Source organism: Xenorhabdus kozodoii (assembly GCF_002632875.1).
GTDB classification, from domain to species: domain Bacteria; phylum Pseudomonadota; class Gammaproteobacteria; order Enterobacterales; family Enterobacteriaceae; genus Xenorhabdus; species Xenorhabdus kozodoii.
The window spans coordinates 33,851-126,064 of the sequence record NZ_NJCX01000013.1 but is presented as its reverse complement, the minus strand read 5'-3'; the positions used below and the strand labels follow the sequence as shown (position 1 = coordinate 126,064).

General features: G+C 42.5%; 81 protein-coding genes, 4 pseudogenes and 1 other annotated feature (1 of these 86 running past the window's edge). Of the genes and pseudogenes, 43 read left to right on the top strand and 42 right to left on the bottom strand.

Annotated elements, in window-relative coordinates; all coding sequences use genetic code 11:
* Positions 1-85: 85 nt before the first annotated feature.
* Positions 86-437: pseudogene (locus Xkoz_RS10705) on the top strand (IS1 family transposase); the annotation flags it as partial.
* 317 nt (positions 438-754) lie between these two features.
* Here the strand turns inward: Xkoz_RS10705 and galU are convergent.
* Positions 755-1,669 carry a UTP--glucose-1-phosphate uridylyltransferase GalU gene (gene galU / locus Xkoz_RS10695; protein ID WP_099142148.1) on the bottom strand — a complete coding sequence of 305 codons (915 nt, stop codon included), beginning with the start codon at positions 1,667-1,669 and terminating at the stop codon, positions 755-757.
* 800 nt (positions 1,670-2,469) lie between these two features.
* Here galU and Xkoz_RS10685 point away from each other — a divergent pair.
* The 8 genes and pseudogenes from Xkoz_RS10685 to Xkoz_RS10650 all read left to right on the top strand — a co-directional run bounded on the left by Xkoz_RS10685 (position 2,470) and on the right by Xkoz_RS10650 (position 10,353).
* Positions 2,470-2,766, top strand: coding sequence for a putative quinol monooxygenase (locus Xkoz_RS10685; RefSeq protein ID WP_099142146.1), 297 nt, complete (start codon positions 2,470-2,472; stop codon positions 2,764-2,766).
* A gap of 172 nt (positions 2,767-2,938) precedes the next feature.
* Positions 2,939-4,150 (top strand): non-hydrolyzing UDP-N-acetylglucosamine 2-epimerase, encoded by a 1,212-nt coding sequence (gene wecB, locus Xkoz_RS10680; protein WP_099142145.1) that lies wholly within the window; start codon positions 2,939-2,941, stop codon positions 4,148-4,150.
* 5 nt (positions 4,151-4,155) lie between these two features.
* Positions 4,156-4,887, top strand: coding sequence for a hypothetical protein (locus Xkoz_RS10675; RefSeq protein WP_099142144.1), 732 nt, complete (start codon positions 4,156-4,158; stop codon positions 4,885-4,887).
* A gap of 57 nt (positions 4,888-4,944) precedes the next feature.
* Positions 4,945-5,589, top strand: a complete 645-nt coding sequence (locus Xkoz_RS10670) for a glutathione S-transferase N-terminal domain-containing protein (RefSeq protein WP_099142143.1) — start codon at positions 4,945-4,947, stop codon at positions 5,587-5,589.
* Positions 5,590-5,615: 26 nt separating this feature from the next.
* Entirely contained in the window at positions 5,616-6,932 is a 1,317-nt protein-coding gene (locus Xkoz_RS10665) for a hypothetical protein (RefSeq protein WP_099142142.1), read from the top strand.
* On the top strand, positions 6,929-7,711 hold the full coding sequence (locus Xkoz_RS10660) for an SDR family NAD(P)-dependent oxidoreductase (RefSeq protein WP_099142141.1): 783 nt from the start codon (positions 6,929-6,931) through the stop codon (positions 7,709-7,711). The genes Xkoz_RS10665 and Xkoz_RS10660 overlap by 4 nt, the downstream gene beginning before the upstream one ends.
* 722 nt (positions 7,712-8,433) lie before the next feature.
* Positions 8,434-9,530 (top strand): annotated as a pseudogene (locus Xkoz_RS25920) (IS701 family transposase); the annotation flags it as partial.
* 166 nt (positions 9,531-9,696) lie between these two features.
* On the top strand, positions 9,697-10,353 hold the full coding sequence (locus Xkoz_RS10650) for an IS1595 family transposase (RefSeq protein ID WP_099142140.1): 657 nt from the start codon (positions 9,697-9,699) through the stop codon (positions 10,351-10,353).
* A 123-nt stretch (positions 10,354-10,476) separates the two neighbouring features.
* Here the strand turns inward: Xkoz_RS10650 and Xkoz_RS10645 are convergent, their stop codons facing one another.
* The 12 genes from Xkoz_RS10645 to Xkoz_RS10590 form a co-directional block, all read right to left on the bottom strand.
* Positions 10,477-11,685: an SGNH/GDSL hydrolase family protein gene (locus Xkoz_RS10645; protein ID WP_099142139.1), complete on the bottom strand. Its 1,209-nt coding sequence runs from the start codon at positions 11,683-11,685 to the stop codon at positions 10,477-10,479.
* On the bottom strand, positions 11,672-12,796 hold the full coding sequence (locus Xkoz_RS10640; RefSeq protein ID WP_099142138.1) for an SGNH/GDSL hydrolase family protein: 1,125 nt from the start codon (positions 12,794-12,796) through the stop codon (positions 11,672-11,674). The genes Xkoz_RS10645 and Xkoz_RS10640 overlap by 14 nt, the downstream gene beginning before the upstream one ends.
* Positions 12,783-14,204: an MBOAT family O-acyltransferase gene (locus tag Xkoz_RS10635; RefSeq protein WP_099142137.1), complete on the bottom strand. Its 1,422-nt coding sequence runs from the start codon at positions 14,202-14,204 to the stop codon at positions 12,783-12,785. Before Xkoz_RS10635 ends, Xkoz_RS10640 begins: the two co-directional genes overlap by 14 nt.
* 160 nt (positions 14,205-14,364) lie before the next feature.
* Positions 14,365-15,138, bottom strand: a complete 774-nt coding sequence (locus Xkoz_RS10630) for a protein bax (RefSeq protein WP_099142136.1) — start codon at positions 15,136-15,138, stop codon at positions 14,365-14,367.
* Between the two features lie 702 nt (positions 15,139-15,840).
* Positions 15,841-16,638 carry a hypothetical protein gene (locus Xkoz_RS10625; RefSeq protein WP_099142135.1) on the bottom strand — a complete coding sequence of 266 codons (798 nt, stop codon included), beginning with the start codon at positions 16,636-16,638 and terminating at the stop codon, positions 15,841-15,843.
* 193 nt (positions 16,639-16,831) lie between these two features.
* Complete coding sequence (locus tag Xkoz_RS10620) at positions 16,832-17,167, bottom strand: DUF3761 domain-containing protein (RefSeq protein ID WP_244183445.1); 336 nt, start codon at positions 17,165-17,167, stop codon at positions 16,832-16,834.
* 473 nt (positions 17,168-17,640) lie between these two features.
* Positions 17,641-17,991: a SymE family type I addiction module toxin gene (locus Xkoz_RS10615; protein ID WP_099142133.1), complete on the bottom strand. Its 351-nt coding sequence runs from the start codon at positions 17,989-17,991 to the stop codon at positions 17,641-17,643.
* 648 nt (positions 17,992-18,639) lie between these two features.
* Entirely contained in the window at positions 18,640-19,218 is a 579-nt protein-coding gene (locus Xkoz_RS10610) for a TerD family protein (protein ID WP_099142132.1), read from the bottom strand.
* A gap of 56 nt (positions 19,219-19,274) precedes the next feature.
* Positions 19,275-20,303: a TerC/Alx family metal homeostasis membrane protein gene (locus tag Xkoz_RS10605; protein WP_099142131.1), complete on the bottom strand. Its 1,029-nt coding sequence runs from the start codon at positions 20,301-20,303 to the stop codon at positions 19,275-19,277.
* A 27-nt stretch (positions 20,304-20,330) separates the two neighbouring features.
* Positions 20,331-20,786: a tellurite resistance TerB family protein gene (locus tag Xkoz_RS10600; RefSeq protein ID WP_099142130.1), complete on the bottom strand. Its 456-nt coding sequence runs from the start codon at positions 20,784-20,786 to the stop codon at positions 20,331-20,333.
* A 57-nt stretch (positions 20,787-20,843) separates the two neighbouring features.
* Positions 20,844-22,004, bottom strand: coding sequence for a TerD family protein (locus Xkoz_RS10595; protein ID WP_099142129.1), 1,161 nt, complete (start codon positions 22,002-22,004; stop codon positions 20,844-20,846).
* Positions 22,004-22,591: a TerD family protein gene (locus Xkoz_RS10590; RefSeq protein WP_099142128.1), complete on the bottom strand. Its 588-nt coding sequence runs from the start codon at positions 22,589-22,591 to the stop codon at positions 22,004-22,006. The genes Xkoz_RS10595 and Xkoz_RS10590 overlap by 1 nt, the downstream gene beginning before the upstream one ends.
* 423 nt (positions 22,592-23,014) lie before the next feature.
* On the opposite strand from Xkoz_RS10590, the gene Xkoz_RS10585 reads away from it, so the two are divergent.
* The 5 genes from Xkoz_RS10585 to Xkoz_RS10565 all read left to right on the top strand — a co-directional run bounded on the left by Xkoz_RS10585 (position 23,015) and on the right by Xkoz_RS10565 (position 27,602).
* Positions 23,015-24,199: a phosphoribosyltransferase domain-containing protein gene (locus tag Xkoz_RS10585; RefSeq protein ID WP_099142127.1), complete on the top strand. Its 1,185-nt coding sequence runs from the start codon at positions 23,015-23,017 to the stop codon at positions 24,197-24,199.
* On the top strand, positions 24,192-24,977 hold the full coding sequence (locus tag Xkoz_RS10580; protein WP_099142126.1) for a hypothetical protein: 786 nt from the start codon (positions 24,192-24,194) through the stop codon (positions 24,975-24,977). Before Xkoz_RS10585 ends, Xkoz_RS10580 begins: the two co-directional genes overlap by 8 nt.
* Complete coding sequence (locus Xkoz_RS10575) at positions 24,970-26,049, top strand: cysteine protease StiP family protein (protein ID WP_099142125.1); 1,080 nt, start codon at positions 24,970-24,972, stop codon at positions 26,047-26,049. The genes Xkoz_RS10580 and Xkoz_RS10575 overlap by 8 nt, the downstream gene beginning before the upstream one ends.
* Positions 26,049-26,972, top strand: coding sequence for an HpcH/HpaI aldolase/citrate lyase family protein (locus Xkoz_RS10570; RefSeq protein ID WP_099142124.1), 924 nt, complete (start codon positions 26,049-26,051; stop codon positions 26,970-26,972). The genes Xkoz_RS10575 and Xkoz_RS10570 overlap by 1 nt, the downstream gene beginning before the upstream one ends.
* Positions 26,973-27,116: 144 nt before the next feature.
* On the top strand, positions 27,117-27,602 hold the full coding sequence (locus tag Xkoz_RS10565; protein ID WP_099142123.1) for a tellurium resistance protein TerW: 486 nt from the start codon (positions 27,117-27,119) through the stop codon (positions 27,600-27,602).
* A gap of 74 nt (positions 27,603-27,676) precedes the next feature.
* On the opposite strand, the gene Xkoz_RS10560 is transcribed toward Xkoz_RS10565, so the two are convergent.
* Positions 27,677-28,171: a TIGR00645 family protein gene (locus tag Xkoz_RS10560; protein ID WP_099142122.1), complete on the bottom strand. Its 495-nt coding sequence runs from the start codon at positions 28,169-28,171 to the stop codon at positions 27,677-27,679.
* Between the two features lie 528 nt (positions 28,172-28,699).
* On the opposite strand from Xkoz_RS10560, the gene Xkoz_RS10555 reads away from it, so the two are divergent.
* A complete protein-coding gene (locus tag Xkoz_RS10555) occupies positions 28,700-30,013 on the top strand; it encodes a sodium-dependent transporter (protein WP_099142121.1) in 1,314 nt (437 codons plus the stop codon).
* Between the two features lie 325 nt (positions 30,014-30,338).
* On the top strand, positions 30,339-30,722 hold the full coding sequence (locus Xkoz_RS10550; protein WP_422646051.1) for an alpha/beta hydrolase-fold protein: 384 nt from the start codon (positions 30,339-30,341) through the stop codon (positions 30,720-30,722).
* A 331-nt stretch (positions 30,723-31,053) separates the two neighbouring features.
* Here Xkoz_RS10550 and Xkoz_RS10545 read toward each other — a convergent pair whose 3' ends face one another.
* Complete coding sequence (locus tag Xkoz_RS10545; protein WP_099142153.1) at positions 31,054-31,614, bottom strand: Ail/Lom family outer membrane beta-barrel protein; 561 nt, start codon at positions 31,612-31,614, stop codon at positions 31,054-31,056.
* Positions 31,615-32,441: 827 nt separating this feature from the next.
* Here Xkoz_RS10545 and cspE point away from each other — a divergent pair.
* Entirely contained in the window at positions 32,442-32,654 is a 213-nt protein-coding gene (cspE, locus tag Xkoz_RS10540; RefSeq protein ID WP_099142119.1) for a transcription antiterminator/RNA stability regulator CspE, read from the top strand.
* Between the two features lie 688 nt (positions 32,655-33,342).
* Here the strand turns inward: cspE and Xkoz_RS10535 are convergent.
* From Xkoz_RS10535 to Xkoz_RS10510, 7 genes and pseudogenes are all read right to left on the bottom strand, one after another.
* Positions 33,343-33,611 (bottom strand): annotated as a pseudogene (locus tag Xkoz_RS10535) (helix-turn-helix domain-containing protein).
* A 1,354-nt stretch (positions 33,612-34,965) separates the two neighbouring features.
* On the bottom strand, positions 34,966-37,083 hold the full coding sequence (locus Xkoz_RS10530; protein ID WP_099142118.1) for a peptidase domain-containing ABC transporter: 2,118 nt from the start codon (positions 37,081-37,083) through the stop codon (positions 34,966-34,968).
* Positions 37,084-37,085: 2 nt separating this feature from the next.
* Entirely contained in the window at positions 37,086-38,351 is a 1,266-nt protein-coding gene (locus Xkoz_RS10525; protein ID WP_099142117.1) for an HlyD family secretion protein, read from the bottom strand.
* The gene (locus tag Xkoz_RS10520) at positions 38,344-38,808 is read right to left on the bottom strand and encodes a hypothetical protein (RefSeq protein WP_099142116.1); all 465 of its coding nucleotides are present in this window, start codon (positions 38,806-38,808) and stop codon (positions 38,344-38,346) included. Before Xkoz_RS10520 ends, Xkoz_RS10525 begins: the two co-directional genes overlap by 8 nt.
* Positions 38,809-39,119: 311 nt before the next feature.
* Complete coding sequence (dynB, locus tag Xkoz_RS20850; protein ID WP_167386578.1) at positions 39,120-39,287, bottom strand: dynobactin A family peptide antibiotic; 168 nt, start codon at positions 39,285-39,287, stop codon at positions 39,120-39,122.
* Positions 39,288-39,306: 19 nt separating this feature from the next.
* Positions 39,307-40,182: an SPASM domain-containing protein gene (locus tag Xkoz_RS10515; protein WP_099142115.1), complete on the bottom strand. Its 876-nt coding sequence runs from the start codon at positions 40,180-40,182 to the stop codon at positions 39,307-39,309.
* Positions 40,149-40,520: a radical SAM protein gene (locus Xkoz_RS10510; protein ID WP_099142114.1), complete on the bottom strand. Its 372-nt coding sequence runs from the start codon at positions 40,518-40,520 to the stop codon at positions 40,149-40,151. Before Xkoz_RS10510 ends, Xkoz_RS10515 begins: the two co-directional genes overlap by 34 nt.
* Positions 40,521-40,841: 321 nt before the next feature.
* Here Xkoz_RS10510 and Xkoz_RS22985 point away from each other — a divergent pair.
* Positions 40,842-41,150: pseudogene (locus Xkoz_RS22985) on the top strand (integrase core domain-containing protein); the annotation flags it as partial.
* A gap of 400 nt (positions 41,151-41,550) precedes the next feature.
* Here Xkoz_RS22985 and Xkoz_RS10500 read toward each other — a convergent pair.
* The 9 genes from Xkoz_RS10500 to Xkoz_RS10465 form a co-directional block, all read right to left on the bottom strand.
* Positions 41,551-43,482, bottom strand: a complete 1,932-nt coding sequence (locus Xkoz_RS10500) for a toprim domain-containing protein (protein WP_339373897.1) — start codon at positions 43,480-43,482, stop codon at positions 41,551-41,553.
* Complete coding sequence (locus tag Xkoz_RS24995; protein ID WP_339373896.1) at positions 43,482-43,904, bottom strand: primase-helicase zinc-binding domain-containing protein; 423 nt, start codon at positions 43,902-43,904, stop codon at positions 43,482-43,484. The genes Xkoz_RS10500 and Xkoz_RS24995 overlap by 1 nt, the downstream gene beginning before the upstream one ends.
* 106 nt (positions 43,905-44,010) lie before the next feature.
* Complete coding sequence (locus Xkoz_RS10495; RefSeq protein ID WP_099142112.1) at positions 44,011-44,217, bottom strand: helix-turn-helix transcriptional regulator; 207 nt, start codon at positions 44,215-44,217, stop codon at positions 44,011-44,013.
* Between the two features lie 139 nt (positions 44,218-44,356).
* Positions 44,357-45,628 carry a tyrosine-type recombinase/integrase gene (locus tag Xkoz_RS10490; protein WP_099142111.1) on the bottom strand — a complete coding sequence of 424 codons (1,272 nt, stop codon included), beginning with the start codon at positions 45,626-45,628 and terminating at the stop codon, positions 44,357-44,359.
* 232 nt (positions 45,629-45,860) lie between these two features.
* The gene (xni, locus tag Xkoz_RS10485; RefSeq protein ID WP_099142110.1) at positions 45,861-46,619 is read right to left on the bottom strand and encodes a flap endonuclease Xni; all 759 of its coding nucleotides are present in this window, start codon (positions 46,617-46,619) and stop codon (positions 45,861-45,863) included.
* Between the two features lie 72 nt (positions 46,620-46,691).
* Entirely contained in the window at positions 46,692-48,059 is a 1,368-nt protein-coding gene (gene ppnN / locus Xkoz_RS10480; RefSeq protein WP_099142109.1) for a nucleotide 5'-monophosphate nucleosidase PpnN, read from the bottom strand.
* Positions 48,060-48,155: 96 nt separating this feature from the next.
* Positions 48,156-49,001: an NADPH-dependent 7-cyano-7-deazaguanine reductase QueF gene (gene queF, locus Xkoz_RS10475; RefSeq protein WP_099142108.1), complete on the bottom strand. Its 846-nt coding sequence runs from the start codon at positions 48,999-49,001 to the stop codon at positions 48,156-48,158.
* 236 nt (positions 49,002-49,237) lie between these two features.
* On the bottom strand, positions 49,238-50,929 hold the full coding sequence (locus Xkoz_RS10470; protein ID WP_099142107.1) for a cholesterol oxidase substrate-binding domain-containing protein: 1,692 nt from the start codon (positions 50,927-50,929) through the stop codon (positions 49,238-49,240).
* A 383-nt stretch (positions 50,930-51,312) separates the two neighbouring features.
* Entirely contained in the window at positions 51,313-53,007 is a 1,695-nt protein-coding gene (locus tag Xkoz_RS10465) for a cholesterol oxidase substrate-binding domain-containing protein (RefSeq protein WP_099142106.1), read from the bottom strand.
* Positions 53,008-53,414: 407 nt separating this feature from the next.
* On the opposite strand from Xkoz_RS10465, the gene syd reads away from it, so the two are divergent.
* From syd to Xkoz_RS10445, 4 genes are all read left to right on the top strand, one after another.
* Complete coding sequence (gene syd, locus Xkoz_RS10460; RefSeq protein WP_099142105.1) at positions 53,415-53,966, top strand: SecY-interacting protein; 552 nt, start codon at positions 53,415-53,417, stop codon at positions 53,964-53,966.
* A 603-nt stretch (positions 53,967-54,569) separates the two neighbouring features.
* Complete coding sequence (locus Xkoz_RS10455; RefSeq protein WP_099142104.1) at positions 54,570-54,896, top strand: YqcC family protein; 327 nt, start codon at positions 54,570-54,572, stop codon at positions 54,894-54,896.
* Between the two features lies 1 nt (position 54,897).
* Positions 54,898-55,650 (top strand): tRNA pseudouridine(65) synthase TruC, encoded by a 753-nt coding sequence (gene truC, locus Xkoz_RS10450; protein WP_099142103.1) that lies wholly within the window; start codon positions 54,898-54,900, stop codon positions 55,648-55,650.
* 35 nt (positions 55,651-55,685) lie between these two features.
* Positions 55,686-56,132 carry a flavodoxin gene (locus Xkoz_RS10445; RefSeq protein ID WP_099142102.1) on the top strand — a complete coding sequence of 149 codons (447 nt, stop codon included), beginning with the start codon at positions 55,686-55,688 and terminating at the stop codon, positions 56,130-56,132.
* A gap of 61 nt (positions 56,133-56,193) precedes the next feature.
* Here Xkoz_RS10445 and Xkoz_RS10440 read toward each other — a convergent pair whose 3' ends face one another.
* The 4 genes from Xkoz_RS10440 to map form a co-directional block, all read right to left on the bottom strand.
* Entirely contained in the window at positions 56,194-56,580 is a 387-nt protein-coding gene (locus Xkoz_RS10440; protein ID WP_099142101.1) for a DUF3461 family protein, read from the bottom strand.
* Between the two features lie 310 nt (positions 56,581-56,890).
* Positions 56,891-57,715 (bottom strand): 2,3,4,5-tetrahydropyridine-2,6-dicarboxylate N-succinyltransferase, encoded by an 825-nt coding sequence (gene dapD, locus Xkoz_RS10435; protein ID WP_099142100.1) that lies wholly within the window; start codon positions 57,713-57,715, stop codon positions 56,891-56,893.
* Between the two features lie 33 nt (positions 57,716-57,748).
* Positions 57,749-60,403, bottom strand: coding sequence for a bifunctional uridylyltransferase/uridylyl-removing protein GlnD (glnD, locus tag Xkoz_RS10430; RefSeq protein WP_099142099.1), 2,655 nt, complete (start codon positions 60,401-60,403; stop codon positions 57,749-57,751).
* Between the two features lie 169 nt (positions 60,404-60,572).
* On the bottom strand, positions 60,573-61,370 hold the full coding sequence (gene map / locus Xkoz_RS10425; RefSeq protein WP_099142098.1) for a type I methionyl aminopeptidase: 798 nt from the start codon (positions 61,368-61,370) through the stop codon (positions 60,573-60,575).
* A gap of 385 nt (positions 61,371-61,755) precedes the next feature.
* On the opposite strand from map, the gene rpsB reads away from it, so the two are divergent.
* From rpsB to tilS, 19 genes are all read left to right on the top strand, one after another.
* Entirely contained in the window at positions 61,756-62,481 is a 726-nt protein-coding gene (rpsB, locus tag Xkoz_RS10420) for a 30S ribosomal protein S2 (RefSeq protein ID WP_099142097.1), read from the top strand.
* 168 nt (positions 62,482-62,649) lie between these two features.
* The gene (gene tsf / locus Xkoz_RS10415) at positions 62,650-63,507 is read left to right on the top strand and encodes a translation elongation factor Ts (RefSeq protein ID WP_099142096.1); all 858 of its coding nucleotides are present in this window, start codon (positions 62,650-62,652) and stop codon (positions 63,505-63,507) included.
* A 144-nt stretch (positions 63,508-63,651) separates the two neighbouring features.
* The gene (gene pyrH / locus Xkoz_RS10410; protein WP_099142095.1) at positions 63,652-64,380 is read left to right on the top strand and encodes a UMP kinase; all 729 of its coding nucleotides are present in this window, start codon (positions 63,652-63,654) and stop codon (positions 64,378-64,380) included.
* Between the two features lie 170 nt (positions 64,381-64,550).
* A complete protein-coding gene (gene frr / locus Xkoz_RS10405) occupies positions 64,551-65,108 on the top strand; it encodes a ribosome recycling factor (protein ID WP_099142094.1) in 558 nt (185 codons plus the stop codon).
* A 171-nt stretch (positions 65,109-65,279) separates the two neighbouring features.
* Positions 65,280-66,476 carry a 1-deoxy-D-xylulose-5-phosphate reductoisomerase gene (gene ispC, locus Xkoz_RS10400; RefSeq protein WP_099142093.1) on the top strand — a complete coding sequence of 399 codons (1,197 nt, stop codon included), beginning with the start codon at positions 65,280-65,282 and terminating at the stop codon, positions 66,474-66,476.
* Positions 66,477-66,821: 345 nt separating this feature from the next.
* Entirely contained in the window at positions 66,822-67,517 is a 696-nt protein-coding gene (uppS, locus tag Xkoz_RS10395; RefSeq protein WP_244183446.1) for a polyprenyl diphosphate synthase, read from the top strand.
* A 9-nt stretch (positions 67,518-67,526) separates the two neighbouring features.
* Positions 67,527-68,390 (top strand): phosphatidate cytidylyltransferase, encoded by an 864-nt coding sequence (cdsA, locus tag Xkoz_RS10390; protein WP_099142091.1) that lies wholly within the window; start codon positions 67,527-67,529, stop codon positions 68,388-68,390.
* A gap of 9 nt (positions 68,391-68,399) precedes the next feature.
* Positions 68,400-69,752: a sigma E protease regulator RseP gene (gene rseP, locus Xkoz_RS10385; RefSeq protein ID WP_099142090.1), complete on the top strand. Its 1,353-nt coding sequence runs from the start codon at positions 68,400-68,402 to the stop codon at positions 69,750-69,752.
* A 34-nt stretch (positions 69,753-69,786) separates the two neighbouring features.
* Entirely contained in the window at positions 69,787-72,168 is a 2,382-nt protein-coding gene (gene bamA, locus Xkoz_RS10380; RefSeq protein WP_099142152.1) for an outer membrane protein assembly factor BamA, read from the top strand.
* Positions 72,169-72,300: 132 nt separating this feature from the next.
* The gene (gene skp / locus Xkoz_RS10375) at positions 72,301-72,798 is read left to right on the top strand and encodes a molecular chaperone Skp (RefSeq protein WP_099142089.1); all 498 of its coding nucleotides are present in this window, start codon (positions 72,301-72,303) and stop codon (positions 72,796-72,798) included.
* 4 nt (positions 72,799-72,802) lie between these two features.
* Positions 72,803-73,831, top strand: coding sequence for a UDP-3-O-(3-hydroxymyristoyl)glucosamine N-acyltransferase (gene lpxD / locus Xkoz_RS10370; protein WP_099142088.1), 1,029 nt, complete (start codon positions 72,803-72,805; stop codon positions 73,829-73,831).
* A gap of 163 nt (positions 73,832-73,994) precedes the next feature.
* Positions 73,995-74,447 (top strand): 3-hydroxyacyl-ACP dehydratase FabZ, encoded by a 453-nt coding sequence (gene fabZ, locus Xkoz_RS10365; protein ID WP_099142087.1) that lies wholly within the window; start codon positions 73,995-73,997, stop codon positions 74,445-74,447.
* Between the two features lie 3 nt (positions 74,448-74,450).
* Positions 74,451-75,248, top strand: coding sequence for an acyl-ACP--UDP-N-acetylglucosamine O-acyltransferase (gene lpxA / locus Xkoz_RS10360; protein WP_099142086.1), 798 nt, complete (start codon positions 74,451-74,453; stop codon positions 75,246-75,248).
* Between the two features lie 3 nt (positions 75,249-75,251).
* Entirely contained in the window at positions 75,252-76,436 is a 1,185-nt protein-coding gene (gene lpxB, locus Xkoz_RS10355) for a lipid-A-disaccharide synthase (protein ID WP_099142085.1), read from the top strand.
* Positions 76,436-77,026 (top strand): ribonuclease HII, encoded by a 591-nt coding sequence (gene rnhB / locus Xkoz_RS10350; RefSeq protein ID WP_099142084.1) that lies wholly within the window; start codon positions 76,436-76,438, stop codon positions 77,024-77,026. Before lpxB ends, rnhB begins: the two co-directional genes overlap by 1 nt.
* 27 nt (positions 77,027-77,053) lie before the next feature.
* Positions 77,054-80,536: a DNA polymerase III subunit alpha gene (gene dnaE / locus Xkoz_RS10345; protein WP_099142083.1), complete on the top strand. Its 3,483-nt coding sequence runs from the start codon at positions 77,054-77,056 to the stop codon at positions 80,534-80,536.
* 12 nt (positions 80,537-80,548) lie between these two features.
* The gene (accA, locus tag Xkoz_RS10340; protein WP_099142082.1) at positions 80,549-81,508 is read left to right on the top strand and encodes an acetyl-CoA carboxylase carboxyl transferase subunit alpha; all 960 of its coding nucleotides are present in this window, start codon (positions 80,549-80,551) and stop codon (positions 81,506-81,508) included.
* Between the two features lie 214 nt (positions 81,509-81,722).
* Positions 81,723-82,640 (top strand): DMT family transporter, encoded by a 918-nt coding sequence (locus tag Xkoz_RS10335; protein WP_099142081.1) that lies wholly within the window; start codon positions 81,723-81,725, stop codon positions 82,638-82,640.
* Positions 82,641-82,673: 33 nt separating this feature from the next.
* On the top strand, positions 82,674-84,014 hold the full coding sequence (gene tilS / locus Xkoz_RS10330) for a tRNA lysidine(34) synthetase TilS (RefSeq protein WP_099142080.1): 1,341 nt from the start codon (positions 82,674-82,676) through the stop codon (positions 84,012-84,014).
* Between the two features lie 130 nt (positions 84,015-84,144).
* On the opposite strand, the gene rof is transcribed toward tilS, so the two are convergent.
* A complete protein-coding gene (gene rof / locus Xkoz_RS10325) occupies positions 84,145-84,408 on the bottom strand; it encodes a Rho-binding antiterminator (RefSeq protein WP_099142079.1) in 264 nt (87 codons plus the stop codon).
* Between the two features lie 272 nt (positions 84,409-84,680).
* Between rof and nlpE the strand changes: the two genes are divergently transcribed.
* Positions 84,681-85,364, top strand: coding sequence for an envelope stress response activation lipoprotein NlpE (nlpE, locus tag Xkoz_RS10320; RefSeq protein WP_099142078.1), 684 nt, complete (start codon positions 84,681-84,683; stop codon positions 85,362-85,364).
* A gap of 84 nt (positions 85,365-85,448) precedes the next feature.
* Here nlpE and proS read toward each other — a convergent pair whose 3' ends face one another.
* The 6 genes from proS to metN all read right to left on the bottom strand — a co-directional run bounded on the left by proS (position 85,449) and on the right by metN (position 91,202).
* Positions 85,449-87,170 (bottom strand): proline--tRNA ligase, encoded by a 1,722-nt coding sequence (gene proS / locus Xkoz_RS10315; RefSeq protein WP_099142077.1) that lies wholly within the window; start codon positions 87,168-87,170, stop codon positions 85,449-85,451.
* A gap of 115 nt (positions 87,171-87,285) precedes the next feature.
* Entirely contained in the window at positions 87,286-87,993 is a 708-nt protein-coding gene (gene tsaA, locus Xkoz_RS10310; protein WP_099142076.1) for a tRNA (N6-threonylcarbamoyladenosine(37)-N6)-methyltransferase TrmO, read from the bottom strand.
* Positions 87,994-88,024: 31 nt separating this feature from the next.
* Complete coding sequence (gene rcsF / locus Xkoz_RS10305; RefSeq protein ID WP_099142075.1) at positions 88,025-88,420, bottom strand: Rcs stress response system protein RcsF; 396 nt, start codon at positions 88,418-88,420, stop codon at positions 88,025-88,027.
* 122 nt (positions 88,421-88,542) lie between these two features.
* The gene (locus Xkoz_RS10300; RefSeq protein ID WP_099142074.1) at positions 88,543-89,358 is read right to left on the bottom strand and encodes a MetQ/NlpA family lipoprotein; all 816 of its coding nucleotides are present in this window, start codon (positions 89,356-89,358) and stop codon (positions 88,543-88,545) included.
* A 166-nt stretch (positions 89,359-89,524) separates the two neighbouring features.
* A complete protein-coding gene (locus Xkoz_RS10295; protein WP_099142073.1) occupies positions 89,525-90,178 on the bottom strand; it encodes a methionine ABC transporter permease MetI in 654 nt (217 codons plus the stop codon).
* Positions 90,171-91,202 (bottom strand): methionine ABC transporter ATP-binding protein MetN, encoded by a 1,032-nt coding sequence (metN, locus tag Xkoz_RS10290; protein WP_099142072.1) that lies wholly within the window; start codon positions 91,200-91,202, stop codon positions 90,171-90,173. Before metN ends, Xkoz_RS10295 begins: the two co-directional genes overlap by 8 nt.
* Positions 91,203-91,381: 179 nt before the next feature.
* Between metN and gmhB the strand changes: the two genes are divergently transcribed.
* Positions 91,382-91,948: a D-glycero-beta-D-manno-heptose 1,7-bisphosphate 7-phosphatase gene (gene gmhB, locus Xkoz_RS10285; RefSeq protein WP_099142071.1), complete on the top strand. Its 567-nt coding sequence runs from the start codon at positions 91,382-91,384 to the stop codon at positions 91,946-91,948.
* Positions 91,949-92,120: 172 nt separating this feature from the next.
* Positions 92,121-92,214, top strand: a sequence feature (mutual gap in cmsearch alignment for this rRNA model is longer than 100) (it continues 2,937 nt past the right edge of the window).

Genomic DNA, 92,214 nt, shown 5'->3' with positions numbered 1-92,214 from the left:
GGGTCTGTCGGGAGCCGGATGCGGTAGTTCTGCATGTCCGGTTCTGAGGAGGGATCTGCCCAGGTGACTGGGTAGGTCTACTCACCAGCAGTGGTCATTTGTCGGTAACAAGAAAATCAGCGTTGGCTCAGGTATGCCTGGGAACCCAGTCTAAAGCGGGTAGTGGCACATGTATTTGGTGATCGCAGCCGGGAAACGCTGAAAAAACTGCTGGCGCTTTTGTTTCCTTTTAGCATTCAGTGCTACTGCACGGATGATTATACTGTTTATGATTGCCTGTCTGAGGAAAAACACTTCACGGGAAAAAAATTTACCCAGCGTATCGAGAGAACCAATCTTACTCTGCGTATTCGCATTAAAAGGTTGAATCGAAAATAAGTTATTCCAAATCCGAAGAAATACACGATAAAGTGATAGGAACGTTTATTGAGCGTTAATACTACGATCTAACTATTGGGTTCATGACCAACTATTTGGATAAGGTATTAGTCGCAGGATTTAAGGTGTTAGGCAAGAAGTGAACATTCACTCTCTTGACCTGATAATATTATTGAGAGACTCTACTTTAATAGCAGGGCGGGATTCTACTTTGTGTAAAAAATAATCATTGAACAGATATTGATAACTCCGCACATTCAATACTATTTTATTGATAGGTTTCGATATCTGTTGTGTATATTTATCATGCAACATAACCATATTAAAATTATGAGATCTCGCCCTGACCTCAATAGCTATAAATGTTTTTAACGTTTTATTTACTTTCCCTTTGAATGGAGGTGATCCAATTTGTAAAAATCATACCTAATTCTTTATGTTTCATCCCATACTCAACAAATGCTTGCATATAACCTAATTTACCACCACAATCATAACTTTTTCCATGTAAATAATAAGCGTAGACTGCTTCTTTTTCTATCAATGCAGCAATGGCGTCTGTCAACTGAATTTCATCATTCGTATCAGGTTTTATTTCATCTAATAGGGGCCAAATTTTTTCAGATAATATATAACGACCTACAATGGCGAGATTGGATGGTGCTTCTTCAGGGCTAGGTTTTTCGACTATTCGCGAGATTGGTTTACTATCACCTGGCTGTAATATCTGTCCGCGACAATCAACGATACCATAGTTTAGCACTTTTTCCATTGATACAGGCTTTACAAGTAGTTGGCTTATTCCACTGTCATGATAACGTGATAACATCTCACTTAGATTATATTTTGACATATCAGTCTCATATTCATCTAGAATAACATCGGGTAGAAGAACAGCAAAAGGTTCATTTCCTATCAACGGCTTGGCACATGATATCGCGTGCCCTAAGCCTTGGGCAATTCCTTGTCGTACCTGTATTATTGTCACATGATTGGGACAAATAGATTGAATTTCTTCTAATAATTGTCTTTTAACTCTTTTTTCAAGTATTGCCTCTAATTCAAAACTAGTATCAAAATGATTTTCTATAGAATTTTTAGATGAATGTGTAACCAATATTATTTCATTAATGCCGGATTGAATACATTCATTAACTACATGTTGAATAAGAGGCTTATCGACTAGAGGCAACATTTCTTTAGGAATAGCTTTAGTCGCTGGTAACATTCTTGTTCCTAAGCCTGCGACTGGAATGACTGCTTTTTTTACGTTATTATCTTTTTTTGTCATTATTTTGCCTTTTTAATGTTTTTTTGAGATATAATATTTAATTGTAATTATATAACCGTCATTCCGCAGCTATATCTGTAATATACTGATTTTAAAATGATTGCGTAAAATTCACGCTAATGTTGATTCTTAATTAAAACAATAAATTACGAATGCGGTACGGAATGTCGGATATAAAGGTTTTTACATGTTTAATTTAAGTTGTTAATTGATTAAGCTGATTTTTTCAATTGTATTATGCATGGAGGAAATTAATTTCCATGTTTTAATATATGTATTGAATTGTTTTGTAATATATATAAATAATAACACTTTTTTGTTTTTTAATTTCCTTATAAGTGATAAAGGTGAGAATTTTAAAAATTTTGTTTGTTTGAAACGCAATGCCCTCTTTTTCATTACCCTATCAATAAATCTTAAATGATTAAAGCTAAATATTTAAATAAATTTGATTTGTCGTGGTGATTGTATTTACATTTATATTTGATGTTGTTTTTAATTTTATCATGGTTTATTTATTGTTGAAATAATATCCATCCATCATGAGATATTTTTGTTGTAACAATAAAAATATAAGTTTTGACAAACTAAATTTTTATAAATAAGTTGTTCATAACTAAAAGGGTGTTTAAAAATTTAACTTCCATATTTTTTATCAGTCTTTATTTTTTCATGTTTTTGATTATGTAAGTTAGTTGATTTTTTTTGTAAATAAATTTAAATAGTTTTTATCACTAATTATAATGTGTTTTTATTATCCTATAACGAAAAGTAACTTTATAATATTTATGGAGAATTATATGAATAGTAAAGTAATATCTGTAGTAGCTCAACTTACGGCTAAACCAGGACAAGAGGAAGAATTAGGACGACGGCTGCGTGATATGATTGAGCCTACGTTGGCAGAAAAAGGGTGTATTGATTACAAATTACACCGTTCAAGTGATGATCCTGCAACATGGATGTTTTATGAAAATTGGGAATCAAAGGAAGATCTTGATGTCCATATATTATCTAAGCATTTTATTGAGTTTCATAGTATTAGTAGTAATTTTTTAGCTAATGATATGATTGTTCAATATTTTACTCCAGCCTGAAAGATATAAATTGATATTAGGTCATTATAGTTTTTAGTGCGGCTCGCTTTGCTGAGCAGTTGAGCTATTTTTTATTTTTCTACTTTAACACCTTAGCTTGCGCAGCCGTTTTTCTGTTTTATGGATATAATTATTCATAATAAATAAATGATAAATTAGTGAGAAAATAAATATGCATATCGTTGCCTTTATCATAGGAACTCGTCCAGAAGCGATAAAATGCGCACCATTAATATTGGCTATGAAAAAAAGCAATCAGATGAAACCACTAGTAGTATCTACTGGCCAACATAAAGAAATGCTTGATGTAACTCTAGCGGTTTTTGGAATAAAAGCTGATATTGATTTGGCAGTTATGCGTCCTCGTCAGACATTGACTGACGTAACTCAACGTATTTTGAAATCTTTATTTGATGTTTTAAATACATCATCTATTGACGCAATTATTGTTCATGGTGATACAGCCACCACTCTTGCTGGTGCTTTATATGCATTTCAACAGAGGATTCCTGTTTTACATGTAGAAGCTGGGTTACGTAGTGGAAATATAGTTTCTCCTTTTCCAGAAGAAGCTAATCGTCGTTTAGTGGCTCAGATAAGTTCCCTGCATTTGGCTCCTACACCTGGAAATTATCTAAATTTGTTACGTGAGGGCATAAATCCTTCTCAAATATTTATTACTGGTAATACAGTAATAGATTCTTTGCATTGGGGGATAAAGAATGCTAAAGACTATGGTGTAGCTGGTTTAGAAGACCTTGATTCAGATCAGAGGAGGATTATTCTTGCTTCAGCTCATAGACGAGAGTCTTGGGATTATTTGACAGAAATTGCAGATGCTCTATATGAAATATCTATGGAAGAAAATGTTAGAATTATTGTTCCATTACATAAGAATCCCATTGTACGAGAAAAAATTATGAGTCGGTTGCAAGGAAAAGAAAATATATCTTTGGTAGAGCCATTACCTTACTTAGGATTTTGTAAGTTAATGAAAAAATGCTATTTAATTATTTCTGATAGCAGTGGTGCAGAGGAAGAAGGACCGACTTTAGGTAAACCGACTTTAGTACTTCGCGAATTAACTGAGCGTCCAGAAGCAGTGCATTTGGGAACAGCGAAACTAGTGGGGCGTAATCGAGTAAATATTGTATCTGAAACAGTTGCTTTATTAAATGACAATCAACTTTATAGTAGTATGTCTCGATCTATTAACCCATATGGAGATGGAAATGCAACGAATCGGACATTACATGCAATTGCGATGTTTTTATCAAATGAAAAGGTTTTAGATGAAACGTATAATCAAATTTCATCTAATGAAATCTTTGTTCCATTTAGAGATACCATTAATACTGAACTCTCCATTAGCTCAATAGAATAAAAATCATGAATAAAAAAGAAGGAAGTAATCTTCTACGTGAGTTGTGTTTCTCAGGGAAGTGTTTAGACGCATTTATATTATACAATCCAAAGAAGTTACATATAGATAGAGAATCTTTAATAATTAATCCAAGTGGAGATTATATTATAGTCCATGAGGATATTAATTGTGGCATTCCTCCATTATCTTCGGCCAATTTATGTAATGTACATATTTCTAGTTGCTCATATGTTATTCTTATCAAGAAAGTGATAGTAGACGATATTATTCAGATTAAACTTGAACATGGATGGACGCGTTTCGAAAAACCAGATGAAAAAATTCCTATCTCAAAATTAGAATTATGGTTTTCATCACAAGATACAGTTGGTACAGTAGATTTTTCATTATTTAAAAAATTATCACCTCATATTAAGATGGCACTTGGAAAACATACTGTGTTCGACCTTAAGCTTAATCTTTGGCTTGCCCGTTCAGGTACTCATTGTTTAATTCATAATGAACATGATTTTTTAGAGATACATACTCAAATTATAGGCATAGGGCATATGCAAAAATTTCATTCTAATTCTTTCAAAAGTATCTATGAAGATATTACTATGCCGCCAGGTTTTACTACGTCACAACCATTTTGTATTGGTTGTGATAACGGAAATGATTTTTATTATCCTTGGCATCAATATTATGCGGAAACCGACTGTATATGGATGGCTATAGAATATCACCCAAGGAAATGAAAAAGTAATTATTTATATTTAAAATATTTTTATAAACTCTAATATAGGAGGTTTTTTGTGTGGCGGCTATATTACTCACCAGGAACTATTTCACTAGCTCCTCATATTATTCTTAATGAAGTTAATATTAACTTTGAACCTATTCGAGTTAAAATTGCAGATAATATATGGAAAAATTATCACACCATTGAGTTTCTGCAGATTAATCCTCAAGGTTTAGTCCCTGCCCTAGAAATTGATGGGGAAATTTTAACCGAATCATTGGCGATCAGCCTTTTTATTGCTCGTAGAAAACCAAATAGTTGCTTAATTCCTGCTGTTGGTACAATGACTGAGGCTCGTTATATTGAACTACTTTCGTGGTTGGTAACTAGCGCTCATCGTAATATTGGTGCTTATTTTAGGCCAGAGAATTTAGTTTATGATTTGGAAGTTCATGATCATCTAAGAAAATTTTCACAGAACAAAATACCATTTTTGGCTAAATACATTGAATCATTATTATCACCCAACACTCAATATACTAAAGGTGAGTGTTTTTCTTTAATAGATCCTTTTTTATTAGTTTATTACAACTGGTTCCATGAAATAGGTTTAGATATGGAGGAATATCCTAAATGGAAAAAAATAACTTATAATATTCTAAATAGAGACTCTGTAATTAAAACACTAGATACAGAAAATATCAAGATAATAGTTTAATTGATTAAATCGTAGGATGTCTTACTATGAAACATAATAAATATATCAAAAATTTTCCACCATGTTTTACTCCACAAATTGTTGCTGAGAGATTGCGTGATGGCTATTGGATTCAATCTTTCGATGTGGCCAATGCTCATCGGTATGATTTGGTTGCGTATGGCCCGGGAGTTGGCGAGATCTACTGGTATGAAAATATACTTACTATTGATGGCGTGGTTGAATGGAAACGACATTTATTGGTAGATAATATACGTATGCCTGTTGGAATGGATAACTTTGAAATAGCTGGCTCTGGTCGACAAGATATCATAATTTGTTACGACTTGTATGGAGATGGTGGCACATTTCACGATCCTTCTCCAAATGGAGGAAAAATTGATTGGCTTGAGAATCCCGGAACTGAAGTAAGTGAAGACGTTCGCTGGAAACGTAGATATATTGGCCAGATTCCTACTATGCATCGCCTGCGAGCAGGATACTTTACACAAAAAGATCGTATGGAACTTGTTGGTTTTCCAATAGTATCTGCTACAGCTATGCATGGTGTTATTCCTGTAGCACTATTCACTCGGCCTGATAACGTCTTGGAGGCAGGAAATTGGCCGATGAAAATTATTGATAATCACTCTTTTCGTTTTGTTCATGGCGTTGAGAAAAAAACAGGCCTTATACCAGACTCTGATCTTGACTCACTAATTATTTCTTCAGATGAAGGTGTTAGTTGGTTTTATTACGATAAAAAAACAAACCGTTGGGTGCGTCATTTGATTGGTATAGGGGATGTGATTCAGGTAGAGAAAACACATTTCAAAGGCAGTGGTGATGCAGATGTAGGACGTTTGGGAAATGAGCAATTTGGATATGTAGCAGCACTAGAGCCTTTTCATGGAAATACGGTGGTGGTGTATTGTAAGCAACGTAATGCAGACCCGAGAATAGTTAAATGGAAACGATATGTTTTAGACGTTTTCGGTGATCCTGATATAAAAGGTGAAAGTCCTGGCCATTGCATCGTTTGTGCTGATTTTGATAATGATGGAGATGATGAATTTTTGGTTGGTCTACGCGGACCAGCTCCTTGGCAAGGAGTCATGTACTATAAAGCTATAGACGCTGAAAATGGGGTGTTCGCCAAGTGGCGTGTTGGTGAGGAATCCGTGGCTCGTATTACTCTAGGGGATTTTTTACAACGTGGCGTGATTGATTTTTCTACAATTGGTTATTCTGTACCTAACTATTTTGAGGCGTCAAATCCTAAGGTCATGGTTTATTATAATAATATTATTGATCAAGATAATATATTTAGTTCATTTCCTAATGATGAGGAAAATGAACTATGAAAATTGATCTTTCAGGAAAAGTTGCTTTGATCACTGGTTCCTCATGTGGGATAGGATTTTCTGTAGCTTCTGGATTACTAGCTGCTGGGGCAAATGTTATTATCAACGGACGTTCTCAAGAGCGCATTGCTGAAGCTATGTCTCGTTTAGATGATGCAAAACGAGTAAGCGGTATAGTTGCTGATGTAGGAACCTTATCAGGATGTAACACTCTTACTACATCTGTATCTAAAGTAGATATTCTTGTCAATAATGCCGGCTTCTTTCGTCCTCGACCATTGTTGGAAATTAGTGATTCAGAATGGTTAGAAATGATGGAAGTTAATGTAATGAGTGGTATTCGGTTAACTCGCTACTATCTTCATTCTATGATGCAGAGAAGGTGGGGGCGTGTGATATTTGTATCGAGCGAGTCTGCATTACAGATACCATCAGAAATGGTTCATTATGGAGTAAGTAAGATGACACAATTAGCTGTTGCTCGTGGTTTCGCTGAAATTGCTATTAATACCGGTGTCACAGTCAATAGTGTCTTACCTGGGCCAACTATGAGTGAAGGGGTGGAAAATTTTGTTCAAAATTTGATGGGAGAAGCTGGTACTGCAGAGGAAGCAGGACTGTTGTTTATGAAAAAATATAGGCCATCTTCACTTCTTGGTCGGCTAACAACTACAGATGAAGTTGCTAACTTTATAGTGTATTTATCTTCTATGCAATCATCTGCAATAACAGGAGCTGCGTTACGAGTTGATGGGGGGGTTTTACGATCTGTAATTTAACGCTATATCTGTAATTATTCTAAAAATAACGCGTTATCTTATAATTAATAAACTGAGAAACTATATTATTTAAACCTCTTCTATAGGCAGATATATTTCCTATTAAGAAAGGAAATCTCGGTTGTAGTACAAAAATAACTTCCTTCCTATTTAAGGGCAGAAGTATTAGAGTTAGTTGATATTTTGTGTTCATAATTTTCTCAGTTTACATGTAGCTACATGATGACAAATGTTAGTACTAATGACTGGTGTAGTTTTGAGCTAATTTATAAATAGTATTTTATTACTATTGCTCGGAAGTGCTTAATTCTGGAAAAAACATTTTTTATCAAGCGGTGGTAACAATATAAGCAGTTATCGATATTATTATAAGGTTTTCAGCTAGTAATGAGCAGTTGTCTTTCAAATCAAGCAGTGTGGATGGATACATTCCACTGCTTACCTGCTCTTTTTGTTGAAGAGTACTAATAGTGTGTGCATATAGTAATGAGATCAACTTTCCGAAGTGTTCCGATATTAGCCAATTATAGGAAACTCTGATCATTGGATTAATCCCCTAAATAGCTGCTCCTAGTACTACAGCCGTAATCCATATTGTGCCATGATGGGGCTCTTCTTCTGTCTAGTCCTGATATACGTTGACACTGATTAACGCCTGATGATGGACTTCATTGGGCGTTTTATATTTTAGGGCTAAGTGAGGCCTGTACTGATTATAAATATCTATCGGCCCACGACAACGCAGCCTCGCCTGTCTTCGGGGATTGCTCAGTGATGTTGAACGTAAGAATAGCTGGCAACTGGCTGAATGGATCGGGGAAAGTACCCCCGATGGGATTCAATATTTGCTGGAACGCGCTGATTGGGATGTCGATATGGTTCACGATATCCTGCAGAATTATGTCACTGAACATTTGGGTGATGAACAGGGTGTTCTCATCATTGATGAAACCGGTTTTATCAAAAAAGGGACACATTCTGTCGGGGTACAGCGTCAGTATAGTGGGACCGCTGGACGGGTAGAAAACAGCCAGATAGGCGTATTTCTTTGTTACGCCGGCAACGGAGGGCATGCCTTTGTTGACCGGGCATTATACCTGCCTCGCCAGTGGACAGATGCCCGTTCCCACTATGAAGCCGCGGGTATCCCCGCCCGCGTCACTTTTGCAACGAAACCCCAGTTATCCCGGCAGATGCTGGAACGAACCTTGGATGCTGGCGTTCCCTGTCGCTGGGTGACCGCGGATGAAGTTTATGGCCGTGACCGTCGTCTAAGAGTCTGGCTGGAGTCCCGATATCAGCCCTTCGTGTTAGCGATTCCCTGCAATACCCCTTAGGGTGGCAAGGACCAGAGTATATCCGTGCTGAACGGATTGCCGATACCCTGACTACCGCTGACTGGAAAGCACGGTCAGCGGGAACAGGGACAAAAGGTGAGCGTTGGTATGACTGGGCTGTCGTGCCGTTATGGCGTTTACAGATAAGTGAAGAGGATCGACGTTATGGTCATTATTTGTTAGTTCGGCGCAGCCGGGATAGTAGACAGGAACGGGCTTACTATGTGGTGTATGCCCTGAGAGAACAGGCGGATCTTAATACGCTGGTTCAGGTTGCGGGTTGTCGCTGGGAAATCGAAAGTGGCTTTGAGGAAACCAAAGGGGAATGTGGGCTGGATCATTACGAAGTGCGGCGATGGCAGAGCTGGCACCGACATATTACCTTGTCGTTGCTGGCCCATGCAGTCCTGGCGGTTCTGCGGGTACAGGAGAAAAAAAACACCGGTAGGCCGGGTTCCACTCAGTGTAGCGGAACTCCGTAAGCTGCTGTCAAAGCTGATGGAAAAAGCGGGAAAGACAATCGAACAGATTTTACATTGGTCAGACAGGTGGCGACGGCATCAATACCGAGCGCAACAATGTCATTGTCGCCGTCGGGGAAATCATCGGCTTACAAAGCAATTACGGCTGTAGTACTAGGATAGTTCCATGAGAAAAAGTCGACTCAGTCAGTACAAGCAAGGACGGTTATTAGCACTATTTATTGCAGGCGCTACAGCACGTATAGCAGCTGAACTTGTGGGTGTCCACCGGAATACAGTGGCATACTATTTTCATCGCCTTAGAGTACTTATCGCTGAGTATGTAGATCAAAATTCGATGTTTGATGGCGAAATTGAACTGGATGAAAGTTATTTCGGTGGACGACACAAAGGGCAACGTGGCCGTGGAGCGGCGGGCAAAGTTCCTGTGTTCGGGATCTTAAAGCGGGATGGTAAGGTTTACACGAGGGTTATACCCGATGCAAAATCAAGGACATTATTGTCCATTATTGAGTCGAAAATTTATCCTGATAGCATTGTATATACAGATAATTTTGCCAGTTATGATGTCCTTGATGTGAGTGATTTTAAGCATTATCGGATCAATCATAATACCGAGTTTGTTGACCAGAAAAATCACCAAAATCACATCAATGGTATCGAAAACTTTTGGAATCAGGCTAAGCGCTATCTGCGCAAATTTAACGGAATTCCTAAGGCTCATTTTGACCTATATTTGAAGGAATGTGAGTGGAGATTTAACACACCGGGTGCAAGGAAACAATTAACTAGTTTAAAACAAATAGTTAAAGGCAAGATTTAATCCTTATCTAGGACAGCCCCCTGATCAATTGCTAAGTATCACAAACCCTTAATAAGACTGAGTCATGCCTATCATAGCACCCAGACTCTGACGGTTTGCATATTCATCATAGAGAAACTCTGCTTATTCCACCAAACCCATCAACTGCGTATAAAGCGCTTCGGCACTGCGTTCATAACCGGCTGCGGAGAGGTGAATGTAGTCAGGACGCGCGAGATCTTGCTGTTTCCATCCTCTGACTGAACATGCCCCGCCCATGTATTCCCGCCAATCCCAGAACAGCGTGCGCTGTTTTTTGGCAACGGCTTGTTGAAGTTGGATCACAGCATTAAGCAAGGCGGGTTGTTGTTCTCCACAGCTTGCCGCAGTTTTATTTTTCAACGAATCATTTGGCCCTACCAGCAGGATAACGGCTTGCGGTATTGCCTTGCGGATGTCTTGTATTTTAGCCGTTAAATCTTGCTGATAAGTCGCCAAATCCAGGGAATCGTTAAAGGCTTCATTGGTGCCATAGGCGAGGATCACCATATCCGGTTTTATCTGTACCAGTGTATCCAGCCATTGTGGTTGCCATTTATCCAGCATATTAATGGTGGCACCATTGATGCCCAATGCGGATAACATGACACCGGGGGATTGACGTTTTATCAGCCAGCCGCCGATTTTTAACTGCGTATCCTGTGGATAGAGGTGGATTGGGAAACTGACACTCTGTTTGGGGGAAAAATGCCATTCACTTTGTGTCGCAGGTAAGTTGATGGCGGCAATTGGCGTTTTGATTTGAGTCGCTTGATGGGATTGGTAAAGCGCACTCAGCCAGTACTTGCCATGAGCAGAAGGGGCATCGAGTTGTATCGTACTGCGGCTGCTCTCAGGAGTGGCGATAAAACCGCCCAGTGGATAATCCGCCCGCTTTTCTTTACGGCTGCTTGAAAGCCACCAGCCGGTTTTATCCTCAGTAAATTGCACTAAGGCGTTACGCTGACCAGGGATACTCATTGGAGGAACAAAACCGGGTCCTGCATCGCCATAACGATCCTGCAATAAACTGCGCAGCTTACCGGTAAAAAAATCGGCGGCCGTGTGGGAATCACCTAATTGTACAAAATGGAGTTGGCGGGTATCACTGTGACGCAATTTATCGGCTAATAGCGCAAAATTGGGATCACCAAAATTCGTCAATTGTTGCTGACGGTGTATTTGTGCTGTTTGGCTTTCTGGTAAGGGTTCGGATTTTTCCCCTCGGCATGATAATAGACTGATTGAGAGCACAATTGTCAGACCTGCACCCGCTATCCGATCAAATCCACGGAACAGGCTAAATGGTTGCATCTTTAACTGGCTCCTGAATCAATGTGATCAATGAAAACAGATAATCCGCGATGGTTTGTTGTCCTTTCAAACTGAAATGAATCCCGTCCCCGCTTCGAAGTTTGATAGTACTGCTGCCATCGCCAATATAGTCTGAATAATTATCCGACTTATATTTGAACATATCATTAACCGCAACATAGATCTCTCCCTTTTTTTCAACCTCTGTTTGGTACAGTTTATTAAGGTAAGACATGCTGTCGGAGAGTTTTTTCTGGCGCATATTCGGCGGGCCAACCCAAATGACATCGGCTTTATGCTGGCGTGCGTCATTTAAGATAGCTTCAATTCGTTGGCGATAAAGATTTTCCCAATTTTCACTGGCGAATTTCAAATAAGTCCCACCGTGTCCAGAAGGCATATTCCACGGATCATTTGGGCCTAAAAATATCACGACCAACTTAATATCAGGATGGGTTCTTAGTGCATCGTTGATAGTCTTTGGCCAATTAAAGAAACCCGGATAAGACAATCCTGTACTTTGCTTACTTAAGTTAATACTGGAAATGCCATATTCCTGAAACAGCCGCCGTTTTAAATAGGGTGCGACACCTTGCATCATGGAATCACCGGCAAATAACACTTTATCTTTTATGCCCAGATTGACGTGGGTTTTCTGGACAGTTGCAACAACAGGGTTTTTTGTTGGGCGCCTTGGCTGCAAAGCAGATTGAACGAGCTTAATATCGTTGTTCAGCAGTTCAGGAAAGGTAAAAGAAAGATTTTCGATGGGATAGATGTAGCCTTCCAGAAAACGCAGGCCGACCTGAAAATCAGGCGGAAGTACCGTCCGCCTGTTATCGGCACTCATGGCTGATGATGGCGTTTTACCCCGCGCATATGCGATAAAAGTCTCACTGGCAGCTATTGCTCCTTGCTGCACATTATTCCCTAAATCCCACCATGTTTTTCCCTTGAGAGATGTCCAGGGGCTATTGCGGTGATATTTCTGTTGCCAGAAATTATCCAATGAACCCTGATTCAACCAAATTAGCATCAAGCTGGTCAGGACTACGATACAAATCACCTGGCCGACTTTTTTTAGGTTAGAGGTAAATTCAGAAGTTGGCATAAATAAATCCTGGTATTCCTGACGGTGATAAAATAAAGACCAACGTCAGGATCAAGGCTAAGGGGATGGGGTAATAAACCCAGGAGATCAAACTATCATTTTTTTCCAGTTGGTTTCTGAGATTTACCAGATAAGGATAGATAATAAATAATCCCCAAAAAGCCATTAATAGAAAACGACTGGATAACAGGGATGTCAATATTTCGCCAGAGAACAGTTGATTTAATATCGCCAGGGCATCATTAAATGTCGGGCTACGGAAAAAGACCCATGCAAAGCAGACGAAATGGAATGTCACCACACGGGATAAAAATAATGAGATCTGGCTTTTGGCTTGTGGCTCGCTGTATTTTTTTGCAGCAGGGATCAGGGCATTTTTAATATTTTGCAGAATTAGCCCCAAACCATGAATAGCCCCCCAAATAATAAAACTCAGGCCGGCGCCATGCCATAAGCCAGAAATCACCATGGCGGTGAATATATTCAGGTTCTTGCGGAATAGGCCTTTTTTGTTACCGCCTAATGGAATGTAGACATAATCACGAATAAATGTTGACAGGCTGATATGCCAGCGTCGCCAAAATACTTGTAAATTTTCGGCCAGATAAGGTGCATCAAAATTGCGTGGCACTTTGTAGCCTAATAGCAGGGCGATACCGGTGACAAGGTCAGTATAGCCGGAAAAGTTAAAGTAGATATTCCAGGCATAGGCATAAATTGCCACTAAAACTTGTCCTGCATGATGGCTAATGGGATCTTCAAAAACGGGATTGACAAAATATTCAGAAAGCGCAGAGCTGAGTAAAAAGAGTTTTGCGATGGCAAGGGCAATGAATAAAAGTGCCTTCAATGGTTCCAGCATCATTCTGGACGGAGCCTGAATTTGCGGCAGAAAATCTTTGGCTCGATTAATGGGGCCGGCGACAATGCTGGGAAAAAAGCAAAGATACAATATGACATCAGGTAATGGCGCGGCGGGCAGCTCTTTCTTACATACTGATACGACATAACTGACCGAATGGAACGCGTAGAATGACAAACCCAATGGCATTAACCATTCAAGTACAGGCAGTTCGACGGTAATCCCAACATGGGTCAATGCTTGTTGAATGGCTTCCTGGAAGAAAGAATAATATTTGAAAACAGTGAAACAACCCAGTATCCCGAATGTCAGTAAAATGAATATGACTTTGTTGGATAAATAACGGCTAAGAATATTGGCTAAAAAGTAAATAAATAGCGTATAGGCGAATAAAATGTAGGCGAAATTTGCTGAAAAAGAGAATACAAATAAATAACTCACTAAAATTAACACGCCATTCTGTAGCCTGGGCATTTTTTGTAAAAGCCAATAAACAACCAGCAGAATAACAAACGTTCCAAGGAACTCAAAAGAGAAAAAATTCATATCAGGCTCTGGCTAACCATTCATTATTGGGAGAAAGAATGTAATTCTGACATGTATTATAGTATGGAATTTGCCTATCTTTACAGTAGATAATAGAGCGAGGGGTTATAAAAAAAGAATCCACCGTGTAATTAATACAAAGTGGACTATCGGGAAAGTGTCATTGGATAATCAATTCCTGGGCCTGTGAAATCAGCTTCTTGTTACCATTAAATACACGGTGTAAATAGCGATTATAATCAGATCCCAGTTCAGAATAACCATTAAGATTATCGATCAATTTACTGGTACTCAGCGGCTCTTGCGTCGTCCTTTGCTTTGCCCTTGAAGAGCGCAGTGACTCATAAGCACGATGCGTATTCAGATTTTTCATATAGGCAACAACGGAAGCGTTGATAGTTGGGTAAACTGAATAACCTTTCACTTTTCCTTTCGTTTTGCCGCAAGAGCTACAACGCATTCCGAACAAATTATTATTTTTTTTGACCAGTTCCGACGTTCCCCAACCCGATTCAGCCGCCGCTTGAGTGGCAACAAAGTGGGTGGGAATAATATCAACCCGACTTAACAGCTTATTCCAGTTGATCTGTTTTGGCGAATTGCAGGTCATATTGTAATCCATACAGATCTTTTTTAATCGATACTTCTCCTGTACAGACCAATGATGCTTATTTTGGTGTGACAGGAGCCATTTGCGGTCTTGCATAATCTTTTGATTATGTTGATCAATCACAGGGACAATAATATTTAAAAACGCTTTCTTCCGAGGTGTACCTGAAGGGTATTTTCGCAAATCAGGCAAATTGACTTGTATGCCATTGTGAGAATACTCTTGCACTTTTGAGGTACTGGTCGAAGCATAGCTCAGACCGGTAAAGATTAATGAGATAAAGAAAGCGAAGACCGCACTTGTCCTCATCATTAGAGAGGGCATTGCTTCTCCTCTTTTTATTACTCTGGATAAAAATTAGACGAATATTAACAGAGCTAACAATATATGGCTACTGTTATTCACCATTCATAAATTTCGTTTCTGTAACGAATATTAGCACCCTACTGACAAATATCTATATTTTTTACTTTTTATCGTAAAAAACTGTAATAATTTTTATGATTTTATCCGGTGAATTCAACAATAAAATTAATATTATTTTTCTCAAAAAGCATTATTAATGATTAACTTACTGTTTTAAACAGACTTTAATTGGATTTATATATCCATGAGTTAACAAAGGATTTTTTGTGATGTGATTTTAATCACATTTTAAAAATGTGAACACTTTATTGGTTTTTTTCTCTTTTTTATTTTATATACCCATCCAACTTCAAGTTGCCGATTGTAAACCCATGTGAGTATTTATATCTCCCCGCTGCACGGGGAGATATAAGATGCATTCTGAAAGGAAACTTTTCTATACGAAATGATAAGTTATCTAAAATATTTATCTATACTAAAAAATTTACATATTATTTAGGTTAGGAGTTAATAAATAACAAGTTTAAGGAGAATCTGCGCACTTCAAAGACTAAGTGATAATGAAAAATCGCCAAATAGAAGATTCAGCCCCATAAAACAAGGTTGTAAAATAAAATAGGAACCCATGAATCACCCAATATATTATTTTAAAAATTTCAGTCATTTTTTCATGTGAAAATAAATTAATTTAACGCTTATCATAAAGCTACAGCCAATAACATGAGATACAACAAAGATGCCAATTAACATCATAACAGGCACCATAAAGATGAAGTAAAGAATAGAGATATAATACCAGGCTTCAGGTTGTTGTATGCATGTCATGATGAATAGAAAAAGGAGAATGAGCAATGCCACTTTAATGGAGGAAAAATGACTCTCAACATGATTGTCAAGCCAGGCAAGAAAATCACCATCAGTCATGCTTCGTTGCAGGGAAAAACAACGTAACAGGGTAAGCTGTTCTTTAAATGTAAAGAGATCTGTAATACATTTTCTTATTTTCTTATCATTGCCAATATAAACTTTAATACCGTTCGTATTGAGTGGAGGATATGCTTTGTTTTCTGATTTTGGCGCAAAAAATATTCTGTTATTGATGCAGAATAAGAATAATTTTAACCCGAAAATATATCTACACCCAATAATTCTGGCTTTATTTAAAATGGCCAAAAAGGAAACAACAAGATAGATCAGTACTGAATAATACCCAAGCAAATTAAAAAGTTGTGATTTAGGTGAAAGGAAAAAATGGCAGACGGCTATAATAATAAAAAATACGGTTACGGTTTTTACCGAATCAAGAAATTCATAGGCTAACCCTTTTAACCAGTTAGTAAAATTATCCCTGGTTTCATGTTTAACTAATGCAAAACTTTTGAGCATGATGATTTGTTCGGTATAGGTAAATAACCTAATTATCGATTTTCTTATTTCTTTATCGTCAGTAAATCGCATTATTATTCCATTTTTTTCTGGTTAGGGAGTAAGTTATCCTTTATTCATCCGATTATCGCTGGATGGTTTGATGAAGCAGATTCAAACTGATGGAGTATACCATTATAGATGATTAAAAAAACCAGATTCAGGGGCAAAAATAATTAGGGAGCCGAAGCTCCCTAATTATGCATAATGAAAAATCAACGAAACTTTATAGCCATTTCGCTACACCGCCATGACGAGAGCAGGCACCCTTACGGGATTTACTCTTGCTATAGCTACCATCTTTACAAAGGGCGGTATTAGCGCCTTTTTTGGTTAATTGACTTTTGTTTTTCTTTTTTGCCGCTTTTTGGTTTTTTGCTTTTTTGGTCACTTTCTTCTCTAGTGAATGAGCTTTGTTTTTTGTTGACTTAGCATTGTGTTTTACTGTCGTTGCTATTTTTGACGCGGTTTCGGCTGAGGTTGATACTGCTGGCGCTGCAAGCGCTGCACTTGAAAACAACACCAGTAATGCTGCAACTGATAACTTCAAGCTTTTCATCATATAGTTCCTCTGGTTAGCGTACTGAAACCCGAAATCTACTCTTGCAGTTTGGAGTATAGTTTTGAATGTTATGATTGCAAATTTAACCAAAATGATTTTTATATTCTCTTTTTAGAACAAGCGATTATGTTTTGTGAATATTGAAACAATATACATCATAGATGTTTGGTTTAAATTAATTAATCTTTTTATTCGATAGTTGATTGCATTGCCGTTCTCCCCATGAATAGGTTGATTATGCGGCATCGGAAGATGCTATCGATACGATGACAATTGGACGGGAAGCCGGAAGAAGTCGCCCACGCGATTGCCTAGCAGGAAATAGATTATAGGGTTCAACATGCCATGTTGAATAAGGCAGCATTTCATTTGATATCGGGCAATATTAAAAGCCGGAATTATTCTTAAGATTTTTTCCGGCTAATTGATGGAAGGTTATTTTTGTAGTGACAATTTTTGTAGTGATAGTGATTTTAAGCCAACATTTCTATCAATGTAGGTTGCAGAATAATCTTGCCAGGCTGTATTTCAATATTGATAGGTTGTTCTATTAATTTGCTGATGGTTAGCCATTCTCCTGCAATATAAAGTTCACCGTTTTCACGAATATTGTCGATCCCTTGATATGGGTTATCTTCCACTTCATTGATAACACTGGCTAAATCCACATCAGGATCAACAAGAGAGATAATAACGCCATTGGAAAACTGTGAGATATGAAATAATTCATTCGCGGTAAATCCAGCATCACTGAGTGCACTACCATTCAATATTAATTCAGGGGTGTCAATGTCAGTATGGCGAAATGAAACATGAAGGTTCATTTGTACATTCCTTGTGTTATGGATATACCGCGATACTCTATCAGCACTTCGCCCGCACTTTACCGCGAATTCATACGTGTTTTTCATCTGCATAGCATTCATTGGTTAATAATCAATATCTACCCTAGCGGTTAGCTGGCTAATATGCCATCGGTAATGTCACTCTTTGCGAAGCAACTCGCAAAAAATGACTGGATATTTATCCATTCTTAAGTGCATCATTAAAGTTCGATCAAAAAATAATTCTATAAATAATTATATAATTTTCTTTGTTATTAAAAATACAAACAAAGAGTTTAATCTGTGGTTTTGGGGAAGACATCTTTTTTCTGATGCTTATTTATAGATATTGAAATCATGTATTATTAATTTAATAAATCACACTTATTGGAAAAATATTTATGCATTTTCGTTTAACGAGCCAAAACATTATTCTTCTTTTTTGGCTGAATAAAGATTTGCATAATAACGTTTGTGTTTCCGGCGATAAATTTATGTTTCAGGTTTGGGGGCATGAATTGAGTTGCGGCGATTAATATAGGTAATTGATATGAAAAGACAGCAAAAAAGCCCTGCCGATATTATCAGGCAGGGCTTTTGATCTTAGTGCATCGAACTCAATCTCTACACTGAAATGCTTAGCCAAAATTAAGCTGCATTAATACCATACTGGGCACAAACAGAAGCCAAACCGCCAGCATAGCCTTGGCCTACTGCGCGGAATTTCCATTCTGCGTTGTGGCGATACAGTTCACCGAACAACATTGCGGTTTCGGTAGAAGCATCTTCCGTCAGGTCATAGCGAGCGACTTCAACTTGTGTGTCATCGTTAACCAGACGAATGAAGGCGCCGGAAACCTGGCCAAAGTTTTGGCTACGAGTTTGTGCATCATGGATAGTCACAACAAACACCACTTTTTCTACATCAGCAGGAACTTGATCCAGCTTGATTTTCAGTGATTCGTCATCGCCATCCCCTTCACCGGTGCGGTTGTCGCCAGTGTGCATGATAGAGCCGTCAGATGATTTCAGGTTGTTGTAGAAAATGAAATCTGCATCACTGCGCACTTTACCGCTTGCTGTCAGCAGGAAAGCTGATGCATCGAGGTCAAAATCTTGTCCGTCAGTTGCACGAGCATCCCAACCGAGACCGATCAAAACATTTTTCATGCTTGGCGCTTCTTTGCTCAGAGAAACGTTACCACCTTTAGAAAGAGATACACCCATTGTTATTTCCTCACTTATTACATCATGTTTAATTAATTGGATTTTACTTACCGGATTTAGCTTGCGTTTTCTTTTTGCGGGAACAGCAGGCTGGCAAGAATACCGGCTGCCAGTACGCCAATCACCACAAACAAGCTACTTGTTGCTGAAATAGAATAGCCGTGATGGAATAGGTGCTCAGAAGCATTTAGACCCAGTTTAATGGCGATAAAGAACAGCAAAACGATGACTGCCTTTTCCAAATGCACCAGATATTTTTTCAATGCTTCAAGCACGAAGTAGAGCGTGCGCAGACCCAAAATAGCAAACATCATGGCACTGTACACAATTAAGGGTTCCCGGCTGACTGCAATTACCGCAGGGACAGAGTCAAAGGCAAACATCACGTCAGACAGCTCAACCACTGCCAGGCACAACATCAGTGGCGTAGCATAAAGCGCCGCTTTACCCGCCCGGCCGACTTTCACATCGACGTTTTCTGGTTTAGCTAATTCCTCGTCGACTTCCTTTTGGTTGAGTACAAAAGCATGACCGCGTAGCTTCGGCCAAATTGGGAAGAAGCGCTTCACCAGGCGATAGGCAAGGTGTTGAGAATAGTCTTCGATTTCATCGTCGTCATTGCCGCTTTTCAGCATCATGACCGCAGTCCAGCCAACGATCACCGCAAACAGAATTTCAACCCACGGCCCAAGCGCCAGCAGGCTTGTCCCAATGGCAACGAAAATACCCCGGAAGACGATAGCGCCGATGATCCCCCAATACAGCACGCGGTGGCGGTAACTGTCTGGGACAGCGAACCAAGAGAAAATGGCCATGATGACAAACAGGTTATCGACGGAAAGCACTTTTTCCAGTGCATAGCCCGTGACAAACAGACTCGCGGTGTCCGCACCGTGATGGACATACAGGAATCCCGCGAAAACAAAGGCAATCGCGATCCAGAAAACAGACCATAGGGCGGCACTGCGCAGCGAAATCGGCTTATCATGACGATGCATAAAGAGGTCGATAAAGAGCGCACCAACCGACAGAATAATAAATACAGCAACGGTTTCTATCGGAAAACCAATGTGCGTGGATACCATGAAGTAAGCCTCTTAAATTATCTGCAATTACAGTTCAAAATCAGTCGGTGCAAAGCCAAGGGCTAAGCAAATTTCACGGGCAGCCTGTTTTTCATCATTATCAAAGTCACCATCACTTTTGGCGACGGCAATCCCGACGCGTAAAGCGAGCTGCGCCGCTTCCGGTTGCTGTTTCAGTGCGATGATGAATTTCATGGCTTCACCTTGACCAATGTCAGCATCAAATTCATAGTTGCTGACCAATTTGTTAAAGAATTCGATAATCTCTGAGGTATCGAACACTTTCAGTTCAGGGGAGTTTTTGATGAACCCGATCATTTTCTGCTTTTCTTCTGAGCTAACACCATTACTTGCCATCGCAATGTGTGCACATACCGCGACCGTACCTTCCATAAATTTTTTGTTCTTGAAGCGACTCACCTGATTGGTCAGTTCTTCACGGCCTGCGTTAAACGCGGATTTGATTTTGTTTAAAAAGGACATGAGTCCCTCCGTTGATATAAGAACGTCTTGTATAAGACGTATTGGTAAAATAGAGCGTTATTTCCTGCCGGATGTCCAGTTAAAGCCCCAGCCAAACGCCCTATCCATCTCTTTATGTCCATTGAAGTATTGGTTGATGCGTTCTACTTTGATGGCACCGTTTTCATTGACAAGACGGGCAATGGCACACATGCCTTTGTGGTTGTTGCCTTCTGTCATACGCGTTTCAATAGGAGGTTGGTCAGGGACATAAAGGGTGACGACACCGTCAGTTTTGTCCCAGCTAGGCACGCCTTCGTAGATAAAGGCGTAGATCAAGACTTCACGGATGTTTTTCCACTCAAACCCATTGATGTGGAGCCATTCTCCGTCACGTACCTGACCGGTGCGATCATCGCCTTGTAATTCGACATACGGTTCATAACGGTAATTGCCAAAGCGATTGCCCAGCGCCTGTATTGCATCCTTATCTCCATCTTGCAGTCGGACGAATGCACCGAGATCTAAATCCACATTCTTGTTTGCGCCGAACATGCCCTGCAAGATGCCTTTTGAGGCGGAGGAAGTTTGACCCCAGTTCAGGTTGATGCGAATTTCACCGTAGTTGTCGCGTTTGCTTAGGCTGATAGTCGGCTTTTCTTTGGTCAGCGAAACCTTACTCAAATTAACCGTATGTGGTGCTGGCGTAGCGGATACTGGAGCCGGTGTTGCGGTTGGCGCATCATCAATGATATTGACGCCAAAATGCTCAGCCAGTGGCTTGAGGCCACCATTAAACCCTTGGGCAATAAAGCGGAATTTCCATTCACCGTTCCGGCGATAGAGTTCGCCGAGGATCAAGGCGGTTTCTGGACGGCCTTGTACTTCAACATTCCCTTGCAAAATCACGCGGTTGTTCAGTTCGACTTGGATGGAAAGGTGACGCAAATTGGCGATCGTTTGGTGACCGTCGCAAGTCGCGGTGAAGGCGACTTTCTGGACATCCTGCCCCAGTGCCGGCAAGTTGACACAAAATGAGGTATTCATATTGCCGCCAGTCAGGCGAAGGGTGTTGTCGTCATTGACCGGCTGGCCGTAAAACACCATATCTGGGTCACCCTTAACTTTGCCATCGGCATACAGCCGGAAAGCAGAAACATCAACGGCTGAACCCGATAGAACCCGCACCGTGAGTGTCTGGCTGGCAATGGGGGCATTACCCCCAGGTGTCAGATTCATTAGCGCACCACCGTCTCAACGATCTGCGGATACATCGCGTCAATGGTGCGCCCAAGACAAGGGACGCCATGTGCCGTGAAATCCCACTGACCGCCATTACGGCGCAGGGAGGAGATGATAATGCCCGTGTGGGCACCTTGCTCATTCAATTGATAGCGAGCCAGCTCTTTGCCGCTTTGGTCAAGGACGCGACAGAAGGCATTTTCAACGTCATTGAAGGTTTGACCACGAAAACTGTTAACGGTAAATGCCAGGTATTCGATATTGGCAGGGAGTTTGAGCAAATTGACACGGATGACTTCATCATCCCCATCACCTTCACCCGTCCGGTTATCGCCAGTGTGCTGTATAGATCCGCATTTTGATTTTAGTTGACCAAACCACACTGTATCGATGGCATTGCCCGATGTATCAAGCAAAATGCAGCTTGCATCCAGATCAATTTCATCACTGCCACCACCGAATAAACTGGCCAGAAAACCTTTCTTTTTGGCTACGGGATCCCATCCCAGACCAAAATCGACGTTAGCCAGTGATGCGCTCTGTTTGGCGAGCGAAACTGACTGATTTTTGCTTAACGAAACCATTAATGACACCTCTATTTTGTTTGTCGGTGAATTACGGTAATTTCACGTGTTAAAAAATCATAATATGACAAATAGATAGCCTAAATTTGTCATATTATGATTCCTATAAACAGTCTATCTGGTAGTTAACTGTATGATAGAAAACAATCTAGTTTCGTTTTGTATGATTTCTTTTCCATACAAAAAAGTCAAACAAATTTTGATCTAAATAATCATATTATGATTGACATCTGCTTGTTATAAACTCTAGACTGCGATGTATATTTCACCGAATTAAGAACAAATGCTGAAAGTTACCGTATTGACTCTCGGCTATTTAACAATTGTTTCCGCCTGAATAGCGAGATTGGGTTTATGGAAAGATAAATATCGCTTTCATCAATCATCTCAAATAGGCTGAGATTTTTTTGAAAAGGCATCACCATGACAGTGTTAAGCGGCAACGATGTTGATAAAACACAAGCTGATAAAAAACAGGTTTACCAAAAGCAGGTTTACCAAAAAAAGTTAAACAGCGGGACGTTGACGGTCACGGCATCGCATGGCACTGCATCTTTGGAAACCTTGTTTGATATCGCTGAACGCCGTAATCCCAAAAGGGCATTTCTATTTGTCAGTAAAGTCTTGGGACGACATATTCCGGCCAAGCCATCGATCATGCGCTCGGTCTATCAGCAATTATCTGAACAGTTCCCCACCCATCTTCCCGGCCCGGCCCTGTATATTGGTATGGCAGAAACGGCGGTTGGGCTAGCGGCGGGCGTATTTCAGGAAACGAAACACAACGTTGATGAGTCAGTATTCCTGACGTCGACGCGTCATCCGGTTGATGGGGATTTATTGTGTGAGTTTAAGGAAAATCACAGCCACGCGACGGATCATCTGATTTATTGGCCGGCCAGCGGCCAGTTGCGCCAGCGGGTGGTCAATGCCCGCACGCTGGTGCTGATCGATGATGAAGCAACAACGGGCAATACATTCCTTAATTTACTGGATGCGCTACGTCATGCCGGGCTTGAGCACATTGAACATATTGTCACCGTGACATTAACGGACTGGAGCGGGAAAGCGGTGGTGAAACGCAGCCCACTGCCGGTTTCTGGCGTTTCCCTGATTGAGGGAAATTGGCAGTGGGAAGCCGATATCTCTGCCCCGGTGCCGGTCATGCCGCAAGTCAATGTTACCGCCAGGGGCAAAATCAACATTATTGGTCAACAGAGCTGGGGACGTTTAGGGGCAGATGACATCCAGTGTGATATTGGTGCAGCAATCACCGCCAAAGCAGGTGAAAACGTATTGGTATTGGGCTCCAGTGAATTTGTCTGGCAACCGTTCCTGCTGGCTGAACGGCTTGAGCAGGCAGGCGCGTCGGTGGTGTTTGGTTCGACAACCCGCTCTCCCATCTCGTTCGGCCATGCTATCCAGTCTGTCATGGCGTTTACCGATAATTATGGGCTTGGCATCCCGAATTTTCTCTACAATGTTGCGCATCAGCAGTTTGATCGAATATTGCTTTGTCTTGAAACACCCAAAACGTCCGTTGATCCGGCGTTGATGGCACAGCTTGCCCGTGTTTCTCCGGTTGTAGAGATCGTTGGATATGATTAAGCCACTCTTTTTGACTGATCTTGATGACACGCTATTTCAATCCCGCCGGAAGCTGAAAGGGATATCGGATATCTCCTCTTTTCGCGTGGGCGCGTTGGATCGAAAATCTTCTCCCCACAGTTTTATGACCCAACAACAGGCCATGCTGGTTGATTGGTTATTGGCTCATGCAGAAGTTATTCCGGTCACCGCCAGAAATACAGAGCAGCTTAGCCGTGTGCAGATCCCGTTCAATTCCTGGCGCATTGTCTCGCACGGTGCGGTGATCCTCACACCAGATGGTTCTGTTGATGAACACTGGCAATCGGTTGTGGTGTCAGAATTGCTGTCATATCGGGATAAATTATGTGAGTTGGCGCGCCTGAGCCAGCGCTTGATCGCGTCTTGCGGTATGGATGCATGGGCACGCATGGATTATGAATATGGGGATGTCCCGGTTTTCCTGATCATTAAGCACCGTGATTACGGTAAGTTGGATGAGCTTACTCGGCTGGCTGACTGTTTAACCCAAGAAAACCCTTTTCAACAAAATTTCTATTTCCATCAAAATAATAACAATCTTACTGTGCTGCCAAAGTGTGTTGATAAGGGATTAGCCACCCAGCACCTTTTGCAAAGGCTTCGTAATGAGAGGGGCGTTTTCCCGATTATCGGACTGGGAGATAGTCTGAGCGATCACCGTTTTATGCAACTGTGTGATTGGTTTGGTATGCCTCAACAAAGCCAGTTTGCCGGCACATTAATGACTGCCCTATTTGGAGCTGTAAATAATGAATAGCTTTCCCCCTTTCTCTGGGAGTTATGCTTCTGATGATGTTCAATTTCTGCTAAAACCCGTTCAAATTGAGATGACGCCTGTGGATATTAAGGAGCAGTTGATCCAGTCTGGCGCTCGTCATTATTCGGATATGTTAAGTCAGGAGCCAGAACCCACGTTTTATCACCTTGAACTGTTTGATAAAGCACTTGAACAAGGGGCGGTTCGATTAACGACGGAAGTTATCATGCTCGCCAAAGCCCTGATATCCCGTTTTGGTGACACGCCCATTGTATTGGTCAGCTTGGTCAGGGCTGGCGTTCCTTTGGGGGTGATGTTGCATCAAGCACTCAGAAAAATGGGTAAGTGCTCTTATCACTATGGCATCAGCATTATTCGGGATCGCGGTATTGATAATACAGCGCTATCACATATTGAGCAGAAACATGGCACAGAGGGCATTGTATTTGTTGATGGCTGGACAGGCAAAGGCGCGATTACCACAGAGCTGTCGCGATCTTTAGCGGGGAGGGCGGGATATTCAGGTATTCCGCGTCTGGTGGTATTGGCCGATCCTTGTGGTTGTTCATGGTTGGCGGCCAGCGATGATGATTGGTTGATCCCTTTTGGTATTATGGGGGCGCCGGTATCGGGGCTGATATCACGTTCGATCTGGCGTGAAAAAGGATTACACGGTTGCGTGCAGTGTGATCACCTGCTCAAGTTTGAATGCAGCCGCTTATTGGTGGATACTGTTGCCGATTGTCGTGATCGATTGGGTTGGGCGGCCATACCCGAAGCAGTTTGGTTGCCGCAGGAAAAAATATCTTTGCAGCAATTGAGCAAAACGGTCATTTTCAATCTTGCGGAAAAATACCAGATTGACAGTATTAACCGTATTAAACCGGGTATTGCCGAAGCCACTCGCGCAGTATTACGACGTGTGCCAGAGCATGTGCTCGTGCGTTCCCAAGATGATCCTGATGTTGCGCTGTTGGTTCATTTGGCTCGCCAGAAAGAGGTTGTTATTACAGAAGTCGGTGATCTCATCGGTCAATATCGTGCGGTAACTATCATTAAGAAGGTGGCGTGATGAAATCAATCCCTTCACCACATCGACTCGGCGCAACTCTGTATATGCCCGCCACCCGCCAAGACATTGCAGAAATTGTGTTACAGAATAAGATCCCTGATCTGCGCTCGTTGGTTATTTGTCTGGAAGATGCTGTCAGTGAGCAGGATACCCCCGCCGCTATCGAGAACCTTCGGGAGATTATGCAAGCATTGGCCAAAGCGGATAGCTCTTCTTCCTCTACTGAACACTCCCGTCCCTTGGTTTTCATCCGTCCGCGTAATGAAATGATGGCGAACTATCTGGTGACTAACGTGGATCTCAGTGCCATTAATGGACTGGTTTTACCCAAGTTTACCCATGCCTCGTTGTCCGGCTGGTGGGATATTATCGATTCCACCCACTTGTGCATGATGCCAACACTGGAGAGTGAAGAGGTGTTTGATGTTCAGAAAATGAATCAACTTGCCGACATTCTCAAAGCACATCCTTGCAAGGATCGCATTATTGCCTTGCGTATTGGCGGTAATGATCTGATGAATGTCATATCCCTGCGGCGCTCCCGTCACTTCACGCTTTATGATGGACCGATGGGTTATGTCATTAAAATGTTGGTGGCTGTTTTTGTTGCGCGGGGGTTTTCCCTGACTGCGCCGGTTTGTGAACATATTGATGACTTAAAATTGCTTGAGGAAGAGCTGAAACTGGATATTGCCCACGGTCTGGTGGGAAAAACAGCCATACACCCAAAGCAGATTGGATACATTCAACGAGCGCTGAGGGTGAGCGCCCATGATCATGCACAGGCGCTGACTATTCTCAATTCCAGTGAAGCTGTTTTCAAATCAGAGGGAATGATGTGTGAACCTGCCACCCATCAACGCTGGGCAGTGAATATTCTTGAGCGGGCGGAGCATTATGGTATAGAGCCTGAGGCAGCATAGGCTCTTCAATCGGCAAAAATAGTGCTAAGGCTTTTCATGCGGTTTGTTGTTGATTTACCTGTGATAGTGGCTATGCTGAAAATTATTTTTGTAGTTAATCGTAGAAAAAGCAGGGGCTTGTTATCCCTGGCTTGGTAATAAGAAATGCTACTTAATCCCAAACAATTTAGAAATTTCAAATTAACTTTATTACTTTCACAGGGTAAACCGGTTAGTAAGGGCAAGATCATTAAGGAGCTGAATTGTTCGGAACCTACATTAACACGTGCATTGCGGGAGTTGAGAGATCTTTACTGTGCTGATATCCGATTTAGCAAAATAGGTAATACCTATCAGTTAGTCGATAAAGGAATGCTGACCAGAAAAGATGTGAGGAGAATTGAAGAACTGCTCACCCAGCATCTCAGTTTCAAATCTGAAGACGCTACCCACTATGTCTTTCTTGATAAAGAGAAGAAAAAGCCGATTTCCCTTTCTCTAAGAATGTCTGTCATCAGAAAGATCGATAGCCTGGCTAATCGTCTGGAGACAACCCGAAGCGAAGTCGTGGAAATAGTCGTGGATAGGTTTATTGAAAAATTGCTCAAAGAAACCGTAAACGGAAGTTCATCGAAGCGACGCATCCCATAATGCCAGCCGGTTGGTTTCAACTGGCATCAGGGCGGTGATTGTTGGTTTGCTTGTTCGCTTACTGTTTGAATCGTTTAATGATTGTGGCGTGTAAGTTTATCAAGATATCCCATCATAAATGCGGACAAAACAAAGGTGAGGTGGATAACGACATACCACATAAGTTTATTGTCTGGCACGTTCTTGGCATCCATAAAAACGCGCAGCAAGTGAATAGAGGAAATCGCGACAATTGAGGCTGCAACTTTATTTTTGAGTGAGGTTGCATCCATTTTCCCCAGCCAGCTCAATTTTTCTTTGCTTTCGTGGATATCCAGGCTTGAAACAAAGTTTTCATAGCCGGAAAACATCACCATGACCAGCAATCCTCCAACCAAAGCCATATCAATGAGAGAAAGTAGTGTCAGGATCAGGTCGGATTCTGTAATGGAAAAAATATGTGGCAGGATATGCATGATTTCCAAGAAGAATTTTACCGCCAGCGCAAATAATGCAAATGATAAACCGAAATAAACCGGTGCAAGTAGCCAACGAGAGGCATACATTGTGTTTTCGAGAAAGCGTTCCATTGTGTTTTTTATGTGTTACAAAAGGGGGAGTAGTATAGATCAAGAGTGTGATAGCTATGAAATACATATCGCAATACACAGGCAGGCACTATTGATGAAAGCAGGCTAACGTAAGACTTGTCATGCACAAGCATACCGCTCCAAGATTGGCATCTTATGGCGAATTGTTAAATATGATCAGTGAACCCCCTCCGTTAATACTTCAAGCCATAACGAAGATAATCCCTTTGATGTTACTATTATCATTCTGTATCTTGCGGGTATCAGTGAATGTGATGTTTATCATTGACTGTTAAATTAGAATCCGGTTTCGCCAATGGAAACTCAATTGGTTGAGTGGTTATTATTATATCTGTGATTATTTCACAACAATAAGTTAACAATTATTATGACATACCGTTTATTATCTAAAGATATTTGGGCATTGGACTTTATGGCCTCTGTCCTGTTCGTCGGGGCAGGAAATAACATGTTCCCATTTATGGGCTTAAAGGCATGTGCTGACACTGCATCTATTCGGGGGTTAGCATGAGTCAACAATGGACATCCCGTCTGGGGCACATATTAGCAGCAACTGGATCTGCCGTTGGCATTGGTGCCATCTGGAAATTTTCGTATGTTTCAGCCACAAATGGTGGTGGTGCATTTCTGATTGTATTTTTATTGTTTAGCTTTGTAATTGGATTAGCCGTTCTGTTAGCCGAAAACATGCTGGGAAGCAGTACCGGTGAAGTGGCCGTTAATGCGTTTAAAAAATTACTGGGTAAACATTGGGGGTGGGTTGGCCTTATTGGTGTATTCAGTTCATGGTGTATCTATAGCTTTTACAGTGTTGTCGGTGGTTGGACCATAGGTTACACGGTGATGGCAAGTACAGGAAAATTGAATATTACAGACGTCTCTCAACTCACCTCTATTTTCACCAATTTCATCAGCAATCCATGGTGGCCGATAATCGCCCATCTGGCATTTTCAGGGCTAACCTGTTTCGTCGTATTATCGGGTGTGCAAAAAGGTTTGGAAAAATCAGTTAAGGTCATGATGCCACTGTTGTTTTTTATCATGATCGTGTTGATTATTATTGGCATTCGCTTACCCGGTTCATCAGAAGGACTAAAACTATTCTTATACCCAGACTTTAATAGTTTGACCGGAAAAGGTGTGTTAGATGCCTTAGGGTTGGCATTTTTTTCACTGTCCATCGGATTAGGTATCCATATTACGTACAGCTCCTATTTGCCGAATAATAAAGGTATTGGCAGATCGAGTATCTGGGTTGTTATCCTCTCCTGTCTGGTTTGTGTATTGGCTGGGCTGATGATTTTTCCTGCTTTGGCAGCCGCTGGCTTAAAACCCAATGCGGGGCCTGGCTTAACGTTTATGACAATGCCAATTTATTTCGCCAGCCTTCCCGGTGGTTCAATCTTGGCAGTGACTTTCTTTTTATTGTTATTAATGGCGGCACTGACCTCAGCAATTTCATTGCTTGAGCACATTGTTGCTTATGTTCAGTCACGCTTTAAATGGTCACGTCGTAAAGCAAGTTTAAGAGTGACGGCATCGATTATGTTAATGGGGATCCCTGTTTCCTTATCTTTTGGCCCCCTAAGTGATATTACCTTAGGTGGAAAAACCATCTTCGACATGCTGGACTTTATTACTTCCAATGTTCTAATGCCACTGTTCGGGATTATTATTTGCCTCGTATTTGGCTGGTCACGTAAGGTCAATGCACTCATACCGGATAATATGTCAGCGCGGAAGCTTCAGTGTTTACGGTTTATATGGCGATATGTCGGACCCTTATGTATCGGCGTGATTTTGGTACACGGACTTATTTGATTGTGTTAGGTATCATCTTTCATCCGTTTTTATTTGATAGAGAATGATGCTGCAATTAATGTAAACGGGCGAGTTTATCCGCCAAAACCGCCCGTTAGCTATCATCAAAATGCTTCTAATCGATTTTAATGCCCCAACCTCCCTAAGACATTCAAATGGTTGATAGAAAATTTTATACCAGTCAGCTTTCAAGATGCGTCTTATATCTCCCCGCGTAGCGGGGAGATATAAGCACTCTCATTGGTTTGCAAACGGCAACTTGAAGTTGGATTGGTATATATGAAGAATCCGAATTCTGGCTATAGCCGGGCAGAGTTATGGTGGGTTGGCTGCACTGTATGCAGCACTCCATTGGCCGCAACGCTTTGGCTGTGTTCTCACGCAATCGGGGTCTTTCTGGTGGCCTGATAGCAAAATTGTTCGACAGTTTATGCCACTTTCTGAACATAAACCCGGTTGGCTGACACAGCAGGTTATTGAGCAAAAAGTTATTCCTTCGTCATTAAAAATTTTTCAGGAAGCGGATTCTCGCGAAGCCGATATCCATTTCGTGAATAATCAAATGCATGCTGCGTTGCAAAAAGCAGGGCACAACGTGAATTACCGCGTATTTAATGGTGGGCATGATGTGCTGTGCTGGCGTGGTGGGTTAATCGATGGCCTGAGTTGGTTGCTAGATAAAAATAAATCTCAACAAAGTGAGAATTAATCGTCGCGAATGGAAAGAAAGAACCATTTCAATTTTTCAAAATAACCGTGTAACACGGATTCGCTTTCGATGGAAACAGTGACGAAATTCTGGTTGCATAAAGTGTACTGATCAATAGACGAAAGGTTACTGTTTCCCTTTAAAATACAGGGAATTTGCTTGTTTTTGAAGAAGTGCGATGCGCTACGGGCTTTTTGTTACAGTGCGTTGGTGATGAGCAGCAATTAGGATTCTAAAGGTTTAAAGTATTGAACAAAACAACACCCCAAATATAGACACAGCAGCTTGATATTCAGGGTGTTGTTTTGGAATAACAATTTAATGGTTCAAACTAGAAACGGTAGCCAACGCCAACTACCCATGTTCCTGTTTTAGCCTGATTCAAATCAGCATATTCGTAGGCAACATCAACAGCGATATTTGAAAACGGGTTAAATTGTAATCCTGCACCATAGGCAATGGCTGTTTTATTTTTACGCATATCCAATTTTGATGCAGTAAAATGATCTTCAATATTAGCCGCACCAACTAAGGCGTAGGCGCTGGCATATTCATTGAAACGATATGTCGGACCTGCCATCAATGACTTATAAGTAATATCTTCGTTGCCGATGGCTAACCAACGATAGTCATAATAATTAATTTTTAGCTTAGTGTACGTGGCTGAGCCGATAACGCCCCAATTATCATTAATCTCATAACGGTACTTCAGGTTGAGGCCTCTTGGGTCTTTATTCAGATCGTTCAGATTCAGATCATCTCCCAACACCTGCATTTTGATATCGCTTTGAGCGTAGCCTAATGAAATGGTGTGTTTGCCGCTTGCATCTGCTGTCAATGAAACAATCGATAATCCAGCAACAATCGCTGAGGACAATAGAGCTTTTTTCATTATAAGTGTCTCTTTGTTGTATAAATCGGACAGCAATATATATAAATTCCGAAAAAATACAACGGAAAAAGTAACAAAAATAAAATAATTTTTATGAAGTAATAACATATATTTACTTTAAATTGTGGATTTTTCTTTCTTGGCAGAGGCATATTGTTGGAAGCTGAACGTCCGGTTTTACCGTCTTCACAAGCACAAATCCGTCGAGTGGTGGGAGAGGTTCATCAGCGGGCTGCGTTATAGTACGTATTTCTTTTCTATATGAGATGTTATTTCTAACAATCTACCCTTTAGGGCGTGTTGATGGTTTGTGTTCATAATTTGACCGATGTCATGCTGGTAGACATACAATAATAAATGTGCTGAATAAAGAATGTCTGTGTCTGAAAAACAACAGCTGCGTTTGCATGCTGGTGTATTAAAATTCCTCTTTAACCTGAAACTCTCTTAAACTGTGATGTTAAATTATTCTATATTTATGATATAAAACAATAAATTAAAGTTTTTTTTCGGATTAATCAGCGATGCACAAATGTTAACTCTGAAGAAAGGTGCTCATATCGCTAACCGGACAACAATTTCAACAGATAGCGAACAAGGTGAAAATAAAGTTTGCTGTGTCCGCGAAAGTATGATTTAATAGCTTCATCGGTTTGGAAGTACAGACCTATTTATGACAAGCAAGTTTAAAGCAGTTCACCATTAAGCGCTATCCTAGATATCCCTTCATTGCGAATTCCTTCTAATTTAGTTCCCATAAGTACGTACAAATAAAAACAAACCTTACCCCGCCTTATGGCAATCCAACAAATTTAAAGGTATTCAATATGTCTAATACAATGACTGGTTTAGTAAAATGGTTTAATAACGATAAAGGCTTCGGTTTTATCTCTCCAAAAGATGGCAGCAAAGATGTGTTTGTTCACTATTCTGCAATCCAAGGTAACGATTTTAAAAGCTTAGATGAAGGTCAAGAAGTTTCATTTACCATCGAAAATGGTATGAAAGGCCCAGCTGCTGCAAACGTGGTAGTGCTCTAAGAAGACATCTGTTTCAGATGTCCATGCTGTAAATGCTCAGAGTATCGGAAATATTTCTTTGATTTATCAAAGAAAATTCATACAGAGCGAGATGTGATTTTATAAATCAGTTATATTGCTTGTTTAGATAATCACATATACAGCTCGTTAAACCTCGCAGATGTGGGGTTTAACGAACATCTTTCCTATCTGTTTTGACCCCATTCCCTTAGCAAACGTATCGTAGATTAACCTACAATCCTTCCTCATGCCTGCAAAAGCACATGGCACTCTCATCACTTATCGTTTCTTTCAATACGACTAAATCAACATTTGCGCCTTTAACAATATCGATTATACAAAGACGAAAGCGAATGATATTTGAGAACGTTTTCGAAAAATTAGACTCCGTTATAAGTTGAATGAGCGGAAGCGGAATCGAAAATCATTATAACTTGTTGAAAATACAAAATTTATAATCTTACCTTTCTTTTATGCCCCTTTTAATGCCCCTAAGTTTTTTTGCTTGCCTTTTCTTTCCTATCTGACTGATTTCACTTATTTATATTACTTATTGTGTGCTTTTCAATCATCTTAAAGCAAAAAAGCCTTGAGGGTTAAAAATGGTCAGATTTTTCTGCTATTTTATGCTCAGGGCTTTATAAGAAAAATTATCATTTTTACGACATCGATCACAAATTACAGCGGGTTATTCCTGTGGTTTACTGCGAACCTTACGTTCAATTAATCGTCCGTACATATCAAAATAACGACTCGGCCAGATTTCTGAGGGATGGACGCCGAGATAATTCGAATGATCCATTCGCCTTTAGGCCACTGCCTGCTGAGTGCATTGGCTAATGTTGATGAACTGAGTCCCGCTTCACGAGAGACCGCCGCTAAGGTTGTCCCGCGTTTGCGCAATGCTGCGATGATATCGGCCTGATGCCAGTCATTTTGAACATTATTGTTATTCATTCCTGCTACCCCTTCCATTAATTAATATTGATGGTGGCGATTCAGACAGGGTTTGCAGACCGGCACTTATTCCGGCGAGGCATAGCCTCCCCAGCCTGAACCACCATTGAAAAGGTAATAGCAAGAACACTGGTAAAGTATCTTACCAGTGTATAAGTGCACAAGGCTGCAAAACCTTGACCATTAGATTGTGCTAATGGCGGAAATACTTTAACTGATTGCTTTACCTAACACAATAATCGAACGGCTAAGTTTAACGGTTATACCTCCTCTCAGGCGCGCACAAACTCAGGGAAGAATACGGACGGCTAAATCAATCTTTGTTATTTATTCTCGTTCGTGATCGCTTCGCTATCCGTATTTTCCCTTTGTTTTTCAGACTCATTTTACTCATTTAGAAACATTTTCCCTGCGTGTCGGTTAGGTTCACCACTCCGTGGTGCGTCAGATAATGTGTATACAGGGCGAGGATTTCGGTGAGTTTTTGCAGGAGTTCGCTACGTGCTCTGCACGGCGGTGGAGTACTCCCCATTCAGTGCCTGATTCAATCAGGATGAACGCCTCATTATTCGTGACGTGTGATATCTCCTTTCTTTACTGCATCGGCCTATTACAAGGCGGTGAGTGAAAAACAAACGAAATAAGTGAATTAAGGCAGAAAAATGCCAATGAAAAGTGGTGACACTGAGTAAAACGGGGTTCAAATCGGTCGTAAAGCCAGACTGGGCGTGCTCTGGACGTTGACGCTTGGCCGCGTCACTTGGTAATCGCTACGCTTTAACGCAAGTGACGCCGCGCAGTTTTCGGGACGTTTATCGTGATGAATACAAAACGTAATTAAATGTTGTACCGGTTACAACAATAACGTTCAGCGTGAGACAGGAACGTTCTGCTCTATTGAGTGGTCAGCCGGTTTCACTTTGAGACCGGGAAACTTTCATCGCCGGACGATGGGTTAGATATCCGACAATATCTGCTTCCAAAAGTGCGCAGATGTACCGCATTGCATGCACTCCCTTTCAGGCTACAGGAGTTTTGATTCGCCCCCCGATGGGTGATCCTTGCAGGCGATAGGATCGTTGTGGTTACAGTTAAACACTGTATCTATTGAGTGAGTCAGGGTCAAATTTTTATAGTGGGGCTCTGTGAGCAATCACAATTTATGTGTGGGTGTGAATAACATCCTACAAAAATTAGATTTGGCGCAAGAAACCGGCCTCCTGCGTTTTACCACTCACCACAATAAAGGTTTTAAAGAATAGTACATGTATTCAGAGTGAAAAATCTGAATACATGTAAAAGCAAGGCACGCTAGTTTTTATAAAACTCGAACCATTATTGAAAAATATGCATTTCATTGCTCTAGTTCAGCATTTAAATGAATAATCCTATCCGCACTTTTAATGGTGGATTCTCTATGCGCCACTATTATTCTAGTCATATTTAAATTTGCAATTGATTTATTAATAAATGACTCATTATTTGTATCTAAATGACTTGTTGCTTCATCCATAAAAATAATTTTAGGTTTTTTATATAGTGCTCTAGCTATCATTATTCTTTGTTTTTGACCACCTGAGACACTTCCTCCTAGTTCACTTAATTGTGTATAATATCCCATTGGAAAATTAGCTATTTCACTATGTATATTGGCCTTAATTGCACATTCAATAACATAATCCATATCTATATTGTCATCGAATCCTGAAATATTTTCTGCAATTGATCCGGAAAAAAGTTTATCTTCCTGTAAAATACAAGATATATTTTTTCTGTAGTTATTAATGCCCAAGGAATATATTTCAGTATTATTGAATAATATTTCTCCTGATTGAGGCTGAATAAGCCCACACATTATTTTAATAAGAGTGGATTTTCCTGTGCCGGATGGACCTATTATTGCTACAGACTCTCCTTCGTTAATTTTTATTGAAAAATCTGATATTATTGGATAAGTTGTACCATCATACATATAATAAATATTTGATAGCTCTAAAGATGCCATGTTATGATTAATATCAATGTCAATGTCATTTTTGAAAACTTCTTTCTCTTGCAAAGCAATTTCAGATAGTCTCTCATTATGTAATGAGAGCAATTTCAATTCTACTGATTTATTAATGACATTAGTAACACGATCTGAAAATTGACCTCTATAAGTATTGAAAGCTATAAACATCCCTATAGTTATAGAATTATTTATTACCAAATATGAACCAACCCAAAGAATAATGATTTGATCTAGAGAAACAATTATAGAGCTTAGCGCACTAGTAATAATTTCTATTTTTCTCTTTTTTATTTCAGATTTATTTAAATTCTTAACTTTATCACCATAATTTCTTAACCTATTATTAAGTAAACCAAGGACTTTAATTGTTGGCATGCTATAAAGACTTTCCATAAAGAAAGAATTTATAGTAGCCTCATTTCTGATTTTTTTATCTGATGACTTCTTATATATTTTATATACAATTAATTTAACCATAAAATATAAAGTTGAGAATAATATCACTACAGTAGTTAGACCTCCACCATAAATAATCATCATACTCAATAAGCCTATTATCATCAAAAAATCAATGATTAAATTTACTATATTATTACAAAATGTTTCTCTGATATCTTCTATTGAATTAAACCTAGATTGAATATCTCCTAATTTTTTATTTGAAAAATAATCAAGAGGAATTTTCAATAAATGTCCAAAAAGATTATTTTTCCATTGCATATCCAAAAGGACGTTTATAGAAAGAGACATATAAGATCTTATTACATCAGAAAAAGTTTTAACTAGAGTAAAAAATATCAAGAATATGCAGATTGATGACAACAATAGTGTATCTTTTGTTACTATAACATGATCCATTATTAACTGGATTCCAATTGGAATAGTAAGCGCGATGCTTTCTATAAGAATAGAAATTGCAAATATCTTAAAAAGAGAACTTGCCAAGCCTTTAGAGCTTTTGAAAAGATCTATTAATTTAATTGTTTTTTTATAATTGGCAGATTTCTTTTTAAACTCTGGGGCTGGTGTTAATTCTATTGCTACTCCCGTAAAATGCTTTGAAATCTCATGGATAGATAATACTTCCTCTCCTTTTTCAGGATTAAATATAAAGAATTTATTTTTAGTTACTTTCTCTAAAACCACAAAATGGTTCATATCCCAATGCAGTATGCATGGTTTTTTTAAAAGATTTATTTCATCAACATCTAAAGAATATACATTAGTGTTTAATTTATTGTTTTCTGATATACTTAACATGTCTTTTAAGCGTAACCCTCTTGAGTAAAAGCTATTATTTTCTTTTAACTCTTTTAGAGTCGTATCATTCCCATGATAACATAATATCATGGCAATACATGCAATTCCACAATCTGCAATATTCTCTTGATAGATAATGTTAATTTTTCTCTTAAAAAAGACACTGGGTACAAAGTCAAACAATGAATCTTTATTTATCATAATTACTCCATGTATTTTTTAAAATTATATTTAGCTTTATCTACCATAAAGTTATAAATTGTTTTATTTTCAATAATTAAAGATGTTTCTGCTTTCATTCCTGCAACTAACTTTAATTTATTTATATTTTTATCAGTTATTTTAACTTGTATAGAATAAAGATTGTCATCAGTATTTTTAGTATCACTTTTTAATTGTTGTGAGATGATATTTTCATTATTTACAATAGATTGAGAAATTTTATCTATTACACCATCAAAGGAGCCATACTTTTGAAACGGATATGACTTAAATCTTACATTGATTTTTTCCCCTATCTTCACATAAGGATAATGTTCACTCTTTATACTAAAAACAATAAAGTATGATTCTATTTTTTTTGGCGATATTTTAAGTAGCGGATCATTTTTAACTACTTCCTGTCCTAATGTCTTATATTGATAATCCAAAACTCCATCAATAGGAGATGGTATAATTCTGTTAGTATCAGAGTTTATATCAATTTTTTTTAGTTCAATTTCATTTAGTTGCTCTTGCAATGATGAAATTTTATTATCTATGTCATTTATTTTGCTATCTCTATCTATAAAAAACTGAGACTTTTTCTCCAATAAAGAATTTAATTGCTGATGTATGTTTATATAACTAATTTTATTCTGAGTATAATTATTACTTATTGAATTTAGTTGTTCTATAGTTACATATCCTTTCTTCAAGAAAAGTTCATATTTTTTTCTAGTATTATTATGTTCTTGGATAATTTTATTTGATTCATTTAATTCGTTTCTTAGGTTTTTTATTTCTTGATCAGTAAAGATTATGTTTTTTTCATAAAATTCGTCTACTTTTATTTTTAATTCCTTTTTATCATTTATATTTTTATTTAACTTATCCATTATTGAATGTAAGTTTTTAAGTTTTTGATTTTTTAAATCTCCGTTGATATCTTCATCAATGTTTTTTATTTTTAAAACAATATCTCCTTTAAGTAATTTAGAAGATTCCAATATACTAACATTAGAGAATTCAATATATCCCGTTATCGGCGATCTTACTATTACTGTTGAAGGAAGTGAATTAACTTCACCTTCTATTTCAATTCTATTGCTTATCTTTAATGCAAAAATTAAAATAAGAAGAAAGCTCATCAAAAAAGCGGTTATTACATACAAAATAACCGAGGGTGGGTAAATCCTAATTATCGTATTAGGAACCCACTTTCTCTCATTGTTTTCTTGATTTATATTTCTGAAAATTTCTTCATCCATTATTATTTTCACACCATGATTTAATTAAATAATCATATAAAAATGTAGTTATAAGGCAAATGAGAAACCAATTAATCCATGATATTGAGTTTTGTAACATAGATATTAAGAAAGGGTTTCCTATAGCAAAATCCATTAATGGTTGCCGAACTAGTCTACCCATGATCGCCAATTCAAGTAACCACATAATAATTCCTCTTGTGAAAGAATTATATGTAGGCATGCCCTTTTTTATAAGTATATATAAGATTGTTATACCAAAACCTGTTTCTATACTTGTGAATGCAGCCAAGTACCTAACATCCCAAGAGGGTAAAACAGATACGTTATTTACTTCACTTCTAATGTATGGTATTAACCATTCAACATTAATAACATGAACTATAAACCCAATAAACGCAGTAAGTATAGATACAATTAAAATAATAAAAAGCACTACTTTTTTTTCGTTACCCATCACATAAGCCTCTAAGATTTACGATTCATAATAATTATATAGTTTAATCATTTTTTTAAAAATTTCAAAAATTAATGCTTTAATTATCATAAAAATTTTCAAGAAAAATAACTCACCTACTATGAAAAGACTTCTACACTATTTTTTAAATCTTTAAATATCTTAGATCCATATGAAAACAGATCCATTTATGATTAATTCCACAGAATTACGTAAATTTAACGGATTAATAGGAAGGTTTTTTATTATGAATGTTTAGATGCGCAATAAAAAGATGAGTGGGAGAGGATATTCCCTCTCCCTATAGCTAATTAAAAACCATATTTATATATATTACCATCCCAACCAGGACTAGCTGCTCGTTTTACAAGTTTGTTTACCTGCTTAGGTTCTACAGACTGACCAACATCTTTTCCTGCTCCACCTACGCAATCTACTAGCGCTTTATTCCATAAATTACTTTTTTTTAAGTCTTTCATAGTAAGTTCCTTATCATGTTTATTTAATATTTACTACTTCTATTAACTTGGATTTATGCTTTTCTATCTCTAAAAAAGCACTAGTTCCAAGCAGACCATCACTCATATGTTTACTATATGGCTTACTTGCAGTTAACCCTCTTTCATTTAATCTTTTTTCTATATGTTCATACATTTTATACAAGCTTGGGCAATAATAGTCTTTATGAGATATATCATTATCATGGTATTTATATGCCCTTGCAGGACAACCACCGTGACAGACATGTTGCCACTTGCATTTTTTACACGAATCAGTGCCTTCTCTTGTTCTATATATTGTTGCCCTTGTACTACTCATTAATTCTAAAATGGAATTATTCTGTAAATTACCATATTTCATATCAGGTTGAGCTGAGAGACTTGCGCATGGATATAAATCCCCAACAGGATCAACAGAAAAGGAGGTATTTCCACATTGAGCCATTCCTATACAATCAGCCGCTCTTCCTGCTAGAATTGCCTGAGTTTTCCTTACAAAATCAGAAACAAAAATGTAATTTTTAGGTTCTGCATAAAACCATTTATCATATAATTTACTCCATGGTAGATAATATTCATCAGGGCCTAATCCTAGATCTTGATAATTATCTACAGCATTTCCTGATTTATTTAATGGAATCACGTTAAATGGTAATTTATTTTCAAACATGAAATCATATATTTCATCCGTATGATTCATGTTTGTCTTGCTCATTACTAAAGCACAACCAACATCAATATCATTTTTTCTTAGTTTATTGATTCCTTCAATAATCTTATTGAAACTCCCAGTGTCCTTATGTGTAACTCTATTTTTATCATTTTTATCATTTTTATCATTTAGATCTTTAGGTCCATCGATAGATATGGACATGAAAAATTTATTTTTTTAATAAAATCACACAATCTTTGGGTTATTAATGTTCCATTTGTTTGAAGGGCATTTAAGTACCTTATACCATTGCTATATTTTTCCTGAAAAGCGACAACATTTTCATAGAAACTAATACCGGGTAGCATTGGTTCACCACCATGCCATATGAAATGAACATAAGTAAATACTTTCTTGTCATTAGCATAGTCGAACGTATCTTTAATTGTTTTTTCAAGAAATTCCAGTGTCATAACAGGATGTCTTATGTCTTCATTATAACAATATTTGCATGCTAAATTACATCTATGGGTTGGTTTTATTATATTTACAAGTTGCATATTAATTTCCTTGCATATCCCATTACTGACGTAAGAAAAATATTCAGTTTAATTTAGGAATCTCATGATTCGTTGAGTTGAAATATAGCATATTAACAACAAATTAATAATGGTGTGATTATTGATTTAAATCAAACAAACTTAATGTTTATTATTTTTAAATTCACTTTAAATTTAATTTTTTTGATGAAACTATAAGTTATAATTATATATTTACAATGTTAAATAATAACAATTTATCTTAAAATAAATAATATTTTTTATTTCTATAAATTTAATTTAAAATTTAAATTAATTGTTATTCTTTTTTAACTCTATTTTGTTTTTCATAGTGATAGAGAAAGTCAATATACGAGCCAGTAGTATCAGGACTTGCTCAATGGCTATAACATGAGAGTGAGTCAGGGAGATGTGGGAGCTTGTTGGGATAATGCAGTTGTTGAACGTTTCTTTGGCAGTTTAAAACATGACTGACTATTTAAAACGTCTCATGAAAATCATAAGGAGATGAAACAATATGTGCTGGATTATCTACATTACTACAATTTAACCCGGTTACATGCCGCTAATGGTTATTTAACACTGGTAGAATATGAAAGGATCTTCGAAAAAATGTCCGGTTTTTCTTGAGCAGAACACTGACGCGCTACGCTTGTCTTCTCCGGATTACCGGGCTAATAAATTACCCCGGTAATCCGGAGAGCTAAAAACACCTGCTAGAGAAAACTTTTTTGCTTACCCCACCCTATTAAAGAATTAGGGGTGAAACTGTTCACCCTGTTCACCTTTAATTATTTTCTATTAAATTCAATTCATTAAATGGTGATGACTTGAAATCAAACTCATCATCACTCTTCACCCAACCGCTCACCTTCAATCTGAAAAAGGTGAACAGGGTTGAAGAGTTGTGAACAGTTTAAAAATCACTATTAACCTTATAATACATTGATATATCTGATTTAAATTACAGAGTGAACAGTGGTGAATACTTTTTTATATTTCTTTGAAAATCACTGTAAATAAGAAGAAATTATTTTTCTGGCAGGTCATTCCTTGTCAGTTTTGGCATCCATTCGATGGCGGTATCAAGATCTAGGTTCAGGTTGCTACGAATACCGTGTTTGCTTTTCTTGCGCAGGTAATGCTGACTGTATTCTGTCAGCGCGCCGGGCATATCCATGCCAAAACGCGTTACAGAAATGGGTTTGTTCAGGTTATTGCCTTTCATATAGGCAAGATAGGCGTGATAAAGGTATTTGCGGGGATTAAACGGCATAATTTCCGCATTGCCGATTAACAGGCCGTCATCTTCATTGGACGCAAGCAGGTAGCCACAGAAATCAACCAGTGGATCGGTACCGCGTTTGATATCCAGCGCTTCCTCTGATTTCTGTTGCTCTGCCAGTAATCGCCTTGCAGTTTGTGGGTCAGCGAATTTATGCAGTAGATGCCGGATAATCACGGGCAATTCTGCTGCGATTTTATCCCGTAGGAGTGGGTCACGTTCATTTTCCGGCACAACTTCGGAAAAGTTAAAAATCACGCGACGCCGCGATACTCCACCACTACGATCACTGAAACTCATGGCGTTATTATTTACCGCCAAAACCACAGCAGGAATGCGGGTTGAATAGGGTTGTTTATGCTTCGGATCGATAGCAACTTCGTCACCACCTGTAATGGCCTTGATGCCGGAGCCATCGGCCATATTGGCAGAAACAGTATGGCCTTTCCCTGCCAGTATTGAACAGATTTCAGCAAAGATGCTTTTGCCACTGCCTCCGGCGCCGGTGACTTCCAGAAACAACTGCCAGTCGTAACGGTTCGCCAGCACCATAAACAGCGCCGCCAGTACCCGATCAAATTTGTTCTCACAGTTGGCTGTCGCCCGGTTAAGCCAACGCCAGAACTGTGGCGCATAATCTTGCAGGGTTTCCCCCGAAACGGGTGAACTGAATTCGACATCACTGGCAAGCAATAGCCAATCATGTTTGCGATGAGGCCGAAATTGACAACTTTTCAGGTCAAACACCCCATTGCTGAATCCGATTAAGTGGCGCTTTGGCGGCTGCATCATGGGAAGCTGTAATTTCAGGGCATCCACCGCAGAGCTGATGCCATGCGGCGAGTACGGCAACTTTTCTTCCATAAAGGCTGCCACCATTTCCCGCTTTAAATCACGGTCACTGACCGGACGCCAGACAATACCATCATAGTGATGAACGGTTTCCGAAGCGCCATCCAATGCCAAATCACCGTCATAACGTGCCAATAAGACTTCTCCACGCTGGCTGGCTCCCATCTGGCAGAGTGTCAGCTTGGAAGGCTCACCATCATTGGGCTGAGTAGCTGTTTTTTTCTTGGTTGATGCCGGTTGATAAAGCCCCTCACCAAAAGCCTGTTTTGCTGCCTCGATACCGTGATTCTGGCGATAATCGTCCCAATCAGCTTTGCACTCAGTTGGTGGCAACGTAACCCAGCCATTCACTGCAAGAGCGGCTTTCTCTGCCGAAACCTTGCCGACATTCGTTTTTGGCTTGCCGTTTTTATCCAGTTCGTCGGCGTGATGCCAGTCGTTATCTGCGGCAATAATGATTTTCGTATCAGGCCAGTGTTTGCGAACTGATTGAGCAACAGAAAGCAAATTACCCGCATCCAAGGCTGCCAGAACAGTACCATAATAGAACTGGTAAACGGTGAGTGCTGTGGCATAACACTCGGTAATAACAAGCATATCGGGATTCTCGCTCAGCGCTGACAACGCAATAAACGCCCCTTTTTTCTGGCTACCAGAGAGTAATTTTTTCTCGCCATCGGGGTTGATGATCTGCGCACCTGTAACGTTTTCATCCAGTGTTACCAATGGTATTAATAATGATCCGTCTTCCAGCAAACGCTGATTAGGATATTGCAGTCCTTTTGTGGTTAGATAAGGCGATTGCCCGGCGACAGTTTGCGCCATCAGTGCCGCGACTCTTTCGGCAATCGGTTGTGTGGGATAATGGGTTTCTTTGGCTGGGGTTCGGGTAAAGGTAGCGCCAGTACATTAGCGACAACTTTTGCTGCTTCAAGAATCGAGATCCCTTTGGTTTTTGCCACTAAATCCAGCCCATCGCCATAGTTTGGAGTATCACACTGGCGACAATGCCAGTTGCCGTGATGGTGATCGTCAATAAAGTGGAAACGGTCAGTACCGCCGCAAATAGGGCAGGCACCATGTTTACCCTTTGCTGGGATTTCAATACCGCAAGCTGGCAGAAGGTTTGACCAAGAATACATGGCGGAGGTTTTTACGGTCTGGATCAGGTCGAACGATTTTTGGTTACCCGATGTTTTTTGAACTGTAAATTTAGGGCGAGTTTGGGTATGCTGTGTATCATCCATCATTTTTACCTTGCTTAATGATTGTTGGTGAAACGCCTCGCAGTGTTGGACGCACTACGGGGCGTTGTGTTTTATATTACGTTTCTTATGTCATATTTTTTCTGTGTTATGCCGCACGTGATTCCGCGATACGCTGGGCGATCCAGTCATCAATTTCTGCTTCAATAAAGGCTATGGAACGTGGGCCAATCTTGACCTGTTTTGGGAATGCGCCGTCACTAATCAGTTGGTAGATCCACGCTTTGCTGTAACCTGTTCTGCGCTGCACTTCCGGCAAACGAATCAAGTGTGTTTTCACTGCTGTCATTGTCATGTTAATTCTCCTGTTACCGAGTCCTTGAGCGCTCACCGTGGACGTTGTTTGATGACAGGCGAATTATTGAAAAAGCAAGACACAATGAACAGCGTTAATTGTTTTTCTCTCGATGAAAATTAATGGGTTGCAAGTTGTGCTAGCGGTTTTTTTTGTCGCGCAGCGGTTTGGCGAAGTCATAGGGTGTGATGGATTTTTCCCGGTTAGCATCCAGATAATCCGCCCACCACTGCATCATCAGCCGCCGTTCGTCCAGATGTTTAGACGTGTGAATATACGCCGCCCGCACGTTGTTGCGTTCGATATGGCTTAACTGGCGCTCAATGGCGTCATCGCTCCACAGGCCGGATTCGCCCATTGCACCGCGCGCCATTGTGCGAAAACCATGTCCGCAGACATCGGTTTGGGTGTCGTAGCCCATTGCCCGTAGCGCTTTGTTGACGGTGTTTTCACTCATGACTTTTGCGGAATTATGATCGCTGGGGAACATCACTTCACAATTGCCGCTCAGTTCCTGCAATGCGTGGATAAGTAAAACAGCCTGACGACTTAACGGTACAAGGTGATCAGTCTTCATTTTCATGCCGCGCTCAGAAAAGCGAACGCCTTTAATGGGTTGCCTTGTGGCGGGAATTTTCCAGACCGCGTTTTCAAGGTCGATTTCCTGCCAGCGGGCAAATCTCAGCTCACTGGAACGGACAAACGTCAGCAGCGCCAGCTCTACCGCGAGCTTGGTCAGTAAGCGCCCGCGATAGGCAGATAAGCGAGCCAAAAAGTCAGGCAAGTATTCATGGGGCAGGGCGGGGTGATGGCGGGATTTTGTGGTGATGAGTGCGCCTGCCATGTCATTAGCCGGGTTGGACTCCAGAATATCATTCTGGACGGCGTAGCGCATGATGGCGGTGACACGCTGCCGTAATCGCTGGGCGATATCGTGTTTGCTCTGTTCATCAATGGCTTTGACCGGCGCTAAAAGCTGGCTGGTACGTAATGTGATAATATCGCGGGCGCCGATATGCGGGAAGATATACTGCTCAAGGCTGCGCAGGATTTTTTGACGGTGGCTGTCGCTCCAGCGTTTGTTACTGGCGTGCCATGCACGGGCGACTTGTTCAAACGAATTGATTTTGGCGGGCGTTGGTGTGCCTTTTTTCTCGGCTTTGGGGTCGATACCCTGAGCAATCAGCTTTTTGGCTTCATCGCGTTTAGCGCGGGCATCGGCTAACGATACTGTCGGATAGACACCGAACGCCAGTCGGTCTTCTTTTTTATCGGTCGGGCGGTAATACTTCATGCGCCAGTATTTTGAGCCACGTGACGAGACTTCTAAATAGAGGCCACCGCCATCGGCGAGTTTGTAGGTTCTTTCTTTGGGTTTTGCGGTTTCGATTTGTCGTGCGTTTAGTTTCATTATTAAGGGCATCCTTGTAATCGAACGGTAAGTGCCCCGGATTATGCCCTTTGCTGCTTCTTGATTGCAACAGACGAAACTAGACCTAAAAATAAGAAAGGATGTTGATTTTGCTGGATTTGTGAGAAATTGTTTGACTGGGCTGGACTTCACTGGAAGTTGAAGTGGTGCCGGAAGCGGAATCGAACCACCGACACAGGGACTTATGCATTTATCCTATTGGGAATTTCATCTATCTGGCATAAGCCAGTCTCAACTGCTGCAAATTACCTTGTAGTGACAAATCCGTTTTTAGCGAAGCAATTTCACGGCTGATATACGCTATTTCCTTGTGAGACGCCAATTTTTTTCGCCATTTATCCGGTTGGGTTGCCAAATTTTGGAATAAATTATCCAGCGTACCCGCTTGCTGTAGCAGAATAGCGGCCGTTTTGGGGCCAATACCCTGAATGCCGGGAATTTTACTGCTACTAATGCCTGCAAGCCCCCAATAATCGGGGAGTTGACCAGGTTCAACGCCAAACTCTTGCCGGACAAAAGGCAGATCCAGCCAGCGTTTTTGGAAGTAATCACGAATTTGAATATTGGGGGAAAGGAGCTGGCAATAGCCTTTATCTGTTGAAACGATCGTGACACTATGCCCGCTATCGGCGACTTTTGTTGCCAATGTTGCGGCCAAATCATCCGCTTCATGTCCTTCCGCGTGCCAGCAAGTGACTCCTAATGCATTGAATGCCTGCTTAATGGAGGGCATTTCTTGTTGTAAATTGTCCGGCATAGCCGGGCGGCCTGCTTTGTAATCAGGAAAAAGATGATGGCGCCAACTATGGCTGCGGTCATCTTCATCAAATACCGCAACGGCGTGAGTGGGTGATGCGTGGGTAATTAACTGTTTTAACGCATGTTCACAGGCAAGAACACAAGGGCTTCCTTGTACTGCATGGATGCGTCGGATCAGATTTAAAGCGTCTACAATCAAAAGGTGTATCATGGTCGTTATATTCCCTCCGTGGATTGATTCCCTGGCACCAGCCTCATTAAATTTGAGAAAAGGTATCCGCGATTATTTGATTATCTCATAACAGGGTTCATAAGCAGTGCCTCCAGGGAGTTTCATGCGATCTTGCTCGACAAAATCTTGCAGAAGGTGATCCATGCGATGCATGATATTTTCATCGCCGTGGATCCTGAATGCCCCATGTTTTTCTATGGCGTGAATACCCACTTCTTTGACATTACCTGCCACAATACCAGAAAATACGCGCCGTAGTGCTGAAGCCAGCTTTTCCGGTGGCTGGTGTAAGTATAAGTTTAAGTTAGCCATGTTTTCATGAGTTGGTGCGAATGGAGACTGTAGATCCGGGCTGATTTTCAGTGACCAGTTGAAGCTATAGGCATCCCCTGTCGCACGGCGATTTTCTTTGACCCTTGGCATGGCTTTTTTCATTATACGTGCGACTTCTGAGGGCGCACCCACAATAATGCGATAGTGATGACGAGCCTGTTCCCCCAGCGTATTAACGATAAATTCATCCAGCACTTGAAAGTAATTGGCACTCTCTTTGGGGCCAGTCAGGATCAGCGGTAAAACTTGATCTTTATTTTCATGAGCCATCAGGATGGAGAGCAAATACAGCAACTCTTCTGCCGTGCCTACTCCACCAGGGAAAATAATAATGCCGTGGGCGATACGGACAAAGGCTTCCAGGCGCTTTTCAATATCAGGCATGATGATCAGTTCATTCACCAGCGGATTGGGTGGTTCTGCCGCAATAATTGAAGGTTCAGTAATACCAATGAAACGGCTGTTCTTGTAATTTTGCTGGGCATGTCCCACGGCGGCGCCTTTCATCGGCGCTTCCATTGCCCCTGTCCCACATCCCGTACAGATATTCAGTTCACGTAATCCAAGTTCATTGCCGACCTTGCGCCCATACAAATACTCTTTCTCATTGATGGAATGGCCACCCCAGCAAACAATCATATTAGGATCTTCTGAGATATGCAGGGCTTTGGCGTTGCGCAGGATGGAGAAAATAGTATTGGTAATATGCATACCATTTCCCATATCCAAATTGTGATTTTTCTGGGCATTGGTAATTTGCGCGTGGACGAACAAAATATCTCGCAATACGGCGAAAAGATTGGCTTGCAGAGAGCGAATGATTTTGCCGTCAACGAAGGCTTCTTCGGGCGGGTTGATAAGTTCCAGCTTTACGCCACGCTCCCTGCGCAGGACGTTGATATCAAAATCTTCATATTTCGACAGTAATTCCTTACTGTTGTCTGTTTGACTACCTGAATTGAGCACCGCCAGTGAACAGTTACGGAAAAGGCGGTATAAATCACTGCTTGCGGTACGCTTAAGCATATCTACTTCAAGCTGAGAGAGTAAATCCATTGATCCTAATGGATTGACATGTGTAATCAAGAGTGACTCCTTTTACCCCTTGTGGGGATTCCTCAATAATGATTTATACCCTAATTGGGTTATGTAAGCAGTTTGGTCAGGGGCATATGACGCCGGTTACTGGCGAGCTAACCTTCCTGTTGCTGGAACAAACGCTTCATTACTGCGCCACGGATTGATATCCAATCCTCCCCGACGGGTATAACGGGCATAAACAGTGAGTTTTTCAGGCGCACATAACGTCATTAAGTCATTGAAAATGCGCTCGACACATTGTTCATGAAATTCATTGTGATGTCGGAAAGAGACTAAGTAGCGCAATAGTTTTTCCTGATCGATTTTGGCACCTTGATAGTGGATCATCACTGATCCCCAATCGGGCTGGTGGGTGATCAGGCAGTTTGACTTTAGCAAATGGCTAACCAGGGTTTCTTCAACGATTGGGCCAGTGGCGGCATGATTAAGATAATCGCGACTGAATTGATAATCATCAATTTCAATATCCTGATTATCGATGCATTTTCCTGCAAACTCGGCAATGGGTTGTTGGCTAAAAGTGTGGAGGGGATGCAGGGCAACCTCAATCTTGCCATTGGCACACGCAGAGAGATCGTGTTGTAAGGTTTTTTGTACGGTTTCCCAGTCAGCAAAGCGAGTCTGGTTAAAGCTGTTTAAATAAAGTTTAAAACTTTTTGATTCGATCAAATTTTCACTGGCCGCATCTAAACTGACATGGCCGATAGCAACCTGGGGAACGCCGCGGGCGTTGAGCCAGGAGAGTTCATACATTGTCCAGATATCTGCACCATAAAAAGGGAGATTATCGGGCAATAGCCCAAGTGGTTCACGGTTCATGCTGCGGGGAACCGCTTGCAGTAAAGTCGGATCATAGTTATCGCGGTAAGGCGTGGGTTTACCCAATGTGAGTTGGGAGAGTGCGTGATTATCTTGATATAAAGACATTAGGATTCCTTCAGGCAAACAAATCTTACGTTCGAGATAGTCTTTACGACGAAGCGTATCTTGATGACTAAAACCGCCCGTAGTGTATCAAGGAATTTTGATGGTTCGTATTTTTATTGTGCATTATTACTCAAGTTCATCAGGTCCATGAACGTGGTTATATCTCCCCGCGCAGCGGAGAGATAATAGGAGGCATCTTGAAAGGCGACAGGGATATCCGCGAGTGATGAAAGCTTTTAATAAGTAAACAATTTATCCAATAGGGGTGATCTAAATAGGTGATGTGGGTCGTACTTCTGTAATGCTGAAACTGTTGCAGCCCAGTTATTATCGGCAGGCAAACCATCCGTAAATGACGCTGGGATGGTTTTAGTCAATACATCCTTGTTTTCCCATGCGGCGTTAACGCCATAAGCCCAGCCTTTACTCCATTCGACACGAGCGCAAGCATAGGAACCATCAAATTCGTTGAAGAGCCATTGTTCAAATTGGCGGCAAAATTCAATGGCATGGGGGGTTTTGGGAAAGGTTAAGACATCAAGCCAAACGGCGACATCCCATTCTGGATGATCCGGGCGGGGACGAATGGCGGATAAGCTGGGAACCGTTGCGCCTGTTTGCATCACTTCAGCCGGATCATCGAGTCCCGTAACCCTCACTTCAAGGGGGCCATTGATGGGATATTTCCCTTGTTTTTTATAATCTTGGATTAACTTATCCCATTGGGTATAAAATTTATTCAGCACAAGCTGGATATTTGTACGTTTGGTTAATACCGCATAACCATTGGCGGTAACACGTAACGTTGTCGGCTTTACATACAACAACAGGTTTTTGCTCCACCCCCAAATATCGTTTCCAGCATTTTGTAAGGCGGTATGCGTCAGTTGATATTGCATTTCACTGATAAAAGGCGTTATCGACGGGAAGTTAATCAGGAGATCTTCGGTGATATTGGATAAGGTTGGTGAAATATTATCGGAAAATGCATAGTTATAGGGTGCCTTAACTTCAATGCTGGACGCGGGTTTGGTGGGCGCGATACTCCAAACTTTTAGCCACGGTTTCTGGGTAAAAGGGAATAAAATGATTTCAGCCCGACCACTCTTATCTAAAAAATAACTAAGAGTTCGTTTTTCTTTTGAGTTATCAGGAAGGGAAAATAACTCATCTGCTGAGATTTCGGTGAAACTTTGACACCGAAGGCGTTGGTTTTTACCCGCCTGAAATTGCACTTCCAAAATCAGGGCGCAACCGATATGCGTTAATAGCGGTGCACAATCGGGTTCATTTCGCTCAAAACGCTTAATCGTATATTGCTGATTTTCCTTATCCCATACGATAGCAGACAAGGATAATAGCGTATTGCTGAGAGAGCCAAATGTGTGTCCAGAAAGTGGCGTTTCGCCAACGGCTTTAATGGCAGTTCCATGCCCGTTTATTGCGAGAACTGCACCGAGGGTTAAATCACCAGGGGCGGGGGTGGCAGTAAAGCCTAAACCTTGTTCTTCCATTTGGGTCATTAATGTTTCCATTAATACACCAGTTTGTGCGGTCACTATAGAAAATTGAGAACGATGCTCGATATTGACATGAGTGAAATGAGAGGAGAGATCCATTAACATAATGCGATTTTTAGAACTTTGCCCTGATGCCAATATGAGGGGGGACCAATTATGTGATTGTCCGATGGGCCTTAATTTATAATTCTCTTTCCATGCCCAATTGACAACAGAAATAATATCTTCCATCGATTTGGGTATGCAACACGGTAGATTATCGACCCTAATTTCGTCTGACCAATTGTTAAAATTGATTATTTTCCAGATGATTTTTTTAGGGAAGTTGGGTAAGTGATATTCTAATTCAGTGACGATATTTTCTTGTAAGGGATTATTGGATTGTTTAATTGAATGTGATGGGGGCATTTTTATTTCCTTTTTCTTATTTGTGTGTTTCTAAGTTTTTAATATAAATTTTAAAAAAATACTCACTAAAAAACATTAATGCAGGAATAAAAAAGGAAAGCCATCATCTCTTTGAGAGTAAAATGGTATGTTTTGATAAGCAATTGGTATGGATATAAATTCCTTCCATCATAGTGAGACACTGATATTTATGCAGATCCCTTACTCCTCACGGTGCGAGGAGTAAGGAAGTATCCTATAATTCTGAATTATTATTTATACCCGTCGCCTTTCAAGATGCGTCTTATATCTCCCCGTGTAGCGGGGAGATATAAGCACTCTCATTGGCTTGCAAACGGCAACTTGAAGTTGGATTGGTATATACCGATTACTTAATGGAGAGATTAAACAGAAAATAATTTGTCCAATAATGGCGATCTAAATATGCGATGTGGATCATATTTGTTCAATAAAGAAATTGCTGAAATCCAGTTATTGTCAGCAGGTTGACCATCAGTAAATGAAGCCGGTATGAGTTTGGTCAGTATATTCTCATCTTCCCAAGCCGCATTCTCGCTGTATGCCCAGCCTTTACTCCATTCAACACGGACGGACGCATAAGTGCCATTAAATGCCTGAAATAACCCTTGCTCAAACTTGCGGAGAAAGTCGGTGGCGTGTTCAGTTTCTGGAAAGGTCAAGACATCCAACCAAATGGCTGTATCCCATTCAGGCTTATCTGGGCGAGGGCGAAGCGGGGATAAACTGGGGGTAACGGCATCTTCAGACACGACTTCGGAAGGTGTGTCTAATCCCGTCACTCTAACTTCAATAGGGCCATTGATTGGGTATTTTCCATCCACCGCATATTCTCCCAGTAAAGTTTTCCATTGGGTATAGAACACGCTCAGGACACGCTGAATATCCGTGCGACGTGTGAGAACGGCATAACCATTTGCTGTAACGCGCAGTGTGGTTGGTTTCACATATAATAATAGGTTTTTACTCCAACCCCAGAGATCTTTTCCCCCAAATGATAACTGGGCGTTTACATAGGAATATTGCAATTTACCTAATTCGGGTGTTAATGCTGGAAAAACGTTAATAAAAGCATCGAGGATATTTGATACCGTATCTGGAATATTATCGGAGAAGGGATAATTATAAGGCGTAGACACTTCCACGCTGGTGTCAGGTTTTTCAGGGGCGAGACTCCAGACTTTTAGCCAAGGCTCTCTTGTAAAGGGAAATAAGATCACTTCGACCCGACCGCTTTTATCCAGAAAATGGCTAATAGTCTGTTTATTGATTTCTTGATCTTGTGAAAAAGAAAATAATTCATCCGCAGGAATCTCAGTAAAACTTTGACACCGAAGGCGTTGATTTTTACCCGCTTGCAATTGAACGTCTAATATCAGGGCACTGCCTAAGTGAGTTAATAGAGGAGCACAATCCGGCTCCGTTCGCTTAAAAACTTTCAGGACATATTGCTGGTTCGTTTCATCCCACACGACAGCAGAGAGAGATAATATCGAGTTGCTCAGAGAGCCGTAAGTATGTCCAACCTCATTTTCTTCATCAAGCGTTTTCGTGGCTGTACCATGCGCACCGATTGCCAAAACCCCTCCCAGCGTTAAATCGCCAGGGGCGGGCGTTGCGGTGAAGCCAAGGCCGTGTTCTTCCATTTGAGTCATCAGGGCTTCCATTAGTACACCTGTTTGTGCTTTAACGATGGAAACCGGAGAAGATTGTTCAATGTCTATCTGGGTAAAATGCGGTTGCAGATCCATGAGCATAATGTTCTTTGGTACATCTGTTTTGGGTGTCAGGATTAAAGGAGACCAGTTATGTGATTGCCCGATAGCCCTTACCTTATAATTCTGTTTCCACGCCCAATTGACGACAGCTAAAACTTGCTCAATAGAATTGGGTATGCAACATGGAACCTGAGCGACTTTAATTTCATGTGACCAGTTATTAAAGTACCGATATTCCCATTCTATATCGTTAGGGAAATTAAGTAAGCCATCTGCTTGGTTTGTGGTTGTGTTTTGACTAAAAATAATATTATCTTTTTTATCTGGCTCTGCTGTGTTCATTATTTTATATCCTTTATTTTAAATTGATTTTTATTTATTAAGGTTTCCTAATGTTATTCTGATGTATGGTTTAAATAAATAAAGGTTAATGATTTGGTGTTAGTTTCTTTTTTTACTTAGGGTTAATTCGAAGATGAATATTTTTTGGGGAAATGGGCAAAAAGAAACCCCTTCCGATTTTTATATCAAGAATAATCGTAGGAAATAATATGGTTTGAATAGACCGAATGATATGTCAGATATCATTATTACAATTATAGCCTGCTTTTTCTGTTTGAAAGGCGAAATCCGAAATATTTTTTCTATGAAACTCAGACGATGGTAATATCATTCCTTATATATTGTTTTTCCAAAAAGTTTAAGAATAAGTAACATGATTAACCTGAAAATGTGGATGATATCATCATATGACCTTTAATCTGACAGAAGCACTTTCTGACTTTACCCGACGTTATGTTGAATTATGGCAAGAGAAAACGGGATTGCCGCCAGCCAGTCGCGAACTGTATGGCATACCTTCACCCTGTCTTGAACGCACGGGAGAGGATGTGGTGCATTGGCTTCCCCGGCCATTTTCTGCCGAAGAAAAACTTAGCAAAGTAGAAACAGCGTTGGCGATCCGCTTACAAGACGTTATCCATGATTACTATGTGATGCAGTTTGCCGGTGATATGACCGCCAGTCTGGATGGGCTAAGTTTCAGCCTGATTCAGGTATGGAGTGAAGATGATTTTATTCGCTTGCAGGAAAACCTGATTGGTCATCTTGTCACACAAAAGCGGTTAAAACTCTCGCCTACCGTATTTATTGGAACGACGGATACCGATATGGGATTGATTTCCGTCTGTAATTTGACGGGAAACGTGCTTCTTGAACAGTTTGGTCGCCATGAGCGGAAAACGTTATCCACCGATTTAGCCAGTTTCCTGACGGCTATCAATCCGGTTATGTGTGGTTGATTGCAGATATTGGGTTGCTGTTTTGTAAGAGATATCTCACATTTTGCGTGAGATATCTCTTTTAATCACGGCGTGAATATTATTTGATAAAATTATTTTTATTCTATATCAATGATATGCGTGATATTCCCCCAACGTGAATTTTTCCATCTTTCTTACGATGTGGGTTCAGTGGCTTGTTTCAACCGCCTGGATCATCGATCCTTTCACTGTTCCATAAGGAACCACAACTACAAAACAATAACCAGGGAATAAATCCATCGGGAAGATGGTACAAGGATGATTAGGTACAGGCAGGTACGCTAAATATTATCAATATAATGATTGAATAAAGGATAACTGACAGGGACGTATTTTGTCAGGGAAATTCGCAGGAAGCACCCCATGTAGCAGGATTGCTATGACAGCCACTCAGGTAACAGGAGAGAAAAAATCTCTCCTGTTACTTCACTTATATTTTTCTAACTATTTGTTCTTAATTATTGCCGCCATTTTTCCTGCCGTAACTTTTCCGCTGAAATCGTATCAATGATACTCTTACGCCCTAATGACACGGTGGCAGTTTTGTCATCTGGGCAACAGACAAATATCAGACGAAATAGCATGAGTATCGAGAAACAAATTCTACATAAATTACAGCTCATTGAAGCGACCATGAAAACGGTGGGGGTATGGCAAAATCATCCGCCTAAACCCGAAGCCTTTGAAAGCACCGAACCTTTCTCCATTGATACCATGTCAGCAGAAACGTGGCTCCAGTGGGTACTCATTCCAAGAATGCGCGCCATGATAGAGCAAGAAGCCAGCTTGCCGACGGCATTTACCATTGCTCCCTATTTTGAAGAAGCTTATCGAGAAGAAATGGCACGTTTTTTACCTTTGCTTGAGCATTTACGGGCGTTAGATAACCTTTTTACGCAGGATGCCTGATATGTTGGAGATTATTTATCAGGATGAGCATATTGTTGCCGTCAATAAACCCGCCGGATGGTTGGTTCACCGTAGTTGGCTGGCGCGCCATGAAACGGTTTTTGTGATGCAGACCTTGCGTGATCAAATTGGACAACATGTTTTCCCTGTCCATCGTCTGGACAGGCCAACATCTGGCGTCTTGCTGATGGCGCTTTCAAGTGAAGTCGCCAGAACACTTTCACAACAATTTGAATTCCACGATATACAAAAAACGTATCATGCTGTTGTACGGGGTTATGTTGAAGGTGATGGTATTATCGACTACGCCCTAATGGAAGAGTTGGATAAAATTGCGGATAAATTTGCGGATACCGATAGAGACGCGCAACCCGCAGTGACGTATTACCGTTCATTGGCAAAAGTGGAGTGTCCGGTTGAGATAGGGCGTTATCCAACATCACGTTTCAGTCTGGTGGAGTTAATGCCAAAAACCGGTCGTAAGCACCAATTGCGGCGACATATGGCACATATTCGGCATCCGATCATTGGGGATACTACGCACGGCGATTTGCGACAAAATCGAGGAATTGCTAAATATTATCAGACGGGCAGGTTAATGTTGCATGCCAGCCGACTTCAACTCAAGCATCCTGTGACAGCAGAGAACCTTCTTTTGGCTGCACGTTGGGAGCCATCATGGCAGCATTTGCTTGAACAGTTTGGCTGGCAAGGTATTGTACCTGATCTGGAATGTCTGACTATTCATGAATAAACGCAGTATCAAACCGGTTAAAGAGATCAATATTTATGGCAAAGATTGGTGTTTTCGTTGGTACAGTGTATGGCAATGCGTTGGCAGTTGCGGAACAAGCACAACAGATACTTGAGTTACAAGGGCATGAGGTTGAGGTCTTTGAAGACGCAACCTTAGAGCAGTGGCAAGCGTATTTGCAGGACGTTATCTTAGTGGTCACTTCGACGACAGGGCAAGGCGATCTGCCGGATAATATCCAGCCACTTTATACCGAGTTAACGGATAAATTAGGCTATCAGCCCGATCTGAGTTACGGGGTGATCGCGTTAGGTGACAGCAGTTACGACACTTTCTGTGGTGGTGGCTGCACTTTTGATGAACTGTTACAGGAACAGGGCGCCAAACGGATCGGTGATGTGCTACTGATTGATGCGATTGAGGTGGCTGAACCTGAACTCTTTGCCCAAAACTGGATTGAGGAGTGGGGGACTTCGTTGTAAGAAAGTGGCAGCACCGCTTATGCCTTTATGTGGATGAGAGGATAAGCGGTGTATGACAGCATTACTTATGGGTCAGCTTTTCCAAATCAGCTTCAATTTCTGCAATCTTATTTGCAACGACATGTTCGAGATGGCGTAAGTCGTCGAGGATCTTGCGTTGCAAATCCACTTCTCGCTGATCAGATTTACAAATTTGGTCTAACTCTTCAATGACATAACGTAGGTTAGTGTTAATTTCTTTGACTTCTTTATAACCCTGGCTTGAATGTTCATCAGAGATGGTCTTTAACTGGCGTGGATACTTAAATTTAACGCTTTTGGCGAAGAATTCGCCCTTATCCTTGCGAAAATAAATCTTCAGGATGTCGTTATTCGCTTCCTGACGGAGGCTATAGCGATCAATATCTTCAGGATGTGAAATCCCCAAACTTTTCAAGTTATCGTACATAGCGCGCCACCTAGTCATCTAAATGAAATGGAAAGACTAAAAAATAGTGGATTTATTATCCATGTCGTCATCATGAAAAGTCAATTGGTTAATGGGGCTTAAGGTTGTCTGGGCAAAAATCATCGCTAAATCAATAAAAATTGACATAGCCAATATGCGCCACAGGTAGCTTATTAATTGAACATCTTTCTCGTCTTCTTACGGCCTTTGGCGGGCAGAGAACAGGAAACTGTTATTTAAGAAGTCATTGATTGGTACGAGCCTGAAGATCAACAGCCACCCTCATGGGTGGCTCTGCTATTTTTGCAATTTAATCAATATTTCTCAGCAATTCATTAATACCCACTTTGCCACGGGTTTTGGCATCCACTTTTTTCACGATAACCGCGCAGTACAGGCTGTAGCTGCCATCTTTTGATGGAAGGTTGCCGGATACGACGACAGAACCGGCGGGGACGCGACCATAGTGGATTTCACCCGTTTCGCGATCATAGATTTTGGTGCTTTGGCCGATGTAAACCCCCATTGAGATCACCGAACCTTCTTCTACGATAACGCCTTCGACAATCTCAGAGCGTGCGCCGATAAAGCAGTTGTCTTCAATAATTGTTGGGTTGGCCTGCAATGGCTCCAAAACCCCACCAATGCCAACACCACCGGATAAGTGAACATTTTTACCGATCTGTGCACAGGAGCCGACGGTTGCCCAAGTGTCAACCATTGTGCCTTCATCCACGTAAGCGCCGAGATTGACGTACGATGGCATCAATACGGTGTTGCGGGCGATATAAGCCCCTTGGCGAACCGCCGCAGGCGGCACAACGCGAAATCCTTCTTGTTCGAAACGTGCCTGATCATAGTCAGCAAATTTCATCGGGACTTTGTCGAAATAGCGGCTTTCGGCGCCTTCCATCACTTGGTTGTCATTAATGCGGAAGGAAAGCAAGACCGCTTTTTTCAGCCATTGATGCGTTATCCACGTGCCGTCGATTTTTTCAGCCACACGCAGTTTGCCGTTGTCCAGCATTTGAATAACCTGGTTAATCGCATCGCGGGTTGCACCATCAACCGTAACCGGCGTGATGTTGACACGGTTTTCAAATGCATTTTCGATAATAGTTTGTAATTGCTGCATAAGTATGCGGTTCCTAATTTCAGTTAAGAGTTGCTATAGTTTATCCCGTGTGTCGAGGGCTTCTGTCAACCTTTCTGCTAATTCATCCCTTATTTTTTGATGTAATGCGTTTTGATCTTTATCTGCCAGGACAAAAAAGTCTTCAACACGTTCACCAATGGTGGTAATGCGCGCGCCATGCAGGGAAACCCCCAATTCAGCGAAAATATTACCGACGCGTGCCAGTAATCCGGGTTGATCTAATGCGATCAATTCCATGTAAGTACGGCGAGCATTTTGGGTCGGTAAAAAGTTAACTTTGGTTGGGACATTAAAATGGCGCAATTTTGCAGACAGATTGCGCGCCTTTGGTGCCTTGGGGTGGGGATCGTTTACGACATTCAGTAAGGCTTGGCGGATGGGTTCGTGACGATCAAACGCCAGTGGATGGCCGTTAGGATCTAAAACGACAAAGGTATCCATCGCCATATCATCACGATTAGTGAAAATTTGGGCATCGTGGACACTTAAATTACGCTTGTCTAGTTCCCCAACCACGGCAGCAAAAAGCGACGGCCTGTCCTGACACCAAATAAAAATTTCGGTGCCACCGTGAGAAAACGCGGTGCTGATCAGCACCATGGGTTCCAACGATGTGTGGTGGATTAGGTGGCTGGCGTGCCAGGCTAATTGGTCTGGGGTATGACGCAAGAAATAGTCTGCATGGCAACGGCTCCAGATGTTGTGTAAACGCTGTTCGTTGATATTTTCCTGTCGCAGAAGCGCCAATGCTTGCAAGCGATTGTTACGGATGCGTTCCCGTAAATCAGGCGTATTTTGGATACCCTGGCGCAATTGGGTTTTAGTGGCGAAATAGAGTTCGCGTATGAGGCTCTGTTTCCAGCTATTCCATAGCTTAGCGTTAGTGGCACAAATATCTGCAACGGTCAGGCAGGCTAAGTAATTCAGGCGGTTTTGGTTTTTAACCCGGCCGGCAAATTGCTGGATAATTTCAGGATCTTGAATATCCCGACGCTGTGCTGTCACTGACATTAGCAAGTGGTCGCGAACCAGCCATTCAACCAGTTCTGCTTCGTGGGTTGTCAGGCCATGCTGTCGTGCGAAGGCAAAGGCATCTTTGGCGCCAAGCTCGGAATGGTCGCCATTACGCCCTTTAGCAATATCATGAAAAAAAGCCGCCAGCCGCAATAGCTCTGGCTGAGGGAGACGCGGGTAAAGTTCAACACACAGAGGGTGGATCACGCGATTGTTTTCATCAGCAAAACTTTCCAGTTTTTGCAGTACGCGGATAGTGTGTTCGTCAACGGTATAAGCATGAAAAAGGTCAAATTGCATCTGGCCGACGATATTGCTCCAAAATGGCATATAAGCCCCTAAGACACTATGGCGGTGCATCGGGAGTAACGCCCCGGCCACTGCATCGGGATGGCGCAGGATATCCATGAAAATTTTTCGTGCTCTGGGGAGTTCACATAAAGGGGTACTCAGGTTTCTCCGGGCATAACGAAGTTGGCGCAATGTCGTGGAATAGATCCCCGCAATTTCACGACATTCCGCCATGTGATAAAACATTCTCAATATTGAAGTGGGATCACGGCTAAACAGGGTTTCATCGATAAGATCGATAAGGTTTCCCCGCAGTTGAAATTCGGCGTTCAGGGAACGAGGTTTCTCATTCGGCTGCAATGCCAGAATGGCTTCATCAAACAGTTGCAGCAGCATGTTATTCAGCTCACTGACACGGCGGGTCATGCGATAGAAATCTTTCATCATCCGCTCGACAGGCTGGTTTCTCTCCCCTTCGTAACCGAGGCGTTGAGCCACACTGAACTGATGTTCGAACAGCAGTCGGTTATCGTAACGAGTCACAACCAAATGAAGCGCAAAACGAATGCGCCAGAGAAAATGTTGGCACTCATTCAGTTCATTTCGCTCTTCCTGGGTCAGAAAACCAAAATTGACCATTTCATCTAAAGAAGCCGTGCCAAAATGGCGATGGGCAACCCAAAGTAACGTATGGATGTCACGTAACCCACCTGGGCTGCTTTTGATGTCAGGTTCCAGATTGTAACTGGTGCTGTGATAGCGTTGATGGCGTTCTTGTTGTTCGGTCACTTTGGCGGCGAAAAATTGGGCAGAAGGCCAGAAATCGTCACTAAAAATGTATTTCTGCAATTGTAAAAATAGCGGCAAGTTCCCGGCAATTAAGCGGGATTCAATGAGATTCGTCGCGATAGTGTGATCGGAAATCCCTCTTTGCTGGCACTCTTCGAATGTCCTGACACTATGGCCGACTTCAAGACGGATATCCCAAAGTAGGGCAATAAGTTGTCCGAGACGGGCTGACTGCTCTTCAGTCAATGGCGATTCACTGAGAATTAAGAGATCAATGTCAGAAAGAGGATGTAATTCGCGGCGGCCATAACCACCTACTGCAATCAGGGAAACCGCGTCTATCTGATTGAATCCCTGTTCCTGCCATAGCCGCTTTAACAGTTGGTCAATATAATCACTGCGGCTGTAAATCAGTGCTTCCGGTGAAATTCCGGCCTTGAACGCCTGCTCAAGCCAGAGCTGGAATTCATCAATATGCTGTTTAAGGGTCGGGAATTGCAGATCATCGTGGGAAAATTCCACAGGAGAAAGCGGCGGAATGGGCGCTTGCGCTAAGGAGTTATCGACCGGCATATGCAGAAACCTATTATGAGAAAGCCCATGAGGAAACAGACCATGATGACCAGACTACTGAGAAAATTATAGGATGAACAGATATTATTGGCAGAGATTGACGCTCCCCGTGGGTTAAAGATGGCAGGGAGCGTGTTGATTCATTTTAATAAATGGCGTCAGCCAGCCATTATGCGTTCACCAATACTGCTGAGATATGCGCCTCTTCTTCTTTGCGCAATGTCATAATTTCACAGCCATTATCGGTAACAACAAGGGTGTGCTCGTACTGCGCAGACCAGCCGCGATCTTTGGTTTTCACTGTCCAGCCATCTTTCATGGTGCGGATACGATAATCACCCGTGTTGACCATCGGCTCAATAGTGAATGCCATCCCTTTTTGCAATACCACACCGCCATCATCAGCATCATAATGCAGAACATGGGGTTCTTCGTGGAAAACTCGGCCAATACCGTGGCCGCAATATTCACGGACAACCGAGTAATCGTGGCTTTCGACAAATTGCTGAATGGCTTTGCCAATGGTGCGCAGACGGATGCCAGGTTTGACCATTTTCAGGGCAAGGTACAGGCTTTCCTGCGTTACATGACACAGGCGCTCACCCTGAATGGTTGGCTTGCCGACTATGAACATCTTAGACGTATCACCGTGGAACTCATCTTTGATGACGGTAACGTCAATATTGACGATATCCCCTTCTTTCAGGGTCTTATCATCACTTGGAATACCGTGACAAACGACATCATTGACAGAAATACACACGGATTTAGGAAAACCGTGATAGCCCAGACAAGCCGAAATAGCCTGTTGTTTCTCGGTAATGTGGGTGTGGCAAATACGATCAAGCTCACCCGTTGTGACACCAGCCTTAACATAAGGCGCAATCATTTCCAGAACTTCGGCGGCCAGACGTCCGGCAACCCGCATTTTCTGAATGTCTTCTTCTGTTTTGATAGAAATAGCCATGAAATGGGTCCATTTAAGTCGGAAAACCACCGACTAATTGAGATTAATGAGGGAAAGTGTTGTCGGTAATGGTATCAGTCCGTCGAATGGATGCCAATATAGCCTGCATCAGTAGCGATAACAAATGCCGCTGTAACAAATGTTGGAGTCTGGTGGCGGTTTGTGGTATAAAGCGCGCCGGTATTCCGCGTAATTGTTTCTGATGTGGGGCAATTCGTCAGGGATACTCAATAAACTCATTATGTGTAAATAACACACACGGATCGGCACATACACCGGGGTGCTCTTATGCAGTTAATTCATTGATATGAATAACCGCAGTCAATGAGTCGGTGTCATGGGATCTGTGGAGGCATAACCCCAATTAACTTTATAGAGGTCTAAAATGGCAACTGTTTCCATGCGCGATATGCTGCAAGCGGGCGTTCACTTCGGTCACCAGACTCGTTACTGGAACCCAAAAATGAAACCTTTCATCTTTGGTGCGCGTAACAAAGTTCATATCATCAACCTGGAAAAAACTGTTCCAATGTTCAACGATGCTCTGGCAGAACTGAACAAAATTGCTTCCCGTAAAGGTAAGATTCTGTTTGTTGGCACCAAGCGTGCTGCTAGCGAAGCAGTAAAAGAAGCAGCCCTGAGCTGTGACCAATACTTCGTTAACCACCGTTGGTTAGGTGGTATGCTGACTAACTGGAAAACTGTTCGTCAGTCAATCAAGCGTTTGAAAGATCTGGAAGCTCAGTCTCAGGACGGGACTTTTGACAAGCTGACTAAAAAAGAAGCGCTGATGCGTACTCGTGAGCTTGGCAAACTGGAAAACAGCCTGGGTGGTATCAAAGACATGGGCGGCCTGCCTGATGCGCTGTTTGTGATCGATGCTGAACATGAACACATTGCTATCAAAGAAGCAAACAACCTGGGTATCCCTGTATTCTCTATCGTTGATACTAACTCTGATCCAGATGGCGTTGACTTCATCATCCCTGGTAACGACGACGCAATCCGTGCAGTGAAACTCTATTTGACCGCTGCAGCTACCGCTGTTCGTGAAGGTCGTTCTCAGGATCTGGCTGTTCAGGCTGAAGAAGGTCTTGTAGACGCTGAATAATAAGGCATGCTCATTTTGTTTGAGCCCTTATTGACCAGGTATTGAAATATATTGGTTAGGGGGCCTGTCACGGCCCCCTTTACATATCTGATATAGAACTATTATCTGATATAGAACTTTCCACGCGGAATATTATCTTCCCGCGAGACACATCGAGGAATAAAACAAATGGCTGACATTACCGCTGCTCTGGTAAAAGAACTGCGTGAGCGTACTGGCGCAGGCATGATGGAATGTAAAAAAGCACTGGTTGAAGCAAATGGTGATATCGAACTGGCTATCGATAACATGCGTAAATCAGGTCAGGCAAAAGCGGCTAAGAAAGCAGGCCGTGTTGCTGCTGAAGGTGTGATTCTGGTTGAAGTTGCGGCTGATGCGAAATTCGCAGCGATCGTTGAACTGAACTGTGAAACTGACTTCGTTGCTAAAGATGCTGGCTTCCTGGCGTTCGGTAAAGAAGTTATCGCTGCTGTTATGGCAGACAAAAATGCTGATATCGATGCACTGAAAGCCCAGTTCGAAGAACAGCGCACTGCTCTGGTTGCGAAAATTGGTGAAAACATCAACATTCGTCGCGTTGCTATTCTGGAAGGCGAAGCAGTGGGTTCTTACCTGCACGGCGCTCGTATCGGTGTTCTGGTTGCGGCTGAAGGCGCAAGCGAAGAACTGATCAAACACATTGCAATGCACGTTGCTGCAAGCAAGCCAGAATATGTGAACCCAACTGACGTTCCTGCTGATGTCGTTGAGCGTGAGCATCAGATCCAGTTAGACATCGCAATGCAATCAGGTAAGCCTCGCGAAATTGCAGAGAAAATGGTTTCTGGCCGTATGAACAAATTCACCGGTGAAATCTCTCTGACTGGCCAAAACTTCGTGATGGACCCAAGCAAATCTGTTGGCGATCTGCTGAAAGAAAACAATGCTAAGGTTATCAACTTCATCCGCTTCGAAGTTGGTGAAGGTATTGAGAAAATTGAAGCTGATTTCGCAGCAGAAGTTGCTGCAATGAGCAAACAGTCTTAATTTTCTTGAACGGAGCCGCCGATAGGCGGTTCTGTTTTATCTCATGATGAGTTTTTACATCTGGGCTTTATCGCGTGGATGTGTAGTTGTTGAATAAGTCATAATAATTCCCCAATATTCCTTATCTGCTTAGGACTGAACACCATGGCAACCAATGCAAAACCCGTATATCAGAGAATCCTGCTTAAGCTCAGTGGAGAAGCCCTGCAAGGCGCAGAAGGTTTTGGTATCGACGCCAGCGTCTTAGATCGCATGGCTCAGGAAGTCAAAGAACTGGTTGAGCTGGGTATTGAGGTCGGTGTCGTTATTGGAGGAGGCAACCTGTTTCGTGGTGCCGGATTGGCAGAAGCAGGAATGAACCGTGTAGTCGGCGACCACATGGGTATGTTGGCGACTGTGATGAATGGTCTGGCAATGCGTGATGCCTTGCACCGCGCCTATGTGAACGCTCGTTTGATGTCTGCCATTCCACTGAATGGCGTGTGTGACAATTATAGCTGGGCTGAGGCGATCAGCTTACTGCGTCACGGTCGTGTTGTTATTTTCTCTGCGGGTACGGGTAACCCGTTCTTTACAACCGATTCTGCTGCATGTCTGCGTGGCATTGAAATCGAAGCGGATGTTGTGTTAAAAGCAACCAAAGTTGATGGCGTTTATTCTGCTGATCCGGCAAAAGATCCTGAAGCCGTTCTCTACAATAAGCTCACTTATCAGGACGTATTGGAGCGTGAATTAAAAGTAATGGATCTGGCCGCCTTTACGCTGGCTCGTGATCATAACCTGCCAATTCGTGTCTTTAATATGAACAAACCAGGCGCACTTCGTCGTGTTGTGATGGGAGAAAGTGAAGGTACATTGATTTCTCACGGCTGATTTTTCACAGTTCGTGCTCAGAGACATGGGTGAAATTTGACGGTATGATCGGCATCCTGATGCGCCAAATTGAATGACACAGGGCCACATATGCTTTAGCGTATTTGACACGTATCTGTGGCTTACGCAGTATGGCCTAAAAAAATAACCATCTCCCAAGGGTTTGTAACGTGATTAATGAAATCAAAAAAGACGCACAAGACCGCATGGAAAAAAGCGTCGAAGCACTGAAAAATCAAATTAGCAAGGTTCGTACTGGCCGTGCTTCTCCTAGCCTATTGGATGGCATCAGCGTTGAATATTATGGCTCTGCGACTCCGTTGCGTCAGATTGCCAACGTCGTTGCAGAAGATGCCCGCACTCTGGCGATCACCGTATTTGATCGTTCTATGACGGCGGCGATTGAAAAGGCCATTATGGCTTCTGATCTGGGGCTGAACCCTTCTTCTGCGGGAACCATTATTCGTGTTCCATTGCCACCACTGACAGAAGAGCGCCGTAAGGATCTCATTAAAGTTGTCCGTGGAGAAGCAGAGCAGGGGCGTGTATCCATTCGTAACATTCGCCGTGATGCGAACGATAAGGTTAAGACTTTGCTGAAAGATAAAGAGATCAGTGAAGATGAAGAACGTCGTTCACAAGATGAAATTCAGAAACTGACTGACAGCTTCATTAAGAAAATTGATGAAGCGCTGGCAAATAAAGAAACTGAGTTGATGGATTTCTAATTGCCGTTTCATGCATACAACGTCGCAGCCCTTGCGGCGTTGTTCTTATCCTGGATATTACACTTCGTATCACATTTCTTTCTCAAGCGATGGACATAGCGATCCGCACCGCTCAAACTATGACGATTTTCCATTGCAATTTTATATCAGTAGCATACTTAGAGTATTAAAATGAAACGGTTAACTATTCTTGGCTCAACGGGTTCGATTGGGAAAAGTACGCTTGCTGTTGTTCGAAATAACCCGGAGAAATTCAGTGTAGTTGCACTGGTTGCTGGGAAAAATATTGAAGTTATGGCACAGCAATGTCTGGAATTCCACCCTCAATACGCAGCGATGGCAGATGAGCCGTCAGCAAAAGCTCTACGCCAGTTATTGCAAGAGCAGGGAAGCCAAACTGAAGTTTTGTTCGGTAAAGACGCTATTTGTGATTTGGCTGCACTGGACGACGTCGATCAAGTCATGTCAGCCATTGTTGGCGTCGCAGGTTTATTACCGACTTTGGCTGCTATCCGCAAAGGCAAACAAGTCCTGCTGGCGAACAAAGAATCTTTGATTACCAGTGGTCGTCTGTTTATGGATGCGGTAGTCCAATATAAAGCGCAATTGCTGCCCATTGACAGTGAACATAATGCCATTTTCCAAAGTCTGCCAGAGGCGGTTCAGCACAACCTTGGCAACGTCAATTTAAAAGAGCACGGTATTTCCAGCATCATCCTGACGGGATCAGGTGGGCCGTTTCGCAAAACGCCTTTGGAGAAGTTGCCCGTCGTGACGCCAGATGAGGCATGTGCCCATCCTATCTGGTCAATGGGACGTAAAATCTCTGTTGATTCTGCCACCATGATGAACAAGGGGCTGGAGTATATCGAAGCGCGTTACCTGTTCAATGCTTCCGCCGATGAAATGGAAGTATTATTGCATCCCCAATCGGTCATCCATTCAATGGTTCGTTACCAGGATGGCAGCATCATCGCGCAACTGGGAACGCAGGACATGTGCACGCCAATCGCTTATGCGATGGCTTATCCTAATCGCATCCCTTCTGGTGCCAAGCCACTGGATTTTACTGAATTGAGCATGCTCACTTTTGAATCTCTGGATTATCAGCGTTACCCTTGCCTGGCGCTGGCGATTGAGGCTTGTCATCAGGGGCAGGCAGCAACAACGGCGTTGAATGCAGCCAACGAAGAGACCGTTGATGTTTTTTTGCAAGGTGGAATCCGTTTCACCGATATTGCGATAATCAATCGGTTGGTGGTTGAAAAAGTCAATTTATCTGAACCTCAAAGTATCGAAGAAATCTTAGAAATCGATAACATAGCCAGAGACTTAGCAAGAGAAGCCATAAGCACTTTTGCCAAATAGCAAGTTTTATTAATAAATATAGGTTTGCTTTTTGGCAAATGATATAGTTCGCGGGTAAATTACAGTTGCTATAATAGTCGTTTTAATTATTTAGTGCCTATATTTTAATCATGGCTAAACGTAGGCATACCAGAGGAAAAGGCTTTCATTCAGAGTGTAGATCGTGCCAGAAATAGCCGTGGTATCCGTGGTCATTGTTGACACGTGGCACGGCTTTTTCACGTTTGGAAGTGATTGAGTTTACCAATAAGTCAGCTTAGTTATTTAAGTTAAGGATTATTTTGAGTGATATCTCCCAGTGATAGTGACTCATTGCCAGCGTTACCCAGACATGTCGCCATCATTATGGATGGTAATGGTCGCTGGGCAAAAAAACGGGGCAAATTAAGAGTCTTTGGCCACCGCGCAGGAATTAAAGCAGTACGAAGTGCCGTGAGTTTTTCAGTGAAACATCATATTAACTCACTGACACTCTATGCTTTTAGCAGCGAAAACTGGAATCGCCCACAGCAGGAAGTCAGTTCATTGATGGAGTTGTTTGTTTTCGCGCTCGATAATGAAGTTAAAAACCTGCATAAACACAATGTGAAATTGTCTGTTATTGGTGATATCAGTCGTTTTAGCTCACGGTTGCAGGAGCGTATTCGCCGTTCTGTTGAATTGACAGCGGGTAATAGCGGATTGCAGCTCAATATTGCCGCTAACTACGGTGGTCGTTGGGATCTGGTTCAGAGTTTTAAACATATTGCTGAAAAGATTAAAGCCGATGAATTGGCACCGGAAGAAATTACCGAAGCGACAATTGATAACGCCATCCATTTAAGTCAGCAGCCTGAAGTCGATCTGGTGATTAGAACGGGAGGCGAACATCGTATCAGTAATTTCCTGTTATGGCAGATCGCTTATGCAGAATTGTATTTTACCGATATACTTTGGCCTGATTTTGATGAAATTGCTTTTGAAGGTGCGATTAATGCCTTTGCCAAACGAGAACGCCGATTTGGCGGAACAATACCAGACGATGCCGAAGTGGGATCATAGGAGGAGAACTTGCTGAAGTACCGTCTTTTAACTACGTTGATATTGATTCCACTTGTTATTGTAGCGCTGTTTTTCCTCCCCCCATCAGGGTTTGGGCTGGTTGTCATCGCTGTTTCAACACTTGCTGCGTGGGAATGGGGGCAATTTGCTGGTCTCTTTACTCAATTTAAACGTATTACACTCGCTGTGTTATGTGCTGTAGGGTTATTGGCCTTACAGTACTCTTTGTCGGATTTTTCTCATCTTATTGAAAAACCACAAATTGTCTATCTGCTATGGGCCGGCATGCTTTGGTGGGTGGCCGCCATTTTATTGGTGGTGACTTATCCGGCTTCTGCTTCCGTGTGGAAATCGTCGGTTGTCTTGCGCCTGCTCTTCGGGGTTCTGACGATTGTGCCATTTTATTGTGGCATGATGGTACTGCGTACCCAAGGCTATGAACAGAATACCTATGATGGCGCATGGTGGTTGCTGTATGTCATGTTGTTGGTATGGGCTGCCGATTCAGGTGCTTATATTGTTGGCCGCACAATGGGTAAGCATAAAATGGCTCCGAAAGTATCGCCAGGCAAGACGCTTGAAGGGCTGGTTGGGGGATTATTAACGGCTGCGCTGATATCGTGGTTGTTCGGTAAATTTGCCCCTGTCCCCACGATGCCAGAACATTTGTTGCTAATTTCTGCGGTGGTGGTGATTGCCTCAGTCTTTGGCGATCTGACTGAAAGTATGTTTAAGCGGGAATCTGGGATCAAAGACAGTAGTCAATTGATTCCAGGACATGGCGGTGTCATGGATAGGGTGGATAGTCTAACTGCGGCAGTTCCGGTGTTTGCTGGGCTGGTTATGTTGATTTCTTCTGGATTGACTCTCTGAAGGTACGTAATGGATATTCTCTGGAATCTGGCTGCATTTATTGTTGCTTTGGGTGTTCTTATCACAGTGCATGAGTTTGGCCATTTTTGGGTTGCCAGACGATGCGGTATCTACGTTGAACGCTTTTCCATCGGATTTGGCAAGGTGCTTTGGCGTCGGACAGATAAACAGGGAACCGAATACGTTATCGCTCTTATCCCCCTGGGTGGATATGTCAAAATGCTGGATGAACGGGTAGGGGAAGTTGCTCCCGAACGTCGTCATATGGCATTTAATAATAAAACTATTGGCCAGCGCGCGGCAGTGATCAGCGCGGGGCCAATCGCAAACTTCATTCTGGCGGTTATCGCTTATTGGCTGGTTTTTGTGATTGGCGTGCCATCCGTGCGTCCGGTCGTGTTGGATGTTAAGCCAAACTCGATTGCTGCACAGGCAAATATTTTGCCTGGAATGGAACTAAAGGCCGTTAATGGTATCGAAACTTCTGATTGGAATTCAGTACGCCTTGCCATGGTTGGTCAGGTCGGGGCGGCATCGGTCACTGTGGATGTCTTACCCCTGAATGCGTTTGGCGGTGTTCAAAAGACACTGGATTTACGTCAATGGTCTTTCGATCCATCCAGGCAGGATATTTTGCTGTCCTTAGGCATTATGCCTGTTGTACCGCGGCTTAGTTCACAAGTGGAAAAAGTTTATCCTGCTTCAGCCGCTGAAAAAGCGGGTTTACAAAGTGGGGATAGGATCGTTAAAGTCAACGATCAAGATGTAGATGTGTGGCACACTTTTTCATCTTTTGTCAGGAAGAATCCGAATATTCCTCTAAAATTGGACGTTGCGAGGGCAGGAGGAATGGTTTCTCTGTCCCTGACCCCCGAAGTCAGAAAATTATCCAACGGCCGTGAGGAGGGATTTGCTGGCGCCGAACTGAAAATCATTCCATTAGCGGATGAATATAAGGTTATTCAGCAATATGGACCTTTTTCTGCCCTTTATGAGGCGGGAGATAAGACTTGGCAATTAATGAAGCTGACTGTCAATATGATCGGCAAATTGATTGTGGGTGACTTAAAACTTAATAACCTGAGCGGCCCGATTTCCATTGCTAAGGGTGCGGGAGTATCGGCTGATTCTGGCTTGGTGTATTATTTGATGTTTTTGGCGCTGATTAGCGTCAATCTTGGGATCATTAATTTGTTCCCATTACCTGTACTAGATGGTGGACACTTGCTTTTCCTGGCGATCGAGAAGATCAAGGGGGGGCCAGTTTCCGAGCGTGTACAAGACTTCAGTTATCGCATTGGTGCTATATTACTGGTGTTATTAATGGGGCTTGCACTTTTCAATGATTTCTCCCGCTTTTAAAGTGGGGGACCGGTTAGGAAAACGCATAACAACGATGGCGATGAAAAAGTTGCTCATAGCGTCGCTGCTGTTCGGCAGCGCCACTGCATACGGTTCAGACGGATTCGTGGTTCAGGACATTCACTTTGAGGGTCTTCAACGTGTCACCGTTGGTGCAGCATTATTGAATATGCCAGTTCGAGTAGGTGATACGGTTAGTGATGAAGATATTAGCCGTGCGATCCATTCATTGTTCGCAACTGGAAACTTTGAAGATGTTCGTGTCTTACGTGATGGCACTTCACTGGTTGTTCAAGTCAAAGAACGGCCAACCATCGCCAGCATTACTTTCACCGGTAACAAATCGGTGAAGGATGACATGCTTAAGCAAAACCTTGAAGCCTCTCGTGTTCGTGTTGGTGAAGCCCTTGACCGCACTATGCTGTCTAATATTGAGAAAGGGCTGGAAGATTTCTATTACAGTGTTGGTAAATACAGTGCGACAGTCAAAGCTGTTGTTACACCACTGCCCCGCAACCGTGTTGACTTGAAACTCGTTTTCTCTGAAGGGGTTTCTGCCAAGATCCAACAAATTAATATTGTGGGTAATAAAGCCTTCTCAACCAATGAACTGCTTAACAATTTCCAACTGAGGGATGATGTTCCCTGGTGGAACATGATGGCTGACGAGAAATACCAGAAACAAAAATTAGCCGGTGATCTTGAAACCTTGCGCAGTTTCTATCTTGACCGAGGTTATGCTCGTTTCAATATTGGCTCGACTCAAGTTAACCTGACGCCTGACAAAAAAGGTATTTATATCACGGTTAATATCACCGAAGGCGATCAATATAAAATCGCCGGCGTTGATTTGAATGGTAATTTGGCGGATTACCAGTCCCAAATCGAAGAATTGACGAAAATCGAACCCGGCTCGCTGTATAACGGTGCAGAAGTCACCAAGATGGAAACCGCCATCAAAAATCTGCTTGGTCGCCACGGTTATGCCTATCCTCGCGTCATGACACAACCTGAAATCAACGACACCGACAAGACGGTTAAGCTGCTTGTCAATGTTGATGCCGGCAATCGCTTCTATGTACGTAAGATCCGTTTTTCAGGCAATAGTGTGAGTAAAGATGCCGTATTGCGTCGTGAAATGCGTCAAATAGAAGGCTCATGGCTGGGAAGTGATTTGGTTGAACAGGGTAAAGAGCGCCTAAATCGATTAGGGTATTTTGACTCTGTTGATGTGGAAACTGATCGTGTACCGGGTAGTCCGGATCAGGTTGACGTGGTTTACAAAGTGAAAGAACGTAATACGGGTTCGATGAACTTTGGTGTTAGCTTTGGTACAGAAAGTGGTATGGGTTTCCAGATCGGTCTCCAACAGGCCAACTGGCTGGGAACCGGGAACTCCGTGGGTATCAACGCCAGTAAAAATGACTACTCAACATCCGCCGATTTATCCATGACGAACCCTTATTTCACTGTCGATGGGGTAAGTTTGGGTGGACGCGTGTTCTATAACGACTTCCGCGCCGATGATGCTGATCTTTCGAATTACACTAATAAAGCCTACGGCACTGAGGGAACATTCGGTTTTCCATTGAATGAAAATAACGGCCTGTCATTTAGGGTAAGTTATATCCATAACTCACTGTCTAACATGCGGCCACAGGCTGCGATGTGGCGTTATTGGGACAAAATGGGTAAGCATCCAAATTATAAAGACAAGGCACAGTTTGATTCCAATGACTTCACCATCACAACAGGGTGGGTTTACAACAATCTTGACCGTGGTTTCTTCCCAACATCGGGCGTGAAATCCTCTCTGGATGCGAAAGTGACTATTCCTGGCTCAGATAACCAGTTCTATAAAGTCACCTGGAACTCAGCCGGTTACTACCCACTGGATGATAATCACTCATGGGTACTGATGGGACGTACGCGCTTAGGATATGGCGGCGGTTTTGGTGGCAAGGAAATGCCATTCTATGAAAATTTCTATGCCGGTGGTTCCAACAGTGTTCGTGGTTTCCGGTCGAATAATATTGGGCCGAAAGCCGTTTATTTCGATGAAAGTAGTAAACCAGTGAAAGATAGCCCGTCTCGTGATGCCGTGGGCGGTAACGCGACGGCGGTTGCGAGTTTTGAATTGATTACTCCGACACCGTTCCTGGATGCCAAATATGCTAACTCCTTGCGGACTTCGTTCTTTGTCGATGCGGGAACCGTGTGGGATACCAACTGGAATAAGACTTACGCTGGGGTGCCAGATTACAGTAAGCCAAATAACGTCCGTGTTTCGGCGGGTATTGCTCTGCAATGGATATCACCATTAGGGCCATTGAGCTTCTCCTATGCGCAGCCAATTAAGGAATACGCAGGTGATAGAGCAGAGCAGTTCCAGTTCAATATTGGCGGGGTTTGGTAATTATTAACCATTTTTGGTGAAAATCGCCCTATTATTAGATAGGGCGATAATCAGAGTAAATCTTACAGCCCAATGGGATAGTCTCTAACGTCTTCCAATCTGTAAAAATAGCGTAGGTCAAAGGAGTTTATAGTGAAGAAAATATTGTGTGCAGCAAGTTTAGGTATAGCATTAGCGTTCTCTGCGGGTGTGCAGGCGGCAGATAAAATTGCTTTAGTGAACGTTGCTGAAGTCTTCCAACAGTTACCTGCCCGTGAAGCGGTGGCAAAACAGTTGGAAAATGAGTTTAAAGGCCGCGCAACTGAATTACAGCGTATGGAATCTGAGCTGCAAACTAAAATCCAAAAATTACAGCGTGATGGCTCAACCATGAAAGCCAGCGAACGCGAAAAATTGGAAAAAGAAGTGATGGCGAAACGTGATGAATTTGCTCAGAAAGCACAGAACTTTGAAAACGACAACCGTCGTCGCCAGATGGAAGAACGTAATAAGATCCTGAGCCGTATTCAGGATGCTGTTAAAGTGATCGCAGGTAAAGAAGGTTACGATCTTGTGCTGGATGCAAATACCGCTGTGTATTCCGTGCCGAGTAAAGATATCACTTCTGAAGTACTGAAACAGGTTAAGTAAGTAGATGGTTTCGATTCGATTGGCTGATCTCGCTCAGCAGTTGAATGCGCAATTGCATGGTGATGGCGATATCGTCATCACCGGTATTGCGCCAATGTATTCAGCAAATAACGAGCAAATTACATTTTTATCCGACAGTCGTTATACTGACAAACTGGCTGCATGTCAGGCTGCGGCTGTTGTGTTGCGCGAAGCGGATCTCCCTCACTGCCAGGTTGCCGCGTTGGTTGTTAATGATCCTTACATTGCCTATGCACGCATGGCGCAACTCATGGATACCACACCGAAACCTGCACAAGATATCCACCCAACAGCCGTTATCTCCCCTGAGGCGATATTGGGCGAAAATGTGGCCATTGGTGCCAATGCGGTTATCGAATCCGGCGTCGTGCTGGGTGATAATGTTATCGTTGGTGCGGGTTGCTTTATTGGAAAAAATGCACGGATTGGGGTAAAAAGTCGCCTTTGGGCCAATGTCTCGGTATACCATAATGTTGAAATTGGTGAGTCGTGCTTGATCCAATCAGGGGCTGTTATAGGTTCTGATGGTTTTGGTTATGCCAATGAACGTGGGAATTGGGTTAAAATTCCCCAGCTAGGCACAGTGATCATCGGAGACCGCGTTGAAATTGGAGCCTGCACGACAATTGATCGCGGCGCGTTGGATAACACAGTTATCGGTAATGGTGTTATCATAGACAATCAATGCCAGATTGCCCATAACATAACAATCGGAGATAACACCGCAATCGCGGGTGGTGTCGTTATGGCGGGCAGTTTGAAAGTTGGCCGTTACTGTATGATTGGTGGCGCCAGTGTCATTAATGGACACATAGAAATCTGTGATAAGGCTATCGTCACTGGTATGAGCATGGTGATGCGTTCAATTACAGAGCCTGGCATGTACTCGTCAGGTATCCCGTTACAACCGAACAAAGTTTGGCGCAAAACTACCGCTTTAGTCATGAATATTAATGAGATGAACAAGCGGTTGAGATCAGTTGAACGCAAACTGGAAGGTGAAAACGAATAGTCATACCAGCATCCTGGATAGACATTTTTGATTAAACGTTTTTAAGTTAGCATTTTTGGTTGTGCTTTTGATTTTTGCGGCCTGCCTGATAACTCCAGATTTGGAGTTAACGCAGGCCGTGTCGTTAATATTATGATTCTTATATGACAGGAAGAGTATTTAGATGAGTGATAATCATACTCTGCGAATTGAAGAGATTTTAGATTTACTGCCTCACCGCTACCCATTTTTGTTGGTAGATCGCGTTTTAGATTTTGAGGAAGGTAAATTTTTACGCGCAGTCAAGAATGTATCATTTAATGAACCATTCTTTCAGGGACACTTCCCAGGTAAACCTATTTTTCCTGGTGTTTTAATCCTTGAAGCGATGGCTCAAGCTACCGGTATTCTGGCATTCAAAAGTGTTGGATCACTGGAGCCAGGAGAATTGTATTACTTTGCAGCCATTGATGGCGCTCGTTTCAAGCGTCCGGTTCTGCCAGGTGATCAAATGATTTTAGAAGTAGAATTTATTAAAGAACGTCGCGGTGTTGCGCGTTTCAGGGGCGTAGCGAAAGTCGATGGAGAAGTGGCTTGCGAAGCTGAAATGATGTGTGCTCGCCGTCGTGAGGCCTAATCCATGATTGATCAGACCGCTGTTATCCACCCCTCTTCCATTGTTGAAGAGGGGGCTGTTATTGGAGCCAATGTCCGTATTGGCCCCTTTTGTTATATTGGTGCCCAAGTTGAGATTGGTGAAGGGACCGAGTTGAAATCCCATATTGTGGTTAATGGGATAACCAAGATTGGTCGTGATAACCAGATTTATCAATTTGCGTCCATCGGTGAAATCAATCAGGATCTCAAATATCAGGGTGAACCCACCCGTGTTGAAATTGGTGATCGTAACCGCATTCGTGAAAGTGTTTCTATCCACAGGGGCACGGTTCAGGGTGGTGGCATAACAAAAGTTGGCAGTGATAATCTGTTAATGATTAACGCCCATATCGCCCATGATTGCATTATTGGTGATCGTTGTATCATTGCGAACAACGGCACATTGGGCGGGCATGTTATTCTGGGTGATCATGTCATTATTGGTGGCATGACGGCCGTGCATCAATTCTGTCAAATTGGTTCCCACGTGATGGTTGGTGGTTGCTCCGGTGTCGCTCAGGATATCCCACCTTACGTCATCGCGCAGGGAAACCATGCAACACCTTTCGGATTGAATATCGAAGGCTTGAAACGTCGTGGGTTTGACAAAGAATCGCTGCATGCTATTCGTTATGCTTATAAGACGCTTTATCGCAGCGGAAAAACGTTGGAAGAAGCCAGACAAGAGATTGATCTTCAGGCGGAAAACAACCTGCATGTGAAAGTATTTAGTGATTTTCTGGAAAATTCCGCAAAATCCAGCCGTGGCATCATTCGTTAGTAGATGAAGGATACTCCTTTGACTACCTTTTCTTCTGATCATCATCAACGCCCGCTGACAATTGGTTTGGTCGCCGGAGAAACATCCGGTGATATCCTTGGGGCAGGGTTGATTCGCGCATTGAAAGCAAAAATTCCGCACGCCCGCTTTGTGGGGGTTGCAGGCCCTCTTATGCAGGCCGAAGGTTGTGAAGCCTGGTATGAGATGGAAGAGCTGGCCGTCATGGGGATCGTTGAAGTTCTGGGACGTTTGCCCCGTTTGCTGAAAATACGCAAAGACTTAACCGCGCGTTTTACTGCATTGCAGCCCGATGTATTTATTGGCATCGATGCGCCTGATTTTAATATTACGTTGGAAGGCAAGCTCAAACAGCAGGGGATTAAAACGATCCACTATGTTAGCCCATCGGTATGGGCATGGCGCCAGAAACGCGTGTTTAAAATTGGCCGGGCAACGGATTTGGTCTTAGCCTTTTTACCTTTTGAAAAGGCCTTCTACGATCGCTTTAACGTTCCGTGTCAGTTTATTGGACACACGATGGCAGATGCGATGCCTTTGCAAGCGGATCAAGCCACCGCCAGAAAAACGTTAGATATTCCGTTGACGGCTCGCTGTCTGGCGATATTGCCCGGTAGTCGTCATGCTGAAGTGGAGATGCTAAGCGCTGACTTCTTAAAAACCGCACAATTATTGCGGGAGAAATTTCCTGACCTGCACATATTGGTTCCTTTGGTTAATGCCAAACGGCGTGAACAGTTTCAGCGCATTCAAAACGAAATAGCACCGAATTTACAGCTCCATTTATTGGATGGTAAAGCACGTGAAGCCATGATTGCCAGTGATGCCACTTTACTTGCATCCGGTACGGCAGCACTGGAGTGTATGCTGGCCAAATGCCCAATGGTAGTGGGCTATAGAATGAAACCTTTTACATTCTGGCTGGCAAAATGCTTGGTGAAAACACCGTATGTTTCCTTGCCTAACCTGTTGTCAGGCAAAGAATTAGTCAAAGAATTACTACAGGATGAATGTGAACCACAAGCATTATCAGAGGCGCTATTGCCTCTTTTGCAAGGTGGGGCAGATGTGGAAGCCTTGAAACAAACGTTTTTGCATTTGCATGAAAGCATTCGCTGTGATGCCGATGAACAGGCTGCGCAAGCCGTTCTGGAATTAGCGAGAAAATAATGGATTTTGTTTATCCACAAGCGAATTTGATTGCTGGTGTTGATGAAGTAGGGCGTGGCCCATTGGTAGGTGCTGTAGTGACTGCGGCGGTTATTCTTGATCCGACCAAACCCATTGCAGGCTTAATGGATTCGAAAAAACTGACAGAAAAACGCCGTGAGGCATTGTATCGGGAGATAACAGAAAAAGCCTTGTGTTGGAGCCTCGGTCGTGCAGAGTCGGAAGAGATCGACCAACTTAACATTCTCCACGCCACAATGCTTGCGATGCAAAGAGCCGTTGAGGGATTGGCTCTCACACCGGATTATGTTTTGATTGATGGCAACCGCTGTCCGGCGTTAGCCATGCCAGCCCAGGCTGTCGTGAAAGGCGATAACCTGGTTGCAGAAATAAGCGCGGCGTCCATTCTTGCTAAAGTCACCCGTGACAGGGAAATGGCGGAACTGGATAAACAGTTCCCTGACTACGGCTTTGCGAAACATAAAGGTTATCCTACCGCTCTCCATCTGGAAAAACTGGCTTCTTTGGGCGCGACGGAACATCATCGTAAAAGTTTTGCGCCAGTTAAACGGGCGCTAGGTCTTGGATAAAATCTGGGATAAGTATCTGGACAGATTATGACAGAACCACGTTTTATACACTTACGTGTTCACAGTGATTATTCAATGATTGATGGTTTGGCTAAGACTGTCCCACTGGTGAAAAAAATCGCCAACCTGGGGATGCCGGCTTTTGCGATCACGGATTTTACCAACTTGTGTGGGTTGGTGAAGTTCTATGGCAGTGCCCACAGTGCCGGTATCAAGCCAATTATTGGGGCGGATTTTTATGTAGAAAGTGATTTGTTGGGGGATGAATACGCCCATCTGACGATCCTTGCCCGTAATAATGAAGGCTATCAAAACCTGACCTTGCTGATCTCTGAGGCTTACCAAAATGGTTATGGAGCGATTGGCCCAACTATCAAACGGGAATGGCTGGTAAAATACAAAACAGGGTTGATCTTGCTGTCGGGCGGACGCATGGGCGATGTGGGTAAATTCCTGCTGCGTGGCAATCGTGTGATGGTGGAGCAATGCCTCGATTTCTATCAGGAACATTTTCCTGACAGCTATTACCTTGAGTTGATCCGAACCGGACGCCAGGATGAAGAAAACTATCTTCATGCGGCTGTGACGCTGGCATCAGAAAAAAATCTTCCCGTTGTCGCCACCAATGATGTTTGTTTTCTTGAAAGCGGGGATTTCGAAGCCCACGAGATCCGGGTGGCCATTCACGATGGTTATACGCTGTCTGATCCCAAACGCCCTAAAAATTACAGCCCTCAGCAATATCTACGCAGTGAACAGGAGATGTGCGAGCTTTTCTCAGACATTCCTGAAGCACTACAAAATAGCGTAGAAATTGCTAAACGCTGTAACGTCACCATCCGTCTTGGCGAGTATTTCTTGCCGCAGTTTCCGACGGGGGAGATGAGCACTGAAGATTTTCTCATTGAAAAATCCAGACAAGGGTTGGAAGAACGTCTGGAATTTCTCTTCCCCGATCCGGAAGTCAGGGTAAAAGAACGTCAAAAATATGATGAGCGCCTTGATATTGAGCTGAGCGTTATCAATCAGATGGGATTTCCGGGTTACTTCCTGATCGTGATGGAATTTATCCAGTGGTCGAAAGACAACGGTGTTCCCGTCGGCCCCGGACGAGGTTCGGGTGCCGGTTCCCTTGTGGCATATGCGTTAAAAATTACCGATCTTGATCCGCTGGAATTCGATCTGCTGTTTGAACGTTTTCTTAACCCTGAACGTGTTTCCATGCCCGATTTTGACGTCGATTTCTGTATGGAAAAGCGTGACCAAGTTATCGATCACGTTGCAGATATGTATGGGCGAGATGCGGTATCGCAGATCATCACCTTTGGTACGATGGCGGCGAAAGCGGTTATCCGCGATGTTGGGCGTGTCCTTGGGCACCCTTATGGATTTGTGGATCGAATATCAAAACTGGTGCCTCCTGATCCTGGCATGACGCTGGAAAAAGCGTTTGTCGCCGAGCCACAGCTACCTGAAATTTACGAAGCGGATGAAGAAGTTAAGGCGCTGATAGATATGGCGCGTAAACTGGAAGGTGTCACTCGTAACGCAGGTAAGCACGCGGGTGGGGTTGTGATTGCACCCACCAAAATTACTGACTTCGCACCGATTTACTGTGATCCGGAAGGGCAAAACCCCGTTACCCAGTTTGACAAAAATGATGTGGAATATGCAGGGCTGGTTAAGTTTGACTTCCTTGGCCTGAGAACCCTGACCATCATCAACTGGGCGCTGGAGATGGTGAATGCACGCCGTACCAGGAAGGGGTTGGAGCCGATTGATATTGCGGCGATTCCACTGGAAGATCAAAAAAGTTTCGATATGCTGCAACGCGCTGAAACCACCGCGGTATTCCAGCTTGAATCCCGCGGAATGAAGGATTTGATCAAGCGCCTGCGTCCCGACTGTTTTGAAGACATGATCGCATTGGTGGCACTATTCCGCCCTGGGCCATTGCAATCAGGCATGGTAGACAACTTTATCGACCGTAAACATGGGCGGGAAGAGATCTCTTACCCTGATGTTGAATGGCAGCACGAGTCCTTAAAACCTGTATTGGAACCGACTTACGGTATCATTCTGTACCAAGAACAAGTGATGCAGATTGCGCAGGTTTTGGCGGGTTATACCCTGGGTGGCGCCGATATGCTGCGCCGTGCAATGGGTAAGAAAAAACCCGAAGAGATGGCTAAACAGCGGTCAGTATTTGAAAGCGGAGCGAGAAAACAGGGCGTTGATGGTACGCTCGCCATAAAAATCTTCGATCTGGTGGAAAAATTCGCGGGTTATGGCTTTAACAAATCTCACTCTGCCGCTTATGCGCTGGTTTCGTATCAGACTTTATGGCTGAAAGCGCACTATCCGGCAGAATTTATGGCTGCCGTGATGACAGCGGATATGGATAACACGGAAAAAGTCGTTGGGCTGGTAGATGAATGCTGGCGCATGGGGCTGAAAGTTCTGCCGCCTGACATTAATAGTGGCCTTTACCATTTCCATGTTAATGATGACGGAGAGATCGTTTACGGCATTGGTGCGATTAAAGGCGTGGGTGAAGGGCCGATTGAAGCGATTATCGAAGCCCGACAAAAAGGGGGGCATTTCAAGGAACTATTTGACCTGTGCGCTCGCGTTGATATCAAAAAGATAAACCGCCGTGTGATGGAAAAGTTGATCATGTCCGGTGCCTTTGATCGATTAGGACCGCATCGTGCGGCACTGATGTCCTCTCTGGAAGAGGCACTGAAAGCTGCGGATCAACATGCCAAAGCTGAAGCTATCGGTCAAACGGATATGTTTGGCGTGTTGGCGGAAAAGCCTGAACAGGTTGAACTCTCCTATGCCAGTACGCCGAAATGGCCCGATCAGGTGGTATTGGATGGTGAACGGGAAACACTGGGCCTGTATTTAACCGGGCATCCAATCACAGGTTATTTGAAAGAGATTGAACGATACACAAATGGATTGCGTCTAAAAGATGTGAACCCGACACCTCGTGGTCAAGTAACAACTGTGGTAGGTTTGGTGTTAGCTTCCAAAATAGTGACGACCAAACGGGGGAACCGGATTGGCATTAGTACATTGGATGATCGTTCAGGACGTCTGGAGATCATGCTGTTTTCTGATGCATTGGAAAGGTATCAGCATTTATTGGAACAGGACAAGATTTTGATTGCCACCGGACAAGTCAGCTTTGATGACTTTAGCGGTGGGCTTAAAATGACGGTTCGTGAATTAATGGATATCAGCGAAGCTCGTGAAAAATTTGCACGTGGGCTTGCTATCTCGTTATCAGACAGGCAAATTGATGAACAATTATTGAACCGTCTCCGTAATGCATTGGAGCCACACCGTTCGGGTACGATACCGGTTCATCTTTATTATCAACGGGTTGATGCCCGTGCCCGTTTACGATTTGGTGCAACATGGCGGGTAACGCCAACAGACACCCTTTTGACCGATCTGCGAACTCTGCTGGGTAATGAGCAGGTAGAATTAGAATTTGACTAGAATAGGAAAGTTATGAGTCTGAATTTTCTGGATTTTGAACAGCCGATTGCCGAGCTGGAAGCGAAAATTGATTCGCTCACCGCAGTTAGCCGTCAAGATGAAAAGCTAGATATCAATCTGGATGAAGAAGTCCAGCGTCTGCGGGAAAAAAGCCTGGAGCTGACTCGCAAAATTTTTGCTGATTTAGGGGCATGGCAAATTTCCCAGCTATCACGCCATCCACTGCGTCCTTATACACTGGATTATATTCAGCACATCTTTACTGATTTTGAAGAGTTGGCCGGTGATCGTGCCTATGCGAATGATAAGGCGATTGTCGGTGGATTAGCGCGTATTGATGGTCATCCTGTCATGTTAATCGGCCACCAGAAAGGACGTGAAACCAAAGAAAAAATCCGCCGAAATTTTGGTATGCCATCACCGGAAGGCTATCGCAAGGCGTTGAGATTGATGGAAATGGCAGAGCGTTTCAGATTGCCAATTATCACTTTCATTGATACACCTGGAGCCTATCCTGGCGTCGGTGCCGAAGAGCGCGGTCAGTCAGAAGCCATCGCACGTAACCTGCGTGAAATGTCGCGTCTTTCCGTCCCTATCATCTGTACGGTGATTGGCGAAGGTGGTTCCGGTGGGGCATTAGCGCTGAGTGTGGGTGATAAAGTTAACATGTTGCAATATAGCACCTTCTCTACCATCTCTCCTGAAGGCTGTGCATCCATTTTGTGGAAAAGCGCTGAAAAAGCCCCCTTGGCGGCGGAAGCAATGGGGAATACTGCACCACGTCTGAAAGAGTTAAATCTGATTGATACTGTGATCCCAGAACCATTGGGTGGGGCGCACCGTAACCATGAAGAAATAGCCAGGGTATTGAAAGCCCAATTGTTGGCTGATCTTTCTGAATTGTGTGGGCTGGATCGTGAAGAATTAGTTAACCGTCGTTATGAGCGCTTGATGCAATACGGCTACTGCTAAGATCTCAACATTCTTAATCGCGAATAGCGAGTGAAAAGCATTTATCAGGTGGAAATACGGAGGAGTGATAACTCCCTGGCATTTCCGCCTGTTTTGCTATTTATAAAGGCAAAATTATCACGATATCTATAATCTAGTATGATCATTCCGGTGATATTGGGATGGAACAGGTGCCTCGTAGGCTGGGCTTTAAAAATAATAAGTTGAGTTTTCTATGGCCAAATATAAATACATGATTTATGCATTTTCTTGCGTGTTTATCTGGAGCTTTATTCCTTCTATATCGCGTTTTGGTCAGAAAGAGATGGATCATTTCCAATATTTATTCTGGTCAAATATTTTGTCTGTTTTGGCGGTATTTGTCGTTGCCCTTATGATGGGAAGAAACTGGAAGGTGCTGTTATTCATTCCTTTTCCCTTAATAGTTAAGGTACTGATCTTAGGGGCTTTGGATTGTTTTTTCTATTTGCTGCTTTACTATGGCTATTCCATTGAAAATGGTGTTGCGGTTTTAGTGATCCAATATAGCTGGCCGTTAATGATAATTGGATTGTCATTTATCCTGTTTAAAGAAAGATTGTCTATCAAGCAAATGATGGGTATTGCCATGGGCTTTATGGCTGTGGTGATCACTTTCACGAAAGGAAATATTACTGAAATTGCGGTGGAACACCCGCAGGCATTATTGCTGGTATTTAGCGGGGCATTCTGTTTTGCATTAATGTCGGTGTTATCGAGGCAATTTGCCATTGATCCCTATATCAGTACATTTTGGGTGTTCGTTTGTTCTACATTAGTTTCTGCGGTATTTATGTTTGCTTTCAGCCGCATTAATTTGCCTGTCGGTGATTCACTGATGCCAACGTTGCTTAACGGCACTATCCTCAATGGGATCTCCTATATCATTTGGTTCAAAGCCATGAGCAGCCCGGATTCCCATAAGGTTGCCTCAATCTTATTCTTATCGCCGGTCTTGTCGATGATGTGGATTATCCTGTTTTTTGGTGATGCGTTTGTCCCTGCCTATGTCATTGGGTTAGTGTTGGTGATCATTTCTGGATTACTTTGTATCCGTGCTAAAAGAAAGCATCCTGAACAAGATGAATTGATGGACGATCTGATTGAGGATTGATCAGGCAAAAATGAAGAAAGGGTTGTCTCCATAATGGCAAGTAATCACGATCCTCTGCTTACGATATTGGCAGAACAAATGGGTCAGCATAAAAAGATATTGCTCGGATTTAGCGGTGGATTGGATTCCACCGTATTGTTGCATTTGCTTGTTCGTTTGCGAACGCAATCTCAACAACCAAATGGTGAGCACATGGCGTTGAGGGCAATCCATATTCATCATGGTTTAAACCCAGAGGCGGATTTATGGGTTGAACACTGTCGTCAGGTTTGTGCTGGCTGGCAGGTTGATTTTCGAACTGAAAAAGTCGAACTGAATACCCGCCAAAATGGGATTGAAGCCGCGGCTAGAAATGCGCGTTATCGTGTTTTCCAGCGTGAGTTACAGCTGGGGGAAGTGTTAATTACGGCGCAACATCTTGATGATCAGGCAGAAACCTTCTTATTGGCACTGAAACGGGGAAGTGGTCCGGCGGGGTTATCTTCCATGCCTGCCAGAATGCCATTTGCAGGAACAACATTGATTCGCCCATTGCTCAATGTCAGCCGGGCAGAGCTAGAGGCGTATGCACAGGCACAAAAATTACAATGGGTAGAAGACGACAGTAACCAAGATGATCGTTATGACCGTAATTTCCTGCGTCTGCATATCATGCCGTTACTCAACCAGCGTTGGCCTCATTTTCCGCAAGCCGTTTCCCGCAGTGCCAGCTTGTGTGGCGAGCAAGAACAGTTACTGGATGAATTGCTGAAAGAATCGTTGGCTTCACTGGTTACCTCGGAAGGTGCGATATCTATTCCTCCCTTGGAAAACAGTTCCGAAGCAAAACGGAATGCATTGTTGCGCCGATGGCTCAATCAACGTGGGGTAAAAATGCCGGCACGGGAGCAACTCCAACGCATTTGGTCAGAGGTGGCACTTGCCCGGCGAGATGCAGAGCCACGCTTTAGGTTAGGACACGATGAGATCCGTCGTTATCGGCAGCAACTTTGGCTACTGCCTCAATATCGGGATCTGGCGGGTTTGATTCTTGAATGGGATTTACGGCAGGCATTGATGCTACCGGATGGGTTGGGAACCCTGCTTTGCACTAAAGAAGATGGCATGACAGTGAGAAAGCCAACGGGCAATGAGCAAGTGACAATTCGTTTTGGTGTTCAGGGCAATATTAATATTGTGGGGCGGCAACACGCCCGCCACAGTAAAAAACTGTGGCAAGAATTGGGGGTTGCACCCTGGCTCAGGGAGAGAACCCCTTTGCTCTATTACAATGAAAAACTGATTGCCGCGTTGGGGGTTTTCATCACCAAAGAGGGGCAGAACTTGCCTGATAACGCAGGAATTTCAGTTCTGTGGAAGAAAAATATGCAATGAAATGGTAAGTTACGTTGTGATAACCGTAGCGGCTTACTAATTGATTCATGGCGATTTTTGTTACATAAAAAGTCCTTATTTAAAATAAGGACTTTTGGAGAAAGATGGTCATCGTTATTGGCGGTCGGGTTTAATAATGTTCAATAACAATCGTCCCAATTTCTGGATTGCTGAAACTGATAATATAATCTAACCTTAATTCATGGGTTCCTTCATTTGAATCAATGAGAAGATATTCAATTTTTTTTCTTAAAATCAGCTTCTTAGCTTTTCCTTCAAATGCTTCGCCATTTTTCAGTTGGAGATGCAAATAGAGCTGGCGTTGGCACGCTAGCTCAAGGTTATCGTAATCATCACAGTTAATGGGTTGATAGTCTTCATTATCTATAGACATATTTGCTCACCACTATGTTAGTGGCGGTTATTGTGCCGCCCGTGATTGACTAAAATCAAAAATACTACCTACGACTATAGCACAGTAAGCTTCCCGTGATTGCTTAATAAATCGGCGATAAAGGAAGCCAGTTGAGCCTTATCTTATCATTACTAAAATAAAGTCATACCCTTTGATTTTCCCCCGTGCATTTCGGAATAGGGTGAAATCATGTCGATCTTATGTTTTACTCGAAATCAATGGGTTATTTTTTGAATTTATTGGATTAAATGATGAATAAAAAAATCTTGCTTGCATTGTTAGTTGCAGGTGTATTCACCGCTGCGGGATGTCAAAACAGTTCCGTACCCCAGAATAGCCCGGTATCTCAGGAAAAGCCCCAACCAACCGAAAATGTGTTTAGTGGTGTCATACCTTGTGCGGATTGTGCCGGTATTGACACGACCTTGCAGCTTGCCAAGGATGGGACATATATATTAGGACAAACTTATTTGGGCGCCGAAAATGAGAAAGATACTTTCTTTGAAACGGGGAGTTGGGTGATAAACGGTAAAAAGATGGTCTTAAGTCAGCAAGACGGCCATCAATCTTATTATCTGCCTAAAGGTGAAAATCTGGTGATGCTGGATATCAACGGCGATCCCATTCAATCAAACTTCAATTATGAATTGGATAGAGTCAAACCGAAAAAATTGGCCGGAGAATATAGCTATTTTGCTGATTCTGCGCTCTTTACGGAATGTGGTACTGGAAAGCGTTATGATGCGGCCGAAAATATCGATTTAGAGCGTGGTTACCATGCTACGGGAGTGGAAGGCGGAACCCCTGTTTATGTGGAAATTGAAGGCTATTACACGCTTCGTCCTTCAATGGAAGATGGCTTGTTTGATAAAGCGGTGATCCAAACCGGCAAAATTCACTTTGATAAAACCGTTTCCTGTCGCACCCAAAAATAGCGGACAAAGTCGTGTGTAATTGATTAAAAAACCTGCGTAATGAATACGCAGGTTTTTTATTTAAGCTGATATTTTCAGGCAAAATTAAGCCTGTTGGATATGACTTTTCAGGTAATCAACAATATTTTCCAGTTTCAGCATTTGCTTATCACCTGTGCGGCGGTATTTATATTCGATCTCGCCGTTATCCAGGTTACGATCGCCGATCACCAGAGTATGTGGTACACCGATCAGCTCCATATCCGCAAACATCACACCAGGACGCTCCTTGCGGTCATCAAGAATGACATCAATACCGCTGGCACGTAAGTCTGCATATAATTTTTCGGCGACTTCTTTCACGCGGTAAGATTTGTGCATGTTCATTGGCAAAATAGCGACCTGGAACGGGGCAATGGCATCTGGCCAGATAATGCCACGATCATCGTGGTTTTGCTCAATGGCGGCGGCAACGATACGGGTGATACCAATACCATAGCATCCCATCGCGATAACTTGATTGTGCCCATCTTCATTTTGTACGGTGGCTTTCAGGGCATCAGAATACTTGGTGCCTAATTGGAAGATATGACCCACTTCAATGCCACGCTTGATTAGCAACGTTCCTTGACCGTCTGGGCTGGCATCGCCTTCAACAACGTTACGGATATCAGCCACGGCTGGCAGCGGTAAATCACGCTCCCAGTTAATACCGAAGTAGTGTTTATCATCAATATTAGCGCCAGCGCCAAAATCACTCATGACAGATACGCTACGGTCAATAATGACAGGCATAGGCAGATTGACCGGCCCTAAAGAGCCTGGGCCTGCGTTGACAACCGCACGGATTTCTTCTTCGGCCGCGAAAGTCAGCGGGCTGGCGATCAACGACAATTTTTCTGCTTTGATCTCATTGAGTTCATGATCACCACGTACCAGCAAGGCCACTAATTGATGCCCGCTTTCTTCTGCGGCATGAACGATCAGCGTCTTGACGGTTTTTTCAATTGGCAGATTGAATTGTTCAACGAGTTCGGCAATCGTCTTGGCGTTTGGTGTATCGATCAGGCGCATCTCTTCAGATGGCGCCACACGCGCCTGGGATGGCATAACTGCTTCAGCCAATTCAATATTGGCGGCATAGTTGGATTCAGTAGAGAAAACGATATCATCTTCACCACTGTCTGCCAGGACCTGGAATTCATGGGAAGCACTGCCACCGATTGAACCCGTATCAGCCAGAACTGCGCGGAAATCTAAGCCGATGCGGGTAAAGATCTTACTGTAGGCATCGTACATCTTATCGTATGTTTCTTGCAGGGAATCTTGGCTGGTATGAAAAGAGTATGCATCTTTCATGATAAATTCACGTGAACGCATAACACCAAAGCGCGGACGAACCTCATCACGGAATTTGGTCTGGATCTGGAACAGGTTTAGAGGAAGCTGTTTATATGAAGTGACCTCGTTACGAACCAGATCGGTGATAACTTCTTCATGGGTGGGACCCAAAACGAAAGGGCGTTCACCGCGATCAACAAAACGCAATAATTCTGGGCCATATTGTTCCCAACGGCCACTTTCCTGCCACAAATCTGCCGGCTGAACGACTGGCATGGAAACTTCAATCGCTCCCGCATTATTCATCTCTTCGCGAACAATGTTTTCCACTTTTCTCAACGCACGAACACCTGTCGGCATCCAGTTGTATAGACCTGAAGCGAGTTTACGGATCATTCCAGCACGAAGCATCAGTTGATGACTGACGACTTCCGCATCAGCAGGTGTCTCTTTTAAGGTAGAGAGCAGATATTGGCTAGTACGCATAATAAGTTTCCATTGGATAGCAAATTGCTTCTGGGCGGTAAGAGATTACCACCCAACTTAGAAAATAAAGATAAATCGCTAGTCTACCAGCGAGCTTACGATGTCAAAAGGAGTTTTAACGGCGTTCAATGGAAACCACTTCTGCTATGGCATTAAAGACCTGCCAGCGGACGTTAAAATCTAAGATATGGGCCGCATATATACGGTTTTCCTGCGCTTTTTTACGATAGGCCGGACGGGGATCTTGCGCTAATACTTGGCTAATAAAACGCCTCAAGTAAGGATAATAGAGTTCGTGGGATAAAAGTTGGCATTCCGCTTCTGGTGAGAAATGAACAGCCATGTCAGCCTCTGGCGCTGCCTGGGCAAAACCGGCCTTGGCTTTTGGGCGGGATTCAGCAAAAGGCAGGTACGGTTTGATGTCGATAACCGGTGTACCATCCACCAAATCTAAACTACCCAGTTCTAAAATGGTGCGATTGTTCTCGCATTGAATGCCTTTCAATTCCACCAGTGACATACCAATTGGGTTAGGGCGGAAGGTTGAACGGGTGGCAAACACGCCCATTTTGGCATTGCCTCCCAAACGGGGTGGGCGCACCAAGGGGTTCCAGCCACCTTCCATGGTTTGATGAAACACAAAAATAATCCACAAATGACTGAACTGTTCCAGCCCGCGCACCGCATCAACCTGATTATAGGGGGCAAGTAATTCCAGCCTCCCTGTACCATCTTCGACCAAACCCGGTTGACGGGGAATGGCAAATTTCTCTTTATAAGGAGAATGAATGGTTCCTATTTGCGTAAAATGAAAATCTGCCATGAGCGTTTTTATAATAAAAATCCAGTCACAATTATTTTGGGGTGGTCAGTAAGGCTGAGCCTTCACAGATAGCAATTTGGTAACAACCGTAACCCGATAAAATTGCACATTGGTGAAGTAAAACGGCGTTTGCGTTTAGACGAGATGCTTTTGTCAGCATGTTTTGTCGTGCGGTTGCAATACTGGCTGGGGAGTCCTGCAAAGTATTGCGGCAGGACTCTCCGGCTACAGTACCTAACTCTTTAAATGGCAGCCCTAAAAGTTCATCGGGTTTGGTGTATAGACGAACATAAGAAGGCATGTTGTCTTTCTTGACTGACTGATGTTTCAACGCCGGATCCGGCATCTTAGATTCATTGGGCTGAGTTGGCAGTGATGTACACCCAGCGATAAAAAGCGCCATGAAACAGATAGGTAACACACGCATCGAGTTGAATCCTCATAGTGATAGCGTCAGTGAGAGGGATTTATGCTTTCACCCAATAAAAATGGGTGGATATAAAAATATCCACCCAATGATTCTAATCTCGATTCTCTGAATAAGAAAGATTACCAGCCTTTTATTGCTCCGCCCTTGAAGACTTCATTGGCTTCTTTTACGACTTCTGGTGATTGGTAGGCTTTCACAAATTTTTGCACGTTATCCGCATCTTTATTGTCTTCGCGACTCACAATGATATTGACGTAAGGTGAATCTTTATCCTCAACAAAAATACCGTCTTGTTCTGGTGTTAAACCAATTTGCCCCGCGTAGGTATTATTGATAATCGCGAAAGCAATCTTTTGGTCATCCAGTGAACGTGGTAATTGTGGTGCTTCCAATTGGACGATATCCAAGTGCTTAGGATTACCGGTAATGTCCAAAATCGTTGGCAGCAGACCAACACCGTCTTTCAGGGTAATAAGACCTTGTTTTTGTAATAACAGCAAAGCACGGCCTTGGTTTGTTGGATCGTTAGGTATGGCAATTTGAGAACCATCTTGTAATTCATCCAACGATTTAATTTTTTTAGAGTAGGCCGCCATTGGGAAAATAAAAGAGTTACCCACAATGGCCAATTTGTAGTTACGTTCTTTCATTTGCTGATCTAAAAAAGGCTTATGCTGGAAGACATTGACATCAATATCTCCCTTACTCAATGACTCATTTGGCAGAACGTAATCATTGAATGTCGTTAGCTCAACATCAAGGCCATATTTATCTTTAGCCACTTGTTTAGCCACTTCAGCAACTTTAAGTTCAGGTCCTGCAATAACGCCAACCTTAATATGGTTCGGGTCACGTTGTTCCTGTCCGCAACCAGCAAGAATTAATGTCCCTAATAATGCACTGATTGCAGCGATAGATTTCAATTTTACTGACATATTTTCACCCCTATTGAATACTGATTTATAACCTGTCTTATCAAGTTACTGCGTACTACTATAATGAGGCTCTTATTCCCTTCATCTTTCAAATTGCAGCCAATAAAGTAGCAACTTGAAATGTGTCGGGTATAGGTATAAGCCCTGCCACTTTGTTGAAAATAAGTTACTTACGATTAACGGTTTTCACTAAACGATCACCGCTGACCTGAATCAAGAACACTAAAACAACGAGTAATGCTAATACGGTATTCATTATTGTTGCATCGTAGCCGATATAGCCATATTGATAGCCAATCTGGCCCAGACCACCGGCACCAACAGCACCACCCATTGCGGAATAACCCACTAATGTGATTAGCGTTATGGTTGCAGCATTAATCAAACTGGGTAACGCTTCCGGCAATAGGATCTTTTTGACAATCTGAAACGGTGTTGCTCCCATTGCACGCGCTGCTTCAATTAAGCCGGTTGGAATTTCCAATAGTGCATTTTCCACCATGCGAGCAATAAATGGCGCCGCTCCCACCGTCAGCGGAACAATTGCTGCCTGTAACCCAATGGATGTTCCTACAATCAGACGGGTAAATGGGATCATCCATACCAATAGAATAATAAAAGGTATTGAACGCGTAATATTGACCAATGCAGAAAGTATGCGATAAAGCGTGCCATTTTCAATGATCTGCCCAGGACGAGTAGCATATAAAAGCACCCCCGCTGGCAACCCAATCACAAAGCCAAAGAAACCAGAGACAAAAGTCATCACGAGAGTTTCCCAGACTCCTTTAGCTAATAATAAAATCATTCCTTCAGACATAACCGAGAACCTCTACTTTTACATGATGCTCTTCTAAAAATTCAAGCGTTGATTTGATGCTATCACTTTCCCCATCTAATTCAGCCAGCATAACCCCAAACTTAACCCCACCGGCGTAGTCCATTTGGGAGCTTAATATGCTGATGTCGATATTAAAGCGGCGAACTGCCATTGAGATTAAAGGTGCATCAACGGATTTACCGGTGAACTCCAGTTTCAATAATGGGCAGCGATCAGGTGCGGACTCCGGTTGTAACTTCTGCAAGTAGTCTTCAGGAATATCCAAATGCAATGTCGATTTGATAAATTCTTGGGCAACCGGGGTCTTGGGGTGCGAAAATATTTCGCTCACAACATCTTGTTCAATCAATTGACCACCGCTGATGACAGCAACGTGATCACAGATGCGTTTAACAACATCCATCTCATGGGTGATGAGCAGAATGGTCAAACCCAGCCGACGGTTAATGTCTTTTAACAATTCCAGAATAGAACGCGTTGTTGCGGGATCTAAAGCACTGGTGGCTTCGTCACACAACAGTACTTTGGGGGAATTCGCCAAAGCCCGTGCAATAGCAACGCGCTGTTTTTGACCACCTGATAAATTGGCAGGGTAAACGTCATGTTTGTCTGCCAGGCCAACTAACTCTAACAATTCGTTAACTTTAGTCTTGATTTCAGCTTTTGGCGTGTTATTAAGCTCTAAAGGTAACGCAATATTGCCAAACACTGTTCTGGATGACAGTAAATTAAAGTGCTGGAAAATCATGCCAATATGACAACGAGCATGGGTAAGTTCACGTTCTGAAAGCGAAGTTAAATCCTGACCAGCCACTAATACCTGGCCAGAAGTTGGCCGTTCAAGCATATTCACACAGCGAATTAAGGTACTTTTGCCTGCACCGGAAGAGCCAATAACGCCATATATTTGCCCTTGCGGGACATGTAAATTGATATCTGAAAGCGCTTTTATCGTGCGCGTTCCTTGTTGAAATATCTTATTTATCTGAGTCAGTCTTATCATTTTTTTTCTTATTAGATGTCGTGATGAATGACTTGAGAATATTTCAACAAGTCATGAATTAAAGTAGATGTTAAGGCGTCTAGACGTCTAAGTCAACTAGGAATAAATTAAATGCTGCATTCTCAATCAGTAATGAATCATGCGATACTGTCCACTTGGTAAATTTTTGGAGTAATTAGGTGACTCAAGCTATTCCCGCCGTATTTTTAGATCGTGACGGCACGATTAACATCGATCATGGTTATGTCCATGAGATAGATAATTTTCAATTTATCGATGGTGCTATTGAAGCCATGCTTGAATTGAAAAAAATGGGCTATGCCCTGGTCTTGGTTACAAATCAGTCAGGTATTGCCCGTAAGATTTTTACTGAAGACCAATTTATGCAATTAACAGAATGGATGGACTGGTCATTGGCGGATAGAGGCGTTGAACTTGATGGCATCTATTATTGTCCACATCATCCAGAAGCAGAAGAGGAAGAATATAAGAAGAGCTGTGACTGTCGTAAGCCACAACCCGGTATGTTGTTAGATGCGCAGACAGCACTGAATATCGATATGTCTTCTTCTTATATAGTAGGAGACAAAATAGAAGATATGTTGGCTGCCAAGGCAGCGAAAGTTGGAACCAAGGTTCTCGTGCGAACAGGAAAACCGATAACAGCAGAAGCAGAACAAACTGCGGATTTGGTACTTAATAGCTTATCAGACCTACCAAATGTGATAAAAAATAGGCAAAAATAGCCTTTTGGTCTAAATTGTGAGCGTTTAAATTAAAAATCACAAAAAAGACTTGCCTAAATTAGAAGGCTCCCTATAATGCGCATCCGTTGTCACGACAAACACACAAACCTGTCGGGATGACAAGGTGGAAAGTCACGAAAAATAAGGCTTGACACCAAATGAGGAAAGCGTAAGATACGCAGCCTCGCAACCCGGAAGAGCCTTCCCGGTTGCACCGCTCTTTAACAACTTAATCAGACAATCTGTGTGGGCACTCGCAAGACACT

Bases quoted from the DNA above. Each gene is read 5' to 3' on its own strand.
- bamA (WP_099142152.1), top strand. From the start codon at position 69,787: ATGGCGATGAAAAAGTTGCTCATAGCGTCGCTGCTGTTCGGCAGCGCC.
- accA (WP_099142082.1), top strand. From the start codon at position 80,549: ATGAGTCTGAATTTTCTGGATTTTGAACAGCCGATTGCCGAGCTGGAA.
- Xkoz_RS10530 (WP_099142118.1), bottom strand. From the start codon at position 37,083: ATGATAAATAAAGATTCATTGTTTGACTTTGTACCCAGTGTCTTTTTT.
- queF (WP_099142108.1), bottom strand. From the start codon at position 49,001: ATGTCTTTATATCAAGATAATCACGCACTCTCCCAACTCACATTGGGT.
- Xkoz_RS10300 (WP_099142074.1), bottom strand. From the start codon at position 89,358: ATGTCAGTAAAATTGAAATCTATCGCTGCAATCAGTGCATTATTAGGG.
- tsaA (WP_099142076.1), bottom strand. From the start codon at position 87,993: ATGGCAGATTTTCATTTTACGCAAATAGGAACCATTCATTCTCCTTAT.
- Xkoz_RS10620 (WP_244183445.1), bottom strand. From the start codon at position 17,167: ATGATGAAAAGCTTGAAGTTATCAGTTGCAGCATTACTGGTGTTGTTT.
- Xkoz_RS10685 (WP_099142146.1), top strand. From the start codon at position 2,470: ATGAATAGTAAAGTAATATCTGTAGTAGCTCAACTTACGGCTAAACCA.
- Xkoz_RS10495 (WP_099142112.1), bottom strand. From the start codon at position 44,217: ATGACAATGACAGCAGTGAAAACACACTTGATTCGTTTGCCGGAAGTG.
- rcsF (WP_099142075.1), bottom strand. From the start codon at position 88,420: ATGCGTGTGTTACCTATCTGTTTCATGGCGCTTTTTATCGCTGGGTGT.
- Xkoz_RS10585 (WP_099142127.1), top strand. From the start codon at position 23,015: ATGACAGTGTTAAGCGGCAACGATGTTGATAAAACACAAGCTGATAAA.
- Xkoz_RS10600 (WP_099142130.1), bottom strand. From the start codon at position 20,786: ATGTCCTTTTTAAACAAAATCAAATCCGCGTTTAACGCAGGCCGTGAA.
- dapD (WP_099142100.1), bottom strand. From the start codon at position 57,715: ATGCAGCAATTACAAACTATTATCGAAAATGCATTTGAAAACCGTGTC.
- Xkoz_RS10545 (WP_099142153.1), bottom strand. From the start codon at position 31,614: ATGAAAAAAGCTCTATTGTCCTCAGCGATTGTTGCTGGATTATCGATT.
- Xkoz_RS10565 (WP_099142123.1), top strand. From the start codon at position 27,117: ATGCTACTTAATCCCAAACAATTTAGAAATTTCAAATTAACTTTATTA.
- Xkoz_RS10615 (WP_099142133.1), bottom strand. From the start codon at position 17,991: ATGAACCTTCATGTTTCATTTCGCCATACTGACATTGACACCCCTGAA.
- dynB (WP_167386578.1), bottom strand. From the start codon at position 39,287: ATGAAAGACTTAAAAAAAAGTAATTTATGGAATAAAGCGCTAGTAGAT.
- Xkoz_RS10515 (WP_099142115.1), bottom strand. From the start codon at position 40,182: ATGTCCATATCTATCGATGGACCTAAAGATCTAAATGATAAAAATGAT.
- glnD (WP_099142099.1), bottom strand. From the start codon at position 60,403: ATGCCGGTCGATAACTCCTTAGCGCAAGCGCCCATTCCGCCGCTTTCT.
- metN (WP_099142072.1), bottom strand. From the start codon at position 91,202: ATGATAAGACTGACTCAGATAAATAAGATATTTCAACAAGGAACGCGC.
- Xkoz_RS10665 (WP_099142142.1), top strand. From the start codon at position 5,616: ATGAAACATAATAAATATATCAAAAATTTTCCACCATGTTTTACTCCA.
- Xkoz_RS10440 (WP_099142101.1), bottom strand. From the start codon at position 56,580: ATGTACGATAACTTGAAAAGTTTGGGGATTTCACATCCTGAAGATATT.
- dnaE (WP_099142083.1), top strand. From the start codon at position 77,054: ATGACAGAACCACGTTTTATACACTTACGTGTTCACAGTGATTATTCA.
- Xkoz_RS10570 (WP_099142124.1), top strand. From the start codon at position 26,049: ATGAAATCAATCCCTTCACCACATCGACTCGGCGCAACTCTGTATATG.
- lpxA (WP_099142086.1), top strand. From the start codon at position 74,451: ATGATTGATCAGACCGCTGTTATCCACCCCTCTTCCATTGTTGAAGAG.
- Xkoz_RS10335 (WP_099142081.1), top strand. From the start codon at position 81,723: ATGGCCAAATATAAATACATGATTTATGCATTTTCTTGCGTGTTTATC.
- fabZ (WP_099142087.1), top strand. From the start codon at position 73,995: ATGAGTGATAATCATACTCTGCGAATTGAAGAGATTTTAGATTTACTG.
- wecB (WP_099142145.1), top strand. From the start codon at position 2,939: ATGCATATCGTTGCCTTTATCATAGGAACTCGTCCAGAAGCGATAAAA.
- Xkoz_RS10520 (WP_099142116.1), bottom strand. From the start codon at position 38,808: ATGGGTAACGAAAAAAAAGTAGTGCTTTTTATTATTTTAATTGTATCT.
- tsf (WP_099142096.1), top strand. From the start codon at position 62,650: ATGGCTGACATTACCGCTGCTCTGGTAAAAGAACTGCGTGAGCGTACT.
- lpxB (WP_099142085.1), top strand. From the start codon at position 75,252: ATGAAGGATACTCCTTTGACTACCTTTTCTTCTGATCATCATCAACGC.
- Xkoz_RS10500 (WP_339373897.1), bottom strand. From the start codon at position 43,482: ATGGCGCAAACTGTCGCCGGGCAATCGCCTTATCTAACCACAAAAGGA.
- Xkoz_RS10295 (WP_099142073.1), bottom strand. From the start codon at position 90,178: ATGTCTGAAGGAATGATTTTATTATTAGCTAAAGGAGTCTGGGAAACT.
- rpsB (WP_099142097.1), top strand. From the start codon at position 61,756: ATGGCAACTGTTTCCATGCGCGATATGCTGCAAGCGGGCGTTCACTTC.
- Xkoz_RS10640 (WP_099142138.1), bottom strand. From the start codon at position 12,796: ATGCCAACTTCTGAATTTACCTCTAACCTAAAAAAAGTCGGCCAGGTG.
- Xkoz_RS10625 (WP_099142135.1), bottom strand. From the start codon at position 16,638: ATGCGATTTACTGACGATAAAGAAATAAGAAAATCGATAATTAGGTTA.
- galU (WP_099142148.1), bottom strand. From the start codon at position 1,669: ATGACAAAAAAAGATAATAACGTAAAAAAAGCAGTCATTCCAGTCGCA.
- uppS (WP_244183446.1), top strand. From the start codon at position 66,822: ATGGATGGTAATGGTCGCTGGGCAAAAAAACGGGGCAAATTAAGAGTC.
- Xkoz_RS10490 (WP_099142111.1), bottom strand. From the start codon at position 45,628: ATGAAACTAAACGCACGACAAATCGAAACCGCAAAACCCAAAGAAAGA.
- Xkoz_RS10635 (WP_099142137.1), bottom strand. From the start codon at position 14,204: ATGAATTTTTTCTCTTTTGAGTTCCTTGGAACGTTTGTTATTCTGCTG.
- Xkoz_RS10630 (WP_099142136.1), bottom strand. From the start codon at position 15,138: ATGCCCTCTCTAATGATGAGGACAAGTGCGGTCTTCGCTTTCTTTATC.
- rseP (WP_099142090.1), top strand. From the start codon at position 68,400: ATGGATATTCTCTGGAATCTGGCTGCATTTATTGTTGCTTTGGGTGTT.
- Xkoz_RS10555 (WP_099142121.1), top strand. From the start codon at position 28,700: ATGAGTCAACAATGGACATCCCGTCTGGGGCACATATTAGCAGCAACT.
- Xkoz_RS10560 (WP_099142122.1), bottom strand. From the start codon at position 28,171: ATGGAACGCTTTCTCGAAAACACAATGTATGCCTCTCGTTGGCTACTT.
- Xkoz_RS24995 (WP_339373896.1), bottom strand. From the start codon at position 43,904: ATGGATGATACACAGCATACCCAAACTCGCCCTAAATTTACAGTTCAA.
- Xkoz_RS10580 (WP_099142126.1), top strand. From the start codon at position 24,192: ATGATTAAGCCACTCTTTTTGACTGATCTTGATGACACGCTATTTCAA.
- Xkoz_RS10675 (WP_099142144.1), top strand. From the start codon at position 4,156: ATGAATAAAAAAGAAGGAAGTAATCTTCTACGTGAGTTGTGTTTCTCA.
- Xkoz_RS10470 (WP_099142107.1), bottom strand. From the start codon at position 50,929: ATGCCCCCATCACATTCAATTAAACAATCCAATAATCCCTTACAAGAA.
- pyrH (WP_099142095.1), top strand. From the start codon at position 63,652: ATGGCAACCAATGCAAAACCCGTATATCAGAGAATCCTGCTTAAGCTC.
- nlpE (WP_099142078.1), top strand. From the start codon at position 84,681: ATGAATAAAAAAATCTTGCTTGCATTGTTAGTTGCAGGTGTATTCACC.
- ispC (WP_099142093.1), top strand. From the start codon at position 65,280: ATGAAACGGTTAACTATTCTTGGCTCAACGGGTTCGATTGGGAAAAGT.
- Xkoz_RS10575 (WP_099142125.1), top strand. From the start codon at position 24,970: ATGAATAGCTTTCCCCCTTTCTCTGGGAGTTATGCTTCTGATGATGTT.
- map (WP_099142098.1), bottom strand. From the start codon at position 61,370: ATGGCTATTTCTATCAAAACAGAAGAAGACATTCAGAAAATGCGGGTT.
- proS (WP_099142077.1), bottom strand. From the start codon at position 87,170: ATGCGTACTAGCCAATATCTGCTCTCTACCTTAAAAGAGACACCTGCT.
- truC (WP_099142103.1), top strand. From the start codon at position 54,898: ATGTTGGAGATTATTTATCAGGATGAGCATATTGTTGCCGTCAATAAA.
- lpxD (WP_099142088.1), top strand. From the start codon at position 72,803: ATGGTTTCGATTCGATTGGCTGATCTCGCTCAGCAGTTGAATGCGCAA.
- cspE (WP_099142119.1), top strand. From the start codon at position 32,442: ATGTCTAATACAATGACTGGTTTAGTAAAATGGTTTAATAACGATAAA.
- Xkoz_RS10660 (WP_099142141.1), top strand. From the start codon at position 6,929: ATGAAAATTGATCTTTCAGGAAAAGTTGCTTTGATCACTGGTTCCTCA.
- Xkoz_RS10605 (WP_099142131.1), bottom strand. From the start codon at position 20,303: ATGGTATCCACGCACATTGGTTTTCCGATAGAAACCGTTGCTGTATTT.
- rof (WP_099142079.1), bottom strand. From the start codon at position 84,408: ATGTCTATAGATAATGAAGACTATCAACCCATTAACTGTGATGATTAC.
- syd (WP_099142105.1), top strand. From the start codon at position 53,415: ATGACCTTTAATCTGACAGAAGCACTTTCTGACTTTACCCGACGTTAT.
- Xkoz_RS10510 (WP_099142114.1), bottom strand. From the start codon at position 40,520: ATGCAACTTGTAAATATAATAAAACCAACCCATAGATGTAATTTAGCA.
- xni (WP_099142110.1), bottom strand. From the start codon at position 46,619: ATGATACACCTTTTGATTGTAGACGCTTTAAATCTGATCCGACGCATC.
- Xkoz_RS10455 (WP_099142104.1), top strand. From the start codon at position 54,570: ATGAGTATCGAGAAACAAATTCTACATAAATTACAGCTCATTGAAGCG.
- Xkoz_RS10645 (WP_099142139.1), bottom strand. From the start codon at position 11,685: ATGCAACCATTTAGCCTGTTCCGTGGATTTGATCGGATAGCGGGTGCA.
- Xkoz_RS10590 (WP_099142128.1), bottom strand. From the start codon at position 22,591: ATGGTTTCGTTAAGCAAAAATCAGTCAGTTTCGCTCGCCAAACAGAGC.
- Xkoz_RS10595 (WP_099142129.1), bottom strand. From the start codon at position 22,004: ATGAATCTGACACCTGGGGGTAATGCCCCCATTGCCAGCCAGACACTC.
- Xkoz_RS10465 (WP_099142106.1), bottom strand. From the start codon at position 53,007: ATGAACACAGCAGAGCCAGATAAAAAAGATAATATTATTTTTAGTCAA.
- Xkoz_RS10610 (WP_099142132.1), bottom strand. From the start codon at position 19,218: ATGGGTGTATCTCTTTCTAAAGGTGGTAACGTTTCTCTGAGCAAAGAA.
- Xkoz_RS10445 (WP_099142102.1), top strand. From the start codon at position 55,686: ATGGCAAAGATTGGTGTTTTCGTTGGTACAGTGTATGGCAATGCGTTG.
- Xkoz_RS10525 (WP_099142117.1), bottom strand. From the start codon at position 38,351: ATGGATGAAGAAATTTTCAGAAATATAAATCAAGAAAACAATGAGAGA.
- rnhB (WP_099142084.1), top strand. From the start codon at position 76,436: ATGGATTTTGTTTATCCACAAGCGAATTTGATTGCTGGTGTTGATGAA.
- tilS (WP_099142080.1), top strand. From the start codon at position 82,674: ATGGCAAGTAATCACGATCCTCTGCTTACGATATTGGCAGAACAAATG.
- Xkoz_RS10650 (WP_099142140.1), top strand. From the start codon at position 9,697: ATGAGAAAAAGTCGACTCAGTCAGTACAAGCAAGGACGGTTATTAGCA.